This is a genomic window from Kitasatospora fiedleri (genome assembly GCF_948472415.1).
GTDB lineage: Bacteria > Actinomycetota > Actinomycetes > Streptomycetales > Streptomycetaceae > Kitasatospora > Kitasatospora fiedleri.
Window position 1 is genome coordinate 7,530,359 of the sequence record NZ_OX419519.1, and the last position, 113,823, is coordinate 7,644,181.

Sequence of the window (113,823 nt, forward strand, 5' to 3'; positions counted from 1 at the left end):
TGGCGTACCTGGTCGCCCACATGCTCGGCAACCTCAAGATCTTCTTCGGCCCGGACGACATCAATGGGTACGCGCACTGGCTGCGCACCCTCGGCGAGCCGCTGCTGCACTACGGCTGGTTCCTCTGGCTGGCCCGCCTCGTCCTGGTGGCGGCCGTGGTCGCGCACGGCACCGCCGCCTACCAGCTCTCCCGCCGCGACCTGAAGGCCCGCCCGGTCAAGTACGCGCACCGGCGGCAGCGGGCCACGTACGCGACCCGGACGATGCGCTGGGGCGGGGTGATCCTCGGGCTGTTCATCGTCTGGCACATCCTCGACCTGACCACCCTCACGGTGAACCCGGCCGCCGAGGAGGGCCACCCGTACCAGAACGTCGTGGCCTCGTTCTCGACCTGGTACTCGGGCGTCATCTACTGCCTGGCGATGCTGGCGCTCGGCCTGCACGTGCGGCACGGGTTCTGGAGCGCCGCGCAGACCCTGGGCGTCAACAACCCGCGCCGGGACCGGGCGCTGAAGGCCGGCGCGAACGCGCTGGCGCTGCTGCTGACCGCCGGGTTCCTGTCGGTGCCGGTGGCCGTGATGGCCGGACTGGTCCGGTGACCCCGATGCACCCCGACACTGCGAAGGACGGAGCGGCCCCGATGAGCTACCTCGACTACACCCTCGGCGACCCGGTCGCCGACACCACCGCCCCGGCCGGGCCGATCGAACAGCGCTGGGAGCGGCGGCGGTTCGAGGCCAAGCTGGTCAACCCGGCCAACCGCCGCAAGCACACCGTGATCGTGGTCGGCACCGGCCTGGCCGGCGGCGCGGCCGGCGCCACCCTGGCCGAACAGGGCTACCACGTCGTCCAGTTCTGCTTCCAGGACTCCCCGCGGCGGGCCCACTCGATCGCCGCGCAGGGCGGCATCAATGCGGCCAAGAACTACCGCAACGACGGCGACTCGGTGCGCCGGCTGTTCTACGACACCGTCAAGGGCGGCGACTTCCGGGCCCGCGAGTCCAACGTGCACCGCCTCGCCGAGGTCTCGGTGGAGATCATCGACCAGTGCGTGGCCCAGGGCGTCCCGTTCGCCCGCGAGTACGGCGGCCTGCTCGACACCCGCTCCTTCGGCGGCGTCCAGGTCTCCCGCACCTTCTACGCCCGCGGCCAGACCGGCCAGCAGCTGCTGCTCGGCGCCTACCAGGCGCTGTCCCGGCAGATCGCCGCCGGGAACGTGGAGATGCACCCGCGCACCGAGATGCTCGACCTGCTGGTGGTCGACGGCCGGGCCCGCGGCATCGTCGCCCGCGACCTGGTCACCGGCGAGATCCGCTCGTACACCGCGGACGCCGTGGTGCTCGCCACCGGCGGCTACGGCAACGTCTTCTACCTCTCCACCAACGCCAAGAACTCCAACGCGACGGCGATCTGGCGCGCCCACCGGCGCGGCGCCCTGTTCGCCAACCCGTGCTTCACCCAGATCCACCCGACCTGCATCCCGCGCTCCGGCGACCACCAGTCCAAGCTCACCCTGATGAGCGAGTCGCTGCGCAACGACGGCCGGATCTGGGTGCCCAAGGCCGAGGGCGACACCCGCCCGCCCGGGCAGATCCCCGAGGACGAGCGCGACTACTACCTGGAGCGGATCTACCCGGCGTTCGGCAACCTGGTGCCGCGCGACATCGCCTCCCGGGCCGCCAAGGTGGTCTGCGACGAGGGCCGCGGCGTCGGCCCCGGCGGGCAGGGTGTCTACCTGGACTTCGCCGACGCCATCGCCCGGCTCGGCCGGGACGCCGTCGAGGCCAAGTACGGCAACCTGTTCGAGATGTACGAGCGGATCACCGCCGAGGACCCGTACACCGTCCCGATGCGGATCTACCCGGCGATCCACTACACGATGGGCGGCCTCTGGGTCGACTACGACCTGCAGACCACCGTCCCCGGCCTGTTCGCGATCGGCGAGGCCAACTTCTCCGACCACGGCGCCAACCGGCTCGGCGCCAGCGCCCTGATGCAGGGCCTGGCCGACGGCTACTTCGTGCTGCCGCCCACCCTCAACGACTACCTGGGCCGCACCAAGCTCGCCGCCGTCCCCGCCGACCACCCCGAACTCGCCGCCGTGGAGGCCGAGTCCGCGGACCGGCTGAACCTGATCCTGGCCGTCGACGGCGACCGCACCCCCGACTCGTTCCACCGCGAACTGGGCGAACTCCTCTGGGAGGAGTGCGGCATGGCCCGCGACGAGGCCGGGCTGCGCCGCGCGCTGGCCCGCATCCCGGAGATCCGGGACGAGTTCTGGCGCCGGATCAAGGTGCCCGGCACCGGTGAGGAGCTCAACCAGGCGCTGGAGAAGGCCAACCGGCTGGTCGACTACTTCGAACTCGCCGAACTGATGTGCCTGGACGCGCTGCACCGCGCCGAGTCCTGCGGCGGCCACTTCCGCACCGAGTCCGCCACCCCCGAGGGCGAAGCCGCCCGCCGCGACGAGGAGTTCGGCTACGCCGCCGCCTGGGAGTTCACCGGCACCGGCACCGCCCCCGTCCTGCACAAGGAACAGCTCGTCTTCGAGCACGTCCACCCCACCCAGCGGAGCTACGCGTGAACCTCACCCTGCGCATCTGGCGCCAGCAAGGCCCGGACACCCCGGGCGAGATGACCGAGTACCGGGTCTCCGGCATCAGCGCGGACATGTCCTTCCTGGAGATGCTCGACACCCTCAACGAGGAACTGATCCTGCGCGGCGAACGCCCGGTCGCCTTCGACCACGACTGCCGCGAAGGCATCTGCGGCGCCTGCGGCATGGTCATCAACGGCCAGGCCCACGGCCCCGAACGCACCACCACCTGCCAGCTGCACATGCGGCACTTCGACGACGGCGACACCATCGACGTCGAACCCTGGCGGGCCGGCGCGTTCCCCGTGGTCCGCGACCTGGTGGTGGACCGCTCCGCGCTCGACCGGATCATCGGCTCCGGCGGCTACATCACCGCCCCCACCGGCTCCGCCCCCGAGGCGCACGCCACGGCTGTCCCCAAGGAGGCCGCCGACCTGGCCTTCGAGCACGCCGAGTGCATCGGCTGCGGGGCCTGCGTCGCCGCCTGCCCCAACGGCTCCGCGATGCTGTTCACCGCCGCCAAGGTGGTCCACCTCAACGTCCTCCCGCAGGGCGCCCCCGAACGCGCCTCCCGGGTGCGGAGCATGGTGGAGACCATGGACGACGAGGGCTTCGGCGGCTGTACCAACACCGGCGAGTGCGCCACCGCCTGCCCCAAGGGCATCCCGCTGTCCGGCATCGCCCGCCTGAACCGCGAGTTCCTGCGCAGCTGAGGAAGCCGGACCCTGCCTCCCGAGCGGCATTCTGACGCAACGTCAGATGTCGCGCGGGGAGGCCAGCGGCAGCGGGCCCGGGCCCTTGACGATCCGGATGGTCGGCGCGGTCTCCAGGTGCTGCACCCCCGGCAGCGCCGCCACCCGGCTGGTCAGGTAGGCGTACAGCTCCCGCACGCTGCGGGTGATCACCACCGCGTGCAGGTTGCTCGGGCCGGTGGTCGCGCAGGCGTACGCCACCTCCGGATGGGCGGCCAACGCCGCACCGGCGGCGGCGAGTTCGGACGGCACCACGTTCAGCCACAGCCAGGTGTGGGTGCGCAGCCCGAAGATCCGCCAGTCCACGTCCAGGTCGTAGTAGAGCACCCCCGAGCCGGCCAGCTCCTCCAGCCGGCGGCGCGCCGTGCTCTCCGACTTCCCGCAGGCGGCGGCCAGTTCGGCCAGCGGGGCCCGCCCGTCCACCGCCAGCGCCGCCAGCAGCCGGCGGTCCGCCGCGTCCAACTCCGGTACCGGGCCGTCCGGTTCGGCGACCCGCGGACCGGCCGCCGTCAGCTCCGCGACCTGCCCGGCGGTCAGCGCCCCGGACTTGACCGCAAGGCTCTGCGCGCCGCCGAAGAAGGTGTGCAGCACGCAGTGCGCGCTCACCCCCAGCACGCTCGGGGTGCGCGGCAGGTGCTGGAGCAGCAGCGAGTGGTCCGAGCGGTCCGGCGGGGTACGGGTCGAGCAGGCGATCTCGGTGCCGCCCGAGTTCAGCGACACCCACACGGTGTCCTCCCGGCGGGCCAGCGCCGCGGCCACCGCCCCCGCCGAGTCCGGCGAGCAGCGCACCCGCAACTGCCAGCGCACCTCGCCCAGCCGCTCCGGGTCGGGCAGCCCCAGCACCCGGATCACCCCCGCCCCGCGCAGCCGCCCGTACCGGCGCGCCACCGTCTGGTCCGACACCCCCAGCACCGCCGCCAGCCGGCTGAACGCCGCCCGCGGCGCCAACTGCAGCGCGTGCACCAGCTGCCGGTCGAGCGCGTCGTAGCTGTCGGATTCCATCGCACCATCGTAGGACGTGTCGAGAACCGCCGCGAACCGCGCACCGAGTAGGGGAAAGCGGCGGTCCGGAGCGAGAGTACGGAAGGAAACGACAACCCCGTCCCGGAAGGACGACCCCGCCCGTGCGCAAGTGGATACCCCTGACGGCGATCTGCGTCGGCGCGTTCATGCTGCTGGTCGACGCCAGCATCGTGAACACCGCGCTGCCCGAGATGTCCGAGGACCTGCACTCCACCTTCACCGCCCTGCAGTGGGTGGTGGACGTCTACGCCCTCACCCTCGCCGCCCTGCTGATGGCCTTCGGCTCGCTCGGCGACCGCCTCGGCCACCGCCGCCTCTACCTGGCCGGCCTCGCCGTCTTCGGCCTCGCCTCACTGGCCTGCGCGCTCGCCCCCGACGCCGCCACCCTGATCACCGCCCGCGCCGCCCAGGGCCTCGGCGGCGCCGCCATGATGACCTCCACCACCGCCCTGCTCAACGCCGCCTACCAGGGCCGCGACCGGGGCACCGCGTTCGGCGTCTGGGGCGCGGTCAACGGCGCCGCGGCCGCCGCCGGGCCGGTGCTCGGCGGGCTGCTCACCGAGCAGTTCGGCTGGCGCTCGATCTTCCTGGTCAACCTGCCGATCGCCGCCGTCGCCGCCTGGCTCACCGTCCGCCACCTCACCGCCGACCGCCCCCGCCCCGCGGAGGCGGCGGACCGGTCCGGCGCGGCGGCGGGCCGACCGGGCCCGGCCGTCGACCGCCCCCGCGCCGCCGCCGGACACTTCGACCTGCCCGGCGCCGCCACGTTCACGCTGTTCGCCGCCGCCCTCACCTACGGCCTGATCGAGAGCGGCGAACGCGGCTGGAGCGACCCCCTGGTGGCCGCCACCCTGATCGCCGCCGCCCTCGCCCTCGCCGCCTTCACCACCGTCGAACTGCGCACCGCCCGACCCCTGCTGGACCTGCGGCTGCTGCGCAACCCCGCCTTCGTCGGCCTCGCCGCCGCCGGGCTGCTGCTCACCGCCGCCGCCTTCGCCCAGCTCACCTACACCGGCCTCTGGCTGCAACAGGTCCTGCACCTCAGCCCGTTGAACGCCGGACTGGCGGTCTGCCCGCTCGCCGCCGCCGCCTTCCTCACCGCCCCCGCCGGCAGCCGCCTGCTGCGCGGCGCACCCCCGCGGCTGCCGATCGCCCTCGGCCTGGCCCTGATCGGCGGCGGCACCCTGCTGCTCATCCTGGTCTCGCCCGCCGCGGGCTGGACGGCCCTGCTGCCCGGCCTGCTGGCCACCGGCGTCGGCGTCGGCCTGGCCACCCCGCCGATGATGGCCGCCGCCCTGGCCGCCGTCCCGCGCGAACGCGCCGGCATGGCCTCCGGCGCGTTCAACACCGCCCGCCAACTCGGCCTCGCCCTGGGCATCGCCGTCCTCGGCACGGTCTTCCAGAACACCCTGCGCGAACACCCCGGCACCGACCCGCGCCACGCCTACGCCGCCGCCCTCGACCACGTCTACCTCACCGCCGGAGCGGCCGGACTGCTCGCCGCCGCGCTGGTCGTCCTGCTGGTGCGCCGCCCGGCCCCCGCCGCGTCCGCGCCCGTTCCGCAGCCTTCCGTCACCAGGGAGCCGTCCGGGCAACCGTCCTGACGGTCCGTCAATTCGACGGCAGGGAGTCGAGCCAGGAGGTCAGCAGCCCGTTGACCTCCTCGGCGCGCTCCTGCTGCACCCAGTGGCCGCAGCCCTCCAGCAGGTGGGCGGAGACCAGCCCGGGCAGCGTGGCCGGGAAGGCGTCGATCGCCTCCGCCATCCAGGTGGTCGAGGCGTCCCGCGCCCCGCCGACGAACAGCGCGGGCTGCTCCAGCGGACGCCCGGCGAAGGGCGCCAGCTCCGCCCAGTCCCGGTCCATGTTCCGGTAGCGGTTCAGCGCGCCGGTCAGGCCGGTGCGCTCGAACTCGCCCGCGTAGAAGTCGAGATCGGCCTCCGACAGCCAGGACGGCCGCACCCCGCGCGGGAAGCGCTCGCGCAGCGTCCCGCCGGCGGCCCGGGAGACGAAGTGCGGGTCCGGCGCGTCCGGGCCGGGCATGGTGTCGGCGGACAGCGCGGCGAAGAACCCCGCCAGCCAGCCCCGGACGTCCGGCTCGATCTCCGCCTCCGCCCGGCCCGGACGCTGGAAGTACGAGACGTAGAACTCCTCCGGCCCGCCCATCCCGGCGAACACCTCGCCCGGCCGCGGCCCGCCCGGCGGGGCGTACGGCACGCTCAGCAGGCCCACCGCGCGGAACACCTCCGGGTGCAGCAGGGCGGACGCGGCCGCGATGTTCGACCCCCAGTCGTGCCCGACCACCACCGCCGTCCCCGCGCCCGACTCCCGGACCAGCGCCAGGTTGTCCGCCACCAGCTCCCGCATCCGGTACGCCGCCGGATCGTCCGGCCGGCACGACCGCCCGTACCCGCGCACGTCCGCCGCCACCGCCCGGTACCCCGCCGCGGCGAGCGCCGGCAGCTGGTGCCGCCACGAGTACCAGGACTCCGGGAACCCGTGCACCAGCAGCACCAGCGGCCCGTCCCCCTGCTCCACCAGGTGCAGCGGCCCCGCGGGCCCGGCGACGGTGCGGTGCCGGGCCCCGGCGGCCGGGCCGGACCCGACGGACTCCTGCGGTACGGACATGACGACTCCTCCAAGGGGCTGGACAGGGGCTGGGCAGGGGCTGGACGAAGAGCTGGACGGCGGCGGGAACGCCCCGGCGCCGGGAACAGGTCGATCATGCGCCGTCCCGCCCCGCCCGGGCGACTACCCTTGCCGGATCGGCAACACCGCAGCTGAGGGGAGGCCCCGGGATGACCGGCAACGAGGAGGTGGCGCACCTGCTGGCCACCATGGGCCCACGGCTGAAGGCCGCCCGGGCTCGCGACGGCCGCGGTCTCGGCGAGGTGTGCCGGGCCACCGGCCTCACCCCCAGCACGCTGTCCCGGATGGAGAACGGCCACCGCCACCCCACCCTGGAGGTGCTGCTCCTGCTGGCCCGGGAGTACCGCGTCCCGCTCGACGAACTGGCCGGCACCGCGCCCGCGCGACCGGCACCGCTGCGGGGCGCGGACGACAAGGCGGTGCTCCCGTTGACCCGCTACGTCGGCGGCCTGCACGCGCACAAGCACGTCCTGCCCGCCACGGCCGCCGCCGCCACCGCCACCACCGCCGACGCGCCCCCGCCCCGGCCGCGCCAGGTCTCCCACCCCGGCCACGAGTGGCTCTGCGTGCTCTCCGGGCGGCTCCGGCTGGCCCTCGGCGACCGCGAGCTGGTGCTGGCCGCCGGGGAGGTCGCCGAGTTCGACACCCGCACCCCGCACGGGGTCGCCAACGCCGCCCCGGACCGCCCCGTCGAGTACCTGGTGATGTTCGGCCCGCAGGGCGAACGCCTGCGCGTCCGCGACTGACGCCGAGCGGCCGAATCCCTTGCCGCCGAAGGGTGTTCAGGCCGCCCCGCTGGGCACCCCGTTCCGCAGGCCGTCGCCGGACAGCGCCTCGGAACGGCCCAGCTGGTAGGCCATCTGGACCCGGCTCTGGGCGTCGTACGCCTTGAGGATCTTGGCGATGTGGGCCCGGCAGGTGCGGACGTTGAGGCTCATCCGGCGGGCTATCGCGTCGTCCGGTTCGCCGTCCACCAGCATCCGCAGGATGGTCTGCTGGACTTCGTTCAGCCCCCGCCCGGCCGAGCCGTCCCGGTAGCGGACGTCGTACGGGCTGGCCCGCCGCCAGTCGCGCTCGAAGGTGTCGGCCAGGTAGGCGACCAGGGCGGGGTGGCGGACCAGCACCGCGCGGCGGCTGTCCTGGGCGGCCGAGACGAAGGCCGTCCTGCGGTCGAAGATCATCAGCCGTTTGGGCAGCTCGTCGAGGGTGCGGACCTCGGCACCCAGCGAGGACACCTTGGTCACGTAGTCCCGGATCGGCTCGCTGAACCGGGCCGGGTGCTGGTAGAGCGTGCGCAGGTGGGCGCCGCGGGCCAGCAGCTCCTCGGCCTTGCCGAGCGCCCGGGCCAGCGCGTCCGCCCGGCGGCCGTTGCCGGGCTGCGCGGTGAGCGCCTCCTCGGTGCAGTCGCGCATCGCCTCGTCGATCGCCGAGGTGATCATGTCCAGGCCGACCAGGTCCTGCACGGGCGCCGCCTGCGGGCCCTCCTCGGACGCCTGGTCGTAGAGGTGCGAGAGCCGGGTCAACTCCCCGACCAGGCGCGAGCCGTACTCCTCGATCCGGGCGGACTGCAGCCGCACCCGGCGGCGCACCGAGGCCGCGGCCAGCTGCGGGTCCACCGGGACGAGGCGGGCGGGCTCGGCGGCGTCGGCGGCGAGCAGCCCGAGCCTCAACAGCTGTTCGCTGGCGGCCAGTTCGTCGGGGGAGAGGCAGGCGGCGGAGAGGCCGACGGGGCCGCCGCCGACCGCCGGGTTGGGCAGGCCGCCGCTGCTCAGCGAGCGCACGTAGAGCCGCTCGGCGGCGGGGCTGAGCCGGGGGACGTCCTCCTGACCGGGATCACCGGTCCGGTGTTCGGTGTTCATGACCACCCTCATGTTCATGCTGTTCATCAACATGAGCCAGCTGATCGCTTGCTCGACTCGGCCGGTCGGCCAAGAATTGTGTGTGCGGACGGACACGGGTTCTCCGCAACCACCCACCTGTCAGAAGGATGTGACCGATGATCAGCCATGCCTCCAGCCACCTGCGGCGCTGGATCGCCCTGCTCCTCCTGCCGGCCGCCGCCGTGATCGGTGTGGCGGCGGTCGGAGCCGGCGCCGGGCACCCCGGCACCGGGCACGGCACCCGGGTGGTCGCGGACCTGGAATGGGACGTCACCCCCACCGGCGGTCACTGACCTCCGGACCGGCGGACGCGCCCCACCGCCGACGGATCAGCCGCCGTCGACCGATCTCCCGGGGCAGGAACGCCGACATCGGGCCGGAACGCGCACGGTCGGCACGCTCACGACCGGGACTCTCGCAGTCGGAACGCTCACGACCGGGACTCTCGCGGCCGGAACGCGCACGACCGGGACTCTGGGGCAGACCGGTTGCCGGAGCGTCGAGTACGACCCCGACCTTCCTGGCACACCGCACATCCCAGCTCCCCCTGTAGCTGCCGCCCCCGGTGCGGCATGAATCGTCGCGCTCATGACCAGGGCTGATCGTAACCAATGGAACGGCCCGATGGGCCGTTGTTCGACACTTCCGCGCGCCGATCTACGCGCGTTCACGTGCGGGAAGACCTGATGCACCGTCAATTATGCATGTATTCAAAGCATTTGCCCCCATCGCCGCTCCGGCCTGCCCGTCCAGGAGGACATCCATGAAGAAACTGCTGCTGATCGAGGCGAACGGCATGGTCGGTGGTGACCTGCTCGACGCGGCGCGGGAGTTGGGCGTCGAGGTGCACGTCGCCACCCACGAGGAGCTGTACCGCGACTACCGCCCCGAACTGAAGGAGAGGATCGACGGCACGGTCTTCACCGACCTCGGCGACACCGAGACGGCCGTCCGCGACCTGCTCTCCTTCGCCCGCGAGCGGGGCGTCGACGGCGTCGTCACCGGCTGGGAGTTCTTCTCCCCGCTGGTCACCCGGGTGGCCGCCGAACTCGGCCTGCCCGGCCACGACCCGGAGAGGGCCGCCGCCGCCCGCAACAAGCGGGTGATGGCGCAGGTCTTCGACGCCGCCGGTGTCCCCGCGCCGCGCACGGCCGTGGTGTCCGGCCCCGCCGAGGCCGCCGAGGCGCTGGCCCGGACCGGCCTCGACTACCCCGTGGTGGTCAAGCCGTGCGAGAACGCCGGCTCGGTCGGCGTCTCGGTGGTGCGCGGCGAGCAGGAGCTGGCCGCGGCGGTCGAGTTCGCCCAGGGCTGGCCGCGGGAGTTCCCGCACGGCACGCCGCTGGAGACCACCGTGCTGATCCAGGAGTACATCGGCGGGAAGGAGTTCAGCATCGAGACGGTGGTCTTCGAGGAGAAGTACCACCACCTGGCGATCACCGAGAAGTTCACCACCGACGACGCCACCCGCGCCGAGGTCGGCCACACCGTCCCCGCCGCGCTGGACGCGGCGGCCACCGAGGCGGTGCTCGCCACCGTCGAACAGGGCCTGGCCGCGCTGGGCTTCCGGTACGGCGTCGCGCACACCGAGCTCAAGCTGCTGGAGGACAACACCGCCCGGATCATCGAGGTCGGTGCCCGCCCGCCGGGCGACCACATCGTCAAGCTGGTCCGGGAGGCGACCGGCGTCAGCGAGGCCCGCGCCTACCTGCAGGCCGCGCTCGGCGAGCACCCCGACGTGCTGCCCACCCACCACCGGGCCGCCGCGATCCGCTTCCTCACCCCGCCGTCGGCCGGCGTGCTGCGCTCCGTCGAGCACCTCCCCGAGGGCCCGCACACGGTGGCCACCGCGCTGTACGCCGAACCAGGCAAGGAACTCGCCCGCCCGCAGGACAACATCTCCCGGGTCGGCCACTTCATCCTGACCGCCGGAACGGCCGAGGAGGTCAACCGGCTCGCCGCCGACGCCCTGGCCGCCGTCCGCATCGAGCTGGCCTGAGATGGCCCGCATCGCGCTGCTGCGCTCCATCGAGATCCAGCAGACCGACCCCTACGTCCGGGAGCTGGCCGGCCCGGCCGCCGAGGCCGGCCTCACCCTCAAGCTGTTCCACACCGACGGCGAGTGCGGACCGGACGACTTCCCCGGCGAGTCCGAGAAGCTCCCGCCCGGCCTGAGCTGCGAGCAGATCGCCGACCGGATCGCCGCCTGGGGCGCCGACGGCGTCGTCTCGCTCTCCATACCCGACGAGAACGCGCTGCGCGACGCCGTGGTGCGCGAGAAGCTCGCCGCCCGCGGCATCCCGATGGTCATGCACAGCCCGGACGCCACCTGCGTGCTGGCCAACAAGTGGGAGACCAAGCGGCTGCTCGCCGCCCACGGCCTCGACACCCCCGACGGGCTGCTGGTCGACGGCGACCTGCTGCGCGGCCGCAGCGTCCAGGCCCCGGCCTACCAGGACCTGCTGCTGGCACAGGCCGAGCGGATCGGCTACCCGCTGCTCTCCAAGCCGCTGTGGGACTGCCTCGCCACCGGCATCCGCTTCCTGCCCGACCGGGCGGCCCTGCGCGCCTACCTCGCCGACCCGTACGACGGCAGCACCGTCCTGGAGCACTGCGTCACCGGCGAACTCTGCTCGGTCGAGGTGGTCGGCCGGCCCGGGCACTACGCCCTCCAGCCGCTGATCTGGAAGGGGCCGACCGGCGGCGCCCCGTCCTTCGTCTTCGACACCGTCCGCTACACCGCGCCGCGCCCCGGCCCCGACCGGGACTTCCGGCCGGTCGCCGAGCGGCTGCTGCGGCTGTGCGAGGACCTCGGGATCGAGGGCGCCATCGAGGTCGAGATGATCCACGTCGACGGCGGCTACCAGGTCATCGAGATCAACCCCCGGGTCTCCGGCTCCACCACGCTCTCCATCGCGGCCTCCGGCGACAACACCTACGCCGCGCTGCTCTCGCTGCTGCTCGGCACCTGGGAGCAGCAGGCCCCCGGCTTCGGCCGCCGCCGCCGGCTCGCGCTGCAACTGCCGATCCGCCGGGCCACCCCCGCGCTCACCGCGCTGCTGCGCGAACGCCTCGACCTGGTCCGGGCCAGCGAGTTCCACATCGACGGCCAGGCGTACGCCAACACCGTGCTCACCTGCGAGTTCGACCGCCGGGACGAACTCGCCGCGACACTGCGCGAGTTGACGGCCGAGCACGGACTGCTCACCCCCGGCGTGCTCGACCTGGCGGAGCAGCTCCTGGCCGCCCCCGCCCCGCTGGCCGCCGCCACGGCCTGACCGGCGCACCACCGCGCACCACCCGTACCGCCCGTACCGCCCGTACCGCTCCGTCCCACCGCGCACCACGCGCACCACGCGCACCACGCGCACCACGCACACCACGCGCACCACACGCACCACGCGCACCACACGACCGAACCGAGAGGAACCGCCACCATGCTGGTCAGCGAGCAGGGCTCCGTCCTGGACACCGCCCCCGGCGTCGAACTGCGCAGCGACATCTCCGTCGAACTGGTCGACCACCGGGCCAGCGACGCCGGCGTCGTCCGGGCCGCCCGGGTCTCCACCATCGGCGAGGACGCCCAGATCGAGGACAAGGGCGAGGGCTACAGCGCCGGACTCCTCAACTACCTGATGAAGAGCCGCCACGGCAGCCCCTTCGAGCACAACTACATGACCTTCCTGATCACCGCGCCGATCTTCACCGTCCGCCACCTGATGCGCCACCGCACCTGGTCGTTCAACGAGGAGAGCGCCCGCTACCGGGAGCTGCGCCCGGTCTTCTACGTCCCGGACGGCGAGCGCCTGCTGCGCCAGAAGGGCAAGCCCGGCCACTACCAGTACGTCCCGGGCACCGACCAGGACCACGAGCAGATCCTCACCTCCGCGCACGCCGTCTACGCCAAGGCGTACGAGGAGTACACCGCGATGCTGGAGTCCGGCATCGCCCGCGAGATCGCCCGCATGGTGCTGCCGGTGGCCACCTACTCCTCGGTGTACGCCACCTGCAACTCCCGCGGCCTGATGCACTTCCTGAGCCTGCGCACCAACCGCGCCGACGCCACCTACCCCTCGCACCCGCAGCGCGAGATCGAGCTGGTCGCCGAGCAGATGGAGGACGCCTGGAAGGCCCTGATGCCGGTCACCCACGCGGCCTTCGAGACCTACGGCCGGGTCAGCCCCTGATGCGGGTCACCGTCTACGCCGGCTCCTCGGCGGGCCGGGACGAGGTGTACGCCCGGGAGGCCGCCGCCTTCGCCCGCGAACTCGCCGAGGCCGGGCACGAGATCGTCTACGGCGGCGGCAGCGTCGGACTGATGGGCGTGGTCGCCGACAGCGCGATGGCGGCGGGCGGCCGGGTCACCGGCGTCATCCCGCGCTCGCTGCACGACGCCGAGGTCGCCCACCTCGGCCTCACCGAACTGCACGTGGTCGACACCATGCACGAGCGCAAGGACCTGATGGCCCGGCTCGGCGACTGCTTCGTCGCCCTGCCGGGCGGCCTGGGCACCGTCGAGGAGCTCTTCGAGGTCTGGGCCTGGCTGATCCTCGGGCACCACGGCAAACCGGTTACCGTCCTGAACACCGACGGCTACTGGGACGGCCTGCTCGACACGGTCGAGGGCATCGCCCGGGCCGGGTTCATGCGGCCCGAGGAGAGCGCCTCGCTGGTCCCGGTCCGCAAGGCCGGCGACCTGCTCGCGCTCTGCGACAGCTGGCGGCCCCCGCCGCCGCGCTGGGCCTGACCGACCCCGGGCACCACCCCGGGCACCCCCCACCGGCACCGCAGCACCGCCCGCCGTCACCACCCACCGACCGAGAAAGGCAGTCCGTGCAGCAGCGCATGGCCACCCCCGCCTTCTCCCGACTGCCCCGCTCCGCCCGGCTGGACGGCGACTTCGACGTCGTCCGGCTGGGCGCGGAGCTGGCCGCGCTCCGCCAGGTCCACTGGCACCGCCGCCGGCGCTACCCGGCCCAGGCCCTCACCGCCGTCCCCGAGCAGTGGCGCACCCTGCCGCTGCGCAGCATCGGCGGCGACCCCGAGCGCACCGACGCCGGCGGCCCCGACCGGGACGACTTCGCCGACACCCCGTGGCTGGCCGGCGCCCCGTACCTCGCCGAGGTGCTGGACGCCCTGCCCGCCGCCAAACGGGCCGTCCGGCTGATGGCGCTCACCCCCGGGGCCAGCGGCGCCCCGCACCGCGACACCAAGAACGGCCTGGCCTGGGGCACCGTCCGGCTCTACCTGCCGCTCACCGCCCACCCCGGCGCCGGACTGGTCATCGAGGGCGAACCGCAGCAGTGGACGCCGGGCACCCTCTGGTACGGCGACGTCAGCCGCAGCCACCGGCTGCTGCACCCCGGCACCGACGGCACCCCGGTCCACCTGGTCGCCGACCTGCTGCCCAACCGCGCCCTGCTGGACCTCTTCCCGCCCGTCTTCCGCACCCCCGAGGTGCTGGCCGAGAGCATCCTGGCCCGGCCCCCGGCCCCGCTCGACACCGCCGCCCGGGCCGCCCACGGCCTGCGCTTCGACGTCCCCGAGTCCTTCACCGACCGGGACGAGGCGGACGGCGCCTTCCTGCGCCACCAGCGCCGACTGCCCGGCACCGTGCTGCTCCGCGCGGACCGGCTGTTCCTGACCGCGCCCGGCGAACCCGAGCTCGGCCTGGTCCACCTCGGCGGCGGCGAGTTCCGCTTCGCCGGCTGGACGGAGGAGCGCACCCTACGGCTGCCCCGCCCCGGCGAGGTCCCGGCCGTCGTCCTGCGCACCCGCTGCGGCGGCACCGTCCGCGAAACGGCGGTGCCCGCCCGGCACGACACCTGACCGACCCCGGGCCCCGGCCCGGCCGACCGCGGCCCCGGCCGCCCCACCGACAGCAGCAGACAACAGACAGCAGACAGCAGAGAGGTGAGAACCGTGCCGACCCTGGCAGCGACCGCCGCCCCGACGGGCACCCCGGTGACCCTGGTGGACGGCTACGTGCCGGTCATCGACCTGAGCGGCGCCCGCACCGACCCCCGCCGCCGCGCCGAGGTCGCCGCGGCCGTCGACCGGACCTGCCGCACCAGCGGCTTCCTGGTCATCGTCGGCCACGGCGTCCCCGAGCGGGCCATCACCGAGATGTACCGCGCCACCCGCGAGTTCTTCGCGCTCCCGCCGGAGGTCAAGGCCGCCCACCTGGCCGACCCCGCCGACCCGCTGATGCGCGGCTTCGGCCGCAGCGGCAGCCTCGCCGCGTCCAACCCGGACGCCTCGGTGGCCACCGAACGGGCCCGCCCCGACGTCTCGGAGACCTTCACCGTCAACCGGCTCGGCGAACCCGAGGGCGCCCGCGCCCTGCCCGCCGACGCCGCCCCGGCGCTGCGCACCCCCAACCCGTGGCCCGACCTGCCGGGCTTCGCCGACGCGTACCGCGGCTACTACGCCGAGATGGAACGGCTGGCCGGCGAGCTGATGCGGCTGTTCGCCCTCGGACTCGGCCTGCCCGAGGACTGGTTCGAGGACAAGATCGACCAGCACATGACCAACCTGACCGCCAACTACTACCCGGCGCAGCCCGTCCCGCCCGCGCCCGGACAGCTGCGCAAGGGCGAGCACAGTGACTGGGGCAGCCTCACCATCCTCTACCAGGACAACGGCACCGGCGGCCTCCAGGTGCTCGACCGCACCGGCGACCGCTGGCTGGACGTCCCCGTGGTCGAGGGCTCCTTCGTCGTCAACATCGGCGACCTGATGGCGATCTGGACCAACGACGCCTGGGTCAGCACCGTGCACCGGGTGGTCAACCCGCCCCGCGAGGAGGCCCACAACGAGCGCTACTCGGTGCCGTTCTTCCACCAGCCGAACTACGACGCACTGATCGAGTGCATCGCCACCTGCACCGACCGGGACAACCCGCCGCGGCACGCCCCGGTCCGCTCCGGCCCCTACATCACCGGCAAGTTCGCCCGGGCGTACGGAAACTGACGCCCCCACACCCAAGCGGCGGCCGCCACCGGGGCGGCCGCCGCGCGCCCGCAGGAGAGTCATGGACAACAGCGCACCCCGGCCGTCGCAGTCCGCACGGCCGCCGCAGCCGCCGCGCGGACTGCGACACCTCCTCGGCCTGCCCGACCTCACCGGCAACGGCCGGTTCCTGGCGGCCAACGTCATCGACAGCCTCGGCAACGGACTGGTCCTCGCCTTCACCGTCGTCTACTTCACCCGGACCACCGACCTGCCGCTGGTCGAGATCGGCGCGGCCCTGACCCTGGGCCACCTGCTCTCGCTGCCGGTGCCCGCCCTGGTCGGGCCGCTGCTGGACCGGATCGGCCCGCGCGCCGTGGTCGCGGTGGGCAACCTGGTGTCGGCCGGCGGCTTCCTCGGCTTCCTGTTCTGCCGCCAGGCCTGGATGATCGTGCTGTTCCAACTGGTCGTGCAGACCGGCTCGAACATCTACTGGACCTCCAGCCGCCCGCTGGTCGTGCTGGCCGCCCGCGAGGGCGAACGGCAGCGCTGGTTCGCGCTCACCAGCTCGCTGCGCAACATCGGCGCGGGCTTCGGCGCGGCCGTCGCCGCCCTGCTGCTCCAGTTCGCCGGCACCACCGGCCTGCGGGCCGTGGTGGTCGCCAACACCGCGACCTTCCTGCTCGCCGCCTGGCTGATCTCCTCCTGGCGCCCGACCGGCGAACAGCCCCGCCCCACCGGCGCCGCCGCCCCCGCCGACCGCCCGGCCGGCAGCTACCGGGACGTCCTGCGCGACCTGCCCTACCTGCGCCTGGTCGCCGCCAACCTGGGCTTCGTGCTGGCCGCCATGGTGCTTCCGGTGCTGCTCGCGGTCTACGCCACCGGGACGCTGCACGCCGCCGCCTGGATCGTCGGCGCCCTGGTCGTGCTGAACACCGGCCTGGTCGCGCTGGCCCAGACCACCGTCGCCCGCTGGGGCGAACACCGCAACCCCGTACGGGTGCTGGCGCTGGCCGCGGTCCTGAACGCGGTGGCGTTCGGGCTGTTCGGCGCGCTGTTGGCGGTGCCCGGCTGGGCGGTCGAGGCGGGCCTGGTGCTGGCCGTGCTGGTCTACACGCTGGCGGAGATGGTCGGCGGCCCGCCGTCCAACGAACTCAGCGTGGCGATGGCCAAGGAGCACATCCAGGGCCGCTACCAGGCCGCCTTCCAACTCTCCTGGACGATCGGCGGCGCCGTGTCGCCGGTGGTCCTGACCGCCCTGCTGGGGCGCGGCCCGCTGTGGCCGTGGGTGTTCCTGGCCGCGTTCAGCCTGCTGTCGGTGCTGCTGGTGCAGGGGCTGGGCGGACGGCCCGCGAAGTCCGCCGAGCCCGCTGAACCCGTCGCGTCCGCAGGGCCCGCCGCGTCCGCGGACCCCACCGCCACCGCCACCGCCCCCGCTCCGGCCGCGTCTGCGTCCGCGGAGGTGTCCGGTGCTGCGTGAACGGCTCGGCCTGACCTGGGAGTTGCACGGCGACGGCCGCGAACCGCGCCCCGGCGCCGCCGTCCGGCCCGACCAGCGGCTCAGCTGGCCCCGGACGGTCGGCCTCGGCGCCCAGCACGTGGTGGCGATGTTCGGCGCCACCTTCGTCTTCCCGCTGGTGATGGGCCTCGACCCGAACCTCGGCATCATGATGTCCGGCATCGCCACCGCGCTCTTCCTGCTGGTGGTGCGCGGCCGCATCCCCAGCTACCTCGGCACCAGCGCCTCGTTCGTGGGCGCGGTCGCCGCGATCCGGGCGGCCGGCGGCTCCAGCGCCGTGGTCACCGGCGCGGTCGCGGTGTCCGGCGTCGCGCTGGCCCTGGTCGGCCTGGCCGTGCACCGGGCCGGCAGCGCCGTCGTCAACCGGCTCTTCCCGCCGGTGGTGGCCGGCGCGGTGGTGCTGCTGATCGGCTTCAACCTGGCCCCCGTGGTCGCCCGGATCTACTGGCCGCAGGACCAGTGGACGGCGCTGGCCACGATGGCCGTGGTGCTCGCCTCCGGCGTCCTGCTGCGCGGCTTCTGGGGACGGATCTCGGTCTTCGTCGGCCTGGTCTTCGGCTTCGCCCTCTCCTGGCTGCTGGACCTCACCACCGGCCCGATCACCGCCCCCGACGCCACCGGCACCGTCACCACCCACTTCCGGGTGGACCTCGGCGCGGTGGCGCACGCCGACTGGATCGGCCTGCCGTCCACGCACGCGCCGGAGTTCCGGCTCTCCGCGATCCTGCTGGCGCTGCCCGCGGTGATCGCCCTGGTCGCCGAGAACACCGGCCACGTGCGGGCCGTCGCCGAGATGACCGGCAGCGACCTGGACGGCAGCCTCGGCCGCGCCCTGTTCGCCGACGGCCTGGCCACGGCGGTTGCGGCCGGCACCGGCTCCGCCCCGACCACCACCTTCGCCGAGAACATCGGCGTGATGGCCGCGACCCGGGTCTACTCCACCGCCGCGTACTGGGTGGCCGCGGGCACCGCCGTCCTGCTCGGCCTGTGCCCCAAGTTCGGGGCGATCGTCGCCGCCACCCCCGGTGGGGTGCTCGGCGGCATCACCGTGGTCCTCTACGGCATGATCGGCCTGCTCGGCGCCAACATCTGGGTCCGCAACCGGGTCGACTTCGGCGACCCCGTCCACCTGGTCCCCACCGCGGCGGGCGTGGTCGCCGGGATCGGCGGCGTCTCGATCGGCGTCACGGGCGGCTTCTCGCTGAGCGGCATCACGCTGGGCACCCTGATCGTCCTGGTCGGCCACCACGCCCTGCGCCACCTGGCCGCCCGCCGCCGCACCGCCACCGACCCGCACCCCGCGCCCGCGCCCGCGCCCGCGTCCGTGTCCGTGTCCGCGCCCGTGTCCGCGTCCGCGCCCGTGTCCGCGCCCGTGTCCGCGTCCGCGGCTGTTCCTGCTGCCGCGGGCCCCCAGCCCGTCCCCGCCGAACCCGTCCCCGCCCCCGTCGCCGCCAGCCGAGGAGCAGCCCGATGACCAGCCCCGCGCCGACCCGCCCCGCCGCCGGCACCCCCCCGGTCGCCGAGAACGCGCTGACCGCCGCCTACCTGGCCGGCCGCCCGAGCGCCGAGTCGCTGGCCCGGCGCTGCGCCGAGGACACCGCGCTGCGGGCGGCCCTGGGCGGCAACTACCTGACCCGCCCGGTCTTCCTGGAGGGCGCCACCGCCCGCGACCTCGGCGTCCGCCTCAGCGGCCTCTACGACCTGCTGCTCTCGCTGCCGCACCGGCTCTTCGACGGCGACGTCCGGGCGTTCGCCGCGGCGGCCGGCTGGTCGCCGCTCCAGATCGCCACCTCGCTGCGCCCGGACGGCCAGCCGCGCACCGTGCCGCGGATCGCCCGCTCCGACCTCTACCAGGAGGCCGGCGGCTTCAAGCTGCTGGAGCTGAACGTCGGCAGCCCGCTCGGCGGCTTCGACACCCCGCTGATCAACCGGGCCATGCTCGGCGACGAGCAGCTGCGCCGCTTCGTGGCCGAGCACCGCCTGGAGTACGCCGACACCCTGCACCTGCTGGTCGCCATGTGGCGCGAGGCGTTCCCGGAGCTGGACTTCGACGCCGCCCCGCTGGTCGCCCTGGTGGACTGGCCGACCAGCTTCCCCAGCCTGGAGCCGCGGCTGCGGGTGATGGCCGAGATGCTCGCCCCGCTGGGCATCGAGGCGGTCCCCTGCCACGCGGGCCAGGTCGAGACCCGCGCCGACGGGGTGTACGTGCACGGCCGGCGGATCGACCTGGTGCACCGCTGGTTCGTCAGCGAGGACCTGGTCGACCCGGCCGACGCCGCACTGGCCGCCCCGATCCTGGCCGCCGCCGACGCGGGCCTGGTCGCGCTGTTCGCCACCCTGGAGACCGAGCTGTACGGCGCCAAGGGCTGCCTCGCGCTGGTCAGCGACGAACGCCACCGCCCGGCCTTCGACGCCGCCGAACTCGCCCTGGTCGACGGCCTGTTGCCGTGGACGCGGATGCTCGCCGACCGCAAGGTCGAGGCCGACGGCGAACAGGTCGACCTGCTGCCGTACGTGCTGGCCCACCGCGAGGAGTTCACCCTCAAGGCCACCGCCGGGCACGGCGGACTCGACGTCCTCCCCGGCTGGCAGACCGGGGAGGCGGAGTGGCGGGCCAAGGTGGCCGCCGCCGCGGGCGGCCCGTACGTGGTGCAGCGGCGGGTGCGGCCGGTGGTGGAGCGCTTCCCGGTGGGTGACGGGACGGGCCGCACCGAGCCGGTGGTGGTCAACTGGGGCGTCTTCATGATCGGCCACGGCTACGGCGGCGCCTTCAACCGCGGCATCGCCAACCCGGAACCCGGCGTGATCAGCCTCGCCAACGGCGCCAGCTTCACCACCGCCTTCCACACCCCGCTGGACTGACGCCCTGCCCTGCCGCTCCGCCCCGCCGTTCCCGCCCGCTCCGCCCCGCCGTTCCCGCCCGCTACGCCGCCGCCGCTACCCCGCCGCCGCTACGCCTCCGGCGCGAGCGCGGCGGCGGCGGCCCGGGCGAAGCCCTCCGGGTTGTCCAGCATGATGTTGTGCCCGCAGTCCGGGACGGCCACCACCGACACCCCGGCGGCGGCCAGCGCGTCCGCGCCCGGCAGCGGGGTGTCGGACGCCGGCAGCAGGAAGGCGCGCGGCACGGACAGGCCGCTCAGCACCTCCCGCACCGTCGGCGAGGTGTTGCGGCCAGGTGGACGGCGCTGCGGTACAGCCCCTCCCGCCCGGCCAGCCGCATGGTGGACCACCAGTGCGGCCCCACCCGGTCCGCGACCTCGGCCCAGCCCCCGGCGAGGAACTCCTCCTCGGTGTACGCGGCGATGCCGCTCCCGCCGCCGTGCCCGGGCCGGGGCGGCACCGGGTCGAGGTTGGCGTCCACCAGCAGCAGCCGGGACACCAGGTGCGGGTGGCGGTCGGCGAGCACCACCGCCACCGAACCGCCCATGCTGTGCGCGACCAGCTCCGCGCCCGACACCCCCGCGGCGGTCAGCAGCGCGGCCAGCGCGTCGGCGTGCGACTCCAGGGTGTAGTCGAAGCCGGTCGGCCGGTCGCTGAGGCCGTGCCCCAGCAGGTCCACCAGCAGCGACCGCCGCCCGGCCAGCAGCGGATGGACCGCCGAGGCCGCGAAGTACGCGGGCGCGCTGGCCCCCAGTCCGTGCACGTAGACCCGGGCCGCTCTCCCGCCCCTCGAACTCCACCCAGCGCATCTGATCGCCCTCGGGCGTCACGGTCGCGGTCCGCACCGTCCCAGCTCCCTCCGTCTCGCAGCCTGCCGACGGAGCAAGACCCTAGTGCGTCCCGACGCCCCGTCAGGACAGCCCCGCGCTGATCCGGCACGATTCCGGAGCGCCGCACTAGGCTGACCGCCATGAGCCCTTCGATCGCCACCAACACCCGGGTGGAACTCGCCGAGTTGCTGGACTTCGTCCGCCCCCGCCACCGTGCCCTGCTGCTCACCCGGCGCGCCGACGGCAGCCCGCAGGCGTCCCCGCTGACCTGCGGCGTCGACGACGCCGGCCGGATCGTGGTCTCCACCTACCCGGAGCGGGCCAAGACCCGCAACGCCCGGCGCGACACCGCGGTCAGCGTGGTGGTGCTCTCCGACGAGTGGGACGGCCCCTGGGTGCAGGTCGACGGCGAGGCCGAGGTGCTGGACCTGCCGGAGGCGCTGGAGCCGCTGGTCGAGTACTACCGCACCATCTCCGGCGAACACCCGGACTGGGACGAGTACCGCGCCGCGATGCGCCGTCAGGGCAAGTCGCTGATCCGGATCACCCCGCGCCGCTGGGGCCCGATCGCCACCGGCGGCTTCCCGGCCCGCCTCGCCCCACCGACTGACACCCCGCCCGCCGAGCCCGTTCCGTCCGCCGGGTCCGCCCCGCCGCCGGGCCCGTCCCGTCCGGGCGCGGGGACGGCCCCGGTCTCCGTGGGGCGGGACCGGGGCCGTCGGGGGAGCGGCGGTGCGTCAGCCGGTGAAGCCGGCCGTGATGGAGCTGAACTGCCAGTCGGACTGGGCGATGCCGGAGCAGGTCTCCTGGAGGCCGCCGCCCGCGCAGCCGCGGTCGCGGTTGACCGACCAGAACGCCAGGCGGGCGATGTGGTTGGTGTTGGCCCAGTCGCGGATCGCGGTCCAGTTGGCGACGGTGGTGGTCTCGTTGCTGTCGCTGAGGCCGTTCATGCCGGAGATGCCCAGGTGCGCGTAGGCGGTGGCGTCGTCCCAGCCGTAGACCGACTTGAGCTTGTTCTTCAGGCCGGTGGCGGCGCTGACGGTCGCGGCGTACATGTCGGTGGACGCGTTGCCGAAGTCGAACGGCATGATGGTGAAGACGTCGATGTCCGCGCCGAGCGCCTTGGACTGCTCGATCAGCCGGTTGCCGGCGGCGGTCGGGCCGCTGGTCGAGGTGCCGAAGGTGACGATCGTCCGGATGCCGGGGTTCTTCTGCTTGACGATCTTCAGCGCGTTCAGGATGCGGTCCTGGACGGTGTAGTTTCTCGAACTCGTCGGTGTTCTCGATGTCGATGTCGATCGCCTTCAGGCTGTAGGCGTCGATCACCTTCTGGTAGGCACCGGCCAGCGCGGTCGCGTCGGCGCAGTTCGGGCCGAGCTTGTTGCCCGACCAGCCGCCGAAGGACGGGACGACGTCGCCGCCCGCGGCGCGCACCGCGTTGATGGTCTGCTGGTCCACGCCGCCCAGCAGCGGGCGCTGGCTGTCCCAGGTCGGGTTGCAGCCGTTCTGCGCCAGCACGAAGGCCAGGGTGAACCACTTGACGCCGGTGGCGTTCATCACGGTGGTCGCGGCCGGCGGGTTGCCCCAGCCGTTGTACAGGTACGGCGCGGCCTGCTTGAAGCCGCTCGGGGTGGTGGTCGGGGGCGTGGTCACCGCCAGCGCGTTGGACGCGGCGGAGGCGTTGCCCGCCGCGTCGCGGGCCTTCACGGTGAAGGTGTACGCGGTCGAGGCGGTCAGGCCGGTGACGGTCGCGGTGGTGCCGGTGACGCTGGTGGCCAGCGTGCCGTTGCGGTACACGTCGTACGCGGTCACGCCGACGTTGTCGCTGGACGCGCCCCAGGAGAGCGAGACCTGGGTGGCGGCCGTGGCGGTCGCGACCAGGTTGGTCGGCGCGGTCGGCGCCTGCTGGTCCCCGCCCGAAGGCGTGGTCACCGAGAGGGAGTTGGACGCGGCGGAGGCGTTGCCCGCGGCGTCGTGCGCCTTGACGGTGAAGGTGTAGGAGGTGCCCGCGCTCAGGCCGGTGACGGTCGCGGTGGTGCCGGTGACGGTGGTGGCCAGCGCGCCGTTGCGGTACACGTCGTAACCGGTGACGCCGACGTTGTCGCTGGACGCGCCCCAGGAGAGCGAGACCTGGGTGGCGGCCGTGGCGGTCGCGGCCAGGCCGGTCGGCGCGGTCGGCGCCTGGGTGTCCGGCGTGCCGCCGCCCGGGCCGTCCAGGCTGATGTCGTCCGCGTAGTACGTGCCCTGCCCGAACCAGCCGTTCAGGTACACCTCGGCGCTGGTCTGCGAGGCGCCGGTGGTGAAGCTGACCGTCAGCTGCTTCCAGTCGGCCGCGGCCGGCGTCCAGGTCGAGGCGCCGCCGGTGACGCCGAGGTACACGTAGTTGCCGCGCACCCAACTGGACAGCGAGTAGGTGGTGTTGGGCTGCACCGCGACGGTCTGCGCGCACTTGGCGTTGTCCGAGGCACTGGCCGCGCCGGCCAGCGCCTTCGATCCGCCGTGGACGGGGGTGGAGACCACCGAGCCGAGGCCGCCGGAGCAGGACCAGCCGCTCAGCGTGCCGGTCTCGAAACCGGGGTTGGTCAGGATGTTCGCGGCGCTCGCGCTGCTCGGGACGGCGGCGACGGCGGCCGTCGCCAGCAGCAGCGCGGCGGCGCCGACCGCGGTGGCGCGGCGGTTGGGGGCGTGCACGGGGACCTCCAGTGGGGGATGGGGGCGGAGGTGCGTAGGGAGCGCGCACAACAAAATGGACTGGACCAATCCCGAATGTCAAGGCTAGGTCAAAACCCGGACACCCGGCTGACCCGCCGTCAGCCACCCGCCGGCCCGCGCCCGGCGCCTCCCATGGCCCCCTCGGCACCCCCCGAACGCCCCCGCGCCGCTGCTCCGTCCGGGTGTCTTGCGGCACGCCGGAGCCGGACCGGTGGCCCAGCTCGGGCACGATCGTTCAGCCCAGCTGTGGCACCCGTTAAGAATTCCTCGATGGACCGAACCCACCGTGACCAGGCAGATTTCACCCTGCCGGGCCGGTCACCGCCGCACGCCGGGCCGCCCCACCGGGCTGCGAACCGCCGCACGCCCGCACCCGGGCCTGCCGACCCGCAGGCCCGCCGAACCCCGCGTCAGGAGCGCTCGCCGTGAAGGCACTCGTCAAGCTGAACGCCGAACCCGGACTGTGGATGACCGACGTCCCGGAACCGGAGATCGGCCCCGGCGACGTCCTGATCAAGGTCCTGCGCACCGGCATCTGCGGCACCGACCTGCACATCCGCAAGTGGGACGGCTGGGCCCAGCAGACCATCAAGACCCCGCTGACCGTCGGCCACGAGTTCGTCGGCGAGGTCGCCGCGGTCGGCGCCGCCGTCACCGACGTCAACGTCGGCGACCTGGTCAGCGGCGAGGGCCACCTGGTCTGCGGCAAGTGCCGCAACTGCCTGGCCGGCCGCCGCCACCTGTGCCGCAACACCATCGGCCTGGGCGTCAACCGCGACGGCGCGTTCGCCGAGTACGTCGCGCTGCCCGCCTCCAACGTCTGGGTGCACCGCGTCCCGGTCGACCTCGACGTCGCCGCGATCTTCGACCCGTTCGGCAACGCCGTGCACACCGCGCTCTCCTTCCCGCTGGTCGGCGAGGACGTCCTGGTCACCGGCGCCGGACCGATCGGCATCATGGCCGCCGCCGTCGCCAAGCACGCCGGCGCCCGCAACGTCATGATCACCGACGTCTCCCCGTACCGCCTCGACCTGGCCCGCGAGCTCGGCGTCACCCTCGCCCTGGACGTCTCGCAGCACACCATCGAGGACGGCCAGCACCGGCTCGGCCTGCGCGAGGGCTTCGACGTCGGCCTGGAGATGTCCGGCCGCCCGAGGCCATGCAGTCGATGATCGCCAACATGACCCACGGCGGGAAGATCGCCATGCTCGGCCTGCCCGCCGACGACTTCCCGATCGACTGGGCCCGGGTGGTCACCTCGATGCTCACCATCAAGGGCATCTACGGCCGCGAGATGTTCGAGACCTGGTACGCGATGTCCGTGCTGCTGGAGGGCGGACTCGACCTCACCCCGGTGATCACCGGCCGGCACGCCGCCCAGGACTTCGACGCCGCCTTCGACGAGGCCGCCGGCGGCAACTGCGGCAAGGTCATCCTCGACTGGACGACGCTCTAGGGGTTGCCCTCGAACTCCCTTCCCCGGCAAGCCAGCTGATCCCTCGTTAGGAGCGACACCCCGTGTTCGAGAACGTCCGCGACGACCTCGCCGCCACCCTCGCCGAGATCCGCGAAGCCGGCCTGTTCAAGCCGGAACGCGTCATCGGCACCCCGCAGTCCGCCGAGATCACCGTCACCTCCGGCAACGGCGGCCAGGTGCTCAACTTCTGCGCCAACAACTACCTCGGCCTCGCCGACCACCCCGCCGTGGTCGCCGCCGCCAAGGACGCCCTGGACCGCTGGGGCTACGGCATGGCCTCCGTCCGCTTCATCTGCGGCACCCAGGACGTGCATAAGGAACTGGAGCAGCGCCTGTCCCAGTTCCTCGGCCAGGAGGACACCATCCTCTACTCCTCCTGCTTCGACGCCAACGGCGGCGTCTTCGAGACCCTGCTCGACGAGCGCGACGCCGTCATCTCCGACGCGCTCAACCACGCCTCCATCATCGACGGCATCCGGCTCTGCAAGGCCCGCCGCCACCGCTACGCCAACCGCGACCTCGCCGACCTGGAGAAGCAGCTCCAGGACACCCAGGACGCCCGCCGCCGCCTCATCGTCACCGACGGCGTCTTCTCGATGGACGGCTACATCGCCCCGCTCGCCGAGATCTGCGACCTCGCCGACCGCTACGACGCCATGGTCATGGTCGACGACTCGCACGCCGTCGGCTTCGTCGGCCCCACCGGCCGCGGCACCCCCGAACTGCACGGCGTCACCGACCGGGTCGACATCATCACCGGCACCCTCGGCAAGGCCCTCGGCGGCGCGTCCGGCGGCTACGTCGCCGCCCGCCGCGAGATCGTCGCCCTGCTGCGCCAGCGCTCCCGCCCCTACCTGTTCTCCAACTCGCTCGCCCCGGTGATCGCCGCCGCCTCGCTCACCGTGCTCGACCTGCTGGAGACCGGCGACGACCTGCGCGACCGGCTGCGCGCCAACACCGAGCTGTTCCGGGCGAAGATGACCGAGGCCGGCTTCGAGATCCTGCCCGGCGAGCACGCCATCGCCCCCGTCATGGTCGGCGACGCCGCCAGGGCCGGCCGCCTCGCCGAACTCCTGCTCGAACGCGGCGTCTACGTGATCGGCTTCTCCTACCCCGTGGTCCCGCACGGCGCCGCCCGAATCCGGGTCCAGCTCTCCGCCGCCCACAGCACCGAGGACGTCGAACGCGCCGTCGCCGCCTTCATCGACGCCCGCACCGCCCTGGACGCCTGACCCCGTCCCCTCCCGCCAGGGCGCGGACCGACCCTCGACCGCGCCCCCCTCCGGGCCGCCCCCACCCCCCTCCGGGGACGGCCCGCCCGGCGCGGGGAGCCACTCCCGGCTCCCCGCGCCACCCCTGCCCCCGGCCTCCGCGCCGGGGTTCCCGGGCCGCCCGGGAACCCCGTCCCGGTCGGCTCCGCCGCGCTGGCAGAATTGACCCGTGATCGACGCACGACGGCTGCGGACCCTCCGGGCCGTGGCCGACCACCGGACCGTGACCGCCGCCGCGGCCGCGCTCTACCTCACCCCCTCCGCGGTCTCCCAGCAGCTCGCCGCCCTCGAACAGGAGACCGGCCACACCCTGCTGGTCCGGGCCGGCCGGGGCGTCCGGCTCACCGCCGCCGGCGAGATCCTGCTCACCCACGCCGACGCCGTCCTCGCCCAGCTCGAACGCGCCGAGGCCGACCTGGCCGCCTACAGCTCCGGCGCGGCCGGCGAGGTCACCGTGGCCGCCTTCGCCACCGGCATCGCCCTCGTCCTCGCCCCCGCCGTCACCGCCCTCGCGGACACCGCCCCCGACCTGCGGGTGCGCGTCCTGGACGCGGAGGGCGACGCCAGCCTGCCGATGCTGCTCGACGGACGCGCCGACATCGCCGTCGCCGTCGAGTACCGGGGCGCGCCGCGCCCCGACGACCGCCGCCTGACCCGCCTGCCGCTGTACGCCGAACCCTTCGACGCCGTCCTCCCGCTGCGCCACCCGCTGGCCGCCGGGGACGGGCCCGTCGCGGTCGCCGACCTCGCCGCCGAACCCTGGATCGGCCCCTACCCCGGCAACCCCTGCCACGACGTGGTCCTGCTCGCCTGCGAGCACGCGGGGTTCCAGCCGCGGCTGGTCCACTCCTCCGACGACTTCCGCGCCGTCACCGCGCTCGCCTCGGCCGGCGCCGGGGTCGCCCTCGTCCCGCGCTCCGCCCTGCGCGGCGCCGAACTCGCCGCCGTCGCCGTCCGCCCCGTCGACAGCGCCCTCGCCACCCGCAGGGTCTTCGCCGCGACCCGGGCCGGGGCCGAACTCCACCCCCTGATCAGCCCGGTCCTCACCGCCCTCGCCGAGGCCGCCGCCCCCCTCGACCACCCGGCCTGACCGCCCCGCGCCCCGCCCCTCCCGGATAACCGGTCGAACGTCACCCCTCCCACCCGCTAGTTTCCGTTCCCGAACCGACCGGGGGGGGAGGCCCGAAATGCCGCACGAGCACGAGCACGACCAGCTCCACGACCAGGAACACGGCCACGACCAGGACCAGGACCGGCGACCCGACGCCGAGCAGCGCGCCGCCCGACGGGCCGCGCTGGTGGCCCGCATCCGGGCGGCGAACGCCGAGACGCTGGAGAGGCTGGCCGAGCTGTGAACGCGCCCCACCAGCACACCACCGACCACCTGGACGAGGACGACATCGCCTACCTGTTGGGCGACGTCGCGGTGGTCCGCGAGCGCTCGCTGCTGCGCTCCGCGCTCGGCCGCCCGCAGTCCTCGGCGTTCGGGGCGGACGCGTACCCGGACGCGTGGACCAAGGCGGTCGCGCTCGGCGAGTCGCTGGCCCGCAACCACCCCATGACGGACCGGAACAAGCGCACCGCCTTCGAGTCGATGCTGCTCTTCCTCGACTACAACGGACAGCCCTACACCGACCCGCAGCCGGACGACGCGGTCGCCTTCATGCTGCGCCTGGCCCAGGGCGGCTACCGCGACCGGTTCGACACCGCGGTGGCCGACCTCCGCCGAATCCTCGGCGCCGCCGCCGACCACCCCGACCGCCGCCGGGAGGGCGCGCGTCCGATGGGGTGAAGGACGGTCGACTGGTTTGGGTACGGCCCATCACTCCGGCCAGGATGGCGGATGTGACGCACGGTCAACTGTGCGTCGCTGAACGTCATCGCCGATCGGGGCGGCCCGCCGGGCCGCCAGAGGGGTTCCCCATGTCCGTCTCCCGCGTGCTCCGCGTGCGCTGTCCGTGCTGACCTCGACCGCGCTGCTGAGCACCCTCGGGCTGGCCGCCGCGCCGCTGCCCACCGCCTCGGCCGCCTCCTTCGTGGTCAGCGAGGCCCAGTTCAACAAGATGTTCCCGAACCGGAACGCCTTCTACACCTACAAGGGCCTGACCGACGCCCTCGGCGCCTACCCCAAGTTCGCCAACGCGGGCAGCGACGCCGTCCGCAAGCGCGAGGCCGCCGCCTTCCTGGCCAACGTCAGCCACGAGACCGGCGGCCTGCGCTACGTGGTCGAGCAGAACACCGCCAACTACCCGCACTATTGCGACACTTCGCAGCCCTACGGCTGCCCGGCCGGGAAGAGCGCCTACTACGGCCGCGGCCCGCTCCAGCTCAGCTGGAACTTCAACTACAAGGCCGCCGGCGATGCCCTCGGCATCGACCTGCTGCACGACCCGTGGCAGGTGGAGAAGAACCCGGCCACCGCCTGGAAGACCGGCCTGTGGTTCTGGAACACCCAGAGCGGTGCCGGCCGGACGACCCCGCACGACGCGATCGTCAACAACAAGGGCTTCGGCGAGACCATCCGCAGCATCAACGGCGCGCTGGAGTGCGACGGCAAGAACCCGGACGAGCGCAACGACCGGATCAACCTCTACAAGCAGTTCGTCGGCGTCCTCGGCACCGACGTCGGCGGCGGCAGCCTCTCCTGCTGACCCGCCGCCCCGCACCCGGCCGGGGCGCCCGCCGGGGGCCCGCTCGCCCCGGCCGTCTCCTCCGACACCGACGCGAATCGGCCGATCCACCACGTCCTGACTGCTCAACATCCGTCCTGGCATATGCTGCCGGGTGGCCAGGGACCACCACCACCCACCCTCGCAGGAGTGCCCGATGAGCGATCACCAGACCGACCCCGGTGCGACCCCGATCCCGATCGGCGTCGTCGGACTCGGCGACATCGCGCAGAAGGCGTACCTGCCCGTCCTCACCGCCCAACCCGGCATCGACCTGCGCCTGATGACCCGCGACCGGGCCAAGCTCGACCGGATCGGCGACGCCCACCGCCTCCCGTTCCGCACCACCGACCTGGGCGAACTCATCGACTCCGGCATCCGCGCCGCCTTCGTCCACGCCGCCACCGACCAGCACGTCCCGATCGTCGAGGAACTGCTCACCCGCGGCGTCGACGTGTACGTCGACAAGCCGCTCGCCTACGACCTCGACGGCGCCCGCCGCCTGACCTCCCTCGCCGAGCGCACCGGCCGCTCCCTGATGGTCGGCTTCAACCGCCGCCACGCCCCCGGCTACCTGCTCGCCGCCGAGCGCCCGCGCGACCTGATCGTGCTCCAGAAGCACCGTGAGGGCCTCCCCGAGCGCGCCCGCACCCTGGTCTACGACGACTTCATCCACGTCGTCGACACCCTGCGCTTCCTCGTCCCCGGCGAGATCGAGCACGTGGACGTCCGCTCCCGCACCCGCGACGGCCTGGTCGAACACGTCGTCCTCACCCTCGCCGGCCACGGCTTCACCGCCCTCGGCCTCATGAACCGGGTCTCCGGCTCCACCGAGGAGATCCTCGAAGTCTCCGGCGCCGACTCCAAGCGCGAGGTCCACAACCTCGCCGAGGTCGTCGACCACCGCGGCCAGCCCACCGTCCGCCGCCGCGGCGACTGGGTCCCCGTCGCCCGCCAGCGCGGCATCGAACAGATCGTCCAGCACTTCCTCGACGCCCTCCGCGCCGGCAAGACCCTCGACGCCACCGACGCCCTGCGCACCCACGAACTCTGCGAACTCATCGTCAACCGCATCGAAACCGACCCCAGCTGACCCCGCCCCGCCCACCTGGACGCCACCGACGCAGTGACTGACTCCCCGTCAACCACCTTGCAGAAAACGGGATGCGGACTGCCGTGGCCCGGGCTAGGTTGATCCGATGCGCCTGACGAAGTACGCCCACGCCTGCGTCCGGATCGACTCGCCCGACGGGGAGCGCTCCGTCCTGATCGACCCGGGCTGCTGGACGGAGCCGGAGGCGTTCAAGGGCGTCCGGGCGGTGCTCTACACGCACGCGCACGCCGACCACGTCGACGACGGCCTGCTCGCCGCCGCCCGCGCCGCCGACCCGGGCCTGGAGGTCTACACCCACCCGGAGCTCGCGGCCGAGCTCGCCGGGCACCCCGCCCTCGCCGGCCTCCCGCCCACCGCCGTCCGGGCGGGGGAGGGCTTCGAGGCGGGCGGCTTCGCGGTGCGCGCGGTCGGCGGGCGGCACGCGCAGGTCATCGACGGGTACCCGGACTGCGCGAACCTCGGCTACCTGGTCGAGGGCGTCTACCACCCCGGCGACGCCCTGCACGTCCCGCACGGCCCGGGGGAGGACGTCCGCGCCCTGCTGCTCCCGGCGTCCGGCCCGTGGCTGAGCCTGCGGGAGGCGATCGAAATGGTGCGCGCCATCCGCCCGGAGCGCACCTTCCCGATCCACGACGCCAACCTGAGCGCGATCGGCGCCGAGAACTTCGACGGCTGGCTCGGCGGGGAGGCGGCCACCCGTTACGCCCGGATCGCGCTGGGGGAGTCCGCCGTCCTGGACTGACACCGGCCCCCCGATCACCGTTCCCCGGTCACCGGCCCGGCGACCGCTCGATCACTGGCCCATCACGTAGCGGACGGTCGGGCCGGTGGTCCAGCCGCCGTCCACCGCGAGCTCGGCGCCCGTGATGTAGGAGGCCGCGTCGGAGAGCAGGAAGACGGTGGCCGAGGCGATCTCGGACGCCTCGCCGACCCGGCCCATCGGAGTGTTGGGGTAGTTGCCCTCACCGCGCCGGATGCCGGTGGACGCCGTCATCGGGGTGTAGGTCATGCCCGGGTGGACGGAGTTCACCCGGACCCGGTCCACGCCCAGCTCCACCGCGCCGATCTTGGTCAGCCCGCGGACGCCCCACTTGGACGCGCCGTAGCCGGCCGTCAGCGCCAGGCCCATCAGGCCGGCCGCCGAGGAGATGTTCACCACCGAGCCGCCGCCGGCCTCCCGCAGCGCCGGGACGACCGCCTTCATGCCGATGAACACGCCGGTCAGGTTGACGTCCAGGACCTTGCGGAAGTGCTCCACCGACTCCTCGGTCAGGAAGCTCCCGGTGGAGATGCCCGCGTTGTTCACCAGCCCGTGCACCGCCCCGAACTCGGCCTGCGCGTACGCGACCACGTCCGCCCAGTCCTGCTCCGAGGTGACGTCGTGGTGGCGGTAGCGGGCCCGCTCGCCCAGCGCCGCGGCGACGGCCGCGCCGTCCGCGTCCAGGACGTCGGTGATCAGCACGTTCGCCCCCGCCTCGACCGCCTGCTTGGCGGTCTCCGCGCCCAGGCCCGGGCCCCGCCGGTGATGACGACGGTATTGCCGGACAGCTCACTCATGACTTGCTCCTTGCTCGCTCGCCCCGCAGGGCAGACGCCCCGCGGGCGCTCGTTCCAGTGGTACGTCCTCCGCCGACACCCGACACCCGACACTCGGTGCTCGGTACTCGGCGGCGGGGGTCAGGGCACCGGCGCGGTCAGCAGGCCGGTGCAGACGGAGACGAGGTCGGCCAGGTACGCGCGGTCCTCGCTCAGGGTGGGCTCGCCCTCGGCCAACTGCCGGGCGCGCTCGGCGAGCGCGGCCCCGATCAGGGTCAGCGCCAGGTCGATCCGCTCCAGCCGGACGGGCTCGGGCGCCAGCGCGACCAGCGGCTCCTCCAGCGCGAGGATCAGCCGCCAGTACAGGGTGCCCGCGAGCCCGGCGTGCGGACGCCGCTCCCGGATGCCGCTGCGGTGGCTGACCTGGGTGGAGATCCGCAGGCAGTCCCGGCCGCGCTCGGTGCGCAGCTCGGTGGACTCCGCGTCCACCAGCGCCCGAGCAGCTCGCCCAGCCCGCACCCCTCGGGCCGCGGCAGCCGCTCGGCGAGCGCCCGCTCGGTGCGCCGCTGCCGCTCGGCCATCACCGCGTCCAGCAGTCCCTCGCGCGAACCGAAGTGGTACTGCACCGCGGACGGGTTCGCCTGCCCGGCCCCCGCACCACCTCGCGCAGCTGCGCCCCGTGCACGCCCCGCGCGCGAACGCGCGCTCCGCGGAGCGGATCAGCCGCGCCCGGGTGGAACCGCCGTCGCCGTGGTCGTCATCGACCGGTTCGGGGCCGCTCCCGGCGGCCTTCGACTTCCTCGTCATGCCGCCACATTAATACTCGACATTATTAATGTCGAACATTAGGGCAGTTGGCGGAGCCCGCTACCCGTCCGTGTGTCGTCTGGGAACTCGCTGGGAACCCCGGCGCGCGGCAGGAGGAATCTCCAAGCCGCAGTTGCTAGCTTCGTGACGCATGATCGACTCGTCCCACCTGGCAGCCCGGTCACGCTCCCTGGCGCTCCACCTCCTGTCCCGGCTCAGACTCCGCCACCTCGCCTGGCCGCTGTTCGTCGTGGCGTTCTGGCGCTACCTGGTCGTCTACGGCCTGCCGTACGCCAACGACGTGGTCTTCCTGTGGCTGATCGCCGCCCTGATCGCGGCGTCCGTGCACAGCGGCGGTCGAAAGGGGTGGCTGTACGTCCTGCGCGACTGGGTCCCGGTGATGGCCGTGGTCTGGACGTACTCGCTGCTCCGGGGCTACGGCTCGCACACCCCCTGGAAGCCGCACTACGCCCCGCAGCTCGCCTTCGACAAGGTGCTCGGCTTCGGCGAGACCTGGACCGTCCGGCTCCAGGACTGGCTCTACCACCCCGGCCGGCCGCAGTGGTACGACTACGCGGCCGTCACCGTCTACATGTCGCACTTCTTCGCGGTGTTCGTGATCCTCGCCGTGCTGTGGAAGCGCAACCACGCCCGGTTCCGGCACTTCCTCGGCTGCTACCTGGCGATCACCGCGATCGGCTTCGTCACCTACGTGCTCTACCCGGCCGACCCGCCGTGGCTGACCGCGCTGGAGGGCCACATGCCGGCCGTCAGCCGGGTCGTCTCCACCGTCCTCGACAGCAGTGGTCTGCACCGGGCCGGCACCGTCTTCGAGAACGGCAGCAAGTTCGCCAACGACGTCGCCGCGATGCCCTCGCTGCACGCCGCCTACCCGATGATGATCGCCCTGGTGTTCTGGCCGAAGGCCGGCCGCACCCTGCGCGTCCTGCTCGCCGCGTACCCGCTGGCGATGGCCTTCACGCTGGTCTACGGCGCCGAGCACTTCATCATCGACATCCTGGTCGGCTGGGCCTACGCCTGGGCGATGGTCACCCTGGTCAACCGCTTCATCGCCCGCCGCGCGGCGGCCCGGGCGGTGCGGGAGGCGGCGGCCGCCCCCGCCGTCGAACCGATCCCGACCGTCCCGGTCGGCTGAGGGCGCTCCTCCCCGCTCCCGCGGGCCCCGGCCCCGGCCCGGCAAGGTGGTGCCGGACCGGGGCCCTTCCACGTCCCCGGCCCGCCGCCGCCATCGTCCGCCGCCGCCGTCCGCCGTCGCGCCCGGGAAGCCGCCGACGAGACCCTCCGGAGGCGGCTGAGCGGATGCCGGGAAGTCGCTGGGCTTTCCCTGTGAATCGAACTGTCCCGCGTTCGCGCCGATGGGCCGCCCGGGTGAACCTGACGTCCCGTCAGGGGTGGCGGCTCCGAGGCGATCCGGCGGGAGCGGGGAAGGCTTTGCCAATCCGTGGCGGAGTCTTGTTGCGCCCCCGGGTAGCGTCGTGCGGAACACCGCAGGAGGACCCGCCATGGCCGCACCCCACGCTCCGTCAGCGCCCGGCGCGCGCCCCCGACCCGCCGGCGGGCCGACCGGCCGATGATCTCCGGCCATCTCGCCGCACCCGTCCTGTGGGCGGTCCTGACGCCGCTCGGCGTCCTGCTCTCCGGTGTCGGCCTGGCCTCCACCATTCGCATCCGTCCGGGCACCGACCGCCCCCGCGACCACCTGCTCGGCCCCCTGCTGATCGCCACCGGCATCCTGGTCGCGGGCTTCGGTCTCTGGATGCTCTAAAGCCCCGCCACCCCCCCCGCACACCCACGGACGTGGCTCGACCGCAGCGACGGTACTCAGCCGCCGCCCGTGACCCGATCGCCGTCCGAAGCTCGGTCGCCGATGCCGGTCCAGCCGAACCCCGACCGCCACTCCGTCCGCCCGCGCGACCAGCCGACCAGCGCGTTCACCACCTCGGCGAGGGAGAGCGTCGGGGTCCGGTCGTGCTCGGCGGGTGCGCCGTCGCGGTACTCCACCGGGTAGACGCCGTTCTCCTGGAGACGGACCTGCGCGTACCGGTCGCCCGCCGGCTCGTCCGGGCCGAACCGTTCGACGATCAGGGGGATTCGCCCCGCTGCATGTTCGCCACCAGCCGGCTCAGGCCGGCCGGCCCCGGGTCGCGCATCGACAGTCCGCGCTCGGTCATCGCGTGAAGCCTGCGTGGAGCATGCCGCACCTCGCCGACAACGGCCCCGCCGGGGGCAACGGGAACGCGCCACCCGCTCCGCCTTGGCCCCGAGCCCCACCCCTGATCCCCTCGTCCTCCGCCGACCAAAAACAAGCACGCGTGCTTGATTTGTCTTCAGGTTGCTGCCACGCTCGGTCCCGACCGGACGCGCTCCGTTCCCGGTCGCCGCCGTCAACGGCGGCCGGGAGCGGCGGAGTTGGGGAGGTTTCGTGCTGCGGATCGGCAATGCTTCGGGGTTCTACGGAGACAGGTTCGGCGCGTTCCGCGAGATGCTGACCGGCGGCCGCTGGACGTGCTGACGGGGGACTACCTGGCCGAGCTGACCATGCTGATCCTGGCCCGGGACCGGCTGCGCGACCCGTCGCTGGGGTACGCGCGGACGTTCCTGCGGCAGGCCGAGGAGTGCCTCGCCGAGGCGCTCGACCGCGGGGTGCGGATCGTGGTGAACGCGGGCGGCCTCAACCCGGCCCGGCTGGCCGAGGCGCTCGGCGAACTCGCCGCCCGGCAGGGCCTCCGGGCCCGGATCGGCCACGTCACCGGTGACGAACTCCTCCCCAGGGCAAGCGAGTTCGGCTGGACGGAGGAGCGGAGCCCGCACCGTCCGCTGCTGGCCGCGAACGCCTACCTGGGGGCGTTCGGCATCGCCGAGTGCCTGCGCGCGGGCGCGGACGTGGTGGTGACCGGCCGGGTGACGGACGCCGCGCTGGTGGTCGGGCCGGGCATCGCCCACCACGGGTGGACGCCGGACGACCTGGACGCGCTGGCGGGAGCCGTGGTGGCGGGCCACGTCCTGGAGTGCGGGGCGCAGGCGACCGGCGGGAACTACGCGTTCTTCACCGAGCACGACGTCGACCACCCGGGCTTCCCGATCGCCGAACTGCACGCCGACGGCAGCAGCGTGATCACCAAGCACCCGGGCACCGGTGGCACGGTGACCCTGGAGACCGTCACCGCCCAACTCCTGTACGAGACGGGCGGACCGCGCTATCTCGGGCCGGACGTCACGGCCCGGCTGGACACCGTGACGCTCACCGCGCAGGGCACCGACCGGGTCCGGATCGACGGCGTGCGCGGCGAGCCCCCGCCCGCCACCCTCAAGGTCGGGCTGAACCGGCTCGGCGGTACCGCAACGAGCTGGCGTTCGTCCTCACCGGCCTGGACGCCGACGCCAAATCCGCCCTGGTACAACGGCAGTTGAACCGGGCGCTGGCCGCCGACCCGCCGACCGAACTGCGCTGGACCGAGACCCGCACCCAGCACCCGGACGCCGACACCGAGGAACGCGCCAGCACCCTGCTCCGGCTCACCGCCCGCGACCCGCAGGAGCGCCGGGTCGGACGCGCCCTCACCGCCGCCGCCGTCGAACTCGGCCTGGCCGGCTACCCGGGCTTCCACCTCACCGCCCCGCCCGGCCGCCCCAGCCCCTACGGGGTCTTCGAGGCAAGGGAGTTGGACCAGAAGGCAGTCGACCACACCGCCCACCTGCCTGCCGACCGCCTGCCTGCTGACCGCCTGCCTGCTGACCACCTGCCCGCCGCCAGCCTGCCCGCCGTCCACCCGGCCACCGGCCGACGTATCTCCATCCCGCCCCCGACGGCCACCACCACCCGCCAACCCCCGCTCCCGCCAGTCCGGTTGCCGCCACCCCCGCCCCCCGGCCCGACCCGCCGCGCCCCGCTCGGCCTGGTCGCCGGAGCCCGCAGCGGCGACAAGGGCGGCGACGCCAACCTCGGCCTCTGGGCCCGCGACGAAGCCGGATGGCCCTGGCTCGCCCACACCCTCACCGTCGCCAGACTGCGCGAACTCCTCCCGGAGACCGCCGAACTGGAGATCGAGCGCCACCTGTTTCCGAACCTCCGGGCGGTCAACTTCACCCTCCGCGGCCTGCTCGGCGAAGGCGTCGCCGCCCAGGCCAGGTTCGACCCCCAGGCGAAGGCGCTGGGGGAGTGGCTGCGCTCCCGCCACCTCGACATCCCGGAACCCCTTCTCCCATCCGTCCGGCCCGAGCCCCCGGAGGCCCCGCTGTGACCGTCCTGCCCACCCGGCTCGACCCGGACGCGCCCGAGTACGCGGCCAACCGCGACGCGATGCTCGCCAGACTGGCCGACCTGGACACCGAACACGCCAAGGCGCTGGCCGGCGGCGGATCCAAGTACCTGGAACGGCACCGCGGTCGGGGCAAGCTCGCGGCCCGCGAACGGATCGAGCTGCTGCTCGACCCGGACTCGCCGTTCCTCGAACTCTCCCCGCTCGCCGCCTGGGGCAGCCCGTACCAGGTCGGCGCGGCACTGGTCACCGGCATCGGCACGGTGGCCGGCACCGAGTGCGTGATCACCGCCAACGACCCGACCGTGCGCGGCGGTTCGTCCAACCCGTGGACGCTGCGCAAGGCCCTGCGGGCCAACGAGATCGCGCTGCGCAACCGGCTCCCGCTGATCAACCTGGTCGAGTCCGGCGGCGCCGACCTCCCCAGCCAGAAGGAGATATTCATCCCGGGCGGCGCGCTGTTCCGCGACCTGACCAGGCTGTCGGCGGCGGGCATCCCCACCGTGGCCGTGGTGTTCGGCAACTCCACGGCGGGCGGCGCATACGTGCCGGGGATGTCCGACCACGTCATCATGGTCAAGGAGCGGGCCAAGGTGTTCCTCGGCGGCCCGCCGCTGGTGAAGATGGCCACCGGCGAGGAGTCCGACGACGAGTCGCTCGGCGGCGCCGAGATGCACGCCCGCACCTCCGGCCTCGCCGACCACCTCGCCCTCGACGAACCCGACGCCCTGCGCCTGGCCCGTCGGGTCGTCCACCGCCTGCACTGGCGCAAGTCCGGCCCCGAACCAGCGCGTCGCCCCGAGCCGCCCGAGTACCCGGAGGACGAACTGCTCGGCATCGTCCCCGGCGACCTCAAGGCGCCCTTCGACCCCCGCGAGGTGATCGCCCGGATCGTCGACGCCTCCGACTTCGACGAGTTCAAGCCCCGCTACGGCACCAGCCTCGCCACCGGCTGGGCCACCCTGCTCGGGTACCCCGTCGGCATCCTGGCCAACGCGCAGGGCGTGCTGTTCAGCCAGGAGTCCCAGAAGGCCGCCCAGTTCATCCAACTCGCCAACCAGCTGGACCGTCCGCTGGTCTTCCTGCACAACACCACCGGCTACATGGTCGGCCGGGAGTACGAGCAGGGCGGCATCATCAAGCACGGCGCGATGATGATCAACGCGGTGGCGAACAGCACCGTCCCGCACCTCTCCGTCCTGATGGGCGCCTCCTACGGCGCCGGCCACTACGGCATGTGCGGCCGGGCCTACGACCCGCGCTTCCTGTTCACCTGGCCGAGCGCCAAATCCGCGGTGATGGGCCCCCAGCAACTCGCCGGCGTCCTCTCCCTGGTCGCCCGCCAGTCCGCCGCCGCCAAGGGGCAGCCCTACGACGAGGAGGCCGACGCCGCGATCCGCGCCGCCGTCGAGCAGCAGATCGAGACCGAGTCGCTCCCGGTCTTCCTCTCCGGCCGCCTCTACGACGACGGAGTGATCGACCCGCGCGACACCCGCACCATCCTCGGCCTCTGCCTGTCCGCCATCCACAGCGGCCCGATCGCGGGCGCCGATGGTTACGGCGTCTTCCGCATGTGACACCCCGTCACGGTTGCAGCGCCCCGCAACCGTTACACCCTCTCACCATCGCAAGGGTGCCTCGCTGCTGCACCTGCGCGCAACCGTTAGACCCTCTCGCGATTGCAGCCTCTCACAACCGTGACACCCTCTCACCACTGCACCAGCCTGCAACTGCGAGCACCTCTCACCGCCCCACCCCACGACCTCTCCGCCCCCACCCCGCTACTCCCGCGAGAAAGCGAACTGACGGATGATCACCTCCCTGCTGGTGGCCAACCGAGGCGAGATCGCCCGCCGGGTCTTCCGCACCTGCCGCACCCTCGGCATCGCCACCGTCGCCGTGTACGCCGACCCGGACGCCGATGCCCGGCACGTCCGGGAGGCCGACACCGCCGTCCGGCTGCCCGGCTCCGCGCCCGCCGACACCTACCTGCGCGCCGACCTGCTGGTCCGGGCCGCCCTCGACGCGGGGGCCGACGCCGTGCACCCCGGGTACGGGTTCCTCTCCGAGAGCGCCGACTTCGCGCAGGCCGTGCTGGACGCCGGGCTGCGCTGGATCGGCCCGCCGCCCGCCGCCATCGCCGCGATGGGCTCCAAGACCGCCGCCAAGCGGTTGATGGCCGCCGCGGGCGTCCCCGTCCTGGAAGTCGGCCCCCATCCCGCCGAGGCCGACCTGCCGTTGCTGGTCAAGGCCGCGGCGGGCGGCGGCGGACGCGGCATGCGGGTGGTGCGCACCCTCGCTGAACTCCCCGACGCGCTGGCTGCCGCCCGGGCCGAGGCCGCCGCCGCGTTCGGCGACGACGAGGTGTTCTGCGAGCCCTACCTGCCCACCGGCCGGCACCTGGAGGTGCAGGTGCTCGCCGACACCCACGGCACCGTGTGGGCGGTCGGCGACCGCGACTGCTCGCTCCAGCGGCGGCACCAGAAGGTGATCGAGGAGGCCCCGGCCCCCGGCCTCGCCCCCGAGTTGCGGACCCGCCTGCACGCCGCCGCCGTCGCCGCGGCCCGCGCCGTCGGCTACCAGGGCGCCGGCACCGCCGAGTTCCTGCTCGCCCCCGACGGACGCCTCGCCTTCCTGGAGATGAACACCCGCCTCCAGGTCGAACACCCCGTCACCGAATGCGTCACCGGACTCGACCTGGTCGCCCTCCAACTCGCCGTCGCCGAAGGCGAACGACTCCCCGCCGACCCGCCCCCCACCCGCGGCTGCGCGATCGAGGCCCGCCTGTACGCCGAGGACCCGGCCCGTGACTGGCAGCCCGCCACCGGACCGCTGCACCTCCTCGAACTCCCCGGCACGGACGTCGAGTTCGCCACCCTCCCGAGCCCGGCCGGGCTGCGCCTGGACGCGGGGGCCGGGGCCGGTGACCAGGTCACCGTCCACTACGACCCGATGCTCGCCAAGGCCGTCGCCTGGGCCCCCACCCGTGCCGCCGCCGCCCGCCGCCTCGCCGACGCCCTCGCCCGCGCCCGCCTGCACGGCCCCACCACCAACCGCGACCTGCTGGTCCGCGCCCTGCGCCACCCCGACTTCCTGGCCGGCCGCGTCCACACCGCCCTGCTCGCCGACCACCACGCCGAACTCACCGCCCCCGACGGCAAATCCACCCCCCTCGCCGCGCTCGCCGCCGCCCTCGCCGACGCCGCCGACCGCCGCGGCCCCCTGCGCGAACTCCCCTCCGGCTGGCGCAACCTGCCCTCCCAGCCGCAGGCCAAGCGCTACCGCGCCGCCGACGGCACCGAGTACGACGTCCGCTACCGCCTCACCCGCGACGGACTGCGCGCCGACGACCACCCCGACGTCCAACTCCTGCACAGCACGCCCGAATCCGTCGATCTGGCGATCGGACCGCTGCGCCGCCGCTACCGGATCGCCCGGTACGGCGACCAGGTCTTCGTCGACGCGCCCACCGAGCACCACACCCTGACCGCCGTCGACCGCCACCCCGCCCCCACCGCCCCGCTCGCCCCCGGCACCCTGCTCGCCCCGATGCCCGGCACCGTCGTCCGGATCGACGCCCGGCCCGGCGAACGCGTCACCGCCGGCCAAGTCCTGCTCAGCATCGAGGCGATGAAGATGGAGCACCGGGTCACCGCCCCCGCGGACGGCACCCTCACCGACCTCCCCGCCACCCTCGGCCGCCAGGTCGAAACCGGCACCGTCCTCGCCGTCGTCCGCCCCGACCACTGACCCCGCCCCGCCGCCACGGCCGTGCCCCGCCGCCACCGCGCCGCCACCCACGACAGACAGGACCCCGCCATGCCCACCCCCCTGACCCCGTCGACCTCGCTCACCGACACCGAGGACCAGCGCGACCTGCGCGCGGCGGTCGCCGCCCTCGCCGCCCGCTACGGCCGCGACTACTTCCAGCAAAAGGCCCGCGCCGGAGAGCCGGTCCGCGAACTCTGGTCGGAAGCCGCCAAGTTGGGCTACCTCGGAGTCAACCTCCCCGCCGCGTACGGCGGTGGAGGCGCGGGCATCGGTGAACTCGCGACCGTCCTGGAGGAGTTGGGCGCGGCCGGTTGCCCGCTGCTGATGCTGATCGTCTCCCCGGCGATCTGCGGCACCGTCATCGCCCGGTTCGGCACCGACCCGCAGAAACAGCGCTGGCTGCCCGGACTCGCCGACGGCACCGCCGTCATGGCCTTCGGCATCACCGAGCCCGACGCGGGCTCCAACTCGCACCGCATCTCCACCGTCGCCCGCCGCGACGGCGCCGACTGGCTGCTCACCGGCCGCAAGGTGTTCGTCTCCGGCATCGACCAGGCCGACGCCGTCCTCTTCGTCGCCCGCACCGAGGACGCCCGCACCGGCAAGCTCAAGCCCGCCCTGTTCGTCGTCCCGCGCGACACCCCCGGCTTCGAGTACCGGCCCATCCCGATGGAACTCACCGCCCCGGAGAAGCAGTTCCAGGTCTTCCTGGACGACGTCCGGCTACCCGCCGACGCCCTGGTCGGCGACCAGGACTCCGGCCTGCTGCAACTCTTCGCGGGCCTCAACCCCGAACGCATCATGACCGCCGCCTTCACCCTCGGCATCGCCCGCCACGCCCTCGACACCGCCGTCTCCTACGCCCGCACCCGCACCGTCTGGGACCGCCCCATCGGCGCCCACCAGGGCATCGCCCACCCCCTGGCCCAGTGCGCCATCGAGGTCGAACTCGCCCGCCTGATGACCCGCAAGGCCGCCCAACTGTACGACGCGGGCGACGACCTGGCCGCCGGCGAAGCCGCCAACATGGCCAAGTACGCAGCCGGCGAAGCCTCCTGCCGCGCCGTCGACCAGGCCGTCCAGACCCTGGGCGGCAACGGCCTCACCCAGGAGTACGGCCTGGCCGCACTCATCACCGCCACCCGCGTCGGCCGGGTCGCCCCGGTCAGCCGGGAGATGATCCTCAACTACGTCGCCCAGCACACCCTCGGCCTGCCGCGCTCCTACTGACCCGCCCCACCCGCCCGGGCGCCACCACCCCGATCACCCGACCCCACCATTCGCCACCACCACCCGCCACCACCACCCGCCACCGGCCACGCGGAGGGCACCGCCGTACTCTTCCACCAGCCCCGCGCCCGGGAACCGGAAGCCCGGACGGACCCCCGACCGGGCCCGAGCCGCCCATCGACCGGAAGGACCCCCGTGAGTGACGCCGATCTCGCCCGTCAGGCCGCCGAGCTCGGGGCGGAGGTGGTGCGGAGCCGGGCGTGGCAGGGCGTCGAACGCCAGGACAAGGGCGGCGGCGACTTCGCCACCGCGGTGGACGTGGAAGCGGAGCGGGCCATCCTCGACCTCCTCCGTGCCGCCCGCCCGGACGACGCGTTCACGGCGGAGGAGAGCGGCCGCACCGGCGAGCCCGACGCCGCCCGCCGCTGGCTGGTCGACCCGCTGTGCGGGACGCTCAACTTCGCGGTGGGCACCCACCTGGTGGCCGTCAACGTCGCGCTCCAGGAACACGGCCGGACGGTCGCCGCAGCCACCGCCGACCCGTACACCGGCGAGACGTACTGGACCGACGGCACCCGCGCCGCCCTCCGCCACCACGGGGAGGACACCCCACTGGCACCGTCCGCGGACTCCCGGCTGGTCGACCTCAACCTCGACCCGCCCTACCCGAACGCCCCCGCGCTGCGCGTCGCGCGCCTGCTCACCGACGCCGACTTCGAACGCGCCTTCCGCCCCCGGGTGGTCTCCAGCACCCTCGCGGTGGCCTGGGTCGCCGCCGGCCGCCGTGCCGCGTACCTGACGGACGGGCAACTGGCGGGCAGCGTCCACTTCGCAGCCGGCATCGCGCTCTGCGAGGCCGCCGGCTGCACCGTCACCGACCTGCGCGGCAAACCGGTCCACCGCGGCGACGGCGGCCTGATCGCCGCGGCCGACGAGGAGACCCACGCCCGCCTGCTCGACCTGATTACCCGTCAGGAGAACCCCGGCGTACGCCGGTAAGCCGGGCACGCGCCCTGGCGGCTGGTCGGCCACCCCCGGCACGCTTGCACCGCGACCGCGATCGCAACGTCATCTCCCAGCCATTACGTCCAATTACCCATGTATCGTCCACTCTCATTAGCAATAGGCACTCACATCTGCAATAGCCTCTCGCGCGCGTAACGACCTGTCGCATCTATGAGTGCCAATCGCACCGGCAATACCCACCCGCACCCCGCACCCCGCACCTCGCGACCGCACCCCCGCGATCGCGCCCGCGCCCGCCGAGCCGCCCGGAGGCCCGCATGGTGTTCCACAGCGACTACCCACCCGTCCCCCCGCTCGACCTGCCGATCCACGACGCCGTCCTCGACGGCTGCGCCACGGGCGAGCACGCCGACCGCCCGGCCCTGATAGACGGCCTGACCGGGCGCAGCGTCAGCTACCGGGAGTTGGAGACGGGCAGCCGCCGGGTCGCGGCGGGGCTCGCCGAGGCCGGGTCGGCAAGGGTGACGTGGTGGCGCTGTTCAGTCCGAACTCGATCGCCTACCCGCTGGCGTTCTACGGCACCACCCGCACGGGCGCGACGGTGACCCCGGTCAGCGCGCTGGCCACCGCCGAGGAGCTGGCCGGGCAGTTGCGCGACTCCGGTGCCCGCTGGATCATCACCGTCGCCGCGTTCCTGCCGGTGGCCCGGCAGGCGGCCGCCGAGCACCCGGTCGCCGAGATCTTCGTCTGCGACGAGGTCGAGGGTCACCGCTCGCTCGCCGAGCTGGCGGCCGGCTCGGCCCCGGAGCCCGCCCCGTCGATCGACCCGGCCACCGACCTGGCGGTGCTGCCGTACTCCAGCGGGACGACCGGCCTGCCCAAGGGCGTGATGCTGACCCACCGCTCGGTGTCCACCAACCTGGCCCAGGTCGACGCGCTGCTCGGCCCCCGCCCCGGCGAGCGCACCCTGGCTGTGTTGCCGTTCTTCCACATCTACGGCCTGACCGCCCTGCTCAACCGCCCGCTGCGGGCCCGCGCCACCATAGTCGTGCTGCCCCGCTTCGACCTGGAGCAGTTCCTGACGGCCATCCAGCAGCACCGGATCGAGGCGGTGTACGTGGCCCCGCCGATCGCCCTCGCGCTGGCCAAGCACCCGCTGGTCGACCGCTTCGACCTGTCCTCGATCCGCTACGTGCTGAGCGCCGCCGCCCCGCTGGACGCCGAACTGGCCGCCGCCTGCGCCCGCCGCCTGGGCCTGTCGCACCTGCTGCAGGGCTACGGCATGACCGAGCTGTCCCCGGGCACCCACGTCCTCCCGCCCGGCGACCCGAACCCGCCGGTCGGCACCGTCGGCCGCCTGGTCCCCGGCACCGAGCTGCGCATCCGCTCCCTCTCGGCCCCGCACCACGACCTCGGCCCCGGCGAGGACGGCGAACTGCTGTTCCGCGGCCCGCAGGTGATGCGGGGCTACTTCGGCAAGGAGTCCGAGACCTCCGCGACCGTCGACCCGGACGGCTGGCTGCACACCGGCGACGTCGGCCACGTCGACGACGCCGGCTACCTGTTCGTGGTCGACCGGGTGAAGGAGCTGATCAAGTACAAGGGCTACCAGGTCGCCCCGGCCGAACTGGAGGCGGTACTGCTCACCCATCCGAGCATCGCCGACGCCGCCGTGATCGGCGTCGGCGACGCCCACGGCGCCGAGCACCCCAAGGCGTACGTGGTGCCCGCGTTCGGCTGCGACCTGGCCGAGCAGGAGGTGATCGAGTACGTGGCCCGCCGGGTCGCCCCGTACAAGAAGGTCCGCGAGGTGGAGTTCCTGGACGCGGTGCCGAAGTCCGCCAGCGGCAAGGTGCTGCGCCGCGAACTGCGGGCCCGCGGCGCGCAACCGGACCGGCACCCCGCCGACGGCGCGCAGGGCGCGGGAGCGACGACGCACGGGAACGGCGACGCGTAGGAACGGCGACGCACGGGACGGCGGCGCACGAGGCGGCGACGTGGAGGAACGACCGCGCACGGGAACGGCGGTGCGCGAAACCGGCGGTGCATAGGATCGGCACCCGGAGCCCGCCCGCGCAGACCAGGAGCCGCCGATGACGACCAGCGCACCCGCCGCCCGCACGCCCCGGCAGGACCGCAGCCGCGCCACCCGCAGACGGCTGCTGGAGGCGGCGGTGGAGTGCCTGGCCGAGGTCGGCTGGCACGGCTCCACGGTGCTGGTGGTCGCCGAGCGGGCCGGGGTGACCCGCGGCGCCGCCCAGCACCACTTCCGCACCCGTGAGGACCTGTTCACCGCCGCCGTCGAGCACGTCGCCGCCGAGCGCCTGGCCGCCGCCCTGGCCCGGGTCGAACAGTTGCCGCCGTCCGGCCCGGCCCGGACCGAGGCGGTGGTGGAGATGATCGTGAGCCTCTACACCGGCCCGCTGTTCCGCGCCGCGCTGCACCTGTGGGTGGCCGCCGCCACCGAGGAGCCGCTGCGCAGCCGGATCACCGGCCTGGAGAACCACATCGGCCGGGAGGCGCACCGGGCCGCCGTCGAGTGCCTGGGCGCGGACGAGTCCGCCGCCGGCGTCCGGGAGACCGTCCAGGCCACCCTCGACCTGGCCCGCGGATTGGGCCTGGCCAACCTGCTCACCGACGACGGCCCGCGCCGGGCCGGCGTGGTCCGCCAGTGGTCCCGCCTGCTGGACGCCGCACTCGCCGGCTGACTCGGCCCGCCCGCCCGGGCCGCCGTCCCGGCCCGCCCGCCCGGGCCGCCGTCCCGGCCCGCCCGCCCGGGCCGCCGTCCCGGCCCGCCCGCCCGGGCCGCCGTCCCGGCCCGCCCGCCCGGAGGTCCCACCCGGAGCGCCCGCCCGGCCCCCGCCCCCGCTCGACGCCGCACCGCGGACCGGCAGTTGGGAGTAGCACTCTTGCCCGAACCGGTCCGAATCCAGCACACTCGCATCTTCGGTCCGACCGCCCGCACGACCACCAGTCGCCAGCGTGCGGCGAGCCGTGCAGTCTGGTGGAAGCCGGAACGACCGGCAGAACCGGGGAAGGTACCGGGCAGGTGGCCAACTGAGCACGCACGGGTTCGAACAGAAGCCCGGCCGCGACGCGGCGGGTGCCGCTTCCGCGCGCCTGGCCGGGCACCGCCTGGTCCCGCTGGCCACCGCGCTGGTCCAGGGGGACGGCCGGATCCTGCACTGGAGCCAGGAGGCCGAGGCGCTCACCGGCTGGCCCGCCGACGAGGCGATCGGCGCGCACCCGGTCCGGCTGCTGCTGCCCGAGCAGGAGCGGGCCGCCGCCGAGCGGCTGTTCGAGCGGCTGGTCGCCGGGCGCGGCTGGTCCGGCACCCACCCCGTACGCCGCCGCGACGGCTCCACCGTCGAGCTGGAGTTCCACACCTACCCAGTGGCCGGCCCCGACGGCAGCACCCTGCTGCTGGCCACCGCCTCCGACACGCACGCCCTGCACGAGGTCGAGTCCGACCTGGCGATCCTGGACGGCTTCTTCGACCAGTCCCCGATCGGCCTGGCCGTCTACGACACCGACCTGCGCTTCGTCCGGCTGAACGCGGCGCTGGCCCGGATCAACGGCCTCAGCGCCGAGCAGCACCTCGGCCGCCGGCTCTCCGCCGTGCTGCCCGGCATCAACGCCGCCGAGATCGAGAACGTGATGCGGCAGGTGATCACCACCGGCAAACCGGTGGTCGACGCCCGCTCGTACGGCCGCGTCCCCGGCGACCCGCGCCGCGACCGGGCCTGGTCGGCGTCCTACTTCCGGCTGGAGGACTCCACCGGCAAGGTGCTCGGCGTCTCCTCCTCGATCATCGACGTCACCGAGCGCTTCCAGGCCGAGGCCCGCGCCTCCCGCGCCCAGGAGCGGCTGACCCTGCTCGCCTCGGCCGGCGCCCGGATCGGCACCACCCTCGACCTCAAGCGCACCGCGGAGGAGATGGTCGAGGCGATCATCCCGAAGTTCGCCGACTTCGCCACCGTCGACCTGCTGGAGCCCGTGCTGCGCGGCGAGGAGCCCGCCCCGATCCAGCCCGAGCGGGCCATCCAGGTCCGCGCCGTCGCGGTCGGCGAGGCGTACGGCTCTGGGCTGACCGGCGCCGCGGACACCGTCGGGGGCACCACCGAGTACGGTCCGAACCGGGTCTACACCCAGTGCCTGCGCAGCGGCCGCCCGCTGCTCAAGCCGCACGTCGACGAGGAGGTGCTGCGCGGCCTGGTCCCCGACCCCGAACGGGTCGCCCCCGGCATCGCGGCCGGCATCCACTCGTACCTGCTGGTGCCGCTGATCGCCCGCGGCATGGTGCTCGGCGGCGCCGAGTTCGTCCGCACCCGCAACCCCGAGCCGTTCGGCGCCGCCGACGTCTCGCTCGCCGAGGAACTGGTCGCCCGCACCGCCCTGGCCATCGACAACGCCCGGCTCTACCGGCGCGAGCGCGAGACCGCCCTCACCCTGCAGCGCAGCCTGCTGCCGCAGGAGATCCACCGCACCCTCGGCCTGGAGATCGCCCACCGCTACCTGCCCTCCAGCGTGGTCAGCGAGGTCGGCGGCGACTGGTTCGACGTCGTCCCGCTGTCCTGCGGGCGGGTCGCCCTGGTGGTCGGCGACGTGATGGGCCACGGCATCCGGGCCGCCGCCACGATGGGCCAGCTGCGCACCGTCGCCCGCACCCTGGCCACCCTCGACCTGCCGCCCGAGCAGGTCCTCGGCCGGCTCGACGAGACCGCCTCCGCGATCGGCGAGGGCCAGTTCGCCACCTGCGTGTGCGCCGTCTACGACCCGGTCGACCGCACCGTGGTGATCTGCTCGGCCGGCCACCTGCCGCCCGTCCGGGTCGACCCCGACGGCACCGTCCAGGTCATCGACCTGCCGCCGGGCGTCCCGCTCGGCGTCGGCGGCGGCGCCTTCGAGTCGATCGAGTTCACCCTGCCGCCCGGCGCCACCTTCGCGCTCTACACCGACGGCCTGGTCGAACGCCGCGGCCGCGACCTCGACGAGGGCATCGACCTGCTCGCCCGCACCCTCGCCGCCCCCGGCCGCACCCTGGAGGAGAGCTGCGACGCCGCGCTGTCCGCCCTGGTCACCGACGGCACCGAGGACGACATCGCGATGATCATGGCCCGCGTGCTACCCGTCCCCGCCGACCGGATCGCCACCCTGCTGCTGCCCAGCGAGGGCCCGCTGCCCGCCCGCGCCCGCCGCTTCACCCGCGCCACCCTGGACGCCTGGGGTCTGTCCGGGCTCACCGACTACGCCGAACTCGTGGTCAGCGAACTCGTCACCAACGCCCTGCTGCACGCCGACGCCCCGCGCCGCCTGCGGATCTTCCGCGACCGCACCCTCACCCTGGAGGTCTCCGACGCCGGCGGCCAGCCGCCCCGGCTGCGCACCTCCGCCGAGGAGGACGAGGGCGGCCGCGGCATCCACCTGGTCAGCGAACTCGCGCACCGCTGGGGCAGCCGCCCCACCCGGCACGGCAAGGTGGTCTGGGCGGAGATCGAACTCCCGTACCGGGCCGGCTGACCCGCCCGGCCGGCGGCCACCACCCGCCCCTACGACGGCCACCCCCCGTACGACGGCCACTCACCCCTACGACGACCACCCGTCCGGACGACGAGCGCCTGCCCGGGTGACGGCCACCCGCCCGGACGAGGACCGCTCGCCCGGGCGGCGGGACTGACGGACAGTCGGAGGCAGTCCCCGCCGCCGACCGAAAGGCCCCCCGTGCCCGTCCGCCGCCTCCTCCTCGCCGCCGCCGGCCTGCTCGCCCTCACCGCCGCCGCCCCGGCCGCCGCCGACGACACCCCCACCGGTACGCCCGCCGACCCGCCCGCGGCGACCGCCGCCGCGACCACCGTCACGATCACCGGCGCCGCCATCGACCCGAAGATCCCCAGCCGGGTCCGGGTCGCCCTCGCCTACACCTGCGCGCCGACCGACCAGCCCCGCTCGCTGAACACCTCCGTCGAGCAGACCGACCCCGAGGACCCCGCCACCATCGCCTTCGGCTCCACCCGCACCGCACCGACCCAGGTGGTCTGCGACGGCACCCCGCAGACCCAGACCGTCACCGTCCAGTCCAAGACCAGCAACTGGCTGCCCGGCACCGATTCCGTGGTGATCACCACCCTCACCGACCTCGGCGCCACCCCGACCGCCGCCGCCGACGCCCGCCTGATCGCGCTGGACCAGCCGCCCGCCCCCTGACCCGCCGTCAGCCGACCGGCCCCCCTTCCCGGCGCGCCGCCCGCCCGCCGCCGCCGTCGCCTCCGAGACTGGACGCCGGACGGAAGGGAACCCGGATGACCCAGCCCACGACAGCCACCGCACCGGCCCCCGAGGTGCGCCGCTGGCGGGCCCTCGCGGTGTGCCTGGTCGCCGGGTTCATGACGCTGCTCGACGTGTCGATCGTCAACGTCGCCCTGCCGTCCGTGCGCAGCGGACTGCACCTGTCCGAGGCCGGGCTCCAGTGGGTGCTCTCCGGCTACTCGCTGGCCTTCGGACTCGTGCTGGTCCCGGCCGGACGGCTCGGCGACGCGATCGGCCGCCGCCCGGTCTTCCTGGCCGGGCTGGGCCTGTTCACCGCCACCAGCGCCCTGGCCGGCGCCGCCCAGAACGAGACCTGGCTGGTGGTGGCCCGGCTGCTCCAGGGCATGGCCGGCGGACTGCTCGTCCCCCAGGTCTCCGGCTTCATCCAGCAGCTCTTCCGCGGCGGCGAACGGGCCCGCGCGTTCGGCATGCTCGGCACCACCATCGGCTTCTCCACCGCCGTCGGCCCGCTGCTCGGCGGCCTGCTGATCGCGGTGTTCGGCACCGCCGAGGGCTGGCGCTGGGTCTTCTACGTCAACCTCCCGATCGGCCTGGTGGCCCTCCCGCTGGCCCGCCGGCTGCTGCCCGCGCCCACCCCCGACACCTGCGCCCGCCGCGACTTCGACCCGGTCGGCGTGCTGCTGCTGGGCGTCGGCACCGTCCTGCTGCTGCTCCCGCTGGTCCAGTCCCAGTGGCACGGCACCGGCAAGTGGCTGCTACTGGCCGCCGCCGTCCTGGTCCTGGCCGCCTTCGCGGGCTGGGAGCGGCGCTACGCCCGGCACCGCGAACCGCTCGTCCACCCCGAGCTGTTCCGCACCCGCTCCTTCACCTACGGCGCGCTGGTCTCCCTGCTCTACTTCGCCGGGTTCACCGCGGTCTTCTTCGTCTTCACCCTCTACCTGCAGTCCGGCCGCCACTACAGCGCCCTGCAGGCGGGCCTCGCCATCACCCCCTTCGCCCTGGCCTCCGCGGTCGCCTCCACCATCGGCGGACGCCTGGTCACCCGCCACGGCCGCCGCCTGATCGCCGTCGGCCTGGCCACCGTCGCCGTCGGCCTCGCCCTCGCCGCCCTCGCCGTGCACCTCTTCGACGGCCCCGAGGTCGGCTGGGCCACCGCCCTCCCGCTCCTGCTGGCCGGCCTCGGCAGCGGCCTGGTGGTCTCCCCGAACCAGGCACTCACCCTCAACGAGGTCCCGGTCGCCCGGGCCGGCTCCGCGGGCGGCGTCCTGCAGACCGCCCAGCGGATCGGCTCCGCCGCGGGCATCGCCACCGTCGGCGCCACCTTCTTCGCCCACCTGCACACCCCCGCCGACTACCCCACCGCCTTCCAGCTCAGCATCGCGGTGGTCCTCGCCTTCGTCCTGCTCGCCCTGCTCGCCGCGACCGAGCCCTTCGGCCGCAAGCCCCGCGAGAAGGCCGGGTGAGCGGCGGGCGCGCGGTCGGGGCCGGGGCGGGTAGGGACAGGACAGGTAGGACGGTAGGCCGACAGGACGGCGGGAACGGAGAACGGCGGAACGCTCCCGGCCGGTGGACCCCGACCGTTCGCGCCCGCCGTTCCCGGTTCTCCCGGCGCTCCCGGTGCTACAGCCCCGCCACGCCGCGCGCGGCGACCCGCAGGGCGGCCACCGGGTCGCCGACCGAGCTGCCGGCCCGCCAGCCGACGAAGCCGTCGGGGCGGACCAGGACGGCGCCGCCCTCGCGCAGGCCGTAGACCGTGGGCCAGCCGCTCGGCCCGGCCGGACGGGGACCGGCCGGGAGGTCGGGGACGGGCTCGGGCACCAGGTCCCCGTCCTCGCCGACCAGCAGGCAGCGGATCGGCACCCCGGTCTGCTCGGAGACCGCCCGCGCCGCCTCCGGCCACCCCGCCCCGCCCGCCACGGGCGCCAGCAGCACCGGCTCGCGCCCGAACAGGTCGAGCGTGGACAGCCGGGCGCCGTCCGCGTCGCGCAGCCACAGGTGCGGGGCCCGGGTGCCGACCTCGCCGGTCGCGGCGAAGCGCTCCGGGATCACCCCGGCGGTGGCGTCCGCGCCGACCAGCGCGCCCTCGGTGTAGCGGTAGCCGAGCGCCACCGCCAGCACGTTGGTGCGCGGCCCGCCCGCCGGCGCCGCGTCGAAACCGGGGTGCTGGTGCTCCACCGACCGGGCCGCCGCCCGGGCTGCGGTCTGCACGGCGACCGGCCGCCGCTCCGCCCCGTACGACTCCAGCAGGCGCGGCCCGCCCCAGCCGTCGAGCACCGCGGCCAGCTTCCAGGCCAGGTTGTGGGCGTCCTGGATGCCGGTGTTGGAGCCGAACGCCCCGGTCGGCGGCATCTCGTGGGCGGAGTCGCCGCACAGGAAGACCCGCCCGGCGCGGTACCGGTCGGCGACCCGCTCGGCGGCGTGCCAGGGCGCCCGGCCGGTGATCTCCACGTCCAGGTCGGGCACCCCGGCCGCGGCCCGGATGTGCGCCGCGCACCGGGCGTCGGTGAAGTCCTCGACGGCCTCGCCGCGCTCCGGGTGCCAGGGCAGGTGGAAGACCCACTCCTCGCGGTTGTCGACGGGCAGCAGCGCGCCCGCGCCGGCCGGGTCGGTCAGGTAGCAGGCGATGAACAGGCGGTCGCCCACCACCTCGGCCAGCCGCTTGGCCCGGAAGGTCACCGAGACGTTGTGGAACAGGTCGCCGCGCCCGGACTGCCCGATCCCCAGCTGCTCCCGCACGGGGCTGCGCGGCCCGTCCGCCGCGATCAGGTAGTCGGCCCGCACCTCGCGCTCCTCGCCGCCGGCCCGGTCCCGCAGCCGGGCCGTCACCCCGTCGGCGTCCTGCGCGAAGGAGAGCAGCTCGGTGTTGAAGCGGACGTCGCCGCGCTCGGCGGCGTGCCGCAGCAGCACCGGTTCGAGGTCGTTCTGGCTGCACAGGCACCACGAGGACGGGCTGAACCTGGCCAGGCCCCCGCCCGGGTCGATCTCCCGGAACAGCCACTCCTGCTCCCCGCCGGAGAGCGTCTCGGCCTGCAGGATGCCGTGGTTGTCGGCCAGCACGGACGCCGCGGCGCGGACGTCCTGCTCGACGCCGGCACCCCGGAACAGCTCCATGGTGCGCAGGTTGTTGCCGCGCCCCCGGGGGTGCCGGGAGGTCTCGGCGTGCCGCTCCACCAGCAGGTGCGGCACACCGAGCCGACCGAGGAAGAGCGAGGCGGACAGTCCGACCAGCGAACCGCCCGTGATCAGGACCGGGACCCGGTCGGCCATCTGTGTGTTCATCAGCTCTGCTCCATCCGTGCGGGGCGCTGGAAGCGCCAGACCCGACATCCATCCCCCGTCGCGGGCGGCCACGCAGGGTGCGTCGCCCGGATGGCCGTGAAGTCTCGCGCGGCCGTCCGTCCCGCCCTGACGATCGAGGACGAACCGCCGCCCGCTCCGCCGACCGGCCCGGCCGCCCGAGGCCCGTCCGTGAAACCGGCGAAGGGCCCTTCGCGGGCAGACCGCGGAGGAAGCGCGGACGAACCACGAACCGACGACAGGATCTGCCGCCATGACCCTGCTCTCCGCAGCCGAGGAGACCACCACCACCGGCCGGCCCACCCCGGGCCGGCTCCGCGTCGTCCTGATGCTGGACGTCCACGACGGTGCCCAGGACCGCTTCCTGGACGCCTACGAACTGCTGCGCTACCAGGTCTCGTCCGTCCCCGGCCACGTCAGCGACCAGCTCTGCCAGTCCATCGACGACCCGTCCCGGTGGCTGATCACCAGCGAGTGGGAGAGCGCCGAGCCGTTCCTCGCCTGGGTCGACAGCCCCGCCCACCGCGAGATGGTCAAGCCCATGCACGGCTGCGTCAGCGACACCCGCTCGCTGCGCTACACCGTGCTGCGCGAGACCCACGGCGTCACCGCCACCGACACCCCCGCCCCGCCGCTGCGCCCCGGCGAGCACCACCCCGGCGTCCCCGGCGTGCCGCGGCCCGGCCCGGACGGCGTGGTCCGGCACGCGCTCAGCTTCACCGTCAAGCCCGGCACCGAGGCCGAGGCAGCCGAACTGCTGGCCGGCTACCGCTCCCCGCAGGCCCGGGTCGACGACACCACCCGCCTGCTGCGCACCTCGCTGTTCATGCACGGCAACCGGGTCGTCCGCTGCGTCGAGGTGGCCGGCGACCTGCCCACCGCGCTGCGGCACGTCGCCCGGCAGCCCGAGGTGCGGGCCGTCGAGGAGGCGCTCAACCCGTACCTGGAGGAGAAGCGCGACCTGGACGACCCGCTGTCCGCCCGCGACTTCTTCCAGCGCGCCGCGCTGCCCGTCATCCACCACCACGCCGGCCTGAAGAGCGGCCCGGTGCAGCGGCACGCCTACCGCTACCCCGTCCGCCCCGGCGCCGGCGTGGCCCTCGTCGAGCTGCTGTCCGAGCAGGACGAGCACGCCGCCGCCGACCCCGGCAGCCCGCTGGTGCGCGCCACCGTCCACCGGCACGAGGACCTGGTGGTCCGGCTGGTCGACCTGCTCGTCGACCCCGCCGACGACCCGGCCGCCGCCCTCGGCCTGGCCGGCCCGCTGGCCGCCGCCGTCCTCGGCAAGCTCACCGAGCCGGTCGAGCACACCCGCGAGGGCCTGCGCCACCTGCTCGCCGAGTGCGCGATGACCCCGGTCACCGACCGCACCTCGGCCGAGGACTGACCCGGCAGGTCCCCGCCCACTCCGCACAGCCCGTTCACCCCGCACACCCCGCACGAGAGGAACCAGCACCGTGACCACCGAGACGCCACGAGTCGTCCACGTCGACGACGCGCCCCCCAACCGCAAGCGCGGCGGCGACCTGCGGGCCATGCTCACCCCGCCGGCGGTCGGCGCGACCAGCGGCTTCATGGGGTGGCGATCGTCGAACCGGGGGACCGGATCGGCGAGCACTACCACCCGTACTCCGAGGAGTTCGTGTTCGTGATCTCCGGCGAGCTGGAGGTCGACCTGGACGACGTCACCCAGCGGCTGCGGCCCGACCAGGGGCTGATGATCCCGATCGGGATGCGGCACCGCTTCCGCAACGTCGGCAGCACCCAGGCCCGGATGGTCTTCCACCTCGGACCGCTCGCCCCGCGTCCCGAGCTCGGGCACGTCGACACCGAGGAGGACGCAGCCGAGGCGGGCCCGCCCGAACCGGCGGGGGCCGCCTCGTGAGCCGCCGGGTCGCGGTGACCGGGATCGGCGTGGTCGCCCCCGGCGGCATCGGCGTCCCCCGGTTCTGGTCGCTGCTCACCGAGGGCCGCACCGCCACCCGCGGCATCACCCTGTTCGACCCGGAGGGCTTCCGCTCCCGGATCGCCGCCGAGTGCGACTTCGACCCCGCCGCCCACGGCCTGACGCCGGACCAGGTCGCCCGCAACGACAGGTACGTCCAGTTCGCGCTGGTCGCCGCCGCCGAGGCGGTCGCCGACGCCGGGCTCGACCCCGGACGCGAGGACCCCTGGCGGATCGGCGTCTCGCTCGGCACCGCCGTCGGCGGCACCACCCGGCTGGAACGCGACTACGTGCTGGTCAGCGAGCGCGGCGAGCACTGGGGCGTCGACCACGCCCCCGCCGCCCCGCACCTGGAACGGGCCTTCTCCCCGTCCACCCTGGCCTCCGCGGTCGCCGAGCAGATCGGCGCGCACGGCCCGGTGCAGACCGTCTCCACCGGCTGCACCTCCGGCCTGGACGCCGTCGGCTACGCCGCCCTCGCCATCGAGGAGGGCCGCGCCGACGTGATCGTCACCGGGGCCTGCGACTCGCCGATCTCCCCGATCACCGTCGCCTGCTTCGACGCGATCAAGGCCACCTCGGCCCGCAACGAGGACCCCGAGCACGCCTCCCGCCCGTTCGACGCCGGCCGCGACGGCTTCGTGCTCGGCGAGGGCGGCGCCGTCCTGGTGCTGGAGGAGTGGGAGCACGCCAGGCGGCGCGGCGCCCGGATCTACGCCGAACTCGGCGGCTTCGCTACCTTCGGCAACGCCTACCACATGACCGGGCTCACCCAGGACGGCCTGGAGATGTCCCGGGCCATCGACCGGGCCCTGGCACACGCCGGGGTCCCCGGCGAGGCCGTCGACTACGTCAACGCGCACGGCTCCGGCACCAAGCAGAACGACCGGCACGAGACCGCCGCCGTCAAGCGCTCGCTCGGCGAGCACGCCCGGCGCACCCCGATGAGCTCCATCAAGTCGATGGTCGGGCACTCGCTCGGCGCGATCGGCGCCATCGAACTCGTCGCCTGCACCCTCGCCCTGCACCACGGCGTCGTCCCGCCCACCGCCAACTACACCGAGCCCGACCCCGAGTGCGACCTCGACTACGTCCCCCGCACCGCCCGCGAACTGCCGCTGCGCCACGTGCTGTCGGTGGGCAGCGGCTTCGGCGGCTTCCAGTCCGCGGTGGTGCTGAGCAAGGTGGAGGCGGCCGCATGAGCGAACGGAACGCGGTGATCACCGGCGTCGGCGTGGTCGCGCCCAACGGGATCGGCGCCGACGACTACTGGAAGGCCCTGGTCGAGGGCCGCTCCGCACTCGCCCCGATCGACCGGGAGGGCTGCGCGCACCTGCCGCTCAAGGTGGCCGGCCTGGTGCACGGCTTCGACGCCGAGGAGTACGTCGAGGCCCGCTACCTGGTGCAGACCGACCGCTTCACCCACTTCGCGCTGGCCGCCGCCGAACTCGCCACGGCCGACGCCGGCCTCGCCGACCACCCCGACGACCCGTTCGGCGTCGCCGTGGTCACCGCGGCCGGCTCCGGCGGCGGCGAGTTCGGCCAGCGCGAACTGCAGCACCTGTGGGCCGAGGGGCCCCACCACGTCGGCCCCTACCAGTCGATCGCCTGGTTCTACGCCGCCTCCACCGGCCAGATCTCCATCCGCGGCGGCTTCAAGGGCCCCTGCGGCGTGGTCGCCTCCGACGAGGCCGGCGGCCTCGACGCCCTCGCCCACGCCGCCCGGGCCGTCGCCCGCGGCACCGACGCGGTGCTGGCCGGCGCCACCGAAGCACCCATCGCCCCGTACTCGATGGTCTGCCAGCTCGGCTACCCCGGGCTGTCCACCGTCGAGGACCCCGAACGCGCCTACCGCCCGTTCGGCTCCGACGCGGCCGGGTTCGTCCCGGCCGAGGGCGGCGCGATGTTCGTCGTCGAGGACGAGCGCACCGCCCGCCGCCGCGGCACCCGCCCGCGGGCCCGGATCGCCGGCCACACCGCGACCTTCACCGGCGCCGCCCGCTGGAGCGAGAGCCGCGAAGGACTCGCCCACGCGATCCGCGGCGCCCTCGCCCAGGCGCGCTGCGCCCCCGACGAGGTCGACGTGGTCTTCGCCGACGCCCTCGGCGTCCCCGAAGCCGACCGGGCCGAGGCGCTCGCCCTGGCCGATGCCCTCGGCGAGCACGCCGAGCGCGTCCCCGTCACCGCCCCCAAGGCCGGACTCGGCCGCGCCCACAGCGGAGCCCCCGCCCTGGACGTCGCCGCCGCCGTGCTCGCCCTCGAACACGGCCTGGTCCCGCCCACCCCGCACACCGCGGACTGCCCGCACGGCCTCGACCTGGTCATCGGCCACCCGCGCGCCGCCGAGCTGCGCACCGCCCTGGTGCTCAGCCGCGGCCTGATGGGCTCCAACACCGCCCTGGTGCTGCGCCACCCCTGACCCTTCCGACCGCAAGGAGCACGACATGGCCTCCGAGATCACCTACGAGGAACTCGCCACCCTGATCAAGACCCGGGCCGGCGTGTCGGTCACCGTCGACGAACTCGCCGACCCCGGCTGCATGTTCCTCGACCTCGGTGTCGACTCGCTCGGCGTGCTCGGCGTCCTCGCCGACGTGGAGAACCGCTACGGCGTCTCCATCGACTCCTCCGACCTGCTCGGCCGTCCCGTCGCCGAGTTCCTGCACACCGTCAACTCCACCGTGAAGGCTGGTGCCTGAGATGCCCGGACACACCGACAACACGATCGTCATCGACGCCCCGATCGACCTGGTCTGGGACGTGACCAACGACCTGGAGAACTGGCCGGAGCTGTTCAGCGAGTACGCCTCCGTCGAGATCCTCGACCGGCAGGACCAGCTGGTGCGCTTCCGCCTCACCATGCACCCCGACGAGAACGGCCAGGTGTGGAGCTGGGTCTCCGAGCGCGAGGCCGACCGCGACAAGCTCACCGTCCGGGCCCGCCGGGTCGAGCCCGGCCCGTTCGAGTTCATGGAGATCCGCTGGGAGTACGAGGAGCTGCCGCAGGGCACCGCCATGCGCTGGGTCCAGGACTTCGCGATGAAGCCCACCGCGCCCGTCGACGACCTCGGCATGACCGACCGGATCAACCAGAACTCCAAGGTCCAGATGGAGCTGATCCGCGCCAAGGTCGAGCACCGCGCCGGAGCGGCCCGATGAGTGACCTGACCACCGACCTGCACCGCACCCTGATCGTCGCCCGGATGAAGCCCGGCACCGCCGACCACATCGCCGGCGTCTTCGCCGACTCCGACCGCGGCGACCTGCCCGGCCTGATCGGCGTCCGCGGCCGCAGCCTGTTCCAGTTTGGCGACGTCTACCTGCACCTCATCGAGTCCGAGCGCCCCGCCGGACCGGAGGTCGCCAGGTACGCCCAGCACCCCGAGTTCCGCGACGTCAGCGAACGCCTCGCGGTCTACGTCGACGCCTACGACCCGGCGACCTGGCGCAGCCCCAAGGACGCCATGGCGCACGAGTTCTACCGCTGGGACCGCTGACGCTGACGCCGGACCGCTGAGGCGCGGAGCGCAGAGCGGAGGGGCCGCCCGGAACTCCGGGCGGCCCCTCGGTGTCTGCTGGCGTCGGCGTCGGCGTCCGTCCGCGCGCGCCGTCGACGGGGCTGTTTACGGGACGGTGCAGGAGAAGGCGTGCAGGTACGGGTTGACCGGGGCGACCGCGTCCAGCCGCAGGCCGGACTCCGCGATCAGGGCGGTCAGGCTGCCCAGGGTGTGCTTGGCGCCGCCGACGTTCAGCAGGAGCAGCAGGTCCATCGCGGTGGTGAACCGCATCGAGGGGGAGTCGTCCACCAGGTTCTCCACGATCACCACCCGGGCGCCCGGACGGGCCACCTGGCGCAGGTTGCGCAGCGTCCGGCGGGTGGAGTCGTCGTCCCACTCCAGGATGTTCTTCACCAGGTACAGGTCCGCCTGCACCGGCACCGCCGTGCGGCAGTCCCCGGGCACCAGCCGGGCCCGGTCGGCCAGCGACCCGCCGGGCAGCAGCCGCGGGTCCGCGTGCTCGACCACCTTCGGCAGGTCCAGGAGGGTGCCGTGCAGGTCGGGGTGGCGCTCCATCAGCTCGGCCAGCACCTGGCCCTGGCCGCCGCCGATGTCCGCCACCGAGGCGACGCCCGCCAGGTCGAGGAAACCGGCCAGGTCCTGCGCGGACTGCCGGCTGGACTGGGTCATCGCCCGGTTGAACAGCGCCGCGGACTCCGGCGCGTCGTCGTGCAGGTACTGAAAGAACTCCTTGCCGAAGGCGTCGCCGAACACGCTGCGCCCGGTGCGCACCGCGTCGTCCAGCCGGGACCAGGACTGCCAGGTCCACGGCTCGGTGCACCACAGCGCGATGTCGCGCAGGCTGCCCGGCTCGTCGGCGCGCAGCAGGCGCGACAGCGGGGTGTGCCGGTAGCGGCCGTCGGCGTCCTCGGCGAACACCTCGTAGCAGGCCAGCGCGCGCAGCAGCCGCCGCAGCGGGCCGGGCTCGACGTCCAGCCGCCCGGCCAGCTGCTCGGCGGTGGCGGGCTCCTCGTCCAGCGCGTCCGGCAGCCGCAGGCTGGCGGCGGCGCGGACCGCGCCCGCGCAGGCGGCGCCGAACACCAGCTCGCGCAGCAGCATCGCGGGCGGGACGGCCGGGGCCGCGACCGACTCCGGCGGGTTCTGCGGGTTCTGCGGGTTCTGCGGGTTCTGCGGGTTCGGCGAGGTGGTCGGGTTGGGCGGGGCGGTCGGAGCGGAGGTCACGGGGACGGCCTTTCGTCGGTGGGTCGGAGGGTGGGCGTGGGGGCTGCGTGGGGGCCGCGTGGGGGAGCGGGGCGAGAGTGGCTCAGCAGTGGCCGGCGGGCTCGGAGGTGCCGCAGACGTTGCCGGCGAACGTGTGGCCGGTGCCGTGCGGGTCCCGGTCGGCCAGGTCGGCGGGGACGTTGTCGCGCAGGACGTTGCCGGTGACGGTGGCCCGGGCGTTGGGGGCGCCGACCACGCTCGGGTACAGCACGATGCCGCCGGACATCGGGGATGCCCCGGTGTGGTCGGCGACCTGGTTGCCGGAGACCGTGACGTCCTCGGTGCCGGTCAGCAGGATGCCGGTGCCCTGGACGAAGTCGAGCCGGGGATTGGGCGGGCAGTACCGGTTGTTCGCCCGCACCACGTTGTCCCGGAGGGTCAGCGCCCCGGCCCGGGGCACCCCGTCGTCGCCGACCACGAACAGGCCGCCGCAGTTCCCGGACGCCAGGTTGGCCGCCACCGTCAGCCCGCGCACCCGGCGCAGTTGCAGGCCGATCCGGTTGCCGGTCAGCCGGTTCTCGGACACCTCGGTGCCCAGGGTCTCCAGCGCGCCGCCCTTGCGGTCGTACCAGTTGGCCACGAAGATCCCCGCCTGGCCGTTGTCCCGGGCCTCGTTGTCGGTCAGCACGGTACGGGTCGACATCTCGACACTGATGCCCTGCAGGCCGTTGTCGTGCACCGCCACCCCGCGCACCGTCAGCCGGTCGGTGACGGCCGCGCCGACGCCGTTGCGGGCGAAGCCCGCCACTGTCAGCGCCTCCACCACCACGCCCGAGACCGGGTGCACCGGCACGCCCTGCGGGTCCGAACCGCCCGTCACGCACACGCCGTCACCGGCCTGCGCGCAGGCGCCGCGGTCGGCCGGATCGGGCACCAGGACGGTGCCGGTGCCCTGGCCGCGCAGGGTCACGCGGTCGGTGGTGAGTGTCAGGCTGCCCGGGTAGCGGCCCGCGGCGAGTTCTACCACGTCACCCGGGGCGGCCGCGTCCAGGGCGGCCTGCACGGACGCGCCGGGCGGGACCCGGAACACGGTCGGACCGGTGGGCGCCGCCGCAGCCGGGGCGGCGGCCAGCGCGGCGGGCACCGAGGCGGCGCAGGACAGCAGGACGGCGGCGACCCGGATCAGCGGGCGCGTCGGAGCGAGGAGAGCAGTCATCGAGAGCAGCCGGCTTCCAGACGTCGCGGTCGCGGACGGCATGAGGGCACGTCCGCCGCCTCGAAGCTATGGTCGCGCCCCCGGCCCGGCCAGCCGGGTTGGCTCGCACGGGTTGCCCGCACCCGCCGACCGGGTGGCGGCGGGCCGGAAGAGCGAGGCGGGTACCACCCGTACACCCGATCGGGGGCCTCCGCGGCCGGGCACCGGGCCCGCACCGGCGGGCCGAACCACTATGGACCCATGGACACGCAGAATGGACGAACCACCGAGCAGACCGAACTCCTGGCCGCCGACCTGCGCCCCACCGGCGCCGACGGCACCGATCTCCGCACCGAACCCTGGTCCGGCCTCCGGCTGGTGGAACCCGCCGCCGACGCCTTCGGCGGACCCGCCGCCGACGCCTTCGCGGAGGCCATCGGCGAGGCGGCCGGTCAGGCGGCCGACGAGGCCGTCACGGGGCAGGACGCGGAGGGCGCGGACGACCCGGCCTGGGACTACGAGGACGTCATCCTCCGCTCCGTCAACTGACCCGGTGCCGGGGCGGAGTGCGCACGGGCATACGGACATACGGACGTACCGACATGCCGGCACATGGAGATGCGGGCACGCGGATGCCGGTGGGTCCACCGCTCTCGACTCGTGCGGTGGACCCACCGGCATCCGCGTGCCCGGTCAGTAGCGGTAGGACTTCACCACCACCGGGAGCAGGTTCACGCCCTGGCCCGCCTTGCTGAACACCATCGGATTCGCGGTCGCCCCCGCGGCCAGGTTCTCGATGCCGACCGCCTGGCTGTCCACGCTCTTGCCGGTGCTGTCGGTGAAGTCGACCTGGATCGCGTAGGAGCGGGTCTCGGTGGTGCTGTTGGTGACGGTGACCATCGCCGCCGACAGGTTGCCGGAGGTCGAGTTCGGCACGCCGGTCAGCGTCACGTCCGAGATCGCGTTGCCCGCGTCCGGGACGGCCGCCAGGACCTCCGCCGCCTTCGCCCGGGTGGCCGCGAGCTGGGCGTTCACCGAGGCCTCGAACGAGGCGGCGCGCTCGGACGCGCTGGCCTGCGCGGCCGAGACCGAGGCCAGCGCCGACTCGTGCGCGGAGGCGAAGGCGGACGGCGGCTCGCCCGAGAAGCTCGCCGTCTCCGGCGGACCGACCGTGAACGTCGACATCGCCGCCTGCACCGGGTTCTCGCCCGAGGTGCCGCCGCAGGCCGCGACCACCGAGATCCCGGCCACCGCGCCGGCCAGCGCCAGCGAGACCCGCAGGCCGCGCCGGACCGGCCGCCGCCGCACCGGGTGCCGCTGCGGCGGCCCCACCCGGCCCTGCCGGACCAGCCCCCGGCCCGAACCGTTCCGCTCCGCGTCTCGCATCGCGATGCACCCTTTCGCTCAGAACCGCGCCGGGCCCGTGCGCGCCGCGGTCGTTCCGGCAGGCCCACGGCCCGCGCCCGGACGTGCGGAACCGGACGTCCGCCTCCGCCCTACGCCCCCATCGTCCGAGCCCGGCGCCACCCGGGGCCAGCGGCGCTGCGCCATTGGGGGAGCCGGACGTCCCGTCAGATCGGTGGTGCGGGCAGCGGGATGGGTACGGCGGGTACGGCGGGTGCGCGGCTGTGGCTGTGGCTGCGGGTGGCGGTCAGCGGTGGGCGGGGGACCTGGCGGGTTCCGCTCCGGACCGCGGGGCGGGGCGGTCGGCCGGCTGCGCGGTGCCGGCGGCGATGGTGCCGACGGTGCCGGTCGCGGTGCGGTCGGGCCGGTCGCGCAGCAGGTGGCGGGCGAGGGCGGCGGAGGCCAGCAGCAGGGCCGCCGAGACCCAGGCCGCGACCGTGACGCCGTGCACGAACGCGCCGTTCGCACTGGCGAGCAGCTGTCCGGCCGGGCCCGCGGGCAGGGCGGCCGCGGACTCCAGGGCGCCGCCCAGCGACTGGCGGGCCTGCTCCGCGAGCGCCGGATCGACGCCCGCCGGAACGGACAGCGAACCCGCGTACAGGGCCGTCACGATCGAGCCGACCAGGGCGATGCCCAGCGCCGCGCCCAGCTCGTACGCCGTCTCCGACACGGCCGAGGCGGCGCCCGTCCGGTCGGCCGGGGCGGCACCCAGCACCAGGTCCGAGGAGAGGGTGTACACCACGCCCTCGGCGGTGCCCAGCGCCAGGAAGGACGAGCCGAGCAGCAGGTACGCGCTGTCCACCCGGACGAAGCCCAGCACGCCGATGCCCAGGCCCATCACGAACAGGCTCGCCGTCAGCACCCGGCGGGCACCCGCGCGCCGCACCAGCCGGGCCGTCAGCAGACCGCCCGCCACCGAGCCGACGAAGGCCGGCATCTCGGCGAAGCCCGCGTGCAGCGGGGAGTAGCCGCGCACCAGCTGGAGGTACTGCGACATGAAGAAGATCACGCCGGACAGGCCGATCAGGCAGATCAGCGAGGAGACCACCGCCGCCGTGAACCGCGCGTTCCGGAACAGCCGGACGTCCAGCAGCGGGGTCTCCAGCCGGAGCTGGCGCCGCACGAACACCACCAGCGCGACCGCGCCCAGCGCGAACACCAGCGGGGTCGTCCACCGCTCCAGGCCGTGCACAGCGAACTCCTTGACGCCGTACACCACGCCGATCACCCCGGCCATCGACAGCAGCACGCTCAGCACGTCCCACCGGCCCGGGCGCGGATCGCGGGACTCCGGCAGCAGCCAGCCGCCCAGCGCCAGCAGCAGCACCATCACCGGCAGGTTCAGCAGGAACACCGACCCCCACCAGAAGTGCTCCAGCAGCACGCCGCCCACCAGCGGGCCCAGCGCGGCGCCGGCCGCCGCGCCCGCGCCCCAGACGCCGATCGCGGTGGCCCGCTCCCGGGTGTCCGGGAACAGCGTGCGGATCAGCGAGAGCGTCGACGGCATGATCGTCGCGCCGGCCACGCCGAGCAGCGCCCGGGCCAGCACCAGCCAGCCCGGGCCCGGCGCGTACGCCGCCAGCAGCGAGGCCGCGCCGAACGCGGCCGAACCCGCCAGCAGCACCCGTTTGCGGCCCAGCCGGTCGCTGAGCGCGCCCATCGACACCAGCAGGCCGGCCAGCACGAAGGAGTAGACGTCGCCGATCCAGAGCAGCTGGGTGCCGGACGGGCGGAGGGTTTCGGTGATCGAGGGGATGGCGAGGGAGAGCACCGTCGCGTCCACCGCCACCAGGGTGACGGCGAGCACGAGGACGCCGAGACCGGCCCAGCGGTGGCCGGACCGGGTGACGGGGGTGGAACTCATCAGGTATCAGATCTCCGTAGAGCACCGCCGAGGAACAGCTCGGCGAGCGAGAACGCGCTTTCGCGGGGGGCGAGCCGGCCTTCCTGCACGGCCCAGCCGATGCCGGCCACCAGGTCGAAGAACGCCTCGCTCAGCCAGGCGGCCGAGAGCTCGACGCGGAACACCCCCTCCTGCTGGCCGCGCAGGAACAGCGCGCGGACCCGGGCGTCCTGCGTCTCCCAGAGGTCGTTGATCTCCGCGTGGTCGTACAGCTGGTTCTCACCGGCCAGGAAGGCGCACAGCGCGGCATCCGGCACCACCGCGTCCACCAGCCGGCGCAGCGCGGCCTCGGCGTTGCCCTCCTCCACCCGCGCGGCATCGAGCGCGGAGGAGAAGCGGCGCAGGCCGAGGGCGCCCACCTCCAGGATCAGGGCCTCGCGGCCCGGGAAGATCCGGTGCAGCGTGGCCCGGCTGATCCCGGCGGCGCGGGCGATCTCGTCGAGATGGGCCGTCGGGCGCCGGGACAGGATGCCCACGGCTGCCTCCAGGACGGAGTCGCGGTCGGTTGCCATGAGAAGAGAATAGCGCAACTGAGACATCAATGTCTCAAAATTTCGACGTGCGTCTCACCGGCGGGGTGCGGATACGGGTGCAGGATGGGGCGGGGTGGGTGCTTCCGGGCATGCCGAAGACCCCGCGCGGGGCGCGGGTCCGTGGGTGTCGGTGGGGCTTGCGGCCGGGGCCGGGCGGTCAGCTCTGGTTGTAGAAGCCCGACTCGTCGAGCGGGCGGTCGATGACCGTCACCTCGACGTCGGCCGGGGTCAGCAGGAACACTCGGCGGGCGATCCGCTCGATGCCGCCGCGGGTGCCGAAGATCAGGCCGGAGGCGAAGTCGACCATGCGCTTGGCCTCGGCGTCGTCCATCTCGGTGAGGTCCATGACCACCGGGGTGGCGGCGCGGATGTGCTCGCCGACGGTGCGGGCGGCCTCGAAGCCCGTCGGTCGGAGCGAGACGATCTTGGAGGGGCCGGTCTGGACGCTGCTCGGCAGCGTCTCCTCGCCCTCCCACGGTTCCTCGTACATCGCGGCCGGGTAGCTTCCGGAAGGCATCAGCCACCCGTTGTGGTGCTCGTCGCGAAGTGCTCCCATTAGCCGCGCCTCCCTGTCTCGTTCCGTACTCGTCCCCCGGGGGACGACGGGTCGTTTTGACACGTCATCCACTTGTTGGAACTGTCCGAGTATCGCACTGATCACCGTGGATGTGCCCGCTTGTACCCGCTGGACGAGTTGTGGCGCGCGGGGAAATCCATGGCTCCCCGGATGTCCGCAACGACGCCACCGGCCGGTAAACGGTTGCGCGGGACGACCCTATCGGTGCTACCCGGAAGCTAGTTGACTATGTGTCAACAATCATGTAACGGCTTCACCCGGGAGTGGCGGGTCGCGAACGGGGGGCGCGCACGAGGGGGGGTGGCGCGCGGCGCGGCGTGCGTCACACGGGCGTGGCGTCCCGCGCGGTGCGGACGGGCTACTCGCCGGTGGAGCCGTCGATTCGTTCCCGAAGCAGGTCGGCGTGGCCGTTGTGACGGGCGTACTCCTCGATCATGTGCACCAGGACCCAACGGAGCGTCACTTCGTTGCCGCGCCACCGGCCCTTGCCGACCGTGTCCAACGACACACCGGCGGTTGCGGACCGGGCGAACGTCACCTCCTCCTGCCAGGCCGCGGTGTCGGCGACCGGATCGGCCCCGTCCACCAGATCGAAGTCGCCGTCCGGGAACTCCTCCGTCCAGTAGCGGCCGGACGGCCCCAGGTCCTGGCCGTCCAGCACCGCGCGGAACCAGTGGCGCTCCACCTCCGTCATGTGCCGTACCAGGCCGAGCAGGGACAGCGAGGACGGCGGACAGGCGCGCCGGCGCAGTTGATCGGGTGTCAGCCCCTCGCACTTGAGGGCGAGCGTGGCGCGGTGGAAGTCCAGCCAGGCGCCGAGCATGGTCGCCTCGTCGGCGGCGAAGGGCGGGCTGGTGCGGGTGGTGGCGGGGGCCGTGTTCGTCATGCGGACATGGTGGGGCAGCCCGGGCGGGACGGGCGAACCGTTTTCGGACGGCCGTTTCCGTTTCCGTTTCCGTTCCGTTCCCGTTCCCGTTCCCGGGCCGGGCCGGGCTGGGCGGGGCGGGACGGGGTTGTGGTGGGAGGATCGGATGATCGTGGTGGCTGGTGTTGCCGGTGTGGCGGGGAACGGGTGGAGGCGAGCGTGCGCAAGGTGGTGACGGGCACTCAGCTGGCGCTGCGCCTGCTGCTGGAACTGGCCTCGCTGGCGGCGCTGGCCGTCGGCGGTTACGGGGTGTGGGCGGACGGCCCGGTCGTGCTGCGGACGCTGATCGCGCTGGCGCTGCCGGTGCTCGCGGTCGTGCTGTGGGGCCGCTACGCGGCGCCCCGGCGGCCGGTGCGCGACTCGGCCCTGCTCTGGTACGGGGTGCAACTGCTGGTCTGGGGCGGTGCAGTCGCGCTGCTGGCGGCCGGCGGACACTCCGGGTGGGCGTTCGGGCTCGGCGTCGTGATGGCCGTCAACACGCTGGTGCTGTGGTCGCTCGGCGAGTGGTCGCCCGCGATCGAGCGCTAGGCGGACGGTCTGAGCCGAGGGGCTGGCCCGTTCCGGGTAGGGCATGCCGTCGGCGCCGTATCGCGTCGTTCCCACCGCGCGGCGCGGACCGATGACGGACTCGCTGCGAAGGACTTCGGCGCGGGGGCTCCGGCGTGACCGGTCCTGCTCGGCCGGTGAGGCGGGCGTCGGGTACTAAGGCGCGGCGGCGGTCAGGCGGTCAGGCGGAGCGGCGGGGGCGGGCGCGCCAGAGCGAGACGGCGCTGAACACGCACATCGCGGTGATCACCCCCACGGAGATCAGGAAGGCCGGGGAGGTGGGCGAACCCGCGCTCGCTCCGGCGACCACGTACGCGGCGGTGGTCGGTACCACGCCGAGGACGGTGGCCGCCAGGTACGGCCAGAACCTGACGCCGGAGAACGCGCACGCGAAGTTGCCGGCCTGGAACGGCGCGCCCGGGAACAGCCGGATCAGCAGCACGCTGCGGAAGCCCTGTTCGGCCAGGCGCCGGTCGATCTCCGTCAGCACCCGGCCGCGCACCAGCGGCCGCAGTGCCTCGCGCCCCAGCGAACGTCCGAGCGCGAACGCCACCGCCGCGCCGATCGCCGACCCCGCGATCGCCAATGGCACGCCCCACAGCGAACCGAACAGCACCCCCATGCCCGCGTTCAGCGCCGGACGGGGGAGGAAGGCCACCGTCCCGAAGCCGTACGCGGCGAGCGCGATCGGGACCCGCCACGGCCCCGAGGCGGCGGACAGGACGGCGGACGGGTCCCACAGCAGCAGCGAGCCCGCGGCGGCGGCCAGCACGGCGAACAGCGCGCCCAGGCGCAGCAGCGCCCCGCGGTGTGGACGGTGTGCCGTCCGGTGCTGCGGGTCGTCGATGGGGAATTCCGGGGCGTCGGCGCGGGGCGCGGGGGCGCCGGTGCCGGCCTCGGCGGGGTCCGCCGGAGTGCCGGTGCCGGTGCCGGGCTCGGTGGGGGTGGCGGTTTCGGCCGGGGTGGCGGGCGCGGCTATCGGCTGCGGAGCGTGCACCCGGGGAGCTTAACCCGCGCCGAGGGCCGTACCGCCCGGGAGGTACGCCCCCCGGCCGGGTGGGCGGACGCTCACGGGTTGGCCGGGCGGCGCAGTCGCTTGAGCAGGGCGATGTCGGCGGAGTGCCGGACGCCCTCGACCCGGGCGGGGTCGTGGCGGCCGTCCGGGGTCTCGATGACCAGGGGGACGCCGGCGGTGGCCGGGTGCGCGAGCAGCGCCTCGAACGCGGCCGCGCCGATGTGACCGGCGCCGATGTTCTCGTGGCGGTCCTTGCGGGCGCCCGCGACGTCCTGCGAGTCGTTGGCGTGGATCAGCCGCAACCGGCCGGGTCCGATCGCCCGGTGCAGGGCGTCGAAGAGCTCGTCGGCCCCGTCCGGCGCGGCCAGGTCGTGGCCGGCCGCGAAGGCGTGGCAGGTGTCCAGGCAGACGCCGACCAGCGGGTGGTGGTCGAGGGCGTCCAAGTAGGCGGCGAGGTCCTCCATCCGGGAGCAGAGCGAGCTGCCCTGGCCGGCCGTCGGTTCCAGCAGCAGCCAGGGGGCGTCGGGGCCGTACCGGTCGAGGCCGTCCAGGATCGGCAGCACCTGCTCGCGGACCTGGGCCAGCGCCTCCGCGCGGGTGCCGCAGAGCGCGGACCCGGTGTGCACGACCGTGCCGAGGGCGCCGATGGCCGCCGAACGGTGCAGCGAGTGCGTCAGCGACTCGGCGGAACGCTCCCGGGTCGCGTCCGAGTCGGAGCCGAAGTTGATCAGGTACGGCGCGTGCACGTACGCCGGGACGCCCCGCTCGGCGCAGGCCGTCCGGAAGGCCAGGTCGTGTGCCGGGTTCCCGGCCGGGGTCGCCCACCCGCGCGGGTTGGCGACGAACACCTGCACCGCCTCCGCCCCGACCTTCTCGGCGTAGGCCAGCCCCGTCCCCACCAGGCCCTTCCCGGCGACGGGGACGTGGGCACCGATCGGGTTGCGCGGGGCGGAATCCATGACCACGAGCATCGCACGGCAGGACGGAGGCGCAGATCACCGGGGTCGACCCACTCTCGGTGGCGGGTGGCGGGTGGCGGGTGGCGGGTGGCTGGTGGCTGGGGGCGAGGGCGGGTGGCTGGTGGCGGTCGCAGCGGGCGGCGACGGCCACTACGGGGACGGGTACTACGGGGACGGGTACGGGACCGAGACGGGCGGGCCGAGGGCGGGGCGGCGCTCTGGACCCTGGACGTGCCGAGGGGCGCGGGAGTGGATTTCCCGCGCCCCTCGGCGGACGTCCGTCCGCCCATGGTCCGGCCGTCCGTCAGTGGGTCGGCTCCAAGGAACCGGAGGTCGCGACCGGGACGTCCACCGACTTGCGGTGGCGCATCGCCGTCGCGGAGGGGACCAGCGCGGCGACGAGCAGCGTGACCGCGACGAAGGAGACCGTGAGCGAGCTGGCCTGGGCGATGCCGCCGACCACGGCCGGGGCGACCAGGCCGGAGGTGTACGTGATGGTGGCGACGCCGGCGATGGACTGGCTCGGGTTGGTGCCCGCCCGGCCCGCCGCGGCGAACGCGAGCGGAACGACCACGGCGATGCCGATGCCGATCAGCGCGAAGCCCGGGATGGCCAGGTACGGGGAGTCGGCGAGCACCACCAGCAGACCGCCGACGGTGGCGACCATGCCGCTCAGCCGGACGGCGCGCACCGGGCCGAGCCGGCGGACGACCGCGTCACCGGCCAGGCGGGCCGCGGCCATGGTGGCGGCGAAGGCGGTGAAGCAGGCGGCGGCGACGGAGGAGGAGGCGCCGGTGATGTCACGGAGGTAGACCCCGCTCCAGTCCATCGACGCACCCTCGGCGAACACCGCACAGAACCCGACCAGGCCGATGACCATCGCTTCCTTCGGAGGCAGCGCGAAACGCGGCGGGGCTTCCTCCTCGGCTGCCGGCCGGACGTCCAGCACCCCGCGCGACACCACCTGGGCGAGCAGCACGAGGACCGCCGCGGTCACCGCGTACTGCACCCGGGCGTCGGCGTGCTGATGGGCCGCCAGGACACCGAACGCGGAGGCGACCAGGCCGCCGACGCTCCACATGCCGTGCAGGCCGGACATGATCGACCGACCGATCCGCTCCTCGACCTCGACGCCCTGCGCGTTCATCGCGACATCCGACATGCCGGCCGTCGCGCCGTAGAGGAACAGCGCCAGACAGAAGACCGCCAGGTTGGGGGAGAGCGCGGGCAGCGCCAGCGACATGCACCACAGCGTCAACAGGCCCTGCAGTGCCGTCCGGGCGCCGAGGCGGTGCACGATCCGACCGGCCAGCGGCATCGCCACCGACGCACCGACCGCCGGGAACACCAGGGCGAGACCGAGCTGGCCCGGGCTCAGGTGGAGGTGGTCCTTGATCCACGGGATGCGGCTGACGAAGGTGCCGGTGACGGCACCGTGAACGGCGAACACCAACGCCACGCTCATCCGTGCGCGCTGGACGTCCTTGAGAGTCTCGCCCATGCTGGGCTCCCCCTTGGGTCGGTCGGATGGCAATAAACTATCAGGGACCCTGCCTGATAGAAACCTCTGGAAGGATGCAGGCTCATGACGACCGCTCGCACCGCCACGCCGAGCACCGCCCGGGCCATCAACGACCGGCTTGCCCTCGACCTGCTGCTCGAACGGGGACCGCTCACCGCATCCGATCTGCGCGCGCTGACCGGACTCTCCCGGCCCACCGTCGCCGACCTGCTCGAACGACTCCAGCGCAGCGGCCTGGTCGCCCACGCCGGCGAGAGCGCCGCGCTGCGCCGCGGCCCCAACGCCCGCCTGTACGGACTGGTCGCCGACCGCGCGTACCTCGCCGGCATCGACATCCGCGCCAACGGCGTCAGTCTGGTGGTCGCCGACCTGACCGGCCGGACGCTCGGCACGGCCACCATCGCCGCCTCCACTCCTGCCTCCGTTGTGGACGCGCACGGGGGGCCGGCGGACGGCGACCAGCTGGTGGAGCGGACCGTCGAGGCGCTGCTCGCCACCGCGGCCGAGGCCGGGGCCGGGGAACTGCACACCGTGGCCGTCGGCGCTCCCGGCCTGGTCGACCCGACGACCGGCGCGCTCAACAACTCCGGCAAGCTGCCCGAATGGCACACCAAGCTGCTCGCCGCCCTGCGAGCGCGCCCCGGGACGGAGGTGATCCTCGAGAACGAGGTGAACCTGGCCGGGATCGCCGAGCACCGCATCGGCGCGGCCCAAGGCCGGCGGGACTTCGCGCTGATCTGGCTCGGACACGGCGTGGGCGCCTCCGTGGTGCTGGACGGTCGCCTGCGGCGCGGGCCTCCGGGGGCACCGGCGAGATCGGCTTCCTGCCCGTACCCGGGACCATCGGTCTGCCGGATTCGAAGAAGTGCGACAACGGCTTCCACTCCACGGTGTCGAGCGCGGCGGTCTGCGAACTCGCCGCCCGCCACGGGCTCAAGGTCGAGATCGGTGCCGGTGTCAGGGCCGGCGCCGGGGCTGGTGTCGGGAGCGCGGGCGGAACCCGAGCCGGGGGCGTGGCCAAGGACCGGGAACCCGCCGCCGAGGCCGTGGTCCGCCGGGCCGTCGAGACCGGCGCCGACGACTTCCTGGACGAACTCGCACTGCGGATCGCCGTCGGGGCCTCCGCGATCTGCGTCGTGCTCGACCCGGGATGCGTGGTGCTGGGCGGCGAGATCGGACAGGCCGGCGGCTCCGAACTGGCCGGTCGGGTCGAACGCCATCTCACCCGGCTCTCCCCGCTTGCCACCGAGGTGCGGGCCGGTACCGCGGGCGGCGGCGCCGTCCTGGCGGGCGCCGTGCTGACCGCTGGGGACGCGGCGCGACGGGAACTGTTCGGGGGCGACTGAGAGCGCGACCTGGCGCGCGCCGCGCGGAGCGCCGTGCCGAGTACCGGGGCCGATGACCCGTCGGTGCTGCCGAACCGGGGCTCCGCCCTTCGCCGTGGCGGCACCGGGGCGTAGCCGTCCTCCTGCCGCGCGGCGCGCTGGTCTGCAGCTCGTGTCGGCCGCGTCGGTCGTGTGAGGCGGGCGCGGCGAGTCATGGTGCGCTGAGGTGTGGTGGTGACCAGGGTCGCAGTGGCGGGTGGCGGGTCTGGGACGGGCCGGTTCCCGGTCGGAGGGTGGGGCGTGCTGGGGAAGTGGTTTCGGTACGGCAGGATGGCGGGGTCTGCCAGTCCGTTCTTGAATCGTCCGGGAGCCGCATCGATGGTCACGTCCGACCGGCCTGTCCACCCGTACCGCATCGGCGAGGCTGCCTCGATGCTGGGGGTGAGTGCCGACACCATGCGGCGATGGGTGGATGCGGGCCGACTGCCGGCGACGCGTGACGAGCACGGCCACCGGATCATCGACGGGGCGCAACTTGCGGTGTTCGCCCGGGAACTCGCCCGACCGGAGAACGGTGAGGTGGAGGGGCGGTCATCGGCCCGGAACCGGTTCCCCGGGATCGTGACCGCCGTCGTCCTGGGTGACGTCGCGGCGCAGGTGGAGATCCAGGCGGGCCCGTTCCGGGTGGTCTCCCTGATCAGCCGTGACTCGGCGGAGGAACTCGGGCTCGTCCCGGGGGCGCCCGCCACTGCGGTGATCAAGTCGACCAACGTCGTGGTCGAACGGCGCTGAGACCGGGCGGGGCCGAGCAGACCTTCGCGCAGCCCCAGGCAGGCTCCCGCGCCCGCCCCCTCTTCCGCTCCGGTTCCTGCACCGATCGAGACCGAGCCCGAGTGTGAACCCGGGCCCGAGCGTGAACCCGAACTCTGGCCCGTGGCCGGTAGCGGGCCGTTCGTGCAGTACCGACGGCCAGCCGCGGGGCGCGAACTGACGCCGCCTAGGATGCGGAGACCTGCGGTCGACCGGTAGCGGGACGGCCAGCGTTGTGAGTGCCCTGACCGTGCGAGAGGACGATCCCGTTGAAGAGCCGCGTGCGCGCCGTTGCCCATCGTGGTGACCCGTACCTGCACCGCGAGAACACCCTGCCGGCGGTCAGCGCCGCCCTCGCCGCAGGGGCCGACGCCGTCGAGGTCGACGTCCAGCTCACCCGGGACGGGGTACCCGTGCTGCTGCACGACCGTACCCTTGAGCGACTGTGGAACGACCAGCGCCAGATCAACCGGGTGGCGCTCGACCAGTTGGAAGAACTGGCCACTCCCGGGCTCCGGATCCCCACCCTGGCCGAGACCTTGCAGGCCGTCGCCGCGACGGACGGGGCGCGGCTGATGATCGACCTGGACGACAGCGCCCCGGCCGCCGCCACCTGGCAGGTCGTCAGCGAACTCGGGATGGAGTCCCGTGTCGCCTTCTGCGGACCGGTGGTGGCCATGCTCGCCGTCCGTGAACTCGCGCCCGACGCGGAGATTTCGCTGACCTGGAAGCGCCTCCAGTTGCCGAAACAGCGACTGCTCGCCGAACTGCGCCCCAGCTACCTCAACCCGCCCTTCGGGCTGGTGGACGAACGGCTGGTGGCCTCCGTTCACGACGTCGGCCTGGGTCTGGCCACCTGGACCGTGGACCTGCGCCGCACCATGCGACGGATGATCGCCCTCGGAGTCGACTCGCTGACCTCCAACCGAATCGCTCTGCTGCGCCGAACGATCGACCAGCAGCAGGCCTGATCCATCGGTGCCGACCATCCGTACCCGTACTGTCGAGACGGGGAAAGGGAGGGGCGTGCGCGACCGCCGGAGGCGGCGTTCCGACTGGGTCGGCTTACTGTTCCGGCCGCCACGCCACGCCGCCAGCTCCTGCCAGTCGATATGACCGTTATCTGTTGAAATAAGACGATCATGGCGACGGGTTGGCTGCGGAGGTGGCGGTGACGGCTGAGGGCTCTCCGAATCCGCAGGAACCGGACGACCGTCAGAACTCGTCGACGTCCTCCAGGGGCGGAGGAGGCGAAGGGGCCACCAGGGGCGCCTCAGGGCAATCCGCATCAAGTGAGAGTCCTTCCACGGGGGACGAGGGGGCCTCGGGAACGGCGCCCGTGATCATTGCTGGTGGTACGGAGCCGGAGCTGGACGATCGGCGGCCGGCCCAGATGCTGCCCGCGCCGGTTCGATCTGCTGCTGCCTGGTCCGCGGCGGTGATCCTCTTCATCACCGTGGCCGCGTTCGCCGTCTTCGTGGTGGTGGAGCTGCGGGCCGCGACGATCCCGATGCTGATCGCCCTGCTGGCCACGGCCCTGCTCTACCCGGTGATGCCCTGGTTGGTGGACCGGGGCGTCAAGCGAGGTGTGGCGGCCGGACTGACCTGCACCATCCTTGTACTCGTGGTCACGGGAGGGATCGCGCTGCTGGTCAACTCCCTGGTGAGCAGCGCGCCGCAGATCGTCTCCGGGCTCCAGCAGGCGGGCGACCGCATCGCTTCCTGGCTGGGGCCGTTCGGTGACAAGATCCAGTACGCGCTCAAGGAGAGCTCAGGGTCCGGGAGCACCCTGGTGGATTCACTGGCGGACGGAGTCCTGTCCGGGCTGGGGCTGGTCACCCAACTGCTGACCGGGGGAGTGCTCGCCCTCGCGCTGGTCTTCTTCTTCCTGCGCGACGGGCACCGCTTCGGCGACGCAATGCACGAACTGATGCCGGGCAGGCACGCCGACACGGTGATCGCGTGCGGTCAGCAGGCTTTCACGGCGATGGCCGGTTTCATGCGGGGCACCACCCTGATCGCGCTGATCGATGCCACGTTCATCTCCATCGGGCTGCTGGCTCTGGGGGTTCCCGGGGCGGCCGGACTCGGGGCGCTCGTCTTCATGGGTGCCTACATCCCTTTCGTCGGTGCCTTCCTCTCGGGAACGGTGGCCGTTCTGGTGGCTCTTGCGAACGGCGGACTGGGTACGGCCCTGTGGACCCTCGGGGTGGTGCTGGCGGTGCAGGCGATCGAGGGGAACATCCTGCAACCCCTCATCCAGAGCCGGACCGTCGAACTCCACCCCGCCACCATCATGATCGCGGTGGTGGCGGGCTCCGGGATCGCCGGAATCATCGGTGCCCTGCTGGCGGTGCCGGTCAGCGCGGCCGGACTCGGCGTGGTGTCCGTCCTCCGGGGCGAGGCGGAGGGGCCGGGGCTGTCGGGCAGCCGTCGGAAGCGCCAACGACCCGAGTCCTGAGCGGCCGTGCTGCGGGCGCGGGCGCGGGTGCGGGCGTGGGTGCGGGCGCGCCCGGCTCCGGTTCGTGTCTGCTCTGCGTCGGGTCCTCCGAATTCGGTCGGGCGGTCAAGGGGCAGGGAAGTAGGCGGCCATCCAGCGGTCCAACTCGGCGAAGACCTCGGCCCGGACCTGGTCGGCCGACAGGACCAGGTCGTGCATGCCGCCTTCGATCCGGACGGTGGTGACGTGCCGGCCGAGGCGCGGTGCGAGTGCGGCGATGTCGTCGGCGCGCAGGACCGCGTCGGTGCGCATCAGCGCCGGGTCCCACCGGTTGGTGACGGTGGAGGCGGTGGACGCCATCAGCAGGACCGGGCAGTCGATCGAGAGCCCTTGGCGCACCTTCCGTTGGCCGCGCTGGATCGCGGCCAGCCAGCCGGCGAACAGGGGAAAACCCTCGGCGGGCTTCAGGGCGAGATCGAACTCCCAACTGCCCCGGTGGCTCCGGTGGAGGCTGTGGACGTAGTGCGGATTGAGCGGGGCGGGCAGCTTCCGGGTGGGGGCGGTCCGACCGATGGCTTCGAGCGCGGGCGCACCGAGGGTCCGTACGGCCGGGGCGGCGGGCATCGACAGGAAGGGACTGTTGAGGAACAGGCCGTCGACCACCCCGTGGCCGACCCGCCGGGCCGCCCACAGGGCTGCCACCAGCCCGCCCGTCGAGTGCCCGTTCACCAGGAGCCGGGTGTGGCCGTCGAGCTCCCGGATGATCCGGACCGCCTCGTCCACTTCCTCGTCGTAGGCGGCGAGGTCCGTCACGAAGTTGGGGGAGTGGTGCGGGCGCAGCGACCTGCCGTACTTGCGGAGGTCCAACGCGTAGAAGGAGAAGCCGGCCGCCGTGAAGTGGTCCGCGAGGTGGGTCTGGAAGAAGTAGTCGGTGTAGCCGTGCAGGTACAGCACCGCTTGGCGCGACCCCTCGACCAGTCGACGGACCAGAGTGGCACTGACCTCGCCCTCCTCGTCGGGGAGCAGCGGGAGCTCCGCCGCCTCGTACGGGGCGCCCAGGATGTCTTCACGGAACTCCACGCCAGCCACGTCCATTTCCTGCTCTGCCGTGCCGCCCGGGACCACCCCGGGCGGTACCACTCCCGCGACCATACCGGTCGGTAGGATCCTTCGTTTGGGAAGACTGCCCTGGTGGGGCCTAAGCTGCCCGCATGGCTGTCCCTTCGTCGATCGTTCTTCGCCCCGTCACTTCCCGGAGGCCCGGCCGATGAGCGGCATCACCGCCGACGGGGCGGAACCGCGGCCGGCGGAGCGCGAGGTGGCGCTCGGCACCGCCAAGCTGATTCCCGACATCGACGTCGAAGGCGGCTGGCTGCTCACCCTCGACGGCACCCCGCAGTCGTATGTCGACCTCCAGGACCCGACACATCTCGAGTTCGAGTACGTGCAGCGGATCGCGCACCTGCTGGACGTGATCGCGGACCCCGGGGAACCGTTGGACGCCCTGCACCTGGGCGGCGGTGGGCTCACCCTGCCCCGCTACCTGGCGCGGACCCGCCCCGGCTCGCGCCAGCAGGTGGTCGAACTGGACGGCCCGCTGACCGAGTTCATCGCCGAGCACCTTCCTTGGCCGTCCGGTATCGAGGTGACGGTCGGCGATGCCAGGGCCGCACTCGGGTCCGTGGCGTCCGCCAGCGTCGATGTGGTGGTGGCCGACGTGTTCCGCGGCTCGCGGACGCCGGCTCACCTCACCAGCGTCGAGTTCGTACGGCTGGCTGCCGCCGTGCTCCGGCCAGGTGGCTGCTACGCGGCGAACCTGGCGGACGGCCCGCCGCTCACCTTCGCCAAGGCCCAGGCCGCCACCGTGGCGGCCGTCTTTGCCCACGTCTGCCTGGTGGCCGAGCCCGCGGTGCTGAGGGGCCGGCGCTACGGGAACGTCTTGCTGGTCGGCTCCGATGCGCCGCTCCCCACCGGGGAGTTGACCCGGCTGCTCGCCGCGGACCCGTTCCCCGCCAGGCTCACGGAAACGCCGGAGCAAGCGGCAGAGCCGGTCACGGATGCGACGGCCGAGGATTCGCCGCCCCCTCCCAATGGAGCCTTCTCGCTGGGCTGAGCCGGAATGGTGGCGTGGCGGAGTACTGTGCTGGAAGTCGTACCTGATGGGAGGCTCTCCTTTCGGTGACGGGACGGCAGGTGCCTTTCGGCCCTGGGCAGACCGCAGGCCGAGAGTGGAAACGCCGGGCCGCTGGGCGGTCGGTCGATGGTGCTGCCGACATGGGCGGGGTGGCCGGTCAGACGGCGGAGAGGACCAGTCGGCGATTGCGGTTGCGGTAGCCGACCAGTTCGAGAGCGGCGACCACCGGGTGGTTGGAGAGGCTTGTTTCGGCGCGGACCACCTCGGCCTGGGTTTCGGCGGCCAGGATACGGGTGATTTCGGCGGTGATCTCGGCAGCGAAGCCCCGTCCTCGGAATTCGGGCAGGACTCCGAGGTAACCCACTACCGGCACGACGGAGTTGTGCGAGGGGATGGCGAAACCGGCCACCTGCCCCGTCGGTGTCCTGGCTATTCGCCACCAGGAACGCTCGCCGTGCATCTCCCAGCGGTAGAACGCGACCTCGTTCCTGGCGTGTGCTTCTGAACCGATCAGGAGAGCCTCCCGGGTGCACATCGCGTCCAGACTGTTCGGCAGGACCCGGCGGAACAGGTCGACGAAGACTTCGTCGTCGGGCTCGGACGTGAAGAACAACCGACCGGACAGGGAGGGGACAGGATGATCGGTCTCGCGTTCGAAGCGGAGTCGTTCGGCGGCGAGGCGCAATCCTGCGGCCTCGGCCGCGTGGCGACGCCACGCCACCGAAGCGGCGACCTCGGGGTGATCGCGCCAGTCGGGCGGTAGGAAGAGGTGGTAGTCGGGCGCGGGTGTCAGCCCGTCTGCGGCGAACACCTGATGGGCGGCGGTCAGCAGCGCGGCGGCGACCGCACTGCGTGGATCCACGGTCGGACCGGGCGCCCAGGGCGTTCGCCTGCGCGGATCGATGGAGGGCCAGGCCGGATCGGACCGGGCGAACAACGCATCCAGATTGCTCGGATGGACGTCGGTGGGAGCGCCCCACCAGATGGCGACGGCCAGCGGTGCTCGGCCAGGGCCAGGCTCCGCCACCCAGATCCAGCCGGGGCGGTACTCGCCACTGGCCAAACGCGCGCGCACCATCTCTGCGGAGAGCGAGGTGGAAGGGTCGGGCCGGATCTGAGCCAGCACGGCGTCGAGTTCCTGCGGAACGATCGGACGGAAGATCACAGTGCCTCCGGGAAGGGGTGGGAGACGCTGAACCCGATCGTGGCGATCCGCCGCGACTGCTACGCGAGAACGGACCGGCGGGGTGGAGCAGCGATCGGGAGCGCCGCAGAACGGTCGCGGATTATCGGAACCATTGCGGGACTCCCTTCGAAGAGCGGCACTGCGAGACCTCGATGCCCGGACGAGCGAACGCCGGGAGAACCAACGGCGGTACCTGATCCGCCGTCAGCTGTGCCCAAGAGTAGGAGGGTCAGCAGATCGCCTGCAAATTATTATTCGAGGCCGGGATTCCTCGGGTGCGCAGCACTGAGTGGAGAGACCGATCGGATCGGTGGACTGCTCGAAGAGCGAGGAATAGGGCTGATGCGGGGTGGCAGCAGGCGGGAGCCGGAGGTCCTTCGTACCTTCAGCAGTGGTGTCTGCTGCGCCTCGGAGACGTGCACCCCGGAGATGGGTTGATTCGGCTCCAGCGGTGGTAACTAGATTCAGGCGAAGAAAGCGCCGCGCCCCTGCGAGGTGCGTGGCAGGAACGCGGCGGGATCGAAGGAGGGCAGGGCTTTCCGGGGCCGGTGCCCAGTGGGTGGATCAGACTCGATCGACCAGGGCGAAACCGGCGTCGGTGACGGCGGAACGAATCTGGTCGTCCTGGAGGGGTTCGGCGGATTCGATCGTCACCTGGCCGGACTTCGCGTCGGCGGTGACATTGGTGACGCCGTTCAGCGCGGTCAATCCGGCAGTGACGGTTCGCTCGCAGTGGCCGCAGCTCATTCCTTCGACGGTGAAGACAGCGGTGGTGGACATGGATACCTCCAGAGAACATGCGGGACTGGGCGGGCGGCCGAGCAGGGTCGAAGGACGCCGTACAGCACAACGCACTCGATCGGGATGGGACACCGGGACACGCCGATGAGTGCCCCCAACGGGTGGTGTGCTGAATGGGAGTTCGCCAGTGGCAGGCGCGGTCGGCCGCGGCCTTGCGGGAGGCGGCGTCGCGGTGCCGGGGTGGCGTCGTGGTGGTGCAGCATCCCGCTTGGGCCGAGCGGCGTGTAGGGCCGGCATCCGGATGTGCGCAGTGCACCGCCTTGCTGTCGGCGCTCCCCCGCCCTGCCGGGCGCCGGATTTTTCAGACCAAATCCGAATGGACTGGAGAAGTTTATTTCTTGAATTCATAAAAATCTCTCGCTACGGTCGGCCGCGTCGATATCACCGACGCCCGGTGGGGGGCTGTCGGCATGACCATGAGGGGGAAGCATGGCGGGGAAGTCCACGAGCACCATCGAGAAACAACAGCCCGTGCCGGCGTCGCTGAACGTGTCAGCCGCGCGGTTCGCCGTATCCATCCTGCTCGGGTTGGTAGCAGGGCTGGTGCTGCAGACCTGGACGGTGGCCTTCCTGGGGCGCCTGGGCCCAGAGGCGCTCTACGTCCGCTCGGTGTACACCCCGGTCGGTTACCTCGTGCTGGCGGTGACCGAAGGGCTCGTGGTGGCTGCTCAGGTCTCCGCGGGCATCGCTGCTCGGAACGGCAGAGAACGGGACTCCCTCAAGTCCATGCCGACGTTCTTCACCATCGGCGCGGGCCTGCTGGTACTGCAAGCCGTCACCGCGGTGGCGGCCTCGGGCTCCTTCCCGGCCGCTCTCGGGGTCGCGCCCGGCGCCCGGCACGAAGTGCTGGTCTTCGTCGTCGCCGTCGCTCTGACCGGAGTGGTCGGGCTGATCCCCTACCTCGGTACCGGAGTTCTACGCGGTCTGGGCCACACCGGTCCGGCCGCCTGGCTGGGGGTGCTGTTCACCGTGCTGTCCATCGTCGGCATGGTCACGCTCCGCGCGGTCACGGGCCTCGGCGTACTGGCGGTGCCGATCGGGGGGCTGCCCGCCACCGTGATTGTCGGGACGGCTGTCGTGTTCGTCCTCCGGCGGAAGCAGATGGTTTGGCCCGTGCTGACCCTCGACCGGGGTGCGGTCCGTGAACTCCTGGGCCTGGGCGCCCCGGTGGCGGGCACGTTCCTGCTGCTGTCCACCGTGACCTTCGGCTACCTGCGGGTACTGCACGAGGCCGGGCCGACCGAGGTCGCGGGATTCGCCCTCGGGCAGCTGGCCGTCGGACTGCTGATGGTGATCGCGATGGCCGCCGGCTCCGGTGCGGCCGTCGCCGTGACCTTGCGGCCCGGTGAGAACCGGCGAAGTCTCAACCACACGGGCCTGGTCACCGCCTTGCGGCTGGCGACCCCTCCGTCCCTCCTGCTCGGGGCGGCAGTATTCCTGCTCCGGGAACCGATCGCCCGGGCGCTGACCACGGATCGGGCCGCGGCCTCCGTCACAGCCGACTACTTCGCCTGGGTCGGCCCCACCCTGGTGCTCTTCGGCGGAACGCTCGCGCTGCTCAGCTACCTGGAGCAGATCGGTCGAGCGGGGGTGGCCTTCCTGTTGAACGTCGTCTACTTCGCGGCGATGCTGGCCGCCGCGTTCCTCATACCCGGGCCCGTACGCGCCGGGGACCTGGCGAAGCTGATAGCCGCGGGCAACGTCCTGGGACTCGTCGGGCTCTGGTTCAGCGCACGCTTCCTGGTCCTGCGCCGGTGACGCCCCGCCGTCGTGGCCGGGAGGGCTGAAAACGGCTGCGGCACTACGGGCTCGGGGCGGTCCACCACTGCGTTGACGGCTGGACAGCCCCGCTGGCGGGAGGCGCGGCGGGTCAGATTCCCGACAGGTCGTCGGGTACGAGCGAGAAGACGTACAGGTCGACCCGGCCGGTGTGGATGTAGCCGGCGTTCCGGAGGACACCCTCCTTCTGGAACCCCGCCTTCTCGGCGACCCGCTGGGAGGCGGTGTTGCCGGTGGCGGCGAACAACTGCAACCGTTGGAAACCCTGCTCGCCCAACAGCCACTCACCGAGGGCCCGCGTTGCCTCGACCGTCACCCCGCGGCCCCGTGCCCACGGGGCGGTCCAGTAACCGACCTCGCTCACCCGGGCCGGCCAGTCGGTCTTCTTGAGCCCGACGGTGCCGAGCAACTGCCCGGAGTCGCCATCGGTGACGGCGAAGTGGATGCCGTCGCCGGAGGTGCGCAACCGGTGGGACACATCGGTGCACCAGGAAGCTGCGTGCTCGGTGGTGTACGGGTCGGGCAGTGGCAGCCACCGCCGGGTCAACTCGTCGGAACAGGCGGCCCGGGTGTCGTTCACGTCCTCCGCGGTGAAGGGGCGGAGCAGCAGCCGATCGGTGCGCAGGACGGTTTCGGGAAAGATCGGCGGCACAGGGGAGCTCCTGGTCGAGAGGCGGACAGGACGAGACGCGGCCACCGGCAGACCGAACCGGGCCGGAACGGACAGCCGCCCCGTTCGAACCGGCCGATGGAAGGAAACCGGACGGACACGGGCGAGTGCGGGCCGGACTCGGCACGGCCCGGCGCGCCGAAGCTTCGGGTGGGTTCTGGTGTTGAATTGTCGACAGATGGTCCGCCGCTCCGCGGATTCGTAGGTCACGGCAGCGCTCGTGGCCGCTTACCCTACTGGGTGCCGAAAAGCCGGTTTCCACCGGGGACGAACTGGCACCCCGCCCTGGCGAATCCGAGGTTCGGCGGGGTGATTTCCAGTGCCGTGGCAGTCTGCCAACAGCCGCGCGGTCCGTGCAGCCGGGGTCGAAGCGGCACCGGGGACGTGGCAGCCGACGAGCCGGTGCGGAGAGAGTGGGGACGATCGGCGTGGTGGACGGCGCGGACATCTCGGCGGCACGGGTCGACAACACGATGTCGGGCACGGTGCACGGCACCTCGATGCAGGTCGGAACCGTGCACGGAGGCATCACCTTCCAGTACGCGGCTGCCCCGACGGCCGGTACCCGGCCCGATCAGGTACCGAGGCCGCCTCGACGCTTCGTCAACCGTCGCGCCGACCTGGCCCGCCTGGACGGGCTGCTGGCCGAGGGGGCCAGCGCCGTGCTCAACGGCATGCCCGGCATCGGCAAGACCGCCACGCTCTACCGCTGGGCACACGACAACCAGTAGCACTTCCCGGACGGCCAGCTCTTCGTCGACTTCGCCAAACTGCGCTCCGCGGCCGGTGCCGACCTGTCCGAGGCGCTCACGATGTGCCTGCGCGCCCTCGGCATGCCCAACGAGCAGATCGGCAGCGGAACCGCCGAGCTGGAGAACACCTTCCGCAGTGTCTCCCGCGACCGACGACTGCTGGTGGTGCTCGACGAGGTCACCGAACCCGGCCACGTCCGCAGCCTGACCTCCAAGGGCGAAGGCAGCATCGTCCTGGCGACCTCCAACCGGCGGCTCGGCGAACTCGCCCTGCGCGACGTCGAGCTGGTCGAACTCGACGTCTTCGACCCGGCAGCCGCCAAGGAACTGCTCGGTGAACTCTGCGGACACGCAGCCGTCGACGCGGATCCCGACTCCGCCGGCCGGCTCGCCGAGCTCTGCGGTGGCCTGCCGACCGCGCTGCGCATCGCTGCCGCCCGCCTGCACAGCGACCGGCTCACCCTCGCCCAACTCGCCGACGAACTCGCCGACGAGCGCCGACGTCTCGGCCGGCTCACCGTCCAGGGGACCAACTCCACCGGTGTCTCCGCGACCCTCAGCCTCGCCTACCGAGACCAGACCGAACCCGCGGCACGGCTGTACCGCGTCCTGGGCGACCTGCCCGGAGTCAGCTTCGACTCCGGTGTCGTCGCTGCCGCGGCCGTGCTCGACACGGAGACCAGCACCCGGCTGCTGACCGCCCTCTCCGGTGCGCACCTCGTCCACCGCGCCGACGACGGGCGCTACCAGCTGCACACTCTGGTCCGGCTGCACGCCCAGGAGACCGCGCGGAAGACCGATCCGCCGGAGACCGAGCGGCAGATCGTCCAGCGCGTGACCACCCACTACCTGGCACTCGTCACACTCGCCGACCTGACCGTCCGGGCAGACCGGCTGCGCATCCTCGACATCGGCGAAGTGCTGCAGCAGCCCGCGGACCGGATCGACACGCTCGTACGGCACTCGCCCTTCGCCGTCTCCGACACACCGGACCGCGACGCGATCGGATGGCTGGAAGCCGAGCGGCCGAACCTGATGGCCGTGCTGCGCGCTGCGGTCCGGTTCGGCTTCGACCGGCAGGCGTGGCAGCTCGCCGAAGCCCTGACTGTGCTGTTCCTCCACCACCGGCACCTCGTCGACTGGCGGGAGTCCCTGGCCCTCGGCGCGGATGCTGCCCACCAGGACCACCAACCCGCGGCCGAGGCACGACTGCGCAGCATGCTCTCCCGCCCTCTGCTCGACCTGCGCCAGGACGATCGCGCACTGGCAGAGTTGGAGGCCGCGACCGACCTGGCCGATCGTTCGGGCCACCCGGTGCTGCCGGGCTCGGTCCGCGAGTTCCTCGGACGCTACTGGGACCGGCGGGACCCGGAGCGGGCGGCGGCGGCCTACCGGGAGTCGCTGGAACTCAACCAGCGGGCCGGCGAGGCGCGCGGTGCAGCTCTCGCCCGGTACTTCCTCGGACGGGCGCTGCTGGTCGCCGCCGACGGAGCTGACGGCGTCCCGGAACGGAACGCCGACGGATCGAGGGCTGCCGAGGCGGAGCGGGAACTGCGCGCCGTGCACGAGGAGTTCCTCGGCCTGACCGGGGTCGACGGGAAACCGGCGCCGGATCGGCGGATGGCAGCCAGGGCACCGGCCGACCTGGGCCGCGCCCAGGCGAGGATCGGTGCGACGCGGAACGCCAGAGCGATGCAGGGACGGGCGATCGAAGCGCTGGTGGAGCTGACCGAGGACAGCGGCGAGCAGCGGCAGCTGCTAGTGCTCTGACCGCATGGGTTCACCGGGTCACTGCGTGCTTGTCGAGGACGGCTCAGCGATCGGCATCGGCGAGTGGTCCAGCTTTCGTGATAACTCCGGTGCACCAGTCCGGTCGATCGCTGGGTTGCCACGAGACTTCCAGCTCTCGGTGGGTCAACTCTTCGGCTCTGAGGTGGAGTGCAGCCTGTGCTGTCTCGGGCTCGCATGAGGGGGCGGGGTGATCGAGAGCACCATCGACGGTGCCGCCTGGTGCTTCGAAGTACACGGCGAACCGCCACCGGTCCGGCGTGCGGTAAAGAACGAGCATCTTCGGAGTTCCGAACGTGCGCCAGTACGGCTTCCTGGTGCTTCCCATGGAGGAAGTATCGGCAATGGCCGCTCAGGCGGCGGTGGTCAGGGCCCGGCCGCCCCAGCGCAGGCCCTTCTCGCTGCGGATGCGGGCACGCTCCTTGCGTTGGGTGGTGAGGGCGTCGGGGTGGCGGGCGTTGGCGTTGCGCCAGCGCAGGTAGGCGTGCAGCGCGCGGGTCTGGACGGTGTGATTGGGGTGGCTGGAGTTCGCGAGGATGAACTGCCTCAGTGGTCCGAAGTGCGCTTCGATCGGGTTGGCCCAGGAGGCGTTGGTCGGGGTGAAGCAGAGGTGGACGTTGTTGCTCTTCGCCCAGCGCAGGATCTTCCTGCCGTTGTGAGCGGACAGGTTGTCCAGGATCACGTAGACCGGACCGCCGTCCGGGCGGGCGGCCCGGATCGATCGGAGCGCGGCGAGCGTGTTCAAGGTGCCCTTGCGGCGGCGGTTGACACCCCACAAGGTGGCGTCGCCTATCGAGTAGCAGCCGTGGAAGTAGGTCACGCCGTGGGTGCGGTGGTAGGTCGCCGGAAGCCGGCCGGGCCAGCCCTCGGTAGCCCAGCAACTGCCGCCGGTGGGGCGGATGCCGAGCGGGCCGAACTCGTCGAACGCGAAGGTCCGGTCCGGGAAGTGCTCCAGGACGTGCTCGATCCGGTCGAGCTTGGCGTCTCGCTCGGGGTCGCTGGACTCCTTCCAGGTCTTGGTGCGCTGGAAGGTGATGCTGCGTCGGGCGAGCAGGCGGCGCAGGGCCTCTCGGCTGATTCGGATCACCCGGCCGTGAACCTTGCGCAGGTAGGCGAGCAGTTTGTGGATCGACCAGCGGGTGAAGGGCCGGCCGAGTCTGGTCGGGCGGGTGGTGGCCGTCCGGACGACAAAGTCCTCGTCGTCAGTGCTGATCAGGCGGGGACGGCCTCCCGCCCAACGAGGGTCCAGGCAGGCCAGACCGATCTCGTTGAAGCGATGGATGACGTCGCGCACCGTGTCCTCGTCGGCCTGCACGAGCTGGGCGATCACCGGGACGCGGTTCCCGCCGGCCGAGGCCAGCAGCATCATCGCTCGCCGGTAGCGCACCGAGCTGGTGCTGCCGCGCCGCACGATCCGCTGTAACTGCTGGCCCTCCTGGTCGGTCAGTCTCCGAACCTTGACTGGCTCCGCCACCACGCCTCCCGAATCCTGGATGCCCACCCACATCCAACCGGTCCGGACCATGCCACCGCCAACCCGATGAACCTATGCGGTCAGAGCACTAGGGCGGGCCCGGACCATCTACCGGGAGAGCGGCAACCCGCGAGCAGCGGAACTGCAGGCGCAGCTCGCGGAGTGAAACCTGCCGTTCACTCCTTCTCCAGGAAATCGTGCCGATGGCGGACAACGGGGTCAACCTCATAGAACCCCAGAAATGTCCACTTGGATGGTTTAGCGCCTGTTATGCCCTTTTCAGGTGTGGGCACAGTGAGGCTCGGGCACCTTCCGGATCGTCAGCTCGCGGCAGTGCGAGCCCAGATCCAGCAGGAGGCCGAAGTGATCGAGCAGTTCAGGACGGGACTTGACGCGCAGCACGGTGTAGAACGCTGCGGCGGCCTGCCCAGGGGCCAACAGCTTCCCGTCGGCGGAACGAACCACGAACTGCGGTCCGCTCGCCAGGTCGACGAGGGCGCCATCGGGCAGCGACACGGCGATCAGCAGACAGACGTAGTGAGCCCGGAGCTCGGCGACCCGGTGGTGAGCCGCATCGAGCGAGGCGGACGGGCGCCGACAGGCCAGAACGGAGGCGCTGTCGGTGAGGTGCGTATCGGGTTCCTCGGCATCACTCGCAAGATGCCAGAAGGTCTGCTCCGATTCCTCACCCGGCTCATGCATCGCTGCCGGGTTTCCCCTTGAAGGCTACTGGAGTGTGCAAGGTGGCTTCGACGGGCCCGGTCGTCAGCTGATGCCGGTTCAGCTGACGACCGAGCCCGCGAGAGAAACGGGCCGGAGCGTGGGCGATAGCGTCCAGGCAGGCGATGCGATGGGAAGGGGAACCAATTGGTGCGGGTACGGGTGGCGGCGGCCCAGTTCGAGTGCGTTGCGGGTGACGTGGTGGCCAACGTGCGGCGGATCGCCGGTCTGGCGCGGGAGGCGCGGGAGGCGGGCAGCGTGGTGATGGTCTGCCCGGAGCTGGCGCTCACCGGGTACGAGCCCGAGCTGATCGGTGCGGACCGGACGCTGTGGACCGAGGCGGAGGACGTGCGTCTCGACCCGCTGCGTGAAGCGGGGATCACGGTGGTGGTCAACGGGGCTGCGGCAGGACCGGGAGGCCGACCACGGATCACCAGCACCGTGTACGCCCGGGACGGCTCCGTGGTGGAGGTGTACGCGAAGGAGCATCTGTATGAGAACGAACAGGAGGTGTTCGAGGCCGGGCGCGGGGGTGGCCGCTTCTGGCTGGACGGCATCGGCTACTCGTTGGGGACGTGCTTCGACAACCACTTCCCCGAGGTGGCCGCGCGGAACGCAGCCCGGGGCTGCCAGGTACACCTGGCGAGTTCGCTGTACGGCACCGGAGGGGGACGTGAAGAGCGCCGAGCCCTTCACCCGGCGATAGCGAAGGCCACCGGAATGTACGTGCTGCTCGCCAACCACATCGGCCCCGCCGGACCGTGGACGGGCTGCGGGGGCAGCGCCGTGTGGGCACCGGACGGGACCGTGATGGCGGAGGCCGACGAAAGTGGCCCCCGGCTGCTGGTGGCCGACCTGGAGGTGGAGGTGAGCGGTTGAGGCCGGGGGACCCGGCGGGACCGAAGGGGCGGCTCAGCGGTAGTCGTCGTCAGGGACACGATCGGCCAGGTCGTCGAGCACGGTGAACCTGACCGCCTCGCGCAGCGGCTCGTCGGGCTCGGCGTCGTCGAACTCGGCTTCGGCGTCCTCGTCCGGGTACACCAGGTGCACGGCGGCCTCTTCTGCGCTGGCGGCCCCGGCGTCCGGTCCGACATCGGTGCCCTCGGTGTCGATGCCGTCCTCGACCAAGCGGCCGGAGCGGGGCGAGGGCCCGTCGGCCCAGCGGTCGTCGACCGCCTCGGGACTGTCGTCGGGCTCCTCCTCGGACAGCAACTGGTCCAGGGACTCGCCGCGCTCGGCCTCCTCGGGCGTGGTGCCGTACGCGGTGGCCCCGCGGTAGCCGTCCGGCGGGATGACTCCGGTGTCGAGCGGGTCGTCGTCCAGCTGGTCCGTGAGCAGGGAGTCGGCAGGTTCGAGAACGCCGTCGTCCTCGGCGGGCTCCGGGTCCTGGGCGTCCCAGTCGGTCATGACAGCACCTGTCCTCGTCGCTCGGGGTGAGGTCGCACGCAGCTTCTTCATGCTCGCCAGGGAGTCACCCAGCCCGCAACACGGCGCGGCGCCGAAGCACTCGGGGCAGGAGCCGGGACGGGCGGTCTCCGTGGGTCTGGCGGGAGCAGGTGGAACGGTTGTCAACAGGGAAGTTGCCTGGCCGGGGCATGGCAGCAGGTGCGTTGCCGTGGAGCGGAAGTGCAGGGAGGAAGGCAGGACGGGGAGCGGTGCCGGGCCGTGGCCCAGGGCGGTGAGCCGGGGGTCGGGGCCGGTGAGCAGGCAGGTGGGTGCGGTGGAGGGATTTCAGGTGCGAGAGGAGGTGGGGATGAAGGGTTTCGGTGCGGAAGCAGCCGAGCGTGGTGCGTCGGCGGGCAGCGGCCGGGGAGTGCGGGCGGCACGGCATCATGGGGAGTATGGAACGTACGTGCTCTCGCTGGCCGGTGCGGTCGGGCCGGGTGCGCGGATGGGGCGTTCGGAGATGAGGCACGGCGGGGAAGTGCCGGGCTTCGTCGGGCGGCGGCGTGAAGTGGCCCGGTTAGTCGAGGTGCTGCGCACTGCGTCGGCGGTGATGCTGGTGGAGGGCGATGCGGGGGTCGGGAAAACCGCGCTGGTCGAGCGGGCACTGGCGGAGGCCGGGACCCCGGGGGAACGGGTGCTGACCGCACGGTGCCACCCAGTGGTCGAGCCGCCGCCCTACGGGCCGTTGCTGGACGCATTCCGGCGCAGCCGTCCGGCCCTGGCGGCGACCGCCGGGGTACCGCCGAGCGCCGGTGCGCTCCGCGCGTGGCTGCCGGACCTGGCCGACCTGCTGCCGGCGGACACCGCCGGGCCGGGAGCCGACGAGCGGTACCGGCTGGCACAGGGCCTGCGGGCGCTGCTCGGAGCACTGGGCGAGGTGGTGCTTCTGGTCGAGGACGCGCAGTGGGCCGATCGGGCGACCAGGGAGCTGTTGCTGCTGCTGGCCAGGGACCCGCACCCCGGCCTGTCGCTGGTGGTGACCTACCGGCCGGAGGAGCTACCGGACGGGGCGTCCGTGCTGGGAACGGCCTACCGCTGCCCGCCCGGTGTCTCCGGAGGGTTGCTCAGGGTCGAGCCCCTGGACGAGGCGGAGATCCTGGAACTGGCCCGTGCCGCGCTCGGTGCCAGTGGCGGGACCGGTTCGGCCGCTGGTAGCAGCCCCGCCGCCGGGACCGTGCCTGCGGTGGCGGCCCTGCTGTACCGACGCTCCGGTGGGCTTCCGGCGGCGATCGTCGAGGACCTGGCGGCACTGCGCGAGGACGATCGGCGGACGGACCCCGTCGCCCTCCTGGCCGGGGCGGACCTGCCGCGCGGTCTGCGGGACGCGGTGGCCGAGCGCTTGGCGGGGCTCGGTCCGGAGGCGCGTGCGGTGGTGGAGACGGTTGCCGTGCTGGACGAGCCGGCCGGGGAGGAGCTGATCGCCGAGGTCTCCGCGCTGCCCGCCGAGCAGGTCTCCGCCGGGCTGGTGGAGGCCCTGCGCGCAGCGGTGCTGAGCGAGCCCGCTCCGGCCAGGTACGCGTTCCGCCGGGAGCCCGCCCGGCAGGTGGCGTACCGGCGGATACCGGGCCCGACGCGCTCCGCGCTCCACCGCCGGGCCATCGAGGCGCTGGGCGCCAGGCAACCGCGGCCACTCGCCCGGATCGCCGCGCACATCCGCGCGCTCGGCGACCGGGACGCCTGGCAGCAGGCCGCCGAGGCGGCAGCCGAACAGGCCGCGGAGCAGGGCCACACTGCGGTGGCGGGCGCGCTGCTGCGCGAGCTGCTCGCCGAGACCGACCTCGCGCCGGAGCGCTGCGGGCGGACCGCCCGGGCGCTGGCCGGCCTGGCCGCGAACGCCGCCTACGACGAGGCCAGCACCGAGGTGCTGGCCGACATCATCGCGGACCCCCGGCTGCCGGTGGCCGACCGCGGTGAGGTCCGGCTCACCCTGGGCCTGCGGGTGGCCGTCCAGGGCGGCGACCGGGCCGGGTTCGCCCTGGTCGAACAGGCCGCCGACGAACTCATCGCCGAACGGCCGGCCCGCGCCGCCCGGGCCCTGGTCGCGCTCGCGATGAACGAACGCGACGGCGCGGGCGCGGCCGTCCGGGAGCGGATGGCCAAGGCCGCCGCCGCGCTGGAGATCGAGCCCGACGAGGAGGTCGCCGCCGCCTACCGTGCCACCAGGCTCACCTTCCAGGCCCGCGAGGGCGACCCCGAGCTGTGGCCCGAACTCGACCGGCTGCCGCGCGGCGCCTCCAGCCCGGAGCTCGTCCGGCAGACCGCCAGAGCCCTGTTCAACGTCGGCGAAATCGCGATGGAGACCGGCCACGACCAGCGGGCCGGACGGCTGCTCGCCGAGAGCCGCGCCCTGGCCCGGCAGGCCGCGATCTCCTACCTGGAGTGCTACAGCCGGATCGCCCTGCTGCGCCTCGACGGCCTGGCCGGGCGGTGGCAGGGCCTGGAGGAGCGGTTCGAGGCGCTCGGCACCGAGTACCCGGACGTGGCGATGGTCCGGGTCGAACGCGCCCTGCTGTTCGGTCGGATGGCCGCCTCGCGAGGGCGGCTGGCGGTCGCCCGGGCCGAGTTCGAGTCCGCTGCCGGGTACGGGGAGCGGGAGTCGCAGGTCACCACGGCGATCAGGGCCGCCGCCGGTCTGGGAGCGGTGGAACTGGTGGAACGCGGGGCGGAGGCGGCTGCCGCGCTGCTGGCGCCGGCGGTGGCGATCCTGCGCCGGGCCGGAGCGTGGGCCCGCGCCGGGGAACTGCTGCCGATCGCCGTGGAGGTCGTACGGGGCGTCGGCGACGAGGGCGCGACCCGGCACCTGGTCGAGGAGGCGGCGGAGGCGATCGGGAGGACGGACGCGCCCGCCGCCCACGCGGGGCTGGCCTTGGCCCGGGGCGTCCTGCTGGAGGGGGAGGACCCGGGCGGTGCGATCGAGTCCTACCGCCGGGCCCGGGACGCCTGGCGGAGCATCGGCCGCCCCTACGAGGTCGCCAGGGCGGAGGAGCGGTTGGCCCGGGCACTCGCGGAGCGCGACCCGCAGACCGCGGCCGAGCGGTTGGCCGCCGCCGAAGCCACCTACACCACCCTTGGGGCAGCCTCCGACGCGGCCCGCTGCCAGCACGTCCGGCGGGACCTCGGACTCGGGCGGATGGCCTCGCCCGGACGGCGCGGCTACGGCGAGGCGCTCTCGCCGCGTGAGCGGCAGGTCGCGGAGCTGGTCGGGCAGGGGGTCAGCAACCAGGACATCGCCCAGGTGCTGTTCCTGTCGCCGCGCACGGTGGAGCACCACGTGGCCAGCGTGCTGAGGAAGTTGGGCGTGGGCCGGAAGGACGTGGCGGAGGCGCTGGCGGAGACCGAGAGCTGAGTTCGAGCGGTGGGCGGGCGTTCGGTGGGGAGGGAAGGAGAGCTGCGGGGAGGGGAGGGTAGCGGCCGGGGGCGGAGTCAGGGACGGGGGTGGTGGGTGAGACGGGCGAGTCGGGAGAGGGTGGCGTGGCGGGCCTGGCGTTCGACGGTGCCGCAGCGACGTCCGATCGGGGGCCGGTCGGCGGGGGCGGTGAAGTGTTCGCTGGTGTACGGGCGGAAGCGTTCGCGGCGGGTCATCCGGACCTCCGGATGAGGGTGGGAGGGGAACGAGTGTCAGCTGACCGGGGGTTCAGTACGGTGATCAATGCGTGGCGGTATCCATCGCGGCGGGCGAAGGTTGGGTAGCGGCCGGTCGGGGGGGTGGGGATACCCAGGGTTCGGGGCGGATGTTGGGTAGGGGGTACGCATTGTTCGGCCCGCGGGAGTGGCGCTTTGCTTGGGGTGTTCCCGATGACGGCTGCCAGCCGGCCCCGGCTGCCCAGGAGGTTTCGATGACCCGCCGTGAACTCTTCCGTCGTTACGCTGCCGAGCACTTCACCGCCCCGGACGTGTCGGCCGCCGACCGGTCCCGCTGCCGGGGGGCGGTGGAGCGGCAGACCAGCCGGGCCCGGCTGGCCTCGCTGGCGCGGATCACCCCCGCCACCCCATGCCGGCGATGGCCAGGAGCGGGGCGGCCGGTGCCGGGGTGCCCGCTCAGCGCTGGTCGCCGGCGGTCGGGGGAGTCGAGGCTCCGCGGATTCCGGCGCAGCGTTCGCGCGGCAGCCGTCCCGGTACGTCGGGCAGTTGAGGATGGGGGAGAGGAAAGGGGGAGAGACGCCCCCTGGCGGAGCGTCAGGGAGCGGGCGGGAGTGGGCTCAGCGGATCAGGTGGGGGAGGAAGCGGGCGCCCTGGTGGGTGATGGGGCTGTCGTCCGTCTCGCGGATGCCGAGACCGGCGGATTCGCCGTCGACGACCCAGGTGCCGAGGACGGGGCGGTTGCCGTCGAAGTCGGGGAGCGGGTGGTACTGCTGGTAGCAGTAGCCTTCGGCGCCGTAGCGGTCCGGGTCGCCGGCCCAGTCGGCGAGCCGGGTCTGGCTGCCGTCGGGTTCGACGATGCGGATGCCGGCGCCCTCCCGGCCGAGCAGCGGCTTGGCGGCGTAGCCGGGGCCGTCGGGGTCGGCGAGTTCGCGCGGGCCGTCGAGGTAGGCGGGCAGCAGGTTGGGGTGGCCGGGGTTGAGCTCCCACAGCACGGCCAGCAGGGCCTTGTTGGAGAGCAGCATCTTCCAGGCGGGCTCGATCCACAGGGTGGAGCCGGTGCTGCCGCCGAGGTCGATGACGTCCAGCAGGTGGTCGGCGAACTCGTCGTCGACCAGCCACTCCCACGGGTAGAGCTTGAACGCGGAGCGGATGAAGCGGTGCTCCAGGTCGACGAAGCGCCCGGACAGTTCGTCCCAGCCGATGTCCTCCATGGCGATGCCGACGGTCCGCAGGCCGGCCTGTTCGGCGCACTCCTGCAGGTAGAGGGTGGTGAGCCAGTCCTCGCCCTCGGTGTCGCCGCGGGAGTGGGCGAAGTGGACGGGGCCGGGCGGCAGGAGGTGCTTCTGGCGGGACCAGGACTCGATCAGCCGCTCGTGCAGGGAGTTCCACTGGTCGGCTTCGGGGAAGCGCTCCTCCAGCCAGAACCACTGCGGTCCGGCGGCCTCGATCAGCGAGGTCGGGGTGTCGGCGTTGTACTCGAAGAGCTTGGCCGGGCCGGTACCGTCGTAGGCGAGGTCGAAACGGCCGTACACGCTGGGCTGTTCGTCGCGGCGGCGCCAGGACTCGGCGACGACGGCGGCCAGGCGCGGGTCGGTGATGCCGAAGTCGGCGAAGCGGCCGGTGCGCACCACGTGCTCGGCGGCGGCGAGGGAGAGCTCGTGGAGTTCCTCGACCACCTCCTCCAGGGCCTCCACCTCGGGCAGTGAGAACTCGTAGTAGGCGCTCTCGTCCCAGTAGGCGTGCGGGCCGCCCTGGTTGCACGGGTCGGAACACATCGCGTACACGAGGCCCTGGGACTCGACGGTGGCCAGCCAGTCGGGGCGCGGGGCGATGGTGTGGCGGCGCATCCGGATCAGCCCCCGCCCGAGCCGCTGCTGCTGCCCTTGGGGCAGCCGAAGCCGCCGCGCTTGGCGGCCGACTTGCTGAAGGTGCCGCCGCTCGCGGTGGTGGTGCCGGAGCCGCAGTAGTACCACTGGCCCGCGCCCGAGCCGCCCGCCGAACAGGAGTGCGCGTCGAGGACCTTGAGGGTGCCCGGGTCGACGCAGCGGCTGGGGGTCTTGCTCGACGAGGAGCAGCCAGCCAGCGTCAGGGCGAGGGTGCCGACCATCCCCAGGGCGACGAAGCCGGAGCGGCGGCGGGCACCGGGGATCGGCCGGTCCGGTCCGGTGGCGGGGGAAGACGGCGGCGGTGTCATGGCGGATCATCGTACGCGGGCCGCCGGATGGCAGGGGAGGTGCCCCCGGAAACTGACGGGACGGCCAATGCCTCGGGCCGTCCGTGGGATATCTTTTGCCGATCCTTGACCACGAGGCGGCCCGCACGGGCGCCCGACCTCCGGGGAGCCCCCGCAGATGAACGACATACTCCACGGCCTCGGCGCGGCCGCCGTCTACGGCCTGGTGGGCCTGGTCCTGCTGCTGCTCGGCTACCTGTTGATCGACCTGCTGACGCCCGGCAAGCTCGGTCGGCTGATCTGGGCCGAGGGCAACCGCAACGCGGCCGTGCTGCTCAGCTCCGCGCTGCTCGGCGTCGGCGGCATCGTGTACACCGCGATCCGGTACACCTACGACGACTTCGGCAAGGGCCTGCTGTCCACGCTCTGCTTCGGCGTCCTCGGCCTGCTGCTGATGGCGCTCGCGTTCTGGCTGCTGGACCTGCTCACCCCCGGGCGGCTCGGCACGATCCTGGTCTCCACCGAGCCGCACCCGGCGGTGTGGGTGTCGGCCAGCTGCAACCTGGCCGCCGCGGCGATCGTGGCCGCCTCGATCGCCTGAGCGCCTGAGCACCTGAGCGCCCCGACCCGGGCGGTCGCCCGGAAGCAGCACGTCAGCGGCCCGTCAGCGCCGCGCGGCCGGCAGCAGTTCGGCGAACAGCGGCGCCACCTGCCCGGCCTCCAGCAGGAACCCGTCGTGGCCGTGCGGCGAGGAGATCGTCCGCAGCGCGTCGGCGTCCGGCAGCAGCGCGGCCAGTTCGACCTGCTGGACGGGCGGGTACAGCCGGTCGGAGTCGACCGCGGCGACCAGCGCCGGGACGGCGGCCCGGCGCAGCGCCGCCGCGGTGCCGCCCCGGCCGCGCCCGAGGTCGTGGGCGTTCATGGCCTCGTTGAGGACCACGTAGCTGCCCGCGTCGAAGCGGTGGGCGAGCTTGGCGGCGTGGTGGTCCAGGTACGACTCGACGGCGAACCGCCCGCCCCGCCAGGGGTGTTCGCCGGACTGCGGGTCCCGGCCGAAGCGGGCGGCCAGCTCGGGCTCGCTGCGGTAGGTGATCTGGGCGAGGCGCCGGGCCAGGCCCAGGCCGCGGTGCGGGCCGCCGCCGGGCGGCAGGTGGTGGTAGTCGCCGCCGTGCCACCCCGGGTCCGCGCGGATCGCGTGCAACTGCGCGGAGGCGTGCGCGATCTGCTCGGCGGAGGCCGCCGCCGCGGTGGCCAGCACCAGCAGCGCCCCGACCCGCCCCGGGTGCGTCACCGCCCACTCCAGCGCGCGCATCCCGCCCATCGACCCGCCGACCACCAGCGCCCAGCGCTCGATGCCCAGGGCGTCGGCGAGCCGCACCTCGGCGGCGACCTGGTCGCGCTGGGTGAGGAACGGGAACCGGCTGCCCCAGGGCCGCCCGTCCGGCGCGGTGGCGGACGGTCCGGTGGAGCCCTGGCAGCCGCCGAGCACGTTCGGCGCGACCACGAACCAGCGGTCGGTGTCCAGCGCCCGCCCCGGCCCGACCAGTTCCGTCCACCAGCCGGCCGTCCGGTGCCCGGGCCCGGCCGGCCCGGTGAGGTGGCTGTCACCGGTCAGGGCGTGCAGCACCAGCACCGCGTTCGAGCCGTCGGGGTGCGGCGTGCCCCAGGTCTGGTACGCCAGCCGGGCCCCCGGCAGGGTGCCGCCCGCATCCAGGGCGAGCGGCCCGGGCAGCGCGAACCAGCGCCGCCCGCCGACCGGATCGCCGTCCCGCCAGGCCCCGGAGGACGGCGGGACGGCGAGCTGCGGCAGGCCGTTCAGGACGCCGCGCCCTTCGCCGCGCGGAAACCCGCTTCCAGGTCGGCCCGCAGGTCAGTGACGCTCTCCAGCCCGACCGACAGGCGCACCAGGCCCGGCGCCGTCCCGGTGGCCACCAGCTGCTCGGCGTCCAGCTGGCTGTGCGTGGTGGACGCCGGGTGGATCACCAGGCTGCGCACGTCCCCGATGTTGGCGAGGTGGCTGAACAGCTCCAGCCCGTCCACGAACCGCCGCCCGGCCTCGACGCCGTCGCGGAGCTCGAAGGAGAGCACCGCGCCCGCGCCGCGCGGCAGGTAGCGCTGGGCCGCCGCGTACCAGCGGCTGGAGGGCAGCCCCGGGTAGTGGACGACCGACACCTCGTCGCGCTGCTCCAGCCAGCGGGCCAGCTCCAGGGCGTTCGCGGTGTGCCGCTCCAGCCGCAGCGACAGCGTCTCCACGCCCTGCAGCAGCAGGAACGCCGAGTGCGGGGAGAGCGCGGGCCCGAGGTCGCGCAGCAGTTGGACCCGCAGCTTGGCGGCGAACGCGCCCGGGCCGAGGGCGTCCCAGAAGCGCAGGCCGTGGTAGCTCGGGTCGGGTTCGTTGAAGCCGGGGAAGCGCTCGGGGTGGGCGCCGAAGTCGAAGCTGCCGCCGTCCACGACCACGCCGCCGATGGTGGTGCCGTGCCCGCCGAGGAACTTGGTGGCCGAGTGGACCACGACGTCCGCGCCGTGCTCCAGCGGCCGCAGCAGGTACGGGGTCGGCACGGTGTTGTCGACGATCAGCGGCACCCCGGCGGCGTGCGCGACGTCCGCGACCCCGCGCACGTCCAGCACGTTGCCGCGCGGGTTGCCCAGCGACTCCGCGAACAGCGCCTTGGTGTTCGGGCGGACCGCCGCCCGCCACGCCTCCAGGTCGTCCGGGTCCTCGACGAAGCTCACCTCGATGCCGAACCGGGGCAGCGTGTGGCGCAGCAGGTTGTACGTGCCGCCGTACAGCGACGCCGAGGACACCAGGTGGTCGCCCGCCTGGGCCACCGTCAGCAGCGCCAGCGTCTCGGCGGCCTGCCCGGAGGCCAGTGCGACCGCCGCCACGCCGCCCTCCAGGGAGGCCAGGCGCTGCTCCAGCACGTCGGTGGTCGGGTTGTGGATACGGGTGTAGATGTTGCCCGGCTCGGCGAGCGCGAACAGGTCGGCGGCGTGCGCGGTGTCCCGGAAGGCGAACGAGGTGGTCTGGTAGATCGGCACCGCCCGGGCCCCGGTCGTCGGATCGGGCTGCGCGCCCGCGTGGATCTGCCGGGTCTCGAACGACCAGCCGGGAACGGCCTCGGGGCTCTGCTCGGACATGCTGCTCCTGTACGGGATCGCGGGCGCGCCGCGGGCACGGCGGAGCCGTCGCTCGGACGCGGGAGGGCGGGGAGACGGCACCGCCGGCGGGTCTGCGCGGCCGGGGTGCCCGCCGTACCGGCGGTGCGGCGGCGCCGCCGGACGGTCACGGCGTCAGGTAAGCACAGGCCGCGAACGCCCCGCCAGCGGGTCGCCGAAACGGAAACGGGAGGACACGGGGCGCAATGTCCCGGCGACCTGACGGGCCATCATCCGATGGTCGTACCATCGGATTCGGCCTGCTCCGGGGCGGTGCCCGGGACGCCGAGCAGGGACAGGAACGCCGCGGTCGCCGGAGTGGGACCGGAGCGCGGCCAGACCACCGTCTCGATCCGGGTCGGCGCGTCCGTGACCTCCACGACGGCGACGCCGGTCAGCCGCGGGGCGTACGCGGCGGGCAGCATGGCCACCGCCAGGCCCGGGCCCACCAGGCGCGGGATGTAGGACGCCTCGTCGACCTCGAAGGCCACGTCGCGCACCAGCCCCGCGGCGGCGAACGCCAGATCGGTCTGGGCCCGCCCCGCACTGCCCGCCGGCAGGTCGACGAAGGGCTCGGCGGCCAGCTCGCGCAGCGGGACCCGGCCGCGGGAGGCCAGCGGGTGGTCCGGCGCGACGGCGGCGACCAGGGGGCCGCGGGCCAGCTCGCGGGCCGTCACCCCCTCGGGCCGGAAGGTGGTCGGCAGCCCGAGGAAGGCGACGTCCAGCGTGCCCCGGCGGACCTGCTCGACCAGGTCCTTGCTGGCGCCCACCCGCAGGCTGATCCGCACCCGCGGGTGCCGGCCGCGGAACTCGCGCAGCCCGACCGGGATGTCCACCGCGGTGACGGTCGAGATCAGCCCGACCGCCAGCCGCCCGCGCACCTCGCCCACCGCCGCCGCGACCTCGGCGGCGGCCCGCTCGGCCGCCTCCAGGCACTGCCGGGCGGCCGGCAGGAAAGCCTCCCCGGCGGCGGTCAGCCGGACCCGGCGGCTGGTGCGCTCGAACAGCCGGGCGCCCAGCTCCTGTTCGAGCCGGGCGACCTGGTGGCTGAGCGCCGACTGCACGACCAGGCAGCGCTCGGCGGCCCGGGTGAAGCTCAGCGTCTCGGCGACCGCGAGGACGTAGCGCACCTGCTGGAGTTCCATGCGATCCATCATGGAACGAGATCGATGAGCTGACAAACATGTGTTGGACTCATCGATCGGGCCGGAGCCAGACTGCTGCCCATGAGAGCGAACCCCGGCACCACCCCACCGTCAGCCCGCTCGACACCCGCGCCCCGTCCCCGGGTTCGCCCCGCCGCGCCGGTCTCGGCACCCTGCCCCGCACCGCGCTCACCGCGCTCGCCCGGTGGTCTGGGGCACCACCTACGTGGTCACCACCGAACTGCTGCCCCCCGGCCACCCGATGTCCGCCGCCCTGCTGCGCGCCCTGCCCGCCGGACTGATCGCCCTGGCCGTCACCCGGACCCTGCCGCGCGGCAGCTGGTGGGGCAAGGCCGCCGTGCTCGGCGTGCTGAACATCGGACTGTTCCTGCCGCTGCTGTTCACCGCCGCCGAACGCCTCCCCGGCGGCGTGGCCGCCACCCTCGGCGCCGTCCAGCCGATGGCCGTCGCCCTGCTCGCCGTCCCGGTGCTGCGCCAACGGCTGTCCGCCCGGCGGCTGGGCTGGGGACTGGTCGGCGTGGCCGGCGTCGGGCTGGTGGTGATCGGACCGGGCGCGGGGCTGGACGCCGTCGGCGTGGCCGCCGGGCTGGGCGGCGCCGCCACCATGGCGCTCGGCGTCACGCTCACCAAGCGCTGGGGCCGCCCCGAAGGCGTCGGCCCGCTCGCGCTGACCGGCTGGCAGCTCACCGCCGGCGGCCTGTTCCTGCTGCCCACCACCTTCCTGTTCGAGGGCGCGCCCCCGGCGGTCGACGGCCGGGCCGCGCTCGGCTACCTCTGGCTGGGCCTGGTCGGCGGGCTGCTCACGTACGCCCTCTGGTTCCAGGGCATCGGCAGCCTCCCGGTCACCAGCGTCGCGGTGCTGAACCTGCTGTCGCCGCTGGTCGCGGCGGTGCTCGGCGCGCTGCTGCTGGACCAGACGCTCGGGTTGGTGCAGCTGCTGGGCTTCGCGCTGGCGCTGGCGTCGATCGTGGCCGGCCAACTACCCGACCGCCGTACGGTCGGCGGGCCGCCCGGACGGCCCTGAGCGGTCGTCGACCGCGCATGCCCGTCGAACGCGAACGGCTGCCCGGGCCGGGAGCCGGGCAGCCGTTCGCCGGTGGGTGCGGGGGCCGGTCAGATCCGGCGGATGGTGCTGATGCTCAGCGCGTCGACCGCCATGGTGCGGACCGGGGCGCCGGGCTTCGGCGCGTGCACCACCATGCCGTTGCCGATGTACATGGCGACGTGGTCCTGGGCGCCGTGCACGTTGTAGATCACCAGGTCGCCGGGCTGGGCGTTGTGCCAGTCGCGGCCCACGCTGCTGCCCGCGTGCGCCTGCTCCTGCGAGGTGCGCGGCAGGTGCACGCCGGCCTGGGCGTACGCGTACACCATCAGCCCGGAGCAGTCGAAGCTGCTCGGCCCCTCGGCGCCCCAGACGTACGGCTTGCCCCGCTGGGCGAGCGCGCTGTTCACGGCGGACTGGGCGGCACCGCTGGAAGCCTTGGGCAGGTTGGCGACGTCCAACCGGTCGACGCCGCGCGAGGCGGTGCCCCCGTTGTCCGCGAGGATCGCCGCACGGTCGGCGGCGCCGAGCTGGTTGAGCAGCCGCTGCGACTCGGCGAGCTTGGACTGCACCTCGCTCTTGGTGTCGTTCAGCGTCCTGGTCTCGGTGTCCAGCTCGGCCAGGATCGACGAGGTCTCCTGCTTCTGCTGGTCCAGGCGGCGCTGCTGGTCCTTGAGCGCCTTGAGGATCTCGCTCTGGGTGCCGGCGGCCTGGTTGAAGGAGGACGCCTTGGTGAGGTACTGGTCCGGGTCCGCGGAGAGCATCAGCTGCATCGACGGGTCGACGCCGCCCTGCCGGTACTCGTCGGCCGCCACCTCGGCCAGCCCCGAGGCCAGCTCGGTCAGCTGCTCCTGGCTGCGGGCCACCTGGTCCTGCAACTGGCCGGCCTGCTGGCGCAGCTGGTCGGCCCGCTCCTTGGCCCCGTTGTACTTCTCGGTGGCCTGCTCCATCTCGCCGGTGAGCTTGTCGACCTGGGCCTTCACCTCGTCCTTGGACGGCTGGGCGGGCGCCGCGTGCGCACCGGCCTGGGCCGAGAGGGCGACCACGGTCGCGGCGGCACCCGTGAGCACGGTCACCCGCGCTCGGCTCGGCTGCTTGGGGCGGCGGTGGGAGGCCATCCGAGGTTCCTTCTTCCGGTTCTGCCAGGCGAACTCTTCGTTCTTCGTTCTTCGTTCGAGTGATCGTCCGAAGACGGGTTCGATGCCAGACCGTAATGAAAACCCGGCTCCGCGTCCACTCCTCCCCTCCGAACCCGGCAGGGAGAGGAAGGGCTGACTGTATGTCAGCCCGGCGGCGACGCCTCGACAGGGGACAGGTGGTATGTCACATGTGGCAGCTAGGGTGACTGGGCGCACCGCCGCGTGGGGGTCGGACTCCCCTGAGCAGGGCCAACGCGGCGCCGCCACCCCGGGGCGGGGCGAGCGGACAGCGCGGCGCAGAATGGCTCCGTGCTCGAACTGACCACGGAGGAGCGACTCCGCACCGCCACCGACGACGACAGCGTGCTGGTCTGGGCCGCGCAGGGCCTCACCGGCGGCGCCCGCGCCTGGACCTCCGCCTCCGGCCGGGCCGTCGCCGTCGCCTCGCCCGCGCTCTCCGGACGCGACCGGATCGCCGTCCGTGGGCCCGTCGCCGAACTGCTGCCGCTGCTGGACGAGGTGATGGCCCTGGTCGGCCCGAGCTACCGCCCGTTCGGGGACGCCGAACTGCTCGCGGAGCTCTGCGCGCGCCACGACGGGCTGGAGCCGCGCGGGCGGTTCGGCTGGATGCAGCGCGACGGGACCGGCGCTCCGCCGCTCGGTGCCGGTGCGGCGGGTGGTGGGGGTGGCGCGTACTGGCTGGCTCCCGACGAGTCGGACGAGGCCGCCGAGCTGATCGACCGTCACTTCCCCGCCTCGTACGCCCACCCGCACCGGCCGGGCGTCCGTGCCTGGGCGGGCGTCCGCGACGATGCCGGGCGGCTCACGGCGCTCGCCGCCGACGCGTGGCCCGCCCCGACGGTCGGCCTGCTCGCCGGTGTGGTCAGCGACCCCGTGCACGGGCGCGGACGCGGGCACGCGGCGGCGGCCTGCCGACTGGTGCTCGGCGAGGTCCTGGCGCGGTCGCCGCGCGCGGCGCTGATGGTGGACGACTGGAACGCGCCGGCGATCGGGCTCTACCGGCGGCTCGGCCTCGACCACCGGTTCCTCGGCGCGGCGGCGCAGCGCGGGGCCGGCGCGGCGGCGGTGCACTGACGGGAAGGCGGGTCCCGCCCGGGCGCGGTGCCGGAACTTGTCACCCGCGGTCGCTAGCGTGTTCGCATGACCGATGCCGAGCACGATCTGCGCCGTCTGCTGCCCAGTGGGGACCCGAGTACCGTCGCCGGACTGCTGCCTGCCGGACGCCTGGTCAGCCCCCGGCAGGGAGGGGAGGAGGCGGCGCCGGCGCTCTGGCTGAGCGACGGGCCGGCGCCGCTCGGGCTGTGGAGAAGCTCCACCGGGAGCACCCGCGCAGCGGGCTGTGGCCGCTGCTGCTCGCGCCGCTGCGGGTCGGGGACGAGGAGTTCCGGCCCTGGGCGACGGGCGAACTCGACACCGTCTCCGCCAGCGAACCCGACTGGTACGACCCGGCCGCGCTGCTGCGCACCGGCTGGGAGTACTCCACGGTCGTGGACTCCGACGGCGAGCCGCTCGACCCGGACGAGATGTCCGAACTCGGGCGGTCCGTCGCCCCGTTCCTCGACGGCTGGCCCGGCACCGCGCCCGCGGCCGAGCACACCGGCGACCCCGACGGGGCGGCCCGTGCGCTCGCCCGGGAGCTGCTCGCGGGCAACGCGCACCTGCGGATCGGCCTGGTCGCCGCGGCGAGCGGGGCGGAGGCGCTGACCGCCTGCGGCTGGTCGGGCCCGGTCAACCACGAGGACGACATCGCCAAGGTGTCCGCCGTCCTGCTGGACTGGGAGCGCCGCTACGGCACCCGGCTGGTCCAGGTCGGCTTCGCGGAGCTGGAGTTGAGCGTGGCCGCCCCGCCCGGCGACGAGCGGAGCGCGCTGCGGATCGCCGCCGAGCACCTGGCGTTCTGCCCCGACAACATCTTCCAGGGCGCGGGCACGCTCACGGAGTACGCGCTCGGGCTGGTCGGAGCCGCGCAGTGGTCCTTCTGGTGGGACTGACGGGCGTCCGCCGCTGGTGCGTTCCCCGGGAGAACGTCAACTCCGGTTGATCAAGCCCCACTCGTGCGAGCGAAGAATCGCACAAGGATTCGCTCCGGCGGGTGGTTTGGCCTCCGCAGCGCCGAGTTCCCGCCTCCACGGACCCTAGGGTTGCCGACAAGACGGGGACGGAGCGGTACGGATCGGGCCGAAAAGCCCAGGGGGAGCAGACCATGACGGAAAGCACGCGGACGGGCACCGGCGGATCGGGAACAGGCTCGGTGCTCCGCCGCACCCTGGGCGAACAGCGGATCGCCCTGGTCGCCTGGCGGCTGCTGGTGCTGCAGAACGCGCACCCGGCGGTCGCCGCCGGGGTCAGCCAACTGTCGACCTACCGCAGCCACCCGTGGCGGCGGATCGAGCACACCATGGACAGCGGTCGACGCCTGTTCTCCGCCGACCGGGAAGCCCTGCACCTGGAGGTCCAACGACTCGCACGGAGCCATCGCCGGATCGCCGGGGTCGACGACCGGGGCCGTCCCTACACCGCGCTCGACCCCGCCGTCCGGGTCTGGGTGCTGGTGACGCTGTACGAGGCGATGACCGCCCTCCACGCGCTCGCCGGGCGCCCGCTGCGCCCCGCCCAACTGGACCGGCTCTACCGGGAGTTCCGCACGGTCTGCGCCGCCTTCGAGCTCCCCGACGAACTGTTCCCGCCCACCGCCGCCGACGTGCCCGGATACATCAGCGCCACCATCCGGGACACCCTGGAGTTCACCGAAGCGGCCCAGGACATGCTGTACACCGTCCTGACCCGCGCGCCGGCCCCGCGCCGCCTCGGCCGACTCCGCCCCGTCTGGCCGCTGCTGCGCAGACTCGTCGCCCGCTTCCTGACCACGCTCACCCTGGCCGACCTGCCACCGGAGTTCCGCGCCAAGTTCGGCCTGCCGCGCAGCCGGGGCGCGGCCGTGCTCTCCTGGGTCGTCCACCGCGGCGCCCGGGCGGTGGCGCTCCAACTGCCGGACCGGCTGCGCTACCGCACGCTGTCGGACGGCGGGCGGGCCCGACCACAGCAGGCCAGGGCGCCGCGCCCGGCGCGCACCCTGCACCGGGACAACCGGCCGGTACGGATGGCCGCGTTCTACCGCCAGGTGATGGACCAGACCGGGGACGGACGGCTGACCTCGGCCGACTTCCAGGCGATGGCCCACAACATCTGCTGGCCGCTGGAGCTCGACCAGACCGGTGAGTCCGCCGTGTACGCCGCCTTCGACACCTGGTGGCACCACCTGCTGGCCACCATGGACGCCGACGGCAACGGCGAGATCTCCTGCGAGGAGTTCGTCACCGCGATGCTCGCCGGCATCGACCGGGACCCGGACTACCTGGACCAGGGCCTGCACGTCGCCGTCCGCGCCATGTTCCGCGCCGCCGACCTCGACCACAGCGGCCTGCTGGACGCCGAGGAGTACCGCACCCTGTTCGGCGGCTCCCGGGTCCATCCCGCCGAACTGACCCACGGCTTCCGCCAACTGGACACCGACGGGGACGGACAGATCACCGAGGAGGAGTTCGTGAGGGGATTCACCGAGTTCTTCACCGCCCGGACGGAGAGCACCGCCGGCACCCAACTGCTGGGTCGACCATGACGGCACGGCCCTGAGCCGTGACGTCGGTGCCGGTACTGCCGCAGGCGCGGGCGGCGGTGCTGGTCGGGGCCGGGTGCGGAGACCACCCCGGGTGGGCAGCTCCTTGACAACTGGAGAGAGTGTGAACCGCCGGTCGGGCGGATCGAGGAACTGGTGCGGCCCAGGACCCGGCCGCCGAGGCCGCCGTCGCGGCGCTCAGCGCCAGGACCGGCCACGGCTGCGTGCCGTACGACTTCCTCGCGTACGGCGGCAGCCGCAGCCGGGCGGACTTCCCTCGAACTCGCCCGCCCGGTCAGACCGGCTTCGCCACCGCCTGTAGCAACTGGTTGGTGGCCGCCAGCACCTCGCCACCGGACCGCGTTCCCAGCGGGCGGCGCAGTTCGGCGACCTCCGGGTCGGCCGCCGACACGGTGAGGGTGTAGGGGACGGGGCCGGTGATGTTCTGGTCGGCGTCGGTCCGCGGGGTCAGCCCGGCGGCCAGCGCCGGTGCGTCGACGCCGGGGCACAGCGCCGCGGCGGGCAGCACCACGTGGGCGGTCGCGCCGCCGTCGGTGATCAGCCAGCCCCGGCCGTCGGGAGTGTGCGCGGCGCCGCCCACCGTGGTGGGCAGCCCGTAGGCGGCGGCCACCACCCCGTTCGGGCCCTCGATCTCGACCGCAACGCCCGCGCTGCCCAGCGGTGCGGCGAGCGCCAGCGGGGTGTCCGAGCCGGAGCCGAGTTCCAGGTCGAAGACGAACTCACCGGGTCGGTCGGCGTCCAGCCGCTGGTAGCCGTAGGAGGCGAAGCGCAGCCAGGGGCCGGTGGGTTTCCCGGCGGACTCCCCGGCGGGGAGTGCGTCGGAGGTGGTCGGGAAGCGGTGGTAGCCGTGCTGCCCGCACTTGCTGCCGGCGAACGTCCCGCCGCCGGGAAGTGCCTGGTCGGCGGTGGGACGGGGGCTACCAGGGCGGGTGCCCGGGGACGCGATCTGCGGGGTGTGCGCCCGGTTCGGGCCGAACAGCAGTCCGCCGACCACCAGGAGGACGATCAGCACACCGAGCACCGCCGTCCAGCGCTCGCCCCGGCTGAGCGTGCGGAACCGGGTACCGAACCGTCCGGAGCCGGAGCGGCGGGTGCGGCGGGCGCGGGCCGGGCCGTCCTGGGACCAGCGGCGGCCACCCGGGTCGACCGGAGGCTCGTGGCGCCAGCGCTCGCTGAGCATCCTGGTCCGGGCGGACGGCTCGCTCACGGTGGCGGAGCGGATGAACTCCTCGTCCAGGACCAGACCTTCGAACGGGTCCGGAGGTTCGACGGCATCGGGCGGGCGGCGGTCGGGCATTGCGCCAGTATGCCCGCCGGGAGTGTCGTCGCGGGGCTATGTTCTGGATCACGGACGCGGCAGACCCGGGAAGGCCCCGGTGCGGCCCGCCGTCCGGGAAGGGCGACCGCCGTGCCGCAGATCCTGATCGACCACTCGCCGGGCCTGGACTTCGACGCCACGGGCTTCGCCAAGGAGGTGCACCAGCTGATTCCCGCCGTCGTCGACACCCGGGTGGAGGACTGCAAGACGCTGGTGCGCGAGGCTGCGCAGCACCTGGTCGGCGACGGTGCGTCGACGGAGGCGGTGGTGCTGGTCGAGATCAAGCTCCTGGCCGGTCGCAGCGCCGAGATCCGGAGCGCGCTCACCGCCCGGGTGACGGAGCTGCTGCGCGCGTACGTCCGGGTGCCCGCCGCGTTCTGCGTGGAGGTCACCGAACTCGACCGGGAGACGTACGTGTTCGTGCAGCACCCCGGACAGTGAGGGCCGAGGAGTAGGACCGAGGGAGTGGGGGTCGGCGCCCGCCGGGCGGTAGCCGTGGCGGCGACGGCGGGGGTGGCGCCGATGGCGGGGCCGGGGTGGATGTGAGAGCCGAAGATGGGGGGATGGCCAGGACGGCGGGGCGTCAGAGTCCGGGAGTGGATTCGTCGAAGAGTAGGCAGCGGGCCCGGTGATTCAGGTCGAGGGTGCGTCCGGAGACCACCTGGCGGCCCTGTTCGTCCACCTCCCGGGCGGTGTGGTGGATGCCCTTCGCGCGGCTCAGGTCGGGGACGCGGGCGGTGCGGTCCGGGTAGCCGCTGTCCGGGATGAAGATCAGGTAATCCCAGTCGCGGGCCGGGTTGTGCACGGTGGAGCAGGAGTTGGGCGACAGGCGGATGGTGGCGAAGTCCTTGTCGTTGGCCACCGCGGAGCGACCGAACCCGAGTGCCCCGGTGCGGGGCAGGTCCAGCCGGGGGGTGGTGACGCCGCGCTTCGCCTGCTGGAACACCCAGATCTCGCCGTTCTGCTGTCCGTTGTAATCCTCGCGCTCATAGAGGCAGAACGCGTCGGCGGGGCAGGCCGCGACGCCGTGCCCGCGCGCCAGGTGGGCGCCGGACCGCTGGGTGGTGGCCGCCCCTGCGGGGCTCGCGGCGGCGGCCAGGACCAGTAGTCCGACCGCCGCGCAAGTGATCATCTTCTCCATGCCCCGCCCAACGAGCCCCGGCCGGGCCGGGTACGCGCCCGCCCGCCTTTCGTGACGGACCGTCACTCGGCCGGTGGATCTTGATACTCAACGTGACGATTTGGCGTTGAAGCGTCACTCGGGAGCTGCCGAATTCACCTGGCGAACAGACGAACAACAGGCGTTGGTGTCGAGCAAGGGCGCGGGCGGGGCGGTGGACGGGATTCGGCGCCGCGTCGCGGAGCAGCCCCACGAGGGGCCCGCCACCTTGACCGTGGAGGGGGACTTGGCGGACGAGTTCCCGGTGTGTGTCGTCGGGGTCGGGGCGTGGTCGGGCGGTGGTAGGTGGGTGCGGCGGGGGCTCGTGGGTGGGGTTGCTTGTGCCGCTGCTCGGGGCATGTCTATGTTGGGCGGGAGTTCGACCGTTCGGCAGGATGCAAGAAGAGGTGCAGCGGCACGATGTGTGGCCCCCGCCCGGCAGCGTGGTACGGGAGCGGAGCCGGTTCCCCCGGCGCTCCGCGGGCGAAGGAGGCGTGAGGTGACCGGCACCCCGGACGCCATCGGCGCCCTGCTCGGAACCGGCCCCCGGCGGGTCGTCCCGCTCCCCGAACCGGCCGAACGCGAACGCCTGCGGGTGGCGTACGGGCTGGCGAAGTCCGAGACCGCACAGGCCCTCGGGATCAGCGCGAGCACGCTCACCGCCTGGGAACAGGGCCGTCGCGACCCGCAGGGCGAGGGCCGGGCGGCGTACGCGCGCCTGCTGGAGGGCATCGCCGCGCAGTTGGCGGCGGAGCTTCCGGTGGAAACGCTGCCGGAGAGGGAAGCGCAGGCGGAGGCCGGGGCGGTTGAGCAGCAGGCGGTGATGCTCGATCAGCGCCCGGACGGTTCGCTGGTGATGGCTGACGCCGCGCCGTGCGTGCAGTGCGGGCAGCCGTCGGTGTACCGCGCGCAGGGGCGGCCCATGCACCTCGGGGGCTTCTGCCGTCCGCCGGTGCCCGGGCCGTGCCCGCCCCCGTCCCTGTACCCGTAGCTGCCACTGCGCCCGTGCCGGCCCGGAGCCCGCCCCCGCCCCGCGAGGTCGCGCGGGGCCGAGGTGCGGGGTGGGCGCACGCGCAGGGGCGGTGAGGGGGAGGACTGGGAGCAGGCGGCCGCCGCCCGTTTCCCGGCCGGGCCGCTCGCGGTGGTGGACGTGGCGGCGGACGGGCGCGGGCTGGTGGCGCACGGCGCGGACGGTGCGGAGGTGCCCGGGGAGCGGCCGGCGGGCCGGACGGTGGCCGGGCTGCTGGAGTGGGCGCTGCGGGTGCGGCTCGGTTCGGCGCGGCTGCACCATTACGGCAAGGACGGCGATCCGCTGCTGGTGCTGACAGACGCCGCCGCCGCCGAACTCGGCCTGCCGCCCGCCGGGCGCGACGAGAAGACCCAGTACGTCGCCCGGATCGGCCGGCTGCCCGACACCCACCAGCAGGTCAAGGCGCTGGCGAAGGAGGGCTGGCAGCTCACCCGGCGCGGGTTCGGCCCCTGGGCCCGGATCTACCGCGAGCCCGAGGCCGGCCGGCGGCAGTGCGTGCAGCTGTGCGTGCTGCCGTGGGGCGCGCTGGACGGCGGTGGCTGGAAGCTCCCCGACGGGCTCGCCGCTCCCGAACTCGCCCGCCTGCTCGGCACGTACGCGCGCCGGGTGCACACCCCGCGCGGTTCCACCGCCGTCTCCGGACTGGAACTCGTCACCGCGCTGCGCCCGCCGACCCGACCGGTGCGCACCGGCAGCGGCTGGACGTCCGGGCCGGTGGAGGGTTCCCGGGCCCGGGTGTTCGACGCGGCGCCGCCCGAGGTCCCCGACGAGCACCCGCTGGCCGCCGACCGCGAGGACGACGCCGTCCTGGTCACCGAGGCCTGGGACTGGCACCGCCCGCTCACCGACCGGGAGTCCGCCGCGTCGTTCGCCGTCGGGCTCGACGTCAACATGGCCTTCCTCGCCGCCGCCGGGCGCCTCAACGTCCCGCTCTCCGAACCCGTCCACGAGCTGAACCCGGCCTTTGACAAGAAGACCCCGGGCAGTTGGCGCGCCGACCTCAGCGGCCTCGTCCTCGACCCGCTGCTGCCCAACCCGTTCACCGCCGACGGCAGTGCCCCCACCGGCCCCGCCTGGTACAGCACCGCCAAACTCGCGTACGCCGTCGAACTCGGCGCGGACGTCCGCCCCAGCGAGGGCTGGCTGCGCCACGAGTCCGGCCCGTACCTCGACCCGTGGCACAAGCGGCTGCGGCAGGCGTACGTCGACACCATGGCCGCGCTCGGCGTCCCGCTCGACCTCGCCGACCGCGACCCGGCTGCCTTCCTGGACGCGATGGCCGCGCTCGGCGAGGGTGACCCGGCCGAACTCGCCGTGCTCGGCGCGATCAAGCAGACCGCCAAGGGCACCATCGGCAAGTTCCGCGAACGCCCGCGCGGCCTCGGCTACCGCCCCGGCCAGCGCTGGGCCGCCCTCGAACGCCCCACCTGGGACCCGCTGGTGCGCGCCCTGGTGATCGACACCGCCACCGTCAACCTGCACCGCAAACTCACCCGGCTGCACGCCGAGCTCGGCACCCCGCCGCTCGCCGTGCTCTCCGACTGCGCGGTCTTCGCCGCCCCCGGCCCCTCGGCGCTGGACGTGCTGCGCCGCCCCGACGGCAGCGTCTGCACCGCGCTGCGGCTCGGCGTCTCGCCCGGGCACGTCAAGTTCGAGGGCAGCCGGCCGCTCGCCGAGATCCGCGAACTGCTCGCCGACGGCGCCAACCCGGCCCGCCACATCAAGACCGGCGGCCTGGTCTCCGCCGACGAGTGAGCCGACGAGTGAACCGTTCCAGCGCAGCAGCGAGGAAGTGACGCCCCGTGGGGGAGATCGACGAAGGACTCGAACGGGTCGAGCGGACCCGGCCGATCCCGCGCACCGTGCCCGCCCGGGTCCGGTACCTGGTCAAGCGGGCCAAGGGCTCCACCCGGGCCGTCGCCGCCGAACTCGGCGTCTCCCAGCGCACCGTGCAGCGCTGGCTCAGGGGCGCCATCGCCCCCAAGCCGGACGCCGCCCGCCGGATCGAGGAACGCGTCCGGGCCACCTGGCAGCCCGGCGTGCGCCGCCGGGTCCGCCGCCGCGCCGAGGAGCAAGGCTTCATGCTGCACATCCAGGCCAGGTTCGGGTACAGCGCGGCGGGCGGGTCGACGGACGACCCGCGCGAGCGGCTGATCACCCAGCACCTCCCCGGCGACGTCGCCCGCGAGCTCTACGCCGCCCGCGACGCCGGGGCCGGTGAGAGCGAGCAGCAGCGCATCCTGGCCGGCGCCCTCCAGGAGCACTACTTCAAGGACCGCGGCCGCCGCGCCGAGGGCCTGACCGCCGAGATCAACGACCTCGGCTGGCTGGAACTGGAGGTCTGACCCCCGGCACCCGGCCGGACGGGGCCGGACGGGGCCGGGACCGGACAGGGCCGGTGGCTGAGCGCTCCGGTCGGCGAGTGAGCACGCGGCGAGTGAATACGCGGGTCGGCGACTCTGGCGGGCGTCGCCGGTGGCGCCGGCGAGCCGGGACGCGGTGGTCGGAACCCGGCCACGGACGGTGGAGCCGGGCGGCTCACGCCCTCCGGCGGGTGTGACCCGGCCCGCGTTGTCCGCCGGACCGGTAGCGGCCCGGGGTCGTGCCGACGAGGTCGGTGAACGCCGCGATGAAGCCGCTGGGGTTGGCCCAGCCGCAGGCGTGGGCGGTGTACGTGGTGTCGTGGCCCTCGGCCAGCAGCACCAGCGCGTGGTGCACGCGCAACTGCGTGCGCCACTCGTAGAACGTCATGCCGAGTTCGGCATGCAACAGCCGGCTCAGGGTACGGGCACTGGTCCCGACCTGCCGACCGAGCCCGGCCAGCGTGGTGGTGTCGGCGGGCGTCCGGGACAGGAGCCGCTCGATCGCCCGCAGCCGGTCGTCGCGCGGGTGCGGCAGGTGCAAGGGCTGTTCGTCGGCCTCGTGCAGCTCCTCGACCAGCACCCGCAACAGACGCCCGCGCGCGGCGCGGCCGTAGCCGGGCACCGCCGTCCCAGCCCCACCGCCCGAGCCGTCGTGGCCGTCGCCGCGCGGGCCGGTCAGGGCGAGCAGCACCTCTCGCGCCAGGCCGGAGACGCCGAACACCGCCGGACGCCCCGGCACCAGCCGGGCCAGGGACGGCGGCAGGAAGACGATCCGCATGTCCGTGTCCCCGTGGGCGCGATGGCGGTGGGTGAACCCGGCCGGCGTCCACGCGACCCGGTTGGCCGGGACGATCGACGTCCCGGCCTCGGTGTGCAGCACCAGGACGCCACTGGCCGCGTACACCAGGTGCCCGCGCGCGTGCGCCTGGGCCCCGCTGCTGCCGCCCGAGGGCCACAGGTGGCGCCCGCCGGAGGGCCACGTCAGCGACGTGGCGCCGGCGTCCGGGCGGGCTTGGCGGCGAACGGGCATCGGTTGGCAGCCTATCGGTGGCAAGCCATGACGCGCGTCGACGAGGCTTTTCGACGTGAGCGGTGGCTCCCGACGCCACGGCCGAGCAGCTGAGGGGAAGTCCCATGGCAACGTTCGTCCTTGTTCCCGGCGGTTGGCACGGCTCCTGGGCGTTCGAGGCAGTGGTCCCGCTGTTGGAGCGGGTCGGCCACACCGTCCACACCCTGACCCTGACCGGCCTCCGCCCCCACGACGACCCCGCCACGATCGCCACCGCCAACCTCGACACCCACACCGACGACGTGTTGCGCCTGCTGAAGCGCGCCCACCTCGACGACGTGACGCTGGTCGGCCACAGCTACGCCGGGATGGTGATCACCGCCGCCGCCGACCGTGCCGACCGGCGGGTCCGCCGCCTGGTGTACCTGGACGCCTGCGTACCGCGCGACGGCGAATCCTGCTGGTCCCTCATGAACGAGGGCTACCGGAAGTCGTTCGTCGCCGGTGCGGCCACCAGCGGCTACGCCGTCCAACCCCCGTGGCGGCCGGACGGCGACCCGCGCCGCCGCCCCCACCCGCTCGCCGCCCTCCTGCAGACGGTCCGCCTCACGGGCGCTCACGCCGACGTCCCCCGCCGCGAGTTCGTCTACTGCTCGGGATGGGAGGACCGTACACCGTTCGCCGACCAGCGCACCCGGCTGCTCGCCGACCCGGGATGGACCGTCCACGACCTGCCGACCGCCCACAACGCCATGCGCGAGGACCCGGGGGCGGTCGCCGCGCTCCTGCTCGACGAAGCGGACGGACCCGGCGGTCCCGGCGGACCCGGCTGAGACGCCGCCCTCGCCCGGAGCGGACGGCCCGGTCGAGGGCGTGGCGTGCCCGGTCGAGCCGGGTGGCAACGGGCACCTCCCCGCTGGACACGGCGACGGGCCGGGCGATCCCCCGTACGGTCGCGGGCATGGGCATGGGCATGGGCATGGGCGCGGGCCGAGGTGCACGGATGCCGGTCCCGGCCGATGGCGTGGGTGGACGCTCGGGTGCCGGTTGCGTGCCGGGCTTGAACCGGGCCTGCGGGGCGAGGCAGCATCGTTGGTGGACAGCTTCCCCCGTGCGCAGGAGGCCCGCTCATGTCCGTCGAACAGTTGCTCCGTTCCCTGCCCGCCGAGGAGCCCGCCCCCGCGCTCAGGCCGACCGTGGTGGAGGTCCCCGGTCGCGCCCGGGTGCTGCGGCTGGACGGGGAGATCGACCTCGATCAGCAGCGCCTCCTGCGCCGGGCGTTGGAGCGCGCCCTGCGCGACGCGCCGGCCCGCCTGCTGGTGCTGGACCTGTCCCGGCTCGTGTTCTGCGACGTCACGGGGCTGAACGAACTGCTGCGGGCCCGGGAGGAGGCCGAGGCCGCCGGTTCCGGGCTGGTGCTGGCCGGGCCGCTCCCGCAGACGGCCCGGCTGCTGGAAGCCACCGGCACCCGGGCGGTGTTCGAGGTGCACGACAGCGTCGCCGGTGCCCTGGCCCACCGGGGGCGGCGATGAGCACCGACAGCCGGACCCGGCCGGAGCGGTACATCGTCACCCTGCCCGGCCGTCCGGGCGCGCACTGCCGGGCGCGGACCGTCACCGTGTACCGCACCGGCCGGACCGGCCCCGGGGGAGGAGCCGTGTACGCGGACGCCGACGGCACGTTCCTGGTGGAGGTCACCGGTCAGGTCGTCAGCCCGCTGCCCCCGTCGCGCGGGTCCGGGCTGCCGGCCGTCCTGCACGCCCACCCCATGCCCTGACGGGGAGGCCCCGACATGCCCTGACAGGGAGGCCCCGACCGGGGAGGTCGGGCGCGGAGCGCCCTGCGGCCGGCCGGGTGAACCCGGCGGCCCCGCTGCCTTGGGCTCCGGCGGGCGGGGTAGGCGCGGACCATGCGCGCACTCATCCTCAACTGCACCCTCAAGCCCTCGCCCGAGCCGTCCAACACGGACGCCCTCGCCTCCCACGTCGCCGACGCCCTGGCCGAGCGCGGGGTGGAGGTCGGCAGCGTCCGGGCCGTCGACCTGGACATCCGGCCCGGTGTGAAGACCGACATGGGTGGCGGCGACCAGTGGCCCGCCGTCCACGAGCGGCTGCTCGCCGCCGACATCCTGATCGTCGCCTCGCCGACCTGGGTCGGTCGGCCGTCCTCGGTCGCCCAGCGGGTGCTGGAGCGGATGGACGCGATGATCTCCGAGACGGACGACGACGGCGTCCCGGTCGCGTTCGGGAAGGTGGCCGGCGTGGTGGTGACCGGCAACGAGGACGGTGCCCACCACGTGATCAGCGAAATCTGCGGCGGCCTGGTCGACATCGGCTACACGATCCCCGCCCAGGCCTGGACGTACTGGCACCTGGGCCCGGGCCCGGGCCCCGACTACCTGGACGAGGAGAAGGGCCACGACTGGGCGCACACCACCGGCCGCACCATGGCCGCCAACCTGCACCACGTCGCCTCGGCACTCGCCACCCGCGCCTGGCCCGCCCCGCGCAGTGACCACCGACGCCGGCACCGCCCCGCCGCGGTCCCCGCTCCGGGGGCCGGGCGGGCGGAGAGGAAGGAACGAGCGATGACCCGCGACCGGTCCGCATCGAGCGACCCCGTCGAGCAGTACCCGAAGCCCGACTTCGCCGAGCAGCAGCAGCCGCACCCCGGGAGCAGCGCGGAGATGGACCCGGAACCGGACTACGGCGAGGACACCTACCGCGGCACCGGCCGCCTGGCGGAGCGGGTCGCGCTCGTCACCGGCGCGGACTCCGGCATCGGCCGGGCCGTCGCGCTCGCCTTCGCCCGGGAGGGCGCCGACGTGGCGTTCTGCCACCTGCCCGGCGAGGAGGACGACGCGCGGGAGACGGTCCGGCTGGTCCGCGGCGCCGGACGGCGCGCCCTGGCGGTGGCCGGGGACGTCCGGGAGGAGCGGTTCTGCACCGACCTGGTGGCCCGCTGCGTCGCCGAACTCGGCGGCCTGGACGTGCTCGTCAACAACGCCGCCTACCAGATGTCCCAGCCGGACGGCCTGGCCGCCATCACCACCGAGCAGTTCGACCGGGTGGTGAAGACCAACCTGTACGCGATGTTCTGGCTCTGCCGGGCGGCGCTGCCGCACCTGGGACCGGGGTCGTCGATCATCAACACCGCGTCCGTCCAGGGCTACAAGCCCAGCCCGCACCTGCTGGACTACGCGACCACCAAGGGCGCCGTCGTCACGTTCACCCAGGGCCTGGCCCAGCAGCTCGCCCCCGAGGGCGTCCGGGTCAACGCCGTTGCCCCGGGCCCGGTGTGGACGCCGCTGATCCCCGCCACGATGGACGCCGAGAAGGTCGCCGGGTTCGGCAAGCAGTCCCCGCTGGGCCGCCCCGCCCAGCCCGCCGAGATGGCCCCCGCCTACGTCTTCCTGGCCTCGGCGGAGGCCGGCTACATCACCGGCGACATCGTCAACGCCACCGGCGGCACCCCGCTGCCCTGACCGCCCCGCTGCCCCGACCCCGCAGAGCCGCGGAGCCGCAGAGCCGCAGAGCCGCGACCGTGACGGAAGGACCTCGACCGTGCGCCTGAGAACCAGCGACCCCCACCGGCCGGGGTACCGGCGGGTGCGGCACGGCCGGGGCTTCCGGTACCTCGCCCCGGACGGCCGGCCGGTGGGCGACGGGGAGCGGGCCCGTCTCAAGGCGCTGGCGGTGCCGCCCGCCTGGGCCGAGGTGTGGATCTGCCCGTACCCCAACGGGCACCTCCAGGCCGTCGGCACCGACGCGGCCGGCCGCCGCCAGTACCTCTACCACCCGGCTTTCCGGGCCCGGCGGGACGAGGCCAAGCACGAGCACGTCGTGGCGGCGTCGACGGCCCTCCCGAAGCTGCGGGCCGCCGTCGAGCGGGACCTCGCGGCGCGCGGACTGGGCCGCGAACGGGTACTGGCGTGCGCGACCCGCCTGCTGGACCTCGGGCTCTTCCGGATCGGCTCCGACGCCTACGCCC

The 113,823-nt window shown here is 73.7% G+C and carries 97 protein-coding genes and 9 pseudogenes (2 of these 106 only partly in view); 70 read left to right on the forward strand and 36 right to left on the reverse strand.

Annotation, left to right across the window (positions count from 1 at the left end; translation table 11 throughout):
* The 3 genes in view from QMQ26_RS34370 to QMQ26_RS34380 are tightly spaced (at most 41 nt apart) and all read left to right on the forward strand, a layout consistent with a single transcriptional unit that may run on beyond the window.
* Positions 1 to 599 carry the 3' portion of a succinate dehydrogenase cytochrome b subunit gene (locus QMQ26_RS34370; RefSeq protein ID WP_282204041.1) on the forward strand. The gene continues 136 nt to the left of window position 1, outside the view, so the window shows 599 of its 735 coding nt (coding positions 137–735); its start codon lies beyond the left edge, outside the window; the stop codon is at positions 597 to 599.
* A 41-nt stretch (positions 600 to 640) separates the two neighbouring features.
* The gene (locus QMQ26_RS34375; RefSeq protein ID WP_100840514.1) at positions 641 to 2,584 is read left to right on the forward strand and encodes a fumarate reductase/succinate dehydrogenase flavoprotein subunit; all 1,944 of its coding nucleotides are present in this window, start codon (positions 641 to 643) and stop codon (positions 2,582 to 2,584) included.
* Entirely contained in the window at positions 2,581 to 3,309 is a 729-nt protein-coding gene (locus QMQ26_RS34380) for a succinate dehydrogenase/fumarate reductase iron-sulfur subunit (protein ID WP_282204042.1), read from the forward strand. The genes QMQ26_RS34375 and QMQ26_RS34380 overlap by 4 nt, the downstream gene beginning before the upstream one ends.
* Positions 3,310 to 3,351: 42 nt before the next feature.
* Here the strand turns inward: QMQ26_RS34380 and QMQ26_RS34385 are convergent, their stop codons facing one another.
* A complete protein-coding gene (locus QMQ26_RS34385) occupies positions 3,352 to 4,350 on the reverse strand; it encodes an Lrp/AsnC family transcriptional regulator (RefSeq protein ID WP_282204043.1) in 999 nt (332 codons plus the stop codon).
* Between the two features lie 122 nt (positions 4,351 to 4,472).
* Here QMQ26_RS34385 and QMQ26_RS34390 point away from each other — a divergent pair, with 122 nt between their 5' ends.
* Positions 4,473 to 5,975, forward strand: a complete 1,503-nt coding sequence (locus QMQ26_RS34390) for an MFS transporter (RefSeq protein WP_282204044.1) — start codon at positions 4,473 to 4,475, stop codon at positions 5,973 to 5,975.
* A 7-nt stretch (positions 5,976 to 5,982) separates the two neighbouring features.
* Here the strand turns inward: QMQ26_RS34390 and QMQ26_RS34395 are convergent, their stop codons facing one another.
* Positions 5,983 to 6,996, reverse strand: coding sequence for an alpha/beta fold hydrolase (locus tag QMQ26_RS34395; protein WP_100838926.1), 1,014 nt, complete (start codon positions 6,994 to 6,996; stop codon positions 5,983 to 5,985).
* 170 nt (positions 6,997 to 7,166) lie between these two features.
* Between QMQ26_RS34395 and QMQ26_RS34400 the strand changes: the two genes are divergently transcribed.
* Positions 7,167 to 7,763 carry a helix-turn-helix domain-containing protein gene (locus tag QMQ26_RS34400; RefSeq protein ID WP_282204045.1) on the forward strand — a complete coding sequence of 199 codons (597 nt, stop codon included), beginning with the start codon at positions 7,167 to 7,169 and terminating at the stop codon, positions 7,761 to 7,763.
* 36 nt (positions 7,764 to 7,799) lie between these two features.
* Here the strand turns inward: QMQ26_RS34400 and QMQ26_RS34405 are convergent, their stop codons facing one another.
* Entirely contained in the window at positions 7,800 to 8,876 is a 1,077-nt protein-coding gene (locus tag QMQ26_RS34405) for a LuxR C-terminal-related transcriptional regulator (protein ID WP_282204046.1), read from the reverse strand.
* A 137-nt stretch (positions 8,877 to 9,013) separates the two neighbouring features.
* Here QMQ26_RS34405 and QMQ26_RS34410 point away from each other — a divergent pair, with 137 nt between their 5' ends.
* From QMQ26_RS34410 to QMQ26_RS34455, 10 genes are all read left to right on the forward strand, one after another.
* Positions 9,014 to 9,190 carry a hypothetical protein gene (locus QMQ26_RS34410; protein ID WP_158585306.1) on the forward strand — a complete coding sequence of 59 codons (177 nt, stop codon included), beginning with the start codon at positions 9,014 to 9,016 and terminating at the stop codon, positions 9,188 to 9,190.
* Between the two features lie 470 nt (positions 9,191 to 9,660).
* Positions 9,661 to 10,893: an ATP-grasp domain-containing protein gene (locus tag QMQ26_RS34415; protein WP_282204047.1), complete on the forward strand. Its 1,233-nt coding sequence runs from the start codon at positions 9,661 to 9,663 to the stop codon at positions 10,891 to 10,893.
* Between the two features lies 1 nt (position 10,894).
* Positions 10,895 to 12,172 (forward strand): ATP-grasp domain-containing protein, encoded by a 1,278-nt coding sequence (locus QMQ26_RS34420; protein WP_100838922.1) that lies wholly within the window; start codon positions 10,895 to 10,897, stop codon positions 12,170 to 12,172.
* Positions 12,173 to 12,331: 159 nt separating this feature from the next.
* Entirely contained in the window at positions 12,332 to 13,081 is a 750-nt protein-coding gene (gene thyX / locus QMQ26_RS34425) for an FAD-dependent thymidylate synthase (RefSeq protein WP_100838921.1), read from the forward strand.
* Positions 13,081 to 13,641: an LOG family protein gene (locus QMQ26_RS34430; protein ID WP_100838920.1), complete on the forward strand. Its 561-nt coding sequence runs from the start codon at positions 13,081 to 13,083 to the stop codon at positions 13,639 to 13,641. The genes thyX and QMQ26_RS34430 overlap by 1 nt, the downstream gene beginning before the upstream one ends.
* An 86-nt stretch (positions 13,642 to 13,727) precedes the next feature.
* Entirely contained in the window at positions 13,728 to 14,723 is a 996-nt protein-coding gene (locus QMQ26_RS34435) for an aspartyl/asparaginyl beta-hydroxylase domain-containing protein (protein WP_282204048.1), read from the forward strand.
* 93 nt (positions 14,724 to 14,816) lie between these two features.
* Entirely contained in the window at positions 14,817 to 15,866 is a 1,050-nt protein-coding gene (locus QMQ26_RS34440) for an isopenicillin N synthase family dioxygenase (RefSeq protein WP_282204049.1), read from the forward strand.
* 61 nt (positions 15,867 to 15,927) lie between these two features.
* A complete protein-coding gene (locus QMQ26_RS34445; protein ID WP_282204050.1) occupies positions 15,928 to 17,325 on the forward strand; it encodes an MFS transporter in 1,398 nt (465 codons plus the stop codon).
* Positions 17,315 to 18,838, forward strand: a complete 1,524-nt coding sequence (locus QMQ26_RS34450; RefSeq protein WP_282204051.1) for a uracil-xanthine permease family protein — start codon at positions 17,315 to 17,317, stop codon at positions 18,836 to 18,838. Before QMQ26_RS34445 ends, QMQ26_RS34450 begins: the two co-directional genes overlap by 11 nt.
* Positions 18,835 to 20,226, forward strand: coding sequence for a hypothetical protein (locus QMQ26_RS34455; protein ID WP_282204052.1), 1,392 nt, complete (start codon positions 18,835 to 18,837; stop codon positions 20,224 to 20,226). Before QMQ26_RS34450 ends, QMQ26_RS34455 begins: the two co-directional genes overlap by 4 nt.
* Before the next feature lie 89 nt (positions 20,227 to 20,315).
* Here the strand turns inward: QMQ26_RS34455 and QMQ26_RS34460 are convergent.
* Positions 20,316 to 21,089, reverse strand: a pseudogene (locus tag QMQ26_RS34460) (alpha/beta fold hydrolase).
* Between the two features lie 125 nt (positions 21,090 to 21,214).
* On the opposite strand from QMQ26_RS34460, the pseudogene QMQ26_RS34465 reads away from it, so the two are divergent.
* A pseudogene (locus tag QMQ26_RS34465) lies at positions 21,215 to 21,673 on the forward strand (PPOX class F420-dependent oxidoreductase); the annotation flags it as partial.
* Here QMQ26_RS34465 and QMQ26_RS34470 read toward each other — a convergent pair.
* The gene (locus QMQ26_RS34470) at positions 21,618 to 23,777 is read right to left on the reverse strand and encodes a fibronectin type III domain-containing protein (RefSeq protein ID WP_404814235.1); all 2,160 of its coding nucleotides are present in this window, start codon (positions 23,775 to 23,777) and stop codon (positions 21,618 to 21,620) included. The pseudogene QMQ26_RS34465 and the gene QMQ26_RS34470 sit on opposite strands and share 56 nt — an antisense overlap.
* 434 nt (positions 23,778 to 24,211) lie before the next feature.
* Between QMQ26_RS34470 and tdh the strand changes: the two are divergent.
* The 8 genes and pseudogenes from tdh to QMQ26_RS34510 all read left to right on the forward strand — a co-directional run bounded on the left by tdh (position 24,212) and on the right by QMQ26_RS34510 (position 31,059).
* Positions 24,212 to 25,242, forward strand: a pseudogene (gene tdh / locus QMQ26_RS34475) (L-threonine 3-dehydrogenase).
* Between the two features lie 62 nt (positions 25,243 to 25,304).
* Complete coding sequence (locus QMQ26_RS34480; RefSeq protein WP_282204053.1) at positions 25,305 to 26,495, forward strand: glycine C-acetyltransferase; 1,191 nt, start codon at positions 25,305 to 25,307, stop codon at positions 26,493 to 26,495.
* 208 nt (positions 26,496 to 26,703) lie between these two features.
* Positions 26,704 to 27,624 carry a LysR family transcriptional regulator gene (locus QMQ26_RS34485; protein ID WP_100838910.1) on the forward strand — a complete coding sequence of 307 codons (921 nt, stop codon included), beginning with the start codon at positions 26,704 to 26,706 and terminating at the stop codon, positions 27,622 to 27,624.
* A gap of 97 nt (positions 27,625 to 27,721) precedes the next feature.
* Entirely contained in the window at positions 27,722 to 27,889 is a 168-nt protein-coding gene (locus QMQ26_RS34490; RefSeq protein ID WP_282204054.1) for a hypothetical protein, read from the forward strand.
* Complete coding sequence (locus QMQ26_RS34495) at positions 27,886 to 28,326, forward strand: type II toxin-antitoxin system death-on-curing family toxin (protein WP_282204055.1); 441 nt, start codon at positions 27,886 to 27,888, stop codon at positions 28,324 to 28,326. Before QMQ26_RS34490 ends, QMQ26_RS34495 begins: the two co-directional genes overlap by 4 nt.
* A 160-nt stretch (positions 28,327 to 28,486) precedes the next feature.
* Positions 28,487 to 29,185, forward strand: a complete 699-nt coding sequence (locus QMQ26_RS34500; RefSeq protein WP_404814236.1) for a chitinase — start codon at positions 28,487 to 28,489, stop codon at positions 29,183 to 29,185.
* A gap of 175 nt (positions 29,186 to 29,360) precedes the next feature.
* Positions 29,361 to 30,296, forward strand: a complete 936-nt coding sequence (locus QMQ26_RS34505) for a Gfo/Idh/MocA family protein (protein ID WP_282204056.1) — start codon at positions 29,361 to 29,363, stop codon at positions 30,294 to 30,296.
* A gap of 106 nt (positions 30,297 to 30,402) precedes the next feature.
* A complete protein-coding gene (locus QMQ26_RS34510) occupies positions 30,403 to 31,059 on the forward strand; it encodes an MBL fold metallo-hydrolase (RefSeq protein WP_282204057.1) in 657 nt (218 codons plus the stop codon).
* Between the two features lie 51 nt (positions 31,060 to 31,110).
* On the opposite strand, the pseudogene QMQ26_RS34515 reads toward QMQ26_RS34510, so the two are convergent.
* Both QMQ26_RS34515 and QMQ26_RS34520 read right to left on the reverse strand, forming a co-directional pair.
* Positions 31,111 to 31,874, reverse strand: a pseudogene (locus QMQ26_RS34515) (glucose 1-dehydrogenase).
* Positions 31,875 to 31,994: 120 nt separating this feature from the next.
* Positions 31,995 to 32,342: a hypothetical protein gene (locus QMQ26_RS34520; RefSeq protein ID WP_282204058.1), complete on the reverse strand. Its 348-nt coding sequence runs from the start codon at positions 32,340 to 32,342 to the stop codon at positions 31,995 to 31,997.
* Between the two features lie 469 nt (positions 32,343 to 32,811).
* On the opposite strand from QMQ26_RS34520, the gene QMQ26_RS34525 reads away from it, so the two are divergent.
* Positions 32,812 to 33,816 (forward strand): phosphatase PAP2 family protein, encoded by a 1,005-nt coding sequence (locus QMQ26_RS34525; RefSeq protein WP_282204059.1) that lies wholly within the window; start codon positions 32,812 to 32,814, stop codon positions 33,814 to 33,816.
* Positions 33,817 to 34,251: 435 nt separating this feature from the next.
* A complete protein-coding gene (locus QMQ26_RS34530; protein WP_100838900.1) occupies positions 34,252 to 34,446 on the forward strand; it encodes a hypothetical protein in 195 nt (64 codons plus the stop codon).
* Between the two features lie 56 nt (positions 34,447 to 34,502).
* Here QMQ26_RS34530 and QMQ26_RS34535 read toward each other — a convergent pair whose 3' ends face one another.
* Positions 34,503 to 34,682, reverse strand: a complete 180-nt coding sequence (locus QMQ26_RS34535) for a hypothetical protein (RefSeq protein ID WP_282204060.1) — start codon at positions 34,680 to 34,682, stop codon at positions 34,503 to 34,505.
* 481 nt (positions 34,683 to 35,163) lie between these two features.
* On the opposite strand from QMQ26_RS34535, the pseudogene QMQ26_RS34540 reads away from it, so the two are divergent.
* The 10 genes and pseudogenes from QMQ26_RS34540 (at position 35,164) to QMQ26_RS34585 (ending at position 50,637) form a co-directional block, all read left to right on the forward strand.
* Positions 35,164 to 36,922 (forward strand): annotated as a pseudogene (locus QMQ26_RS34540) (acyclic terpene utilization AtuA family protein).
* Positions 36,919 to 38,517 carry an acyl-CoA carboxylase subunit beta gene (locus QMQ26_RS34545; protein WP_282204061.1) on the forward strand — a complete coding sequence of 533 codons (1,599 nt, stop codon included), beginning with the start codon at positions 36,919 to 36,921 and terminating at the stop codon, positions 38,515 to 38,517. Before QMQ26_RS34540 ends, QMQ26_RS34545 begins: the two are co-directional and overlap by 4 nt.
* A gap of 232 nt (positions 38,518 to 38,749) precedes the next feature.
* Positions 38,750 to 40,690, forward strand: coding sequence for an acetyl/propionyl/methylcrotonyl-CoA carboxylase subunit alpha (locus QMQ26_RS34550; RefSeq protein ID WP_282204062.1), 1,941 nt, complete (start codon positions 38,750 to 38,752; stop codon positions 40,688 to 40,690).
* A gap of 69 nt (positions 40,691 to 40,759) precedes the next feature.
* Positions 40,760 to 41,941 (forward strand): acyl-CoA dehydrogenase family protein, encoded by a 1,182-nt coding sequence (locus QMQ26_RS34555; RefSeq protein ID WP_282204063.1) that lies wholly within the window; start codon positions 40,760 to 40,762, stop codon positions 41,939 to 41,941.
* A 195-nt stretch (positions 41,942 to 42,136) separates the two neighbouring features.
* A complete protein-coding gene (locus QMQ26_RS34560; protein WP_282204064.1) occupies positions 42,137 to 42,940 on the forward strand; it encodes an inositol monophosphatase family protein in 804 nt (267 codons plus the stop codon).
* 284 nt (positions 42,941 to 43,224) lie between these two features.
* Positions 43,225 to 44,864: pseudogene (locus QMQ26_RS34565) on the forward strand (4-coumarate--CoA ligase family protein).
* Between the two features lie 136 nt (positions 44,865 to 45,000).
* Positions 45,001 to 45,615: a TetR/AcrR family transcriptional regulator gene (locus QMQ26_RS34570; RefSeq protein WP_100838892.1), complete on the forward strand. Its 615-nt coding sequence runs from the start codon at positions 45,001 to 45,003 to the stop codon at positions 45,613 to 45,615.
* A 286-nt stretch (positions 45,616 to 45,901) separates the two neighbouring features.
* Positions 45,902 to 48,427: a SpoIIE family protein phosphatase gene (locus tag QMQ26_RS34575; protein WP_282204065.1), complete on the forward strand. Its 2,526-nt coding sequence runs from the start codon at positions 45,902 to 45,904 to the stop codon at positions 48,425 to 48,427.
* Positions 48,428 to 48,628: 201 nt separating this feature from the next.
* The gene (locus tag QMQ26_RS34580) at positions 48,629 to 49,111 is read left to right on the forward strand and encodes a hypothetical protein (RefSeq protein WP_282204066.1); all 483 of its coding nucleotides are present in this window, start codon (positions 48,629 to 48,631) and stop codon (positions 49,109 to 49,111) included.
* Between the two features lie 95 nt (positions 49,112 to 49,206).
* Entirely contained in the window at positions 49,207 to 50,637 is a 1,431-nt protein-coding gene (locus tag QMQ26_RS34585; RefSeq protein ID WP_100838889.1) for an MFS transporter, read from the forward strand.
* Between the two features lie 157 nt (positions 50,638 to 50,794).
* On the opposite strand, the gene QMQ26_RS34590 is transcribed toward QMQ26_RS34585, so the two are convergent.
* Positions 50,795 to 52,453, reverse strand: a complete 1,659-nt coding sequence (locus QMQ26_RS34590) for an FAD-dependent oxidoreductase (RefSeq protein WP_282204067.1) — start codon at positions 52,451 to 52,453, stop codon at positions 50,795 to 50,797.
* A gap of 271 nt (positions 52,454 to 52,724) precedes the next feature.
* On the opposite strand from QMQ26_RS34590, the gene QMQ26_RS34595 reads away from it, so the two are divergent.
* From QMQ26_RS34595 to QMQ26_RS34625, 7 genes and pseudogenes are all read left to right on the forward strand, one after another.
* On the forward strand, positions 52,725 to 53,858 hold the full coding sequence (locus QMQ26_RS34595; protein WP_282204068.1) for a SchA/CurD-like domain-containing protein: 1,134 nt from the start codon (positions 52,725 to 52,727) through the stop codon (positions 53,856 to 53,858).
* 70 nt (positions 53,859 to 53,928) lie between these two features.
* Positions 53,929 to 54,356: pseudogene (locus QMQ26_RS34600) on the forward strand (cupin domain-containing protein).
* On the forward strand, positions 54,353 to 55,618 hold the full coding sequence (locus tag QMQ26_RS34605) for a beta-ketoacyl-[acyl-carrier-protein] synthase family protein (RefSeq protein ID WP_282204069.1): 1,266 nt from the start codon (positions 54,353 to 54,355) through the stop codon (positions 55,616 to 55,618). Before QMQ26_RS34600 ends, QMQ26_RS34605 begins: the two are co-directional and overlap by 4 nt.
* Positions 55,615 to 56,835 (forward strand): beta-ketoacyl synthase N-terminal-like domain-containing protein, encoded by a 1,221-nt coding sequence (locus QMQ26_RS34610; protein WP_282204070.1) that lies wholly within the window; start codon positions 55,615 to 55,617, stop codon positions 56,833 to 56,835. The genes QMQ26_RS34605 and QMQ26_RS34610 overlap by 4 nt, the downstream gene beginning before the upstream one ends.
* Positions 56,836 to 56,860: 25 nt before the next feature.
* Positions 56,861 to 57,115, forward strand: coding sequence for an acyl carrier protein (locus QMQ26_RS34615; RefSeq protein WP_100838883.1), 255 nt, complete (start codon positions 56,861 to 56,863; stop codon positions 57,113 to 57,115).
* 1 nt (position 57,116) lies between these two features.
* Positions 57,117 to 57,575, forward strand: coding sequence for an SRPBCC family protein (locus QMQ26_RS34620; protein ID WP_282204071.1), 459 nt, complete (start codon positions 57,117 to 57,119; stop codon positions 57,573 to 57,575).
* Positions 57,576 to 57,592: 17 nt separating this feature from the next.
* Positions 57,593 to 57,913 (forward strand): TcmI family type II polyketide cyclase, encoded by a 321-nt coding sequence (locus QMQ26_RS34625; RefSeq protein ID WP_100840511.1) that lies wholly within the window; start codon positions 57,593 to 57,595, stop codon positions 57,911 to 57,913.
* A 126-nt stretch (positions 57,914 to 58,039) separates the two neighbouring features.
* Here the strand turns inward: QMQ26_RS34625 and QMQ26_RS34630 are convergent, their stop codons facing one another.
* Both QMQ26_RS34630 and QMQ26_RS34635 read right to left on the reverse strand, forming a co-directional pair.
* Complete coding sequence (locus QMQ26_RS34630; protein ID WP_100840510.1) at positions 58,040 to 59,032, reverse strand: methyltransferase; 993 nt, start codon at positions 59,030 to 59,032, stop codon at positions 58,040 to 58,042.
* Between the two features lie 205 nt (positions 59,033 to 59,237).
* On the reverse strand, positions 59,238 to 60,350 hold the full coding sequence (locus QMQ26_RS34635) for a right-handed parallel beta-helix repeat-containing protein (RefSeq protein WP_282204072.1): 1,113 nt from the start codon (positions 60,348 to 60,350) through the stop codon (positions 59,238 to 59,240).
* 240 nt (positions 60,351 to 60,590) lie between these two features.
* Here QMQ26_RS34635 and QMQ26_RS34640 point away from each other — a divergent pair, with 240 nt between their 5' ends.
* Entirely contained in the window at positions 60,591 to 60,878 is a 288-nt protein-coding gene (locus QMQ26_RS34640) for a hypothetical protein (RefSeq protein WP_282204073.1), read from the forward strand.
* A 144-nt stretch (positions 60,879 to 61,022) separates the two neighbouring features.
* Here the strand turns inward: QMQ26_RS34640 and QMQ26_RS34645 are convergent, their stop codons facing one another.
* The 5 genes from QMQ26_RS34645 to QMQ26_RS34665 form a co-directional block, all read right to left on the reverse strand.
* A complete protein-coding gene (locus QMQ26_RS34645; RefSeq protein ID WP_282204074.1) occupies positions 61,023 to 61,715 on the reverse strand; it encodes a hypothetical protein in 693 nt (230 codons plus the stop codon).
* Positions 61,716 to 61,980: 265 nt separating this feature from the next.
* Positions 61,981 to 63,597 (reverse strand): MFS transporter, encoded by a 1,617-nt coding sequence (locus QMQ26_RS34650; protein WP_282204075.1) that lies wholly within the window; start codon positions 63,595 to 63,597, stop codon positions 61,981 to 61,983.
* A complete protein-coding gene (locus tag QMQ26_RS34655) occupies positions 63,597 to 64,148 on the reverse strand; it encodes a TetR/AcrR family transcriptional regulator (RefSeq protein ID WP_282204076.1) in 552 nt (183 codons plus the stop codon). The genes QMQ26_RS34650 and QMQ26_RS34655 overlap by 1 nt, the downstream gene beginning before the upstream one ends.
* A 178-nt stretch (positions 64,149 to 64,326) precedes the next feature.
* Complete coding sequence (locus QMQ26_RS34660) at positions 64,327 to 64,686, reverse strand: cell division protein SepF (protein WP_282204077.1); 360 nt, start codon at positions 64,684 to 64,686, stop codon at positions 64,327 to 64,329.
* Between the two features lie 418 nt (positions 64,687 to 65,104).
* A complete protein-coding gene (locus QMQ26_RS34665; RefSeq protein WP_282204078.1) occupies positions 65,105 to 65,632 on the reverse strand; it encodes a DinB family protein in 528 nt (175 codons plus the stop codon).
* Between the two features lie 210 nt (positions 65,633 to 65,842).
* Between QMQ26_RS34665 and QMQ26_RS34670 the strand changes: the two genes are divergently transcribed.
* Positions 65,843 to 66,199: a YrdB family protein gene (locus QMQ26_RS34670; protein WP_282204079.1), complete on the forward strand. Its 357-nt coding sequence runs from the start codon at positions 65,843 to 65,845 to the stop codon at positions 66,197 to 66,199.
* A gap of 199 nt (positions 66,200 to 66,398) precedes the next feature.
* On the opposite strand, the gene QMQ26_RS34675 is transcribed toward QMQ26_RS34670, so the two are convergent.
* The 3 genes from QMQ26_RS34675 to QMQ26_RS34685 all read right to left on the reverse strand — a co-directional run bounded on the left by QMQ26_RS34675 (position 66,399) and on the right by QMQ26_RS34685 (position 69,692).
* Complete coding sequence (locus QMQ26_RS34675; protein WP_282204080.1) at positions 66,399 to 67,214, reverse strand: TVP38/TMEM64 family protein; 816 nt, start codon at positions 67,212 to 67,214, stop codon at positions 66,399 to 66,401.
* A gap of 71 nt (positions 67,215 to 67,285) precedes the next feature.
* Positions 67,286 to 68,191: a deoxyribonuclease IV gene (locus tag QMQ26_RS34680; RefSeq protein ID WP_282204081.1), complete on the reverse strand. Its 906-nt coding sequence runs from the start codon at positions 68,189 to 68,191 to the stop codon at positions 67,286 to 67,288.
* A gap of 304 nt (positions 68,192 to 68,495) precedes the next feature.
* Positions 68,496 to 69,692, reverse strand: coding sequence for an MFS transporter (locus tag QMQ26_RS34685; protein WP_282204082.1), 1,197 nt, complete (start codon positions 69,690 to 69,692; stop codon positions 68,496 to 68,498).
* Between the two features lie 84 nt (positions 69,693 to 69,776).
* On the opposite strand from QMQ26_RS34685, the pseudogene QMQ26_RS34690 reads away from it, so the two are divergent.
* The 4 genes and pseudogenes from QMQ26_RS34690 (at position 69,777) to QMQ26_RS34705 (ending at position 74,309) form a co-directional block, all read left to right on the forward strand.
* Positions 69,777 to 71,059, forward strand: a pseudogene (locus QMQ26_RS34690) (ROK family transcriptional regulator).
* 357 nt (positions 71,060 to 71,416) lie between these two features.
* Positions 71,417 to 71,830: a TOBE domain-containing protein gene (locus tag QMQ26_RS34695; RefSeq protein ID WP_100838871.1), complete on the forward strand. Its 414-nt coding sequence runs from the start codon at positions 71,417 to 71,419 to the stop codon at positions 71,828 to 71,830.
* 287 nt (positions 71,831 to 72,117) lie between these two features.
* Positions 72,118 to 72,819, forward strand: coding sequence for a glycerophosphodiester phosphodiesterase (locus QMQ26_RS34700; protein WP_318552147.1), 702 nt, complete (start codon positions 72,118 to 72,120; stop codon positions 72,817 to 72,819).
* 368 nt (positions 72,820 to 73,187) lie between these two features.
* Positions 73,188 to 74,309: an AI-2E family transporter gene (locus QMQ26_RS34705; protein ID WP_282204083.1), complete on the forward strand. Its 1,122-nt coding sequence runs from the start codon at positions 73,188 to 73,190 to the stop codon at positions 74,307 to 74,309.
* 105 nt (positions 74,310 to 74,414) lie between these two features.
* Here QMQ26_RS34705 and QMQ26_RS34710 read toward each other — a convergent pair whose 3' ends face one another.
* Positions 74,415 to 75,368 carry an alpha/beta hydrolase gene (locus QMQ26_RS34710; protein ID WP_282204084.1) on the reverse strand — a complete coding sequence of 318 codons (954 nt, stop codon included), beginning with the start codon at positions 75,366 to 75,368 and terminating at the stop codon, positions 74,415 to 74,417.
* 187 nt (positions 75,369 to 75,555) lie between these two features.
* Here QMQ26_RS34710 and QMQ26_RS34715 point away from each other — a divergent pair, with 187 nt between their 5' ends.
* Positions 75,556 to 76,401: a spermidine synthase gene (locus QMQ26_RS34715; protein ID WP_282204085.1), complete on the forward strand. Its 846-nt coding sequence runs from the start codon at positions 75,556 to 75,558 to the stop codon at positions 76,399 to 76,401.
* 178 nt (positions 76,402 to 76,579) lie between these two features.
* Here the strand turns inward: QMQ26_RS34715 and QMQ26_RS34720 are convergent, their stop codons facing one another.
* The gene (locus QMQ26_RS34720) at positions 76,580 to 77,587 is read right to left on the reverse strand and encodes a GNAT family N-acetyltransferase (protein ID WP_282204086.1); all 1,008 of its coding nucleotides are present in this window, start codon (positions 77,585 to 77,587) and stop codon (positions 76,580 to 76,582) included.
* Positions 77,588 to 78,172: 585 nt separating this feature from the next.
* Positions 78,173 to 78,388 carry a heavy-metal-associated domain-containing protein gene (locus tag QMQ26_RS34725; RefSeq protein WP_100838865.1) on the reverse strand — a complete coding sequence of 72 codons (216 nt, stop codon included), beginning with the start codon at positions 78,386 to 78,388 and terminating at the stop codon, positions 78,173 to 78,175.
* Positions 78,389 to 78,838: 450 nt separating this feature from the next.
* Here QMQ26_RS34725 and QMQ26_RS34730 point away from each other — a divergent pair, with 450 nt between their 5' ends.
* A complete protein-coding gene (locus QMQ26_RS34730) occupies positions 78,839 to 80,167 on the forward strand; it encodes an MATE family efflux transporter (protein WP_282204087.1) in 1,329 nt (442 codons plus the stop codon).
* Positions 80,168 to 80,279: 112 nt separating this feature from the next.
* Here QMQ26_RS34730 and QMQ26_RS34735 read toward each other — a convergent pair whose 3' ends face one another.
* Complete coding sequence (locus tag QMQ26_RS34735) at positions 80,280 to 80,840, reverse strand: GNAT family N-acetyltransferase (RefSeq protein ID WP_282204088.1); 561 nt, start codon at positions 80,838 to 80,840, stop codon at positions 80,280 to 80,282.
* A gap of 431 nt (positions 80,841 to 81,271) precedes the next feature.
* On the opposite strand from QMQ26_RS34735, the gene QMQ26_RS34740 reads away from it, so the two are divergent.
* Both QMQ26_RS34740 and QMQ26_RS34745 read left to right on the forward strand, forming a co-directional pair.
* Positions 81,272 to 81,589, forward strand: coding sequence for a hypothetical protein (locus QMQ26_RS34740; RefSeq protein WP_282204089.1), 318 nt, complete (start codon positions 81,272 to 81,274; stop codon positions 81,587 to 81,589).
* 81 nt (positions 81,590 to 81,670) lie between these two features.
* A complete protein-coding gene (locus QMQ26_RS34745) occupies positions 81,671 to 83,380 on the forward strand; it encodes a hypothetical protein (protein ID WP_282204090.1) in 1,710 nt (569 codons plus the stop codon).
* A 370-nt stretch (positions 83,381 to 83,750) separates the two neighbouring features.
* Here the strand turns inward: QMQ26_RS34745 and QMQ26_RS34750 are convergent, their stop codons facing one another.
* Both QMQ26_RS34750 and QMQ26_RS34755 read right to left on the reverse strand, forming a co-directional pair.
* A complete protein-coding gene (locus tag QMQ26_RS34750; protein ID WP_318552293.1) occupies positions 83,751 to 84,872 on the reverse strand; it encodes an IS630 family transposase in 1,122 nt (373 codons plus the stop codon).
* A 279-nt stretch (positions 84,873 to 85,151) separates the two neighbouring features.
* Positions 85,152 to 85,574: a hypothetical protein gene (locus tag QMQ26_RS34755; protein ID WP_282204091.1), complete on the reverse strand. Its 423-nt coding sequence runs from the start codon at positions 85,572 to 85,574 to the stop codon at positions 85,152 to 85,154.
* 168 nt (positions 85,575 to 85,742) lie between these two features.
* On the opposite strand from QMQ26_RS34755, the gene QMQ26_RS34760 reads away from it, so the two are divergent.
* Positions 85,743 to 86,471 carry a carbon-nitrogen hydrolase family protein gene (locus tag QMQ26_RS34760; RefSeq protein WP_282204092.1) on the forward strand — a complete coding sequence of 243 codons (729 nt, stop codon included), beginning with the start codon at positions 85,743 to 85,745 and terminating at the stop codon, positions 86,469 to 86,471.
* A gap of 33 nt (positions 86,472 to 86,504) precedes the next feature.
* Here the strand turns inward: QMQ26_RS34760 and QMQ26_RS34765 are convergent, their stop codons facing one another.
* Positions 86,505 to 86,999 carry a DUF5709 domain-containing protein gene (locus tag QMQ26_RS34765; RefSeq protein WP_100838860.1) on the reverse strand — a complete coding sequence of 165 codons (495 nt, stop codon included), beginning with the start codon at positions 86,997 to 86,999 and terminating at the stop codon, positions 86,505 to 86,507.
* 565 nt (positions 87,000 to 87,564) lie between these two features.
* Here QMQ26_RS34765 and QMQ26_RS34770 point away from each other — a divergent pair.
* Positions 87,565 to 90,384, forward strand: a complete 2,820-nt coding sequence (locus QMQ26_RS34770) for an ATP-binding protein (RefSeq protein WP_404814019.1) — start codon at positions 87,565 to 87,567, stop codon at positions 90,382 to 90,384.
* A gap of 77 nt (positions 90,385 to 90,461) precedes the next feature.
* On the opposite strand, the gene QMQ26_RS34775 is transcribed toward QMQ26_RS34770, so the two are convergent.
* From QMQ26_RS34775 to QMQ26_RS34785, 3 genes are all read right to left on the reverse strand, one after another.
* Positions 90,462 to 90,620: a hypothetical protein gene (locus tag QMQ26_RS34775; protein ID WP_282204093.1), complete on the reverse strand. Its 159-nt coding sequence runs from the start codon at positions 90,618 to 90,620 to the stop codon at positions 90,462 to 90,464.
* A gap of 617 nt (positions 90,621 to 91,237) precedes the next feature.
* Positions 91,238 to 92,467, reverse strand: a complete 1,230-nt coding sequence (locus QMQ26_RS34780) for a glutathionylspermidine synthase family protein (protein ID WP_282204094.1) — start codon at positions 92,465 to 92,467, stop codon at positions 91,238 to 91,240.
* A gap of 5 nt (positions 92,468 to 92,472) precedes the next feature.
* Entirely contained in the window at positions 92,473 to 92,814 is a 342-nt protein-coding gene (locus QMQ26_RS34785) for a hypothetical protein (RefSeq protein WP_282204095.1), read from the reverse strand.
* Positions 92,815 to 92,971: 157 nt separating this feature from the next.
* On the opposite strand from QMQ26_RS34785, the gene QMQ26_RS34790 reads away from it, so the two are divergent.
* Positions 92,972 to 93,394, forward strand: coding sequence for a DUF350 domain-containing protein (locus QMQ26_RS34790; protein WP_100838857.1), 423 nt, complete (start codon positions 92,972 to 92,974; stop codon positions 93,392 to 93,394).
* Positions 93,395 to 93,457: 63 nt separating this feature from the next.
* Here the strand turns inward: QMQ26_RS34790 and metX are convergent, their stop codons facing one another.
* The 3 genes from metX to QMQ26_RS34805 all read right to left on the reverse strand — a co-directional run bounded on the left by metX (position 93,458) and on the right by QMQ26_RS34805 (position 97,094).
* The gene (gene metX, locus QMQ26_RS34795) at positions 93,458 to 94,612 is read right to left on the reverse strand and encodes a homoserine O-acetyltransferase MetX (protein ID WP_282206674.1); all 1,155 of its coding nucleotides are present in this window, start codon (positions 94,610 to 94,612) and stop codon (positions 93,458 to 93,460) included.
* On the reverse strand, positions 94,609 to 95,931 hold the full coding sequence (locus QMQ26_RS34800; RefSeq protein WP_100838856.1) for a bifunctional o-acetylhomoserine/o-acetylserine sulfhydrylase: 1,323 nt from the start codon (positions 95,929 to 95,931) through the stop codon (positions 94,609 to 94,611). The genes metX and QMQ26_RS34800 overlap by 4 nt, the downstream gene beginning before the upstream one ends.
* Before the next feature lie 248 nt (positions 95,932 to 96,179).
* The gene (locus QMQ26_RS34805; RefSeq protein WP_282204096.1) at positions 96,180 to 97,094 is read right to left on the reverse strand and encodes a LysR family transcriptional regulator; all 915 of its coding nucleotides are present in this window, start codon (positions 97,092 to 97,094) and stop codon (positions 96,180 to 96,182) included.
* 205 nt (positions 97,095 to 97,299) lie between these two features.
* Here QMQ26_RS34805 and QMQ26_RS34810 point away from each other — a divergent pair, with 205 nt between their 5' ends.
* Entirely contained in the window at positions 97,300 to 98,139 is an 840-nt protein-coding gene (locus QMQ26_RS34810; RefSeq protein ID WP_282204097.1) for an EamA family transporter, read from the forward strand.
* Between the two features lie 89 nt (positions 98,140 to 98,228).
* On the opposite strand, the gene QMQ26_RS34815 is transcribed toward QMQ26_RS34810, so the two are convergent.
* Positions 98,229 to 99,275: a C40 family peptidase gene (locus QMQ26_RS34815; RefSeq protein WP_100838854.1), complete on the reverse strand. Its 1,047-nt coding sequence runs from the start codon at positions 99,273 to 99,275 to the stop codon at positions 98,229 to 98,231.
* Between the two features lie 330 nt (positions 99,276 to 99,605).
* Between QMQ26_RS34815 and QMQ26_RS34820 the strand changes: the two genes are divergently transcribed.
* The 3 genes from QMQ26_RS34820 (at position 99,606) to QMQ26_RS34830 (ending at position 102,936) form a co-directional block, all read left to right on the forward strand.
* Positions 99,606 to 100,391 (forward strand): GNAT family N-acetyltransferase, encoded by a 786-nt coding sequence (locus tag QMQ26_RS34820; protein ID WP_282204098.1) that lies wholly within the window; start codon positions 99,606 to 99,608, stop codon positions 100,389 to 100,391.
* A 227-nt stretch (positions 100,392 to 100,618) separates the two neighbouring features.
* Positions 100,619 to 101,308, forward strand: coding sequence for a DUF4253 domain-containing protein (locus QMQ26_RS34825; RefSeq protein ID WP_282204099.1), 690 nt, complete (start codon positions 100,619 to 100,621; stop codon positions 101,306 to 101,308).
* A gap of 212 nt (positions 101,309 to 101,520) precedes the next feature.
* A complete protein-coding gene (locus QMQ26_RS34830) occupies positions 101,521 to 102,936 on the forward strand; it encodes an oxygenase MpaB family protein (RefSeq protein WP_282204100.1) in 1,416 nt (471 codons plus the stop codon).
* A gap of 292 nt (positions 102,937 to 103,228) precedes the next feature.
* Here the strand turns inward: QMQ26_RS34830 and QMQ26_RS34835 are convergent, their stop codons facing one another.
* A complete protein-coding gene (locus tag QMQ26_RS34835) occupies positions 103,229 to 104,251 on the reverse strand; it encodes an SCO2583/SCO2584 N-terminal domain-containing protein (RefSeq protein WP_282206715.1) in 1,023 nt (340 codons plus the stop codon).
* A 111-nt stretch (positions 104,252 to 104,362) separates the two neighbouring features.
* On the opposite strand from QMQ26_RS34835, the gene QMQ26_RS34840 reads away from it, so the two are divergent.
* Positions 104,363 to 104,713, forward strand: coding sequence for a 5-carboxymethyl-2-hydroxymuconate Delta-isomerase (locus QMQ26_RS34840; protein ID WP_282204101.1), 351 nt, complete (start codon positions 104,363 to 104,365; stop codon positions 104,711 to 104,713).
* Between the two features lie 142 nt (positions 104,714 to 104,855).
* Here the strand turns inward: QMQ26_RS34840 and QMQ26_RS34845 are convergent, their stop codons facing one another.
* Complete coding sequence (locus tag QMQ26_RS34845) at positions 104,856 to 105,404, reverse strand: hypothetical protein (protein WP_282204102.1); 549 nt, start codon at positions 105,402 to 105,404, stop codon at positions 104,856 to 104,858.
* Between the two features lie 526 nt (positions 105,405 to 105,930).
* Here QMQ26_RS34845 and QMQ26_RS34850 point away from each other — a divergent pair.
* From QMQ26_RS34850 to tpg, 3 genes are all read left to right on the forward strand, one after another.
* Positions 105,931 to 106,422 (forward strand): helix-turn-helix domain-containing protein, encoded by a 492-nt coding sequence (locus tag QMQ26_RS34850; RefSeq protein ID WP_282204103.1) that lies wholly within the window; start codon positions 105,931 to 105,933, stop codon positions 106,420 to 106,422.
* 63 nt (positions 106,423 to 106,485) lie between these two features.
* Positions 106,486 to 108,216 carry a telomere-associated protein Tap gene (gene tap, locus QMQ26_RS34855; RefSeq protein WP_282204104.1) on the forward strand — a complete coding sequence of 577 codons (1,731 nt, stop codon included), beginning with the start codon at positions 106,486 to 106,488 and terminating at the stop codon, positions 108,214 to 108,216.
* Between the two features lie 47 nt (positions 108,217 to 108,263).
* A complete protein-coding gene (tpg, locus tag QMQ26_RS34860; RefSeq protein WP_282204105.1) occupies positions 108,264 to 108,806 on the forward strand; it encodes a telomere-protecting terminal protein Tpg in 543 nt (180 codons plus the stop codon).
* Positions 108,807 to 108,999: 193 nt separating this feature from the next.
* Here tpg and QMQ26_RS34865 read toward each other — a convergent pair whose 3' ends face one another.
* The gene (locus QMQ26_RS34865; RefSeq protein ID WP_282204106.1) at positions 109,000 to 109,854 is read right to left on the reverse strand and encodes an AraC family transcriptional regulator; all 855 of its coding nucleotides are present in this window, start codon (positions 109,852 to 109,854) and stop codon (positions 109,000 to 109,002) included.
* Between the two features lie 104 nt (positions 109,855 to 109,958).
* On the opposite strand from QMQ26_RS34865, the gene QMQ26_RS34870 reads away from it, so the two are divergent.
* The 6 genes and pseudogenes from QMQ26_RS34870 to QMQ26_RS34895 all read left to right on the forward strand — a co-directional run.
* Positions 109,959 to 110,666, forward strand: coding sequence for an alpha/beta fold hydrolase (locus QMQ26_RS34870; RefSeq protein WP_282204107.1), 708 nt, complete (start codon positions 109,959 to 109,961; stop codon positions 110,664 to 110,666).
* Between the two features lie 297 nt (positions 110,667 to 110,963).
* Positions 110,964 to 111,365 (forward strand): STAS domain-containing protein, encoded by a 402-nt coding sequence (locus tag QMQ26_RS34875; protein WP_282204108.1) that lies wholly within the window; start codon positions 110,964 to 110,966, stop codon positions 111,363 to 111,365.
* Entirely contained in the window at positions 111,362 to 111,610 is a 249-nt protein-coding gene (locus QMQ26_RS34880) for a DUF6296 family protein (RefSeq protein WP_282204109.1), read from the forward strand. Before QMQ26_RS34875 ends, QMQ26_RS34880 begins: the two co-directional genes overlap by 4 nt.
* Positions 111,611 to 111,742: 132 nt before the next feature.
* Positions 111,743 to 112,345, forward strand: a pseudogene (locus tag QMQ26_RS34885) (flavodoxin family protein); the annotation flags it as partial.
* A 75-nt stretch (positions 112,346 to 112,420) separates the two neighbouring features.
* A complete protein-coding gene (locus QMQ26_RS34890; protein WP_100838842.1) occupies positions 112,421 to 113,317 on the forward strand; it encodes an SDR family oxidoreductase in 897 nt (298 codons plus the stop codon).
* A 79-nt stretch (positions 113,318 to 113,396) separates the two neighbouring features.
* A protein-coding gene (locus QMQ26_RS34895; RefSeq protein ID WP_282204110.1) for a DNA topoisomerase IB crosses the window boundary here: on the forward strand, positions 113,397 to 113,823 show its beginning. The gene runs 578 nt beyond the window's last position; only the first 427 of its 1,005 coding nucleotides appear in the window; the start codon lies at positions 113,397 to 113,399; its stop codon lies beyond the right edge, outside the window.

Excerpts from the sequence above, each read along its gene's own strand:
- QMQ26_RS34645 (WP_282204074.1), bottom strand. The coding sequence starts at position 61,715 with ATGCGAGACGCGGAGCGGAACGGTTCGGGCCGGGGGCTGGTCCGGCAG.
- QMQ26_RS34680 (WP_282204081.1), bottom strand. The coding sequence starts at position 68,191 with ATGGATTCCGCCCCGCGCAACCCGATCGGTGCCCACGTCCCCGTCGCC.
- QMQ26_RS34865 (WP_282204106.1), bottom strand. The coding sequence starts at position 109,854 with ATGCCCGTTCGCCGCCAAGCCCGCCCGGACGCCGGCGCCACGTCGCTG.
- QMQ26_RS34695 (WP_100838871.1), top strand. The coding sequence starts at position 71,417 with ATGGTCACGTCCGACCGGCCTGTCCACCCGTACCGCATCGGCGAGGCT.
- QMQ26_RS34790 (WP_100838857.1), top strand. The coding sequence starts at position 92,972 with ATGAACGACATACTCCACGGCCTCGGCGCGGCCGCCGTCTACGGCCTG.
- QMQ26_RS34455 (WP_282204052.1), top strand. The coding sequence starts at position 18,835 with ATGACCAGCCCCGCGCCGACCCGCCCCGCCGCCGGCACCCCCCCGGTC.
- QMQ26_RS34585 (WP_100838889.1), top strand. The coding sequence starts at position 49,207 with ATGACCCAGCCCACGACAGCCACCGCACCGGCCCCCGAGGTGCGCCGC.
- QMQ26_RS34505 (WP_282204056.1), top strand. The coding sequence starts at position 29,361 with ATGAGCGATCACCAGACCGACCCCGGTGCGACCCCGATCCCGATCGGC.
- QMQ26_RS34530 (WP_100838900.1), top strand. The coding sequence starts at position 34,252 with ATGATCTCCGGCCATCTCGCCGCACCCGTCCTGTGGGCGGTCCTGACG.
- QMQ26_RS34880 (WP_282204109.1), top strand. The coding sequence starts at position 111,362 with ATGAGCACCGACAGCCGGACCCGGCCGGAGCGGTACATCGTCACCCTG.
- QMQ26_RS34375 (WP_100840514.1), top strand. The coding sequence starts at position 641 with ATGAGCTACCTCGACTACACCCTCGGCGACCCGGTCGCCGACACCACC.
- QMQ26_RS34400 (WP_282204045.1), top strand. The coding sequence starts at position 7,167 with ATGACCGGCAACGAGGAGGTGGCGCACCTGCTGGCCACCATGGGCCCA.
- QMQ26_RS34725 (WP_100838865.1), bottom strand. The coding sequence starts at position 78,388 with ATGTCCACCACCGCTGTCTTCACCGTCGAAGGAATGAGCTGCGGCCAC.
- QMQ26_RS34650 (WP_282204075.1), bottom strand. The coding sequence starts at position 63,597 with ATGAGTTCCACCCCCGTCACCCGGTCCGGCCACCGCTGGGCCGGTCTC.
- QMQ26_RS34715 (WP_282204085.1), top strand. The coding sequence starts at position 75,556 with ATGAGCGGCATCACCGCCGACGGGGCGGAACCGCGGCCGGCGGAGCGC.
- QMQ26_RS34800 (WP_100838856.1), bottom strand. The coding sequence starts at position 95,931 with ATGTCCGAGCAGAGCCCCGAGGCCGTTCCCGGCTGGTCGTTCGAGACC.
- QMQ26_RS34430 (WP_100838920.1), top strand. The coding sequence starts at position 13,081 with ATGCGGGTCACCGTCTACGCCGGCTCCTCGGCGGGCCGGGACGAGGTG.
- QMQ26_RS34775 (WP_282204093.1), bottom strand. The coding sequence starts at position 90,620 with ATGACCCGCCGCGAACGCTTCCGCCCGTACACCAGCGAACACTTCACC.
- QMQ26_RS34815 (WP_100838854.1), bottom strand. The coding sequence starts at position 99,275 with ATGGCCTCCCACCGCCGCCCCAAGCAGCCGAGCCGAGCGCGGGTGACC.
- QMQ26_RS34395 (WP_100838926.1), bottom strand. The coding sequence starts at position 6,996 with ATGTCCGTACCGCAGGAGTCCGTCGGGTCCGGCCCGGCCGCCGGGGCC.
- QMQ26_RS34420 (WP_100838922.1), top strand. The coding sequence starts at position 10,895 with ATGGCCCGCATCGCGCTGCTGCGCTCCATCGAGATCCAGCAGACCGAC.
- QMQ26_RS34785 (WP_282204095.1), bottom strand. The coding sequence starts at position 92,814 with ATGACACCGCCGCCGTCTTCCCCCGCCACCGGACCGGACCGGCCGATC.
- QMQ26_RS34415 (WP_282204047.1), top strand. The coding sequence starts at position 9,661 with ATGAAGAAACTGCTGCTGATCGAGGCGAACGGCATGGTCGGTGGTGAC.
- QMQ26_RS34510 (WP_282204057.1), top strand. The coding sequence starts at position 30,403 with ATGCGCCTGACGAAGTACGCCCACGCCTGCGTCCGGATCGACTCGCCC.
- thyX (WP_100838921.1), top strand. The coding sequence starts at position 12,332 with ATGCTGGTCAGCGAGCAGGGCTCCGTCCTGGACACCGCCCCCGGCGTC.
- QMQ26_RS34665 (WP_282204078.1), bottom strand. The coding sequence starts at position 65,632 with ATGACGAACACGGCCCCCGCCACCACCCGCACCAGCCCGCCCTTCGCC.
- QMQ26_RS34550 (WP_282204062.1), top strand. The coding sequence starts at position 38,750 with ATGATCACCTCCCTGCTGGTGGCCAACCGAGGCGAGATCGCCCGCCGG.
- QMQ26_RS34845 (WP_282204102.1), bottom strand. The coding sequence starts at position 105,404 with ATGATCACTTGCGCGGCGGTCGGACTACTGGTCCTGGCCGCCGCCGCG.
- QMQ26_RS34620 (WP_282204071.1), top strand. The coding sequence starts at position 57,117 with ATGCCCGGACACACCGACAACACGATCGTCATCGACGCCCCGATCGAC.
- QMQ26_RS34555 (WP_282204063.1), top strand. The coding sequence starts at position 40,760 with ATGCCCACCCCCCTGACCCCGTCGACCTCGCTCACCGACACCGAGGAC.
- QMQ26_RS34490 (WP_282204054.1), top strand. The coding sequence starts at position 27,722 with ATGCCGCACGAGCACGAGCACGACCAGCTCCACGACCAGGAACACGGC.
- QMQ26_RS34410 (WP_158585306.1), top strand. The coding sequence starts at position 9,014 with ATGATCAGCCATGCCTCCAGCCACCTGCGGCGCTGGATCGCCCTGCTC.
- QMQ26_RS34685 (WP_282204082.1), bottom strand. The coding sequence starts at position 69,692 with ATGGGCGAGACTCTCAAGGACGTCCAGCGCGCACGGATGAGCGTGGCG.
- QMQ26_RS34830 (WP_282204100.1), top strand. The coding sequence starts at position 101,521 with ATGACGGAAAGCACGCGGACGGGCACCGGCGGATCGGGAACAGGCTCG.
- QMQ26_RS34730 (WP_282204087.1), top strand. The coding sequence starts at position 78,839 with ATGGCGGGGAAGTCCACGAGCACCATCGAGAAACAACAGCCCGTGCCG.
- QMQ26_RS34525 (WP_282204059.1), top strand. The coding sequence starts at position 32,812 with ATGATCGACTCGTCCCACCTGGCAGCCCGGTCACGCTCCCTGGCGCTC.
- QMQ26_RS34635 (WP_282204072.1), bottom strand. The coding sequence starts at position 60,350 with ATGACTGCTCTCCTCGCTCCGACGCGCCCGCTGATCCGGGTCGCCGCC.
- QMQ26_RS34660 (WP_282204077.1), bottom strand. The coding sequence starts at position 64,686 with ATGCCTTCCGGAAGCTACCCGGCCGCGATGTACGAGGAACCGTGGGAG.
- QMQ26_RS34890 (WP_100838842.1), top strand. The coding sequence starts at position 112,421 with ATGACCCGCGACCGGTCCGCATCGAGCGACCCCGTCGAGCAGTACCCG.
- QMQ26_RS34630 (WP_100840510.1), bottom strand. The coding sequence starts at position 59,032 with ATGCTGCTGCGCGAGCTGGTGTTCGGCGCCGCCTGCGCGGGCGCGGTC.
- QMQ26_RS34765 (WP_100838860.1), bottom strand. The coding sequence starts at position 86,999 with ATGACCGACTGGGACGCCCAGGACCCGGAGCCCGCCGAGGACGACGGC.
- QMQ26_RS34405 (WP_282204046.1), bottom strand. The coding sequence starts at position 8,876 with ATGAACACCGAACACCGGACCGGTGATCCCGGTCAGGAGGACGTCCCC.
- QMQ26_RS34570 (WP_100838892.1), top strand. The coding sequence starts at position 45,001 with ATGACGACCAGCGCACCCGCCGCCCGCACGCCCCGGCAGGACCGCAGC.
- QMQ26_RS34610 (WP_282204070.1), top strand. The coding sequence starts at position 55,615 with ATGAGCGAACGGAACGCGGTGATCACCGGCGTCGGCGTGGTCGCGCCC.
- QMQ26_RS34595 (WP_282204068.1), top strand. The coding sequence starts at position 52,725 with ATGACCCTGCTCTCCGCAGCCGAGGAGACCACCACCACCGGCCGGCCC.
- QMQ26_RS34875 (WP_282204108.1), top strand. The coding sequence starts at position 110,964 with ATGTCCGTCGAACAGTTGCTCCGTTCCCTGCCCGCCGAGGAGCCCGCC.
- QMQ26_RS34745 (WP_282204090.1), top strand. The coding sequence starts at position 81,671 with ATGTGCCTGCGCGCCCTCGGCATGCCCAACGAGCAGATCGGCAGCGGA.
- QMQ26_RS34835 (WP_282206715.1), bottom strand. The coding sequence starts at position 104,251 with ATGCCCGACCGCCGCCCGCCCGATGCCGTCGAACCTCCGGACCCGTTC.
- QMQ26_RS34755 (WP_282204091.1), bottom strand. The coding sequence starts at position 85,574 with ATGCATGAGCCGGGTGAGGAATCGGAGCAGACCTTCTGGCATCTTGCG.
- QMQ26_RS34590 (WP_282204067.1), bottom strand. The coding sequence starts at position 52,453 with ATGAACACACAGATGGCCGACCGGGTCCCGGTCCTGATCACGGGCGGT.
- QMQ26_RS34805 (WP_282204096.1), bottom strand. The coding sequence starts at position 97,094 with ATGGAACTCCAGCAGGTGCGCTACGTCCTCGCGGTCGCCGAGACGCTG.
- QMQ26_RS34870 (WP_282204107.1), top strand. The coding sequence starts at position 109,959 with ATGGCAACGTTCGTCCTTGTTCCCGGCGGTTGGCACGGCTCCTGGGCG.
- QMQ26_RS34615 (WP_100838883.1), top strand. The coding sequence starts at position 56,861 with ATGGCCTCCGAGATCACCTACGAGGAACTCGCCACCCTGATCAAGACC.
- QMQ26_RS34445 (WP_282204050.1), top strand. The coding sequence starts at position 15,928 with ATGGACAACAGCGCACCCCGGCCGTCGCAGTCCGCACGGCCGCCGCAG.
- QMQ26_RS34780 (WP_282204094.1), bottom strand. The coding sequence starts at position 92,467 with ATGCGCCGCCACACCATCGCCCCGCGCCCCGACTGGCTGGCCACCGTC.
- QMQ26_RS34655 (WP_282204076.1), bottom strand. The coding sequence starts at position 64,148 with ATGGCAACCGACCGCGACTCCGTCCTGGAGGCAGCCGTGGGCATCCTG.
- QMQ26_RS34385 (WP_282204043.1), bottom strand. The coding sequence starts at position 4,350 with ATGGAATCCGACAGCTACGACGCGCTCGACCGGCAGCTGGTGCACGCG.
- QMQ26_RS34640 (WP_282204073.1), top strand. The coding sequence starts at position 60,591 with ATGGACACGCAGAATGGACGAACCACCGAGCAGACCGAACTCCTGGCC.